A 115,343-nucleotide genomic window follows, 5' to 3' on the forward strand; every position below is an offset into this window, starting at 1 on the left:
CTCTTTCCAGTCCTGAAGGGAATCTAGCAGAGTCTTTTCCGCCCGCTTTGAAAGCAGTCCTAGTGAATTTCCATCCATATAAATCTGAGGAAGTAAATAAAATTCTTCTCTATATTTATGTAAAACATCCTTGCTGTCCATTTGCTTTGCATATTTCAATGAAGCTGAATCCATGATCTAACCTCCTGAATTAGGTATTCTCGCTAACGTTTTTATTAACCTTTTAAAAATGTGTGGAGTGAGGAAATGGCTATCAGCGTGAAAGCCCATTGCCTGATAAAAACGATCCGCTTCTTGTGTGTCAGTGTTTAATAGCGATTTTCCAATTCCGGCTCTTCGATAGTCTTTTTTCCATAAAACCTTCTAAGCCTCGCAACACCTTCTTCCAATGAGTGAGGATCCTGGTTGATACCGCCAATTGCAATTATCTGATCGTTTTGATATACGCCAAACAGGACTTCACCACATTTGTTGAATGTGTTATCCCCTGTTGATAATCTGTTAAAAGTCTGTCGACGAAACCTTCAGACCGGCTTTCTATTAACAGATCAGATAGGCTCTTTTCATCTAAGCATGTGAGAGATTTAAATTCATAATTTCCCATTCGAGCTCCCCTTTGAAATCTAAAGAAACGGATAATTTTAATATAATACAATGAAGCAATGGTGTCATAATATTTTGTAAATAAGAGAAATCTGTCTCGTACATCAGCTTTCATTACCGGAATACTGAGTCCAGTTCCTTTCGAGTAGTAAACCCGAAAAATGCTGCTCGAATTTTTCAGTAATAAAAAGATGCAGCGCTGTAAGAGCAGCGCTGCATCTTTTTTGAAGACTAGTCTTTACTTAGGATTCCAAGGAATCGAAGCAGGTTAATGAATAAGTTAAGGAAATCTAGATAAAGCGATAAAGCCAGGAGCGGTACCATTTCTTCCGATATGCCTCTGTGCTTCATTTGATTAAAATCGTAAAGGATAAAAAGTGAGAACACAAGTGCTCCGATACCAGAGAAGGCAAGCAGTCCGCCGTCATTTAACGGGCTGAATATACTGAAAATCCCGATGAAAATTAAGGCCAGTACTGCAACCATCAGGAAAGTACTGAGGAATCCGAGATCTTTTTTCGTTCTGGATCCGATCAGCCCGAATACAGTGAAGATACCAAGAGTCATTCCAAACGCATATAATACAATTTGGGCGCCAGATTGGGAAATATAGTGGCTCACAATTGGATATGTGGTAATTCCTGAAATCACTGCGAATGCATAAACAAATGTATAACCAACCGCTTTCCTTTTTCTAAGCCAGAAAGCCGAAATCAGCATAATTACCTCAGCAACCATCAGCGGCAGCATTAATGCCCCTGGCACAAATTGTCCCGCATATAAGCCTGCAGTTGCAAGTAATAGAGTCACAATAAAAACTTGAATGACTTTTTGAAAAAGCGATCTTTTTCCAACTGATATAACTTGTTGCATGAAAATCCCCTCTCGCTTGATTAAAATTTTTCTTACCATCTTATACGAAACAAGTTGCATAAAGTTTCAACTTCATCGAACTTTTAGTATCATACCACAAGAAAATGGTCTATTTTTAAATTAATAGTTAAATTTTTTCATTTTGGAGCTGAAATGTATGAAGAAGATATCGAGTGAGTCTGAACTAAGGGAAATAGTGGGATTTCCCGGTAAGCTGGCCGAGAATAAGGAAATTCGTTTCCTGGATTTACATTGCAGGGAGTTTATATCCAAATCTCCATTTCTTGTACTGAGTTCATCTAATAACGAGGGACTTTGTGACGCTTCTCCCCGGGGGGATGCTCCAGGGTTTGTTAGTGTACTGGATGACCATACCCTGCTTATACCCGAAAGGCCCGGGAACCGAAGACTTGATACTCTATTAAATATCTTGTCCAATCCTCATGTGGGTTTGATCTTTTTAATACCCGGTATGGGAGAGACATTGCGAATTAATGGGAAGGCCTTTATCATTAAGGACCAAGAACTGTTAGCCCCTCAGGCCGTTAATGGCAAGACACCTTTAATGGGTATTATGGTAAAAGTAGAGCAATGTTTTATTCATTGTGCAAAAGCGATTCTTAGGTCACAGCTCTGGAAACATGAGAACTGGCTTGATGATGAGCAAATTCCTTCTGGGGCCAAAATTCTTGCCGAGCATGCAAATCTAGTAGATATGGATGAAAGAGAAGTTTCTTCCTCGCTAAAAGAATCCTATGAAAAGAGGCTTTATTAAGCGAGTGCCCTTCGCTGCAATCAGCAGCAATAAAAAATTTTTAATAAACAATATATCGAGTTCAATACTAAATGATATAAAAGCAGATAAAAAGATCTGTGCTATTTGTTTCAAAGTAAAAAAGGACACTAAACATTTGATTGTTTAGTGTCCTTCCTAGTGTCTTACAGGAGTGTTATTTCAGTTGTTAGCTTCCAAAACTATGTCTTCTACGACGACGTCTCGTACATCTTAAACAATCCCGTTCACATTGCTCTGGATTCTCTGCTCTTTCACATACAGCCTCACAGAATCTGATACATGAAGGTCTTAATCTGCTGTTTCCGCCTCTTGAACAACTCATAACTATCACCTCCTACATTAAGCATTCTATGAAAAATTGATAGAATAGAGACGGCACTCTTACTATTTAATAAGCCTTTTTTTGAGAGTGTTTTTAGGAAAAACTTTTTCAAACATAAAAGAGTCTCGTATATTATACGAGACTCTCAGATTGTCGACAAAAGTCATTCGGAATAGGCCTATTCCGAATGACTTTTGTCTTTTTTTGCATTTTTATCTTTGAACAGACCTCTCCGAGGTAATTTATTATGCCATTTTTGGACTTACCCATGTCCAGCTGGCCAGTTTCTTTAAATTCATGGCAGCAAAAGTAAGCATCGCCTGCATGGACAATTTTTTAAGGCCTCTTAAAGTTGTCCATCGCATACCATGCTTTTCTTTTGCATCAGCAAATACACGTTCAATTGTTTCTTTTCGTCGTGCATAGATTATTTTATTCTCTTCTGTGTGACGAAGATGTTCAGCTTCTTCAAGAAACTCTTCCCAAACATGTCGTTGAATCAGCTTCTGATGTTTTTGACTTTGGGTACATTGAGAAAGGAGGGAGCAATCGTTACACTGTAGTGGATTAGAGAAGTATTGACGATAGCCTTCCTCGTTGTGGTGCTATATTTTAAAACTTGTCCTTGCGGACAAAGGTAGCAATCATAATGTTCATCATAAACAAAGTCATGCTTTTTTAAATAACCATCCTTAGTACGCGGACGAGTATAAGGTAAAGCAGGACGAATCTCATTTTCAAGTAAGTATTGAGCGATAGCAGGTGTTTTATATCCAGCGTCAGCAGCAACAGCTGAAGGTTTCCCAGAGTTCTCTATGACTTTTTCGAGTAGTGGTTCAAACATGACACTATCATGAACATTTCCAGGTGTAACAATCGTCCCTAAGACAAAACCATTCTTATCCGCAGCTGCATGCTTATTAAAATAGTACTATACATCCGTTTACTTGGAGAGAACATATTATCTTTTAGTAGGAAAGATCAAATAGACGCTGTATCTCAATACATATAAAAAGAGAGGTAAGAGTTTAAATTTTTAATGTTTTTTTTTGCCTCCAGTCGTACAAGCATATCTTGCTGAATACATATGTAACAGCGGGTTTGTCCGAAAACTGAACTGGGGGTTTTGCAAGTGAGTATATTCTTCAGCTATATTTTTCTTGGGCTGTCATTAGCGGCACCAATAGGGCCTATTAACGCGGCACAAATTGACAAAGGCATTAAAAGCGGGTTCTGGAATGCCTGGCTTGTGGGCCTGGGTGCAACAATCGCCGATATGATTTATATGCTTCTGGTCTATTTCGGGTTAGTACAATTTATAGAGATTCCTTTTATAAAAACATTGCTATGGTCATTTGGATGTTTTGTCCTTATTTATACTGGTATTGAAAGTATTATTGCAGCCGGGAAAATCTCTATTCAAAATTCCAGGAACGCCGAGTCCTCGGTTAAATCCTTTTTCTCCGGATTTTTTATGTCTTTATCGAACCCGATCACAATTCTTTTCTGGATAGGGATATACGGTTCCATACTGGCAAAAACAGCTGCTTCCTATGATCGCGACCAGCTGATTCTATATAGTTCGGCCATTTTTATAGGAGTATTAATCTGGGATATCACGATGGCTGCCATCGCGAGCAGTTTCCGGAGGTATCTTAGGTCGGGAATCCTGACCATAATCAGCGTTCTTTCTGGAATATCATTAATTGGTTTTGGCCTTTATTTTGGATATCAAGCCATAAAGATGATATTTTTCTAAGTTCACCGCATCCTCCAGTTACATATAAAACTCGTCTCCACATGGGGAGACGAGTTCTTTGTCCTAATCTAGATGGCTTTTTATGATTTCTTTGTCCCAGAAAGATTTTAGCAGGAATGCTACTGCTCCGATTACACCAACAAAGGCGAGGCTGATATAAAAGCCAGGCCGTGTAGCCTTTTCAAATAAAGTTCCTGATACCGCGAGTGCAATAAGCAGGATTCCTGTCCACCTCTTTACCGTTTCCATAGTCTTAGGCTTTGAAAGCTTCTGTGAAGATAGCAGAATGAATGACCAATTGTAAAGCAGCATGAGCCCTGCACCTGTTGTTACATACTCATAAATTTTGCCGGGCATTAATAGAGCCAGGAATATAGATATCCCAAGAACAAGGATTGTCAGAAAGAGAGAAGGAATCGGAACCTTTAATTTCCCCTGCATCGAGAAGGCTTTAGGAGCGTCTCCGTCCTCAGATAATGTCATTAGAATGCTAGTTACAGCAAAAAGTGAGGCCACCATTGTCGAAAAGCCTGCCACGATAAGTGCTGCGTTAAATATATCCGGTATCATTGGTAAATGATACTTATCTAACGCGACTACAAATGGGCTCTCTTTCGTATTGAAACGGCTGAGCGGCACCAAGATTACAGCGAGTCCTACGGATATGATATAGATGATCGTGAGAAGCAGCAGCATCAGCTTCCCTGATTTTGGGGCATCCTCTTTATTTTTCAACCGGATGGCCATAATACCCATGATTTCTATACCTCCAAAAGCATAAAAGGCATAAATTAGAGAAGACCAGAGCCCCCTGAAGCCATGAGGGAAAAATTCATTCATCATATTTGGAACCCTTGTTTTTGTTCCGCCCCCGTGTATCACTCCAAATAAAGCCAGCAGTGCAATAATAATAAACATGAGAATGGCAGCCACTTTCGTTACAGCAAACAGCCCCTCCAGTTTATCGAAACCTTTTGTTCCAATCAAAAGAACAATGATGCCTAGTATCCCAAAGCCAGAAGCAAAAACCCACATCGGAATGCTTGGAAACCAAAATCGGGCAAATATTGATAGTGCAGTCAATTGGCTGCCCATGATCAGCAGCTCTGAGCACCAATAAGTCCATCCACAGCTGAATCTGGCCCAGCGGCCAAATGCCTGATTCGCATAGGCGCAAAAAGAACCTTTTTGTGGATCAGAGGCAGCAAGCTTTGATAGTGCATCGAACACTAAATAAGTACCGGTCGCTGCGATGATAAAAGAAATTAATACAGATGGGCCTGTCATTTTAATTGCAATACTGGATCCAAGAAAAAAGCCGGTACCAATGATACAGCCGATTCCTATCATGGAAAGCTGCCACCATTTTAATTTTTTTTCTCCGCCAGAGTCACAGCCTGCCTTTGTCATCTTCGGGCCTCCATTTCTTTTTAACTCTGTATAATTTTTAACGGAGAGGGATGAACTATTCCTGTTAATTAAAGTAAAAAGAGAACAAGCTCTAGGGCTTGTTCTCTTTGTTAATCATATAAAACGGTTTTTGCCATAGTAGTAAGGGCTGTATCATCCATAGGCGGGTTATGCAGCCCTGCCCGGACATCTCTATAAATGCGCTGAAGCGGGCTTGAGCGCTGGAGGCTTTTGGCTCCTACAATCCTCATGGCTTTGTCGACAATGGTTATAGCGCTATTTGTAACGGCGGTCTTCACTGCACCTAGCTCCCTGGATAATTCTGGACGATTATCTTTGTTTTCCCACTTTTCAGCTACTGAATAGAGAAAATGCCTTGCCTGTGCATATTCAAGCTCTATTTCTCCAGCAAGCCGCTGTACATTCGCCAGATCTCTAATTGGTCCGTTCAGGCTGTTAGGAGAATAGGTTTTGGCAAAATCAATGGCATAATTCCTCGCTGCTCCTGCGATACCAATATAACAGGCCGGAATATGCAGGAGCCAGCCTTCTCCAATCGACTTTCGCTTTCCTGGCTTTTCAACAAAATACTTATTCTCTACCTTTACAGAGTCGAGAATGAGGTCCTGACTCGCAGTCCCCTGCATTGAAACCATATCCCAGGTATCCTCAAAGCTTATTCCCTCTTGATTCCGGTCAATCAAAAACCAGCCTATACCTTCCTCTTCTTCCACCCAGGCACTTACCTGGATCAGGTCTAAAACCGGGGCAAGGGTTGTAAATGTCTTTCTGCCGCTGATCACCCAGTGATTCCCGCTTCTTCTGGCAATAGTTCCTGGCCTGCCGCCTCTTGTTGGGCTTCCGGTCTTGGCCTCAGTGGCAGCACTGTTAATAAGCGCTCCATCTCCGATTTTTATTAAAACTTCGTCTAATACATCCTTTTCCCAGTGTCTCTTCTCACTTAGCTGGTGTGTGATTCCGACATGCCACCCAATCCCCAGAGCAGTAGGGCCGCAAGCTTGAGCAATTTTTTCTTGTCCGAGGAGAAAATCATAAAGACTGCCGCCAAGCCCTCCGTATTCCTTGGGCAAAGTGAGTTTTGTATAACCGAATTGCTTAAGATCGCTGATATTTTGAAACGGAAAACTTCTGCTTTCGTCTAATTCCTGTGCTCTTACTGCGAATTTTTTCGTCAGTTCTTCAAGTTGATTTATGTAATTTTTTTGCTCGGCACTTTGATAAAAAGTCATTTCTTCCACCCTTTTAGAAGCCATTTTAAAGTCATTATTTTTATTTTATAGCTTGCATCGGTTTTTTAACATTTTTTTGCTTCTTGGGGGTCACTTAGACTCATGGTGTCCGAAATGTCTCTATTTAATAAGTGAGTTTTTAAGTGGGTTTCTTCCTAAAAAAGAGACTGCCATATCGGCAGCCCCTGATTTAATTAGCTTTGAGTCGATTCTTTCTTTCCTTGTGGCATTGATAATTTGTCATTAGTCAGCATGAACACAAAAACAACTACAAGCGCTGCTGGTATTAAGGCCCAGGTAAAAGCATGGGCAATGGAGCCCGCTAATGCGTCTGTAATCTTATCGAGAACAGGAGCTGGGATTTTGGAACGCAGCTCTTGTGATAAAATGGCACGAGGATCATCTATATTACCGGTTCCCGGTGCCATTTTGCCGAATCCTGAGAATGCTTCTTTCATTTTATCAGTGAAATCATTTCTCTGGATGATTCCAAATATCGTGATTCCGACGGTCATTCCGAGCTGCCGGACAAAAGAAATGGTAGAGTTTGCTGATCCTCTGTTGGACGGATCTACATGATGAATGGCAGCCATGCTGAGTACAGAGAAGGAGGCGCCAGTTCCAAGCCCGACTATAACCATATATACCGTTATCCATGTTCTTGAAGTGCCAGTATCTATAGTAGTCAGCAAATACATTCCTGCAGCAAAAATAACCGCGAACACAGTCATCACATTGCGATAGCCCAATTTAGCTGCAAAGATTGCTCCCACCTGGCTCGAAACAACTACTCCAAGCATCATTGGCAGCAAAATGAGACCTGAGTTAGTAGCTGTCCCGCCATTAACTCCTTGAATGAAGATGGGGATATAAACAGAAGCTACTATAAAGGCAATTCCATAAAACAAACCCACCAGCGTACTTGCGGCAAACAAACGGTTTTTAAACATATCATAGGATACAATAGGATCTGAGGCTTTTCTTTCAGCAGCCAAAAAGATAATAATTAAGAGAGCAAAACCAGAAAATAAACTTAAGATCTGAACCGAATTCCAGTCGTATTTATTGCCGCCGAGCTCTAGTGCGAACATTAAACAAATGACAGCACCGACAAGAGTAACCGCACCCAGCCAGTCAATGCTTTGTTTCTTATGTTCCAGAGATTCTTTATAATTGGCCAGAATTAAAATAAAGGCGGTAATTCCAAGAGGCAGGTTAATATAGAACACCCAATGCCAGCTGATATAATCGGTTATGTAAGCACCCAGGAGTGGACCAAATATGCTTGATAGACCGAAGACTGCTCCAAATAACCCTGTCATCTTTCCCCTTTTTTCTGGAGGGAAAATATCAAAAATGATAGTAAAGGTGATTGGAACCAGCGCTCCGCCGCCAATTCCCTGAATCGCACGGTACACACTCAGCTGCTCGATAGTTTGAGCCGTTCCACACAGAATCGATCCAATGAGAAACACGATCATTCCAAAAAGGAAAAATCTTTTTCTGCCATACATATCAGAAAGCTTCCCGAATATGGGCATCCCGGCCATTTCAGCCACCATATATGCCGAGGTTACCCAGATGAATTTCTCCATATCCCCAAGGTCGGCTACTATCGTTCCCATGGCGGTTGCTACAATGGTGTTATCCATAGATGCCATTAAAATGGACAAGAGCAGCCCTGCCATTACTAAACCAATTTTACTTTCTTTTGCCGTCAAAATAGATAACTCCCTTTTTTATAATTTCCTAAGTGCAAACACTCGGACTATCTCTATAGCAGGATTAATTCTAACAAATGGAAAAGCCCTGTGACAATATATCTTAGGAAATAATCTGTATATGATGCAGTCCAATAAAAAAAGCCAGGCGGCTCAGCAAGTGCTGAGCGTCCGGCATATGTTTTTAGAAAACAGGTACTGAATGATTTAAAGGTGGAAGAATTTCCTTTAAGGCTTCAAGCGCCTGATCTGCATTTTCTGCTTTTATTGTCTGAATATTTTCCTTAGGATAATGCTCTTTTGTGAAATCATAGCGTGGATCATAATAATTAATAAGCAGCAAAGCTATGGCAGACTCAAAATCGCCTGATTCAAGATCCTTTTCAATCTGGGCTGCAATCGGTGTATGAATGCGTTTTTTTATTTTCTGAAATGCCTGGATAGATTCCTCTTGATGATTCCAGGGTTCATAATCCTCTAGAATATGCTTCACCCGTTCTTCGACTGGCATATCAATGAAAATTTGTCTGCCCTGTTCCTTTTTATTAAATACAAAATCAGGAAGGAACACTTTACCAATCCTTCGGCTCTCAGCCTCTAATAGGACAAAAGGAGAGTTTTGCATGGAGCTCACTTCCTCAACTAAAAGAGCATCAAACATTTTTTGATTTTTAGGCTCGAGCCCAATTTGTCCAAATATGGAACCCCTGTGGCCTGCTAATCCTTCTAAGTCAATGAAGGAATAGCCTTCATTCTTCAGCTGGTGCAGAATTTTCGTTTTGCCGGTGCCTGTATATCCGTTCAGCACATAGGCTTCTGGCCTAATCTCAAGGTTTTCCAGGGAATTCAGTACCCATTTTCGATAAGAACGGAAGCCGCCCTGTATCCGGTAAGTACGAAGGCCCATCAAATCCAGAACAGTGGCAGAGGTTTTGCTCCGCATGCCGCCGCGCCAGCAGAATACAGCCTTATCCCCTTCCAGAAGACTGAATTGCTTTATAAACGCTGGAAGTTTTGCTGAAACGATTTCCAATCCTCTTTCTTTAGCCTCACTTACACCGATTTGTTTATATATAGTACCTATTTCTTTTCTTTCGTTGTCATCAAATAAAGGGATGTTTATGCTTCCTGGAATAGTTGATTCTCTATATTCAGAAGGAGAACGAACATCTACCAGTATTAGTTGTCTTTTATCCTTTAACGCAATTATGTCATCTACATGTAGATCCTGGAACAATGATAGGCCCTCCCTTTTCCCATAAAATTTAATAATCCTATTATCTCTTTTTCAATCCTTTCATTATACCACAAATGATGTCTTATTGATAAATTGCGATTAAAATAGTATAAACTTATTTAAATGTATGGTAAAATAATTTGTTGTACAATTTAATTTTACCTATTTAGAGGAGGTTGTTATGTCTCAGTTAAACAGTTCTATTATACAGACTAAAACACCTAATAAAAAATCATATATATTTGCTGCCATATTTTTATTGATCGCCATAGCGGGACTGTTCTATGTAAAATGGTGGCCTTATTTTCATAAAGCAATACTTGCTTCTACTGCCCATTCTATTGGACCTTCAATATTAGGCGAGGGCAATACTATGCCTTCTCCATCGTGGGAAAGTGCCTGGAGCTATGCTGAAACCTATTTCATGGCCGTATGGAAGGCAGCTCTTCTTGGGGTTGTTCTCGGCTCTCTGATTCAGGTTCTTATTCCTTCCAACTGGCTGTTAAAGGTTCTTGGAAAAACGTCTTTTGGGAGCACAGCAGCTGGAGGACTTGCTTCACTGCCCGGCATGATGTGTACTTGCTGCGCTGCACCAATAGCTATAGGCATGCGTAAAAAAAATGTATCTGTTGGTGCAAGTCTAGCCTTTTGGCTTGGCAATCCTACCCTTAACCCGGCAACGCTCATTTTCATGGCATTCGTCCTATCATGGAAATTTACATTGCTTCGGATCGTATTTGGGATAATCCTTACATTTGGAGTAAGTTATTTTGCAAATCGGTTTGTCAAAAATGTTGAATCTGTAGATATGGAAAAATTATTAGAGAGTGCTGAACAAACGGATAAGAATTCATTTATTTCCCGTTGGCTGAAAAGTATGGGGACTATGCTGCTCTACGTAGTGCCTGCCTATTTATTATCCGTACTTTTGCTAGGAGCCGGGCGTGTCTGGCTGTTTCCGAACATGAGTGATGCTGCTGCAAACAGTCTATTGACAATCATTTTGTTTGCCATTGCAGGGATGCTTTTTGTTATTCCTACTGCTGCAGAAATTCCTATCATTCAGACCTTCATGAGTTTTGGATTAGGTGCCGGACCGGCAGCAGCTCTTTTGATTACACTGCCTGCTATCAGCCTGCCGTCACTACTGATGGTTGCAAAATCATATCCATTAAAGGTACTGCTATTTATCACTTCTTCGGTTGTAATACTCGGTATCATTAGCGGCCTGGCAGGTATGTTAATTCTTTAATTAAAAATGAATAACCTCTTTTAACATAAAAAAGCAGTCTGGAGAACTTATCCCAGGCTGCTTTGTTTTTAAAAAGAAAAATACCGCTTTGTGGTTATGGGTGAATATGTTGATAATTTAAAAGGATTTATCACTAAAGAATATATGCTCGGCATCGATCTTACCCTTTTGAATCATTAGGATACCGAATGAGTACATGTCCTGCCGTCTTTTGTCGGTAGGAGATCCTGGATTAAACAGTAAAGTCTTTCCGACCATTTTTTTTACAGGGATATGTGAATGACCGAAAATAATGCAATCCACCTCCACTCCCTCGAAAGCAGCAATGGCTCTCTTTTCCGTTGTCAGGCGCCGGCCATGGCCATGGACTAAACCAATCCTTATGCCGCCCGCTTCGATCACTTGCTTTTCTGGAAATAAATTTCGTATCTCTGCTTGATCTACATTTCCATATACACCCTTCACTTCTCCATATAGAGACAGCTCTTGATACACATCTAGATTCTGCCAGTCCCCTCCATGAATAATGAGGTCTGCTCGTTTTAATTCCTCTGTAAGTTTTTTGGGGAGTGCTTTTCCCTTTCTAGGCATATGCGTATCAGATATTACGATTACTTTCATTACAAATCTCCCCCCTCTTTCTTATAGAATAAAAATTAAATATGACCGAAACCTTTGCGGGAAAACGAATGAACCCGCAGCTTTACAAAAAAAATAAAAAAATCTGTGCAACCGCCCAAGCATGGCTGCATATTTTAGAAAAGTAGCCGGTGGGTAATAATCCGGGAAATGGGGACTGTCCCCCAATAAGGGAGGTAATCGTTTGAGTAATGTAAACCATGGTCAGCCGTTTCAACAGCCATTTGCAGGTGCGCCCAATGAGGTAAATGGTGCTGTGCAACAGCCAGTTGAATATTATCAGCAGCCTTTCAGACAATTTGAAGGGGTTCCACAGCAGTTTGATGGTCAGTACCCGCAGACTTTTGAGGCGTATCCTCAGCAATTTGATTATTCTGGCCAGCCGTTTAATCCGCAGGCTCAGCAGCATTATCAGCAATTTCAGCCATATGTTGATGCGTCTGCACAATTCGAATCTTTTGGGCAATACTATCATGAACCGCAGTTTGATGCTGAAAGACAGCCGCCTCTAAGAGACTTAGAACGACGTGTGAATGCACTGGAACGGCAGGTTGCTCAGTTGAACCAGCGAGTTGATAGAAATGCAAGAAGACTGCAGAGAGTTAATCAGAGGCTGCGTGCTGTCGAACAGCGGTTTAACTTCCCATTTACGCCTTTTGAAGGCGGATATTAACACCCAATTACTTACGTGTTTCGCGTCTGGATCTTTCCAGACGTTTTTTCGTTTTCTGCACGTGACAGCTATATTACCCGGATAAATAACTCCACTCCCGATTATTTGTTTCTTACTTATTACCCTGATTATTATAAGCAGAACCATACACATTAAAAGCAGAAAACCCCTATGTCCAAATTTATTTCTTTCACTCTCAAAACAAAAAGCCGCCTATAAAGGCAGCTTCTTATGATTAATCATTTTGTAAATCTTCCATTGAATTAACATCCTCCATATATTTTGGAACGGTTAATCCTAATTTGGTTCCTTTAAGATTCGGACCCAGATCTTCGAGCCCGGCTTTGTACGTTTCATAATAGTCTTTATGAGTAGTCGGGAGGCCGGCTGAAACCATTGCATCAGCACTTCCGTCTGCTACAGCTGCAAACATGGGCCCTGCTTCAACTTGTTTAAGATCGACCGTATAGCCATGTTCCTGTAGAACGAGGGCAATAACATTATTGCTTGCCACTTCGGATTCCCAGGCAACATAAGTGAGCGTAACCTTTTGTCCGGTTCCCCGCTGTGCACCAGTCACCCATTTTTTCACTTTATCCTGATGGCCTTTAATCCATTTGGCTGCAGCCGCTTCAGGTTTTTCCCCTTCTTCTACATCAATCATGACCTCGCCCATGTCCTGTGGAGTCCAGAAAAACTGATCTAGAATTTTATAGGCGCCGGGATTTTCTTGCTTGAATCCCTTTCTAGTCAGTGTATTGATATATTCCCCGCTGCCATAAACATGCTTTGGATCTTCAAGGAATTTAAGATCATATTTTTGGAACATCCAGTGGGGGATCCAGCCTGTAATAATTATAGGCTCCTCTTTTTTGTATGCCTTTTTCAGCTCTGTCATCATCGCAGCAGATGATCCTTCAGTTAGTGTCCACTCATCTAACTCATACTCGTCCATAGCTTCCTTCGTTAATCGCATTAGTCCTGCGCCAGGATCTATCCCGGTGATTTTATAATCAACCTTTGCCCCGATATTCCCTGGATCAGCCTGCTCAGCAGGCTTCGCATTCCCAATCGAAGCAATGATAAACAGAATGATGAAAAGCAGTGCTACTATCCCGTATATATATTTCTTGGAAACTTTGGATTCGTAAGCAGGCTTACGAAGATTCTGAGAAATACGGTCAAGAATAATGGCGATAATAACAATGGATAAACCTGCTTCAAAGCCTTGTCCTACCTTTACCTGTGTAACGGCACGGTACACTTCTGCCCCAAGTCCCGGAGCTCCTACTAAGGATGCAACAACAACCATTGAGAGAGTCAGCATAATACTCTGGTTGATTCCAGCTAAAATCGTCGGTGCTGCTATCGGCAGCTGCACTTTAAACAATTTTTGTCTAGGTGTTGAGCCAAAGGCATCTGAGGCTTCGATAAGGTCTTTTGGAACTTCCCTTATGCCGAGGTTTGTAAGCCTGATGGTCGGTGGAACTGCAAAGATTACAGAAGCAATAATTCCAGGCACAACCCCGATTCCAAAAAACAGGATGGCGGGAATCAGATAAACAAAGGCCGGCATGGTCTGCATAAAATCCATAATAGGCGTTATAATGCTTCTTGCCGTATCACTGCGGGCAGCCCAGATCCCCAGCGGAAGCCCGATAATAATCGTGATAATTACAGAGGATAGAACAAGGGCCAGGGAATCTATCGTGGCATCCCAATAACCGAGATTATCAATTAACAAAAGACCGATTAGTGTAAATAAAGCTAATCCCCATCTGCTTATATAAAAAGCTAAGGCCGAAAGGATTAGAATCAGAACCCAATTCGGACCGTAATTGAGAACATTAACAATGCTTTCCATCACAAACTCTATACCATTTGATATTCCTTCAAAAAAACCGCCAAATATATCCGTTATTTTTTCAACAAACACATCAACCCAGCGTGCTAAAGGTATTTTGGGGAATCCCATTTAGAAGACCTCCTTAACATTCAGGTCTTCTTTATTTCCTGCAAGTGCACCAATGACTGACCCGCGGATAATAACACCCTTTAACCGGTTATGTTCATCAATAACCGCCAAGGGAATTTGGGAGGTTGCAGCTTTGTCCATCAAATCCGCTAAGATTGTATCTTCCTGTACGGTTAATATATCTTTTTCCATTACGTCTTCAATTGTCTTGTTTTCTTTTACAGCCCTTGAAGCTTGATCTGCAGTTAAGGCACCGAGCAGAGTCTGCCGCCTATCCACAACGAAAATACTGGAATATCCCTGATCCTTCATAATTTGAAGGGCAACCCGGGGACCCCTGTCAGGTGTGATTCGTTCCGCGCGTTTAAGAACATGCGCTGCCGTCAGCACCTTGGATAAATCCACATCTTCAACAAAGCGTTCAACAAATTCATTGGCCGGGTTAACCATGATTTCCTCAGGAGTACCCGTTTGAATAATGGTGCCATCTTTCATTAAAGCTATTCTGTCACCTATTCGAAGAGCCTCATCCAGGTCGTGGGTAATAAAAATAATCGTCTTTTTCATCGTTTCCTGAATTTCCAGCAGCTCATCCTGCATTCCTTTTCTAATGAGCGGGTCTAATGCGGAAAAGGCTTCATCCATAAGTAGAATGTCCGTATCACTTGCAAGTGCCCTTGCCAGTCCTACCCTCTGCTGCATGCCTCCGCTTAGCTGATTGGGATATTGCTCCTCATAGCCGGCAAGGCCTACAAGTTTAAGAGCGTCACTAGCTTTCTGGCGCCGCTCGCTTTCAGGCATATCCTGTATTTCTAAACCAAATTCGGTATTTTCAAGAATCGTCCGATGTGGAAATAATGCGAAGTTTTGAAATACCATGCTGATTTTCTTTCGTCTTACATCACGGAGTTCATTGCTTTTTAATTTTACGATGTCCTGGTTATCAATCAGAATCTGACCTGATGTGGGATCAATCAGGCGGTTAAGCATTCTGATCAATGTTGACTTTCCACTTCCTGACAACCCCATTACAACAAAAATTTCACCAGGGTATATTTCCAGATTTGCGTGATTCACACCAACCGAACTTCCGGTCTTCTCTAATATTTCTTTTTTGGACCGTCCCTCCTTTAACAGGGAAAGTGCTGCTTTTGGCGATTTCCCAAATATTTTTGTTACGTCCTTCACAATAACTTTTGGTTCCAATACGTTCACCTAACCTTTATCCTTAGCTTCGAAATATGTATTATGCCATACTATATAACTTTTCAAATAAATAAAAGAAATGTGTCTTTTTAGTAAACAATTAGGTTATATTCTCCTATAGTCTTTCCATCTTAAGGGAACAAATATGTACGCATTGGAAGAAAAACAGAATACATTCTTTTGATATAAAAGGTTTATAGGTATACTATTAGAATCTGATGCACCGAGTCCTTTTTCACATAAGCTGCCTGCTTGTTTTTTTAATGTGTAAGGAAGGTATAGAGATTATAAAAATGATAAAACTGCGCAGAAAGGAATTGTTATGGATGCTGACTATTATTAATCACGAAGCAGAAGAAATTAAAGATCCGTTCGGAATTTTGAGTGGACGAAGGTTTGAATTTTACCTTCAGGTTGAGGTACCTGAGGATGATGAACTTTATATGGAAAATGGTATTTATATAAGGGTTGTCTTTTCTGTTGATGAAGGAAAATCTTCGATAATAAAATATGATTTATATGAATATGTGACAAACGCTTATCTGGATTATGAACTTGAAGAAGAAGAGGAAGAACTGATCGCTGAATATTGCCTCAGCCAACTGCCAGGCGAGTGAATAAGAAAATCCGGGCAAGCTACTTGCCCGGATTTTCTCATATAACCGTTTTTTGTCCGCTGTTTTCTTCAACAATTTTTGTTACATAATAAAATCCAAACCCGGTAAGAATGGTAACGGTCCAGCTGAATACCTGTCTTAGGAAAATTCCTTTATCGAAAGCTTCTACACCATACTCCGTAATCAGCCAGATCTTAACGATGCCAAGGATAATATCTCGTAATGCAAAGGCCATGGTGATCAGTTTAAACACAAGAAGAGGTTTAGGCTGATAAAACAGCTGTTTCACTTCTTTTCTATCTGCCCCCTGCAATTCAATGATGTCTAGTGCAAAAAGTAAAGCGATCGGCCTGTTTATAAGGATGGAAAGTACAAAGACCCCGCCCAGGACAAATAAGTAATACGTGTTGTTCCATAGCAGCTGGATAGCTGATCCGGCAAGCACATCTATCAAGGTGCCCACAACCAGGTTTATTAAGATAAAACAACCAAAAAAGTTAATCTTTTTTATCTCATAAAAACGGTAAAGACTATACAAGATTCCGGGAACCGACGATAAAATCATTGCAAGATAATCTCCCATATAATCTCTTCCAAAATTCCAGACTAAAAGCGGCACAGCCACATAAAAGATGAGATCTAAAACGATAATATTTTTCTTCACTGAATATCTCCTGCCATTTTATTTGTTGTTATATATTTCTTGCTGGTTCTCACTTTTCCCTTCCCTGTCCATAGGTTTTTTTCCTTTTTTCGATATAAGCAGGGAAAGCTGTAACATGGCCGCAGGAAGGGACGACTTTCTGTGAAAGGCTAAAAATTTCGGTGCCCTCTCTGCTGCGTATTTTTCCCTAAACCTTGTGAGACGTTGAAACGGATAAAAAAAGTGTCCATATAAATAAATGAGTGAAGCAATTTTTTCACCAGTAGTAGAATACTTCGACTTCCCATTATTTGAAAGAGGATCAATTCCCAGATTAAAAAAACGGTACTTATGATCTTTTGCCCACAGCAGAACACAAATGAGAAAATAGTCCATCGTGCCACTGGGGGATTTAGGCTGCACCCTCATTAAGTCGACGGATAGGGTTTGGCCAAAATCATACATCGGCATTAACACAGTAAAAGCAATCATTTTGTCATCGGTATCTTTTAAAACTGCCAGCGGAGCAAGCTGCATATATTCCTCGTCATAATAACCGTATGAAAATCCTTTTTCTCTCCGGCCGTCCAGCCATTTTTCTGAAACTTCTTTGATTTCATTCATTATCTCCCTGCTATAAGGAGGAAAAAGAACTCTAAACCTGAAGCCTTCTTTTTCAAACTTATGATAAACTGCCTTAAAGTTTTTCATTTTATCATTTGTTAGTGAAAAGGAATCAAGATGAACGGAAGCATTTTCACCAAGTTTAAAAAAATCAAATCCAGAGCCGTGCAAAAGTGGAAGCATATCACTGCTTACTTGATAAAACACAAGAGCCAGGCCTGCCCGATCAGCCTTTTCCTGAAATTCATCCATTGCAGCAGAGAAATGATTTCTGTCCCCCACAGGGTCGCCTAATATCACTAATTTATCAGCATAGGGCTGAAAAGCAAACAAGACATTCCCTTCCTTGTTCCAAAATATATACTTATCATTTAAGAACAGAAGATGAGAAAAGGCATTTCCCCCAAACGTGAGTAAGTGTTTTTTAATTCTCTCTGTTTGAGACACAGACGTTTTAAATGGGAAGTGACTTTGTCTGCTTACCCAATTACCAGCGGCAAGCGTGAGAGAAGCGATCAAAAGTCCTAAAATTCCGCTTCTAAAAAGACTCGCTGAATCTTGTATCGTATACCCTTCCAGCTGCTGCGGCACTTGCAGCTGAGAAGCAGGCATATTCACATAGCCTATAAAAAAATAGAGACTCATAAAGAATAGAATAAAACTGATATCCACAACGGCTTTTTCCCAGGCAGGAAAAAAGTTTACCCTGTAAAATTGCCCTCTTGCTAAAAATAAGAGGAATGCAGCAATCAAACTAAAAACTGCTTCTTTATAATCAAATCCTCTTAAAAGTGCAAAGAAAGATCCAAATAAAAGAACCAGTATGGATAAATAATACACCCATTTCACTTTATATTGAATTCCTCTAGCCAGTGCAAGTAAAGCTATGCCCGCAGCAACTGAAAGGAGATGGGACAATTTGATCAGCTTCGGAGAAAATAGCTCAAAATGTGAATGGACCGTTATAATAGCATTGGGAAAGGCAGCGGATAAAAGCAGAATAACGCCTGAAAGAAATACAAATATAGTCAGAAATCGGTGGCTGATATTGGCTAAAGCATAAGCCGGAATGTTTTTCCATCTTTGATTGGCGGTGTGCCATACATGACCGATCATCATAAAACTTGATACAAGCCACGGAAAAAAGTTATAGCTGAGGCGGTATAACAGCAGCAGCAGCAGCCCTTTTTCTTTGCTTATCCCATAAGCATCAAAACCAAGCAGAAAAATTAAATCAAAGGAACCAAGACCGCTCGGAATCATGCTAATAACACCTGCACATGCAGATGTCAGATAAATGGGCGCCAGTGCAATTAAAGATATATTTATATCCAGCATTCTAGCAATAGCAAACATCGTTAATAGGGCAAAAAACCATTCTGCTAATGAAACAAGGACTAACTGAATTTCATATTTTAGCTGAATTTTACTTTCTGCCTCATTCCTCTTTTTTATAGAAAGGGAAATAAGCAATCCGGGAAGAAAAAGACCGATTGCGATGATTCCTATGTTCAGCCAGGAATAAGTTTTAGCAAGCGGCGAATCAAGGATTCCAAACAGAATCAGCCAGCTTAACAACGATAAACCAGTTAAATAAAATATAGAAATCTTAGTAATGGCCTTAATCACTTTCGTCCGGCTATACTCTTTTGTTTTATAGAAATAGACTCTTAAGGCTGCTCCAGTCAAGCCGCCAAATCCGAGAAAATTGGAATAGGAATTAGATATAAATGAATAAGTCAGCAGTCTCTTTTTAGACATCTTCCTGCCAAGAAGCTTCATAAGAATAAGATCGAAGAAGCTCATCGGGAGAACGGCTATCATTCCCAAAGATAAAATGATGGCGAACTTGCTTATTCCTATTTCAAACAGATGAGCTTTTAGCAGACCAAAATCAATTGCTTTAAAAAAACTTCCGCTTTCATATAAAACAAGCGTAAAAACCAACAGAGGTATTAAAATTTTTACAGCTAAAAGCACTTTGGGTTTTTTGAGTAATTTCATAAACTCCCCGCCTGCATTGAGATTTGTGGATCATCCGAAGAAACAAGTTTGCCCCGGCTATTATTTTACCCCTTTTTTCCATACATTTCTACAGCTTGCATGGTGCTGCGGATGCATGCTAGAGGATTTTGTTTCCAAAGCCAGGTTCCTCCATTATAATAAAATAGTATATTCAGAATTTTATCTATTTTCTACTTTGGGAGGTTTTTATGTCACAGTCACCTGTATGGTTTCCAAGCGAAGAGTTCAAAAAGAGCACAAGAATGTACAAATGGATGGAGAAACTTGGTTTTGAGGATTACGATGCTTTCTTTCTTCAGTCTATAGATGATATCGCCTGGTTTTGGGAAGAAGCTGTAAAAGAACTGGAGATCAAATGGTATAAGCCTTATAAAAAAACTCTCGATTTAAGCAGCGGGCTGAAATATCCGAAATGGTTCATGAATGGAAAAATGAATATTGTCCATAACGCTGTTGAAAAGTGGGCCGCTGATTCATCTATGCGCAGCCAGGTGGCCATTATTTGGGAAGGTGATAATGGCGAGATTAAGAAATATACCTTTGAAGAACTCAGTAAAGAAATTGACATCATTGCTGCAGGATTAGCAGCAAAAGGCATCCAGCCAGGTGATGTTGTAACCCTTTATATGCCAATGATCCCTGAGACCGTTATTGCCATGTTTGCCATTGCAAAGATTGGGGCTATCTTCTCCCCTGCCTTTTCAGGATACGGAGCAGAAGCAGTGGCAACCAGGATAAACGCTGCCGGAGCAAAGGTATTAATAACAGCTGATGGATTTTACCGCCGAGGAAAAGTCATATCCATGAAGGAAGAAGCTGACCGTGCCGTCCATTTGTCTCCTTCTATTGAAAAAGTAATTGTTGTAAAAAGAACAGATGCCAATGTTCCCTGGAATAGCGATAAAGATGTAGACTGGTCTGAACTAAAGCAGCCTTCTGCTTCCATAAAAACAAGAGAAACAGATGCAGATGAACCAGTGATGCTGATTTATACTTCAGGAACGACCGGAAAGCCAAAGGGTGCTGTACATAATCATTCCGGATTTCCGATTAAAGCAGCCTTTGATGCCGGTGTTTGTATGGACGTTTGTAAGGGGGATACCCTATTCTGGGTAACAGATATGGGATGGATGATGGGGCCATTCCTCGTTTTTGGAGGACTAGTGAACGGTGCATCCATTGTCATGTTTGAAGGAACTCCCGACTTTCCTAATCCTGATCGTATCTGGGATTTAGTTGACAAACACAATGTCACCCATCTGGGGATATCGCCTACTCTGATCAGAAGCCTGATGAGACACGGAACAGAATGGATAGATAAACACGATCTATCAAGCTTAAAGGCAATAGGTTCCACAGGAGAACCCTGGAATCCAGAACCTTGGATGTGGCTTTTTGATAACGTTTGCAAAAAAAAGGTGCCGATCATCAACTATTCTGGCGGAACAGAAATATCGGGAGGAATATTGGGCAACGTCCTCTTAAAGCCAATATCCCCTATTACCTTTAACTCGCCGATACCAGGCATGGATGTTCATGTTTATGACAGTGAACAAAATTCTGTGTTGAATGAAGTCGGCGAACTGGTTATTCTTCAGCCATGGGTAGGGATGACAAATGGATTCTGGAAAGAAAATGAACGCTATGAGCAAACATACTGGAGCAGATGGGGAGATACATGGGTTCATGGCGATTGGGTCATCCAGGACTCTGATGGCTTTTGGACCATCACCGGACGCTCCGATGATATTCTGAATGTTGCAGGAAAACGGCTTGGACCAGCCGAGCTGGAATCCGCATTAGTAGAACATCCTTTGGTCATGGAAGCCGCAGCCATCGGAATACCTGATGAAGTAAAAGGAGAATCAGCCATCTGTTTTGCTGTCTTAAACACCTCTGCCTATGATTCCGCCGAATTAAAGCAAGAGCTTTTGAAACTAGTCGGAAAGCATCTTGGCAAGGCTCTTCTTCCAAAAGAAATCTATTTTGTCGATGAACTGCCTAAAACCCGCAACGGTAAAGTCATGCGGCGCGTGATCCGGGCCGCCTATTTAAACCAGAATGCTGGAGATATAACGTCACTAGAAAACCCGGCCATTCTCGAAGCCATCAAAAATATGAATATAACAAAATAATGATAGAAGAGCCGGTTTTATTGTTCCGGCTCTTTTATTTTTATTTGTCTGATTCTACGGCGAACCAGCCTGTGTTCTGGCTCCAGGCATCCGCTTATTTAATCATAGAACAAATTAATGGCTCATTCGCTTCTTCTCTATTAATCAGAAATTCCTTCGCCAGCCTGTATTTTAGTTCTTCATACTGCCCGAAATTGCCACTCCTAATTAACTGTGGAGATGAACAAACTGCCGGCTTCTGCTCTGGATTTTTATTAAGTCAAAGATCAGCCTCTTATCAAGTCAAATGGTTCCTTTCTGAGTCATAATGTTTTTGGTGCGCTAATCAGAACACAGTAACTTGTAAAAATATTGTCCAATTCAATGATCCATGTTTCAGGACTCCCTCTATTACCATAGATGAATAGCGGACTAGACAGTAGTCCTCTAAAAACAGTGTTTTTCTTTCAGTTTTCTAAGTAATTTTAATAGTTTAAGTAATTCAAGAGGCAAAAATGGACTATTCTGGTAAATTTTCATAAGTATATAGAGCTTAGACCTTCAAGAGCTGGGTTTTATGCTTTTGTTTTTGAGATTTATGCTTAAGTTTAAGAGTTTTATGATTAAGTTTTGAAGTTTTATGCTTAAGTTTCAGAGATCTATGCTGATTTAACTATAACTACGCTTAGCATTACTATCTCATGCTAATCTTTTGGTTGATAGGCTGATTTCAAATAAACCCTCTGTATCTCCTTGATGTTATGCTGATTTCCGCTTTATTCATCTGTATCTCTGGGTGTTATGCCATTCGCACGAATCGTACTTTTCTTCACATGCTAATCCCTAGACTTCTCTTCGGGTTTAACAGCCACAACAGCTGCATTAATATAGATTTATTAATTATTCCCGGACCTATTAAACCGGCTCACCCGTCATAAATTGCTGGCTCTCTGTTTCGAATGCATTTTCCTCAATTTCAAAGCCAAGATCCCGGATGAGCTGGTAATCTTCTTCTCCTGCTTGTCCGCGTGTTGTTAGGTAATCTCCAACAAAGATAGAGTTCGCGATAAAGAGTCCAAGATTTTGCAATGATTTAAGATTATATTCACGGCCGCCTGAAATGCGGATTTCTTTTGTAGGATTCACAAAGCGGAATAAGGCTAGTATTTTCAGGCATTTTAATGGATTCAATTCATCAAGAGCTTCAAGCTTTGTTCCTTTGATCGGATGCAGAAAATTAACAGGGATGGAGTCTGCATCCAGTTCTTTGAGTGCAAAGGCCATCTCTACAATATCATCCTCAGTCTCACCCATCCCGCAGATTACGCCTGAGCAAGGGGACATTCCTGAATTTTTTACCGCTTCTATCGTTTGTATTCTCTCATCATAATCGTGTGTTGTTGTAATGTTCGAGTGATGTTTCGCACTTGTATTGATATTGTGGTTAAAACGGTCGACGCCTGATTCTTTTAATCGCACAGCCTGCTCTTCATTAACCAGCCCCATGCATGCACATATTTTGATCGAATCAACGTCTCTTTTAATCTCCTCCACGGCCGAAATGACTGTATCCACTTCCTTATTGGTCGGCTTTCTTCCGCTGAGAACTATGCAGTATGTACCAATTTTATTCTTCTTTGCTTCCTTCGCCCCTTCAACGATTGTTTGTTTGCTAATCAGCGGATATTTTTCAATAACTGCCTTGGAATTGATTGACTGGGAGCAGTATCCGCAATTTTCCGGGCATAGCCCGCTTTTTGCATTCACGATCAAATTTAATTTCACTTTTTTTCCGTAAAAGTGCTTCCTGATTCTGTAGGCCCCATTTACCAGGGCTAAAATATCTTCATCAGGTATCTGCAAAATGTGTTTTGCTTCTGTTTTACTTACATAATATCCACTTACTACTTTGTCGGCTAATTCAGTCCAGTTCATTTGTATCCCTCCTAAATATGTAAACCTATTTAATAAAAGGTTTACACAAAAATTATATAATAATAAATTATTCATTTACAAATACATTTTCAGAAAAAACAAAAAACTTCCGGAGGGAAGTTTTAGACTCGTTATCTAGATATTTCTCTACAGAAAGCTGAACATAGGAACCGCGCTTCTCTTTCATAGGGCACTTTATTGTTCATATACAATCTAATATTTAGTCCATTGATAATGTCAAATAAGCTGGATGCTAAAAGTGAAGGATCCTCATCCTTTATTTCGTTATTGTTTACAGCATCTTTAAATACAGACGTTAGAGCTTGCAAAATGCAATGTAACATCTCTTGGAATTTTTGTGTAAGTTCACTTTTGATCGTTTCAGGAGGAAAGAAAATAATTCTTTTCCAAAAAAGACAGGCCGTCCGGTGGTTACATGCATTCCCTGTAACTGCCAGCGTAATTTCACAAACTCTTTCTTTTAATGGAAGCCCCTTTGTTTTCACTATTATTTCTTCCAGAAAATTGGTATAAAATTTTGCAAGGAAATCAAAGACCGATAGAAATATATCTGCCTTGTTTGAATAATAGGATTCTAACATCGACATGGTCAGGCCGATATCCTTAGCTATTTCCCTCATGCTAGTCGACTCAAAGCCTTTTAGTGCAAAGTGTTCAAGGGCCGTTTCCTTGATCAACAGAGCAGTTGATGTATTCATTTACTATCCCCTTCATGCCTAAACTCAAATGGCAGTTTATTAAAAATTCACCCAGCCTTTTTCCAGGAACCTGCAGCTTGCTTGACTAGTCCAGAATAATCTTTTATCGCTTAAACCCGCCCTCAGAGTGGATAATTTGTCCGGTAATCCATTCGGCTTCATCACTGGCTAAAAAAGATATGAGGTTGGCTGCATCCTTTGGTTCGCCAAGCCTGCCCATAGGAAATCGGGATGATAGGTGTTTCTTATCTTCTGCATTCATCCAGCCTGTATCCGTTGGCCCAGGATTTATGGCGTTTACAGTAATGCCTTTATGTGCTACTGCTGCTGCGAGAGTATAAGTCAGGGTTTCTACTGCTCCTTTTGTAATAGCATAAGAGAGCTCATCCGTCATGGGACCTAATGACTGTCCAGATGATAGATTAATAATTCTGCCGCTACTCGTATTCTTAAATCGTTTGATAAATTCCAGAGATAGCAATGTGGTAGCCCGGACATTCATTTGGTAGTGTGAATCAAGAGTTGAGTGTGAAAGAGTTTCGTAGCTGTCGCTGTTTGAGTAGCACGCATTATTTACTAATATATGTGGATTTCCAAGTTGGTTTTGTACTTCATCTAAGAGTTTTATGGGAGACAATGGGTCAGTAAGATCTAGTTCCTGCCTGTAACATTTGATGCCCTGCTTTTCCAATTGCTCTGCTAACCTGGCAGGCTCGTCTTCAAGCCCTTTCCATGGGAAGAAACTATCATATTTCGTCCAATATGTAAAAAAGATATCTGCTCCCTCTTTTGCAAGCTCCAGGCAAATAGCGGCTCCAATACCTTTTAACCGGCTTGCCCCAGTGACAATGGCAACTTTTCCGCTTAAGTTTCTATGATTGATACTGCTGGTCATGTATGACTCCTCTTTTTTTCAATTTTCAAAATTTAACAAGTTCCATTTTATCATAGTGAGATTAGTTTCTGAAAGAAAAGTGGCGATTTCAGACAATAATATTTGAAAAATGGGTTCTTAAAGTCTATCTTTACTTTGAATCAAGTTTTATTCTCGAAGATAGAAGGGTTTTCATGCGGAATATACAATTTGCAACAGAGAATTACATATATCGTTTTTTATACACCCTGGTTATCGCCTTAGCTGGAGGAATTTTGTTTTCCTTGATTTCTCTTCCTATTCCCTGGCTTTTAGGACCAATGGCAGCTGTATTGATTGGCTCAAGATTTCAAAAAATAAAAGTATTTTGGCCCGATTATATTCGAGATACAGGCTTAATCGTGGTGGGATATTTATTGGGTCTGTCTTTTTCCCGTGAAGCCGTTATACAAATCAGCCACAAGCTGCCATCCATGTTCCTGACTACAATCCTGCTTATAGCCTTCTGCGGATTAACGGCTTTTTCCATTTCGAAGCTGACTGGAATTGATTATCCTACCATTTTAATTGGCAGCATTCCCGGCGGACTTTCACAAATGATAGCCTTTGCAGAAGAAATGAAAGGGATCAATATTACAATTGTTGCTTTTTTTCAAGTATCAAGGCTGATTCTGATTATTTCCATTGTGCCTCTGTTGATTTTCAGCCCTTTGTTTAGCGGACATACTAATCCATTATTTCAAAATACAATCCCGCCAAACAGCCTTGCACCCTCTCATGTCATAATATTTGCTGCTGTTTCAATTCTCTGTGCTTTTCTTGGCAAAAAAGCAAAGCTTCCAACCCCATTCCTTTTAGGCCCAATGGCAGGCACTGCTGCCTTGATACTTATAGGATTTAAAGGGATAGCGGTTCCAGGTACTCTGCTTAATCTTTCTCAGTTTATGATTGGTGCATATGTAGGTCTGCTGCTAAAACCGCAAATGCTTGAAAAAAAAGTTCAGATCACTTTCATCAGTATCCTTAGCGGATTGATCTTGATCGCAGGTTCTCTCGGTTTAAGCCTGCTGCTCATATTTTTGCACGATTTTAGTCCAGCCACGAGTTATTTAAGTGTTGCACCCGGAGGAATGGACCAGATGGGCATAATCGCACATGAAGTACGCGCAGACTTATCCGTAGTTACGGGTTACCAGGTTTTTCGTATCTTTTTTATCTACTTCATTATCCCTCCATTATTAAGGTATATATTTAGAGCCTTTCAAAAGAAAAAAGCCAGAACCTGATATGAACTAGGTTTCTGGCTTTTCTTTTTCGAATGGGTTTTACTTTTCTTCTAAAAATTCGATAACTAACCCGCCTGCTCCCTGCACAAACACCGTTTTCCAGCCGTTATCAAGTGTGCAGGGTCCCTCTAAGAGAGGTATTTGGTATAACCTTATCCGCTCAAGCAGACCTACAAAATCATCAGTTTTGAAAACAAATATGGATGGAGCCCTGCCTAGGATGGTCATCCGTACCAATCAGTTCAATACATTGGCTTCCATTCGAAAGGAAGATTAAGGTTTCTTCCATAAACACTAATCGAAGCACCTCTTTAAAATTCAGGAGAGTCTTGTAAAAAGCCACGGATGCCTGTGGGTTTGCAGTCTCTATTCCTATATGATGGACATTCATTTGACAGTTCTCCTAAATAATCAGATTCATATCGCCAAATTCATGCCATAAGTAATTTTTCAAGATGGCATCCTTATAGGATCTAATTAGGCAGCGGGGGTTGACAAAGGCTGACAGCATATCTAAATGGCTTGCTTCAGGCTCGTGGAGACCAGTAATAATGCCGTCGGCAGCTTTAAGCTTATAATCAGAATGGATGTATAGATTTGTCCACCCTTTTAAGTTCTGATTGAAGACAGCTGTTTCCAGAGCCCTGACTACTGTCGTACCAACAGCAATCACTCTTCCTCCTTCTGCCTTCGTCTGCAGAAAAGACTGCATCGTTGATTCTGGTATTTCGTATTCTTCTTGATTTTCAGATGGATTCATCGTCCACTTATCATCTAAAAAATAACTAAGGCCAGTGTGCAGCTGTAAATAAGCTATCCGGATTCCTTTTTTCTGCAATTTAAATAATAACTCCCAGGTGAAAGCTCTTCCTGCGGACGGCATTTCAATCGAGCCGGGATATGAGGCATAAACAGTCTGATAATAATCTAAATTCCAGGGAGTATGAATATATTCATACCTCACCGGTTCTCCGAGCTTATAGATACTATTAAGCAGTTCATGGCCATTTTGAGGAAACACGATGGTCTGCAGCGGTTTATTGATATCTATTGGCATAATGACTGCCTGCAGATAATCGGAAAAATAAAGAATATCCCCTGTTTTTGCTTTTTCAGATACAATCAGCACATCCCATATATTGTCCCCTTTCCGATGGGCAAGCCTGATCTCGACTTTTGGATCAACTGTAAGAAAACTTCTCTTTAAAGATGCTGACAAAACAGCTGGTATGGTTCTGCTGTTATTTAATACTATCAAGTCACCGGGGTTTAAATGCTGGTCTAAATTATAAAATTGATCATGTGTATTCTTACCAGTTTTTCGGTCTAACACCATCATTTTTACATGATCTCGTTTTACACCTCTTCTCTCCGGCGGAACAGAAGCGTTTAATTCCTGCGGCACATGAAAGTTTATATGTTGTTCAGGTATCATATTAATTCCTCCTCCCTAAACTCCTGTGCCTGGAAGCGAATGCCATTTATCAACAGAGCATCTTCTGACGCAAGATATAAAAATACCGGGACAACTTCTTTCGGGTCAGCCAGTTCGTAATCACAATCGGGCACCGCCAGGTCATGCATTTCTGTATTCATTTCCCCTGGATCCACCATGTTGATCCTTACTCCAGTCCGGCTTAATTCTTCCGCCCAGGTCTCAGTCAGCCCTTCAACGGCGAATTTAGAAATGCCATAAGCCCCCCATCCTGCGTATCCCGTATGTCCGGCCTCTGAGGTAACATTAATAATCGAACCATAATTTCTTTGCAGCATTCCCGGCAGAACCCTTTTAGTGACAAGAAAGGGCGAAACTGCATTCACTCGAAGAACTTCTGCATAATCATCTTCCGGGTAATCAAGCAGATTTGGGATTGGGCTTGGACCAAGGGTTGAGGCGTTGTTAATTAATACATCAATTCTCCCAAAGTGGTCCTCGGCAACAGCCGTGAACCGCTCTACGTCTCTTGGCACGGAAACGTCCGCTGATACAGCCAGCACTTTTACTCCATTTTGCTCCGCTTCAGCTTTTACTTTTACCAATTCTTGTTCGTGTCTTGCACAAATAGCAAGATGGGCACCCTGCCTTGCAAATTCAAGAGCTAATGCTTTCCCGAGTCCCTTTGAAGCACCTGTAATCATCACAATTCGATCTTTATGTTTTCCCATTTTTAACTCTCCTTTAGATTGTTTTCTTAGTTTTATATTATTGAAAATAAATAGAAACCTCGTCGGAAGATAGAATGAAATCTTTCTACAACTTTAGACGGAGATTCCATAATCGGTTTCGTAATGGAAACCTTTTTACTTTCTACATCGTATAGAAAAGAAAGATTCTATTGGGAGTGATTAAATGTCTTCTTGGTTACCTAATAAAGACGCAGAAGTATACCGGGATATTTTTTTGCAGCTGAAAAGCGAATTAAGATGGAGGGTATCGGACTCGCGGAGTTTAATGATGATCTCTGCCATGTATGTTGTAAACAGCAAATCTTTAAACGTTAAAAAGCTGATCTCATTAAGTTCAGTTATTAAAGACAGTGTAGGAGCATTCTCAGCCTTAAAATCGTTTGTACGTTACAATCTGGCTGCCATGCTTCTCGTCAGGTATGAAAATCCTGAAGAGAAATTTGCTGAATTACTTAGGATTTATAACCGGATGGTTGAAAAAGGATTTTCCCGAGGAACCTTTACTTATCTTTCGGCCTTTTGCGTTTTATCCAGAACCGATGCAAGCATAATTGAAGAAGATCTTATTGAGAAAGCTCTATCCCTCTATAAAGCTATGAAAAAGGAACATTACTTTTTAACATCTGTCTCTGATTATCCTCTCGCCATCCTTCTTGCTCAAAATGAAGGACCAATAGAAGATCTGATAGGAAGAATGGAATATTTTTATAGGCAGCTTTCTGCTGGTCCATTTGCCAAAAGTGATCAGCTTCAATTCTTGAGCCATATTCTGACTTTGGAACAAAACACGGAAAACAAGGTGCTAGCTGACAGGTGCATGGAGATATATCAAGCATTTAAGGATAATGGAATTAAGCCTAAGAACAGTACGTACCCTGCAATAGGTTTGCTTTCACTGTTGGATAATCCTAATGAAGAAATAATTTCAATTGTAGAGCTTACAAATTCCCTCAATTCAGAAAAAGTGTTCAAATGGTATAAAACAGAAAATTTTATGATGGCTGTTCACCTTATCATGAGTAACAAAATACAAAATGCAGAAATTATAGATACTGGAATATTTACAGCAATAGAGACAATCATCCAGGCGCAGCAGGCAGCCATGACTGCAGCCATGGTTAGTGTTTCAGCGGCTGCTGCTTCTGGCGGCGGAGAGTGAAGAAAGAAAACCGTAGTGCAGAGCCGCGGAAGCTTAGATAACGGAAGCTAAGCATAAATACAAGGAATCCGCATACACCTTGATAGCTAAGTATAAGCCGAGTAAAATCAGCATGAAACCATTACTCTTAAGCATAAAACTCCGAAACTAAAGCATAAAATTCTAAAACTAAAGCATAAAAAACTAAAACTAAAGCATAAAAAACTAAAACTTAATCATAAGCTAAACCTGGAGCTTCTAATCTGGTAGTAAAGGTCGCTTTTATCATTTTTCTTGCAGCTAAAACCTTCTCCCCAGCATTAAATTTTCTAATAACTGGCCAAAATAGTTAGTAAAATGATATTTTTTGCCCTGTACTTTTTTAGTCCGCTAGAAATCGATTGTCATAATAAAAATAGATCCATAAAGATAAGACCAAACCATGATATGATTTGGTCTTATGTTTTAACAATGTTTGAAGGCAAAAGAACTGAGTTAAATAATTTTATCTCATTGGCTAAAAAATCTTTTTCTCTTTCCATGTTCCATACCGATAATATAAAACGGCAAATATACTGCTGATGAAAAAGCTGGCTCCCATCCCAATACCGATTCCTGAGGATCCAAAGAGATTGGAACAAAGGTAAGTTAACGGAAATCTTAAGACCCAGAAGGATATGATATTTAATACAAGAACTGCCATCATGGCTCCGGATGCCCGTACCACTCCGTTTAATATAAAATTAATCCCCAGGAACGGATAAAAAAAACAAATAATCTTTAAATATTGAGTCCCAAATGCGACGGCTTCTTTGTCTTCGATAAACAGTCTTATTCCCCATTCAGCGAATAAAAAGACAAACAGTGCTATAGAAAGCATGATCAGCAGGTTATAGATTACAGCATATAAGGATATTTTATGAACTCTGTCCCATCTGCTTTTCCCAATGTTCTGCCCGGCCATACTATTGACCGCCGTTCCCAGTGCATGTGCGGGAAGCATGAGAATACTATCAAGTCTTTGAGCTGCTCCAAAGCCAGCTACAACTGAATTGCCATAGGAAGTGACCACACTCATAATGGCCATCAAGCCGGCTGAGATCACACTCATCTGAAGTCCAGAAGGAATCCCAAGCTTCAGGATCATAAAGGTTTCTTCTTTGCCAGGGATTTTCGGTAAAGAGAGCGGCATGATTTTCTGCCTTATTATATATATAAGTCCATAAAAAAAAGAAAAACCCTGTGAAAGAATTGTTGCATACGCAGCCCCTTCGATCCCTAAATCGAAAACAGATATAAAAATAGGATCGAGCACTGTATTCAAGATCACAGCCATTAATATGAATCTTAATGGAGCCTTACTATTCCCCATTGCCCTTAGTATGGTTCCAATAAAGTTGTAGCCAAATAAGAAGACGATACCTATTAAGTTAATCTGAAGATATGATACGGCCTGTGGAATCACCTCTGCTGGAGTCCCCATCAGTTTTAAGATGAATTCAGAGAGCAGAAAACCAGCTGCACCAAGGACTAATGATAAAGAAAATAAAATAACCACAAAGCCATTTAGATATCTCTTCAACCCTTCCTCATTATCCCTGCCCTTTGCTTGCGATAATATCGTGAGAGCAGCATTGTTTATTCCGATTATAAAGGATAAGATAGTAAAAATGACCGTGCTTGAAACTGATACGGCCCCGAGAGCGCTTGACCCAATTAAGTTCCCAACCCACAAACTATCAATAAATTGATAAGAGGTCTGCAGTAAGTTTGCTAATAATATAGGAGTAGAAAAAACAATCAGCTTCTTGAATAAATTTCCAGAAGTAAAATCATGCTGTACCACTTATTAGACTCCCTTTCTGTTCATAATGCAGGGTTTGAGTGTCCCCTTCACTTTTATAGGCGAACGTCCGCAAAAACCCATCGGTCTGCTGTTTTTTCGGGTAATTGAAGGCTGAATGAAATTGGACTGCTGAAGATGGGGCCATCATAAACAAACGTATGATATTCACCATTCTCACCGCATGCATCTATACCCTCTGGAAAGCTATTCATAAGCTCTTTTGTCAGTATCTTCCCAAGATAATCAAGCGAGAGCTTTTCAGAATCAATGGCAGCAATGACCGCTTTCCAACCTTCATCGACTAAAGTGTTCACAAATTCTGAAGTATTTCTACCCCATAATGGAACAAGCAGTTGAAAGCCGAACTTTTCTAATAGTTTTTCCTTATAGATCTTAACGTCTTCTAAAAATAAGTCTCCATATGCTATTTTCGTCACACCATATGTTTCTTTAAAATAATTCATAGCGGTTATTAAACCATTTTCAAATTCTTCTGCATTAAACAAATCCATTTTGATTTTATAAAGCGGCAGGCCGATCTGATTGGCTTGTTTTTCTATTAAACGCTCATTAATATGATGGCTGGTTGATTTTCCATCATTTGTACAGGTAGTTACGAGAGAAACCACTTCATATTGTGTTCCCATTTGCAGTTCATGAAGCAGAAAAGCAGAATCTTTACCAGATGAGAAAGCAAGTACTATTTTCTCACGCATCAGTCTTTTTCCCCTTTATTTAATCTACAGCCGCTTTAGATGGCGAAGCCTGGCCTTATGTCTATTTTATATGATAAATGATCCTTGAACAGCAAAAAGCACCGCCAATAAGAATTGGGGTGCTACTCCTCGCTTTGCTGCAGGCTTTTGTTTTTCATAAACAGGCTCCAGAAGTAATAAAAGCCCGGGAAAAGAATGGCGAAACCGACTACATATACAATGAAAACCGCCCGGAATGAATTGGGATCCGTAAATCCTGATTGAATGGTCACATTCGGGTATACAATGTATGGTAAATGAGCCTGGCCATATACATAGCTTGCCAGCAGATATTGAACGATGGCTATAACAACAGCTACCCGTGGAATGCCGCGTGTCCCTTTCTTACCCGGAATGATTAAGGCTATACCGGCTAATAAAAAACATATCGCAGATGCAATTAAGAGCGGGACATTTTTCATCATTTCACTAAAAATCCAGCTTGCTTCCCTTTCCAGGGTAAACATTATAAAAAATGCACTTATTAATGACAGCGGACCAGTAATGATAGCATCCCGTTTATATACATCATATGCCCTCATGTCATCCGAGGTTTTAGAATAGTCAGCAAGCAGGAGAGATGATAGAAACAATGAACTGCTTATCGCGAAAGCCATAAATGCATACACATTCGGACTCGTAAACAATCTGGCCAAAGACAAAGATTCCCTGCCATCCACTTCAATTACATATCCCCCCTGCGAAATGGGAAGTACGGCCATCAATAAGGCCGGGATAATAATACCTGATATTCCGGATACATATACCAAATGCCGTTTATATTTTTCAGCAGTGTGCGAAAATACAAGGAACGCACTTCGAATGGCCAGCAGCAATAAAATTAGGCTGCCTGGTACTAGCAGAATGGTCCCAAGAGAATAGGCAGCGCGTGGAAACATGCTGTAGATGGCAACCACTAATGCGACAATAAATACATTGGATACCTCCCATGTTGGTGATAAATAGCGGTTTGCAATGTTGGTTGCATTTGTCTTTTTGCGGTTGATGTAAATCATGGACCAAAACCCGGCACCAAAATCCATGGATCCCATAACAGCATATATAAAAACAAAGCCCCAGATTAATGTAATGGCTAATATTTCATCAGTTAATGTTAATCCTGTCATTTTTGCCCCCCCTTAATGAACCGTATAATTTTTATCATCTCCATCCGTCTGATTGGAAAGATCGTTCATCAGCGGATGCCTTTTGAAATAATAATAAAGTACTGCAATAACAGCTACACCCAGGAGCAAGTACACCAATACGAAAAGCATATACAAGGTTCCTAAATTAGTCTGGCTTGTCACTGAGTCAGCCGTACTGAGCACATGATAGATGGTCCATGGCTGCCTTCCTGTGCAGGCGAGGATCCATCCGAATTCAATAGCAAGTACGGAAAGGGGGCCAGATAGTGTTACTGCCCATAAGAGCCATTTAGGGACTGCCTCTTTTTTAAGAAATTTGATCCAGAATACACCTAATACGGCGATCAGGAGTGTATACATTCCTATCCCTACCATGCCGTTGAACATCGTATGAACAAAAAGAGGCGGCCAGTGCTCTCTCGGAAATTCATTTAATCCCCGTACCACAGTATCAAAGCTATTTCCAGCCAGAAAACTTAAAGCCCATGGGATTTCAATGCCCCATTTGACTTCCTGTGTGTCCGGATCTACCGTACCTCCGATTAACAGCGGTGCATGTGACTGCGTTTCAAACAGACCTTCCGCTGCTGCCAGCTTTTCCGGCTGATATTCATGAAGATGCTGAGCGGAAGCATGCCCGTTTAGAGAGCTTAGTAAGGCGATGATCCCTCCTGTTACCAGGCTCATGACCAGAGCTTTGGAATGAAATTTGTAAGACCTGCTCCCAGGCGAATTCCTTAGCATCTTATAAGCAGCTGTAGCTCCCATAACAAAAGCGCCAGTCATGAGGGCTGTCAGTGCAACATGCCCTGCGGTCACATAGAAACTTGGATTAAAGAAAGCAGCCCATGGATCAACATCCACAATATGGCCGTTTTCAACCCTGAAACCAGCCGGAGTACTTTCAAATGCATGGACATTTGATATTAATACACCGGAAGCCAGTGCCCCGAATGTTACCAGCGTCAGAGATATGATCCTCGCTTTCGCGGAAATCCGATCATATGCATATACATAAATGGAAAGAAACAACGCTTCAATAAAGAAAGCATAAATTTCAATCTGAAAAGGCAATGCCATAACACGGCCTATGACTTCCATAAATCCAGGCCAAAGCAAGGAAAGAGAGACACCGGCAATAGTTCCGGAGGGGATAGCGATCCCGAGAAGTACCCCCTTTGCCTTCGTCCATCTTTTAGCCATAATGGAAAAATCCTGATCCTTTGTTTTTAAAAACAGCAGCTCTGAAATCAAAATCATAAAAGGGATGCCGATTCCAAGGGTGGCAAAAATAATATGAAAAGCCATTGTTGTGCCGAACATGGCTCTCGCAATAACTAAATCGCTCACAGTCATCACCATTTCCTCTACCAGTTTTTCTTTAATTTCTTCAAAATGGAAATTATTATTCATAAATGAAGGATATAGCATGGTTACATATAGAATGTAAATGAATAGATATTTGACGAAAAAAGGGGGATTCTGCATGGAAGAGGTTTTAGCTGGTGTCATCGTTTTAGCTGGGATCTTTTTAGCCGCTGTGTATAGTAAACGGTGGTTTCCTGTTGATAGAAACCGTTTAAAATCTATTATGATTCCTGATAATCTTGGAGTAAAACCAAATCTGGGGCTTGAACCGCTGGCAGAAAAATTGGAGAAAGCCTGGAACGAAGAATATGCTGATCACGTAAAACTCCGGGTTCTGGAAGAGGGAAAAGTTACTTCAGCAGATTATGATTGGTATGAGCTTGAATTGAAACGGTTTTTTATGATGTCATCCCTGCTGAAGAATGTGCCTATGTATAATGATTCTGTAGATGAAATCTGGCATGAGATGCTGATGTTTACTAAAAACTATGAAACGTTCAGTAATGACTTTGCCGGGGAGTATATACATCATCAGCCTAATGTTTCTAAAGATTCCTCCTCTGAAGAATTCTATGCAAAAAATAACGCGGACAGAGCGTGGTTTGAATGGATTTACACAAACCTTTTTGAATGGTCGCCAAACACTGAAATCATTTATGGTCCTTTTAAATTCCACTTAGATCAGGCTATACTGCTGGATATCGAAACAAGCACAATGTCTGACCTTTTAACAACACGCTTCAAACCTAAAAATAAAGAAGCTGAAGCGGCTGTGGAGCTTTTAATCTCAAAAATGAAAAATGACATTTATGCTATAAAGAATCTTGAACCGTCTAATTACAAAATAAACCTGACAAAGAATTCAAGTACCGATCCACTTATGCTCCAAACGATGTTATTTACTTCCTACTATGGAATTGAAAATCAGGAAATCGAGAAAGAAATGGTACGAAGCAAATGTTCGGGATGGTCTTCCTGCACTGTAACCTACTCCAGTGATAAACATGACAAGAATCACCAGGATCAAAGCTCCTGCAGATCAAACCACTCTTGTTCAGGCTCCAGCTGCTCTTCCAGTTCCTGCGGCAGCTCCTGTGGGAGTTCATAAAATTTAAGGTGCATCAGCATAAGATCTTTGTATGAAATTTTACAGGAGAATAGATTAGCCAGCCTTATTCAAGCAGAAAGTCATTATGACCTATATATATTTAGTTAAAACAAAAAAAGCTGTTGACGAATTCAACAGCTCTTTTCATATGTGATTAAAATTGTGGTTTATTACTCAATTGCAATTCCCTGTTTTTTTAGTATACTTCAACTCAAAACGGAATTCGGTTACGGTTATAGTGATTTTCTTTTACTCATTTTAAACAGGATATACGCCATGTTTCCTGGTTGTGAAATGAAGCTGTTTGGTTGCGTATGCTTCAAATCGGGTGATCAGTTCATTTCTCAGGCGGTCTGGCTGAACGATATCATCTATCACCATTTCTGATGCGAGACGATAAATATCAATGTCCTGTTTATATTCTTCTCGTTTTAATTCGATGAACGCTGCACGTTCTTCCGGTGGCAGGTCTTTAATTTTGTTCGCATACACGGCATTTACCGCAGCTTCAGGACCCATAACGGCAATCGATGCACTTGGCAGCGCAAGGCAGCAGTCCGGTTCAAAGGCAGGTCCGGCCATGGCATAAAGCCCTGCTCCATACGCCTTTCTGACAACAACCGAGATTTTGGGCACAGTGGCTTCACACATCGCCGAAATCATTTTTGCCCCATGGCGGATAATTCCCGCTTGTTCTACCTTTGTTCCGATCATGAAACCGGGAATATCAGCAAGGAACAAAAGCGGTATATGGAAAGCGTCACATAAATTAATAAATTTGGCTGCTTTGTCTGCTGAATCCGGGAAAAGCACTCCTCCTTTGACGCGCGGCTGGTTGGCAAGTATACCGACAGGCTTTCCATTCATCCGGGCAAGGCCTGTAATTAATTCTGGAGCAAACAGCTTTTTAATTTCACAAAATGAACCGCTGTCAATCAGATTATCAATAAGATCGTACATCTGAAAAGGTGCGTTTTGATTTTGCGGCAGCAGCTCAGAAATCGGCTTCACATCTTCACGGGGACCAGCTGGGTCCAGGACAGGAGGCCTTTCACTGAAATTGGCTCCAAAATAAGATAGATATTTCCTGGCGAAAGCGATTGCTTCCTCTTCAGATTTCGCCATTACATCTCCGCATCCCGATTGGGAGCAATGCATTCGGGCGCCGCCCATCTGCTCTTCGGTCACTTTTTCCCCTATAACCATTTCTGCCATTCTCGGCGAGCCAAGATACATAGAGGCATTGCCTTCAACCATTACGACAATATCACAAAAGGCTGGAATATAGGCTCCTCCTGCGGCAGAAGGTCCAAATAGCAGGCAAATCTGAGGCACTCTTCCAGATAATTTGACCTGATTGTAGAAGATCCGGCCTGCTCCCCTTCTTCCAGGGAACATTTCTACTTGATCGGTGATTCTTGCACCCGCTGAATCAACTAGATACAGCATAGGTATATTCAGTTTTTCAGCGGTTTCCTGGATACGGATGATTTTTTCTACCGTCCTTGCCCCCCATGAACCTGCTTTTACAGTGGAATCATTAGCCATTACGCATACGGTCTGGCCATTAATTTTGCCTATGCCTGTTACAACTCCGTCGGCCGGAAGCCCTTCTGCACTGCAGTTTGCGAAGAATGCATCCTCAAAATCCATCCCTTCATCAAAAAGCAGGCTTAGGCGTTCCCGGACAAAAAGTTTTCCTTTTTCCGAATTTTTTTGGTGGTATTTCTCTGATCCGCCCTTCTGGATCTTTTCAACGGTTTCCTTCAGCTTTTCTTGAATTGTCATGACTGACCTCCATCCTCTATCATCATTATTCCCCTGTGTAGCGCGGCTGGCGTTTTTCTTTAAATGCGATCAGGCCTTCTAATCGATCCTTCGTAGGGAGAGTCACGCTATAGCATTGCTCCTCTATCTTCAGTCCGGTAGCAAGGTCAGTCTGCATCCCAAGATCAATGGCCCGCTTTGCCTGCATAACTGCGATAGGAGCATTTTTCGCAATCTCAGCACCCAGGCTGCCTGCCGCCTCCATTAAGTCAGGTAGCGGGACGGCCTTAGAAATTAAACCTGCTTCTACGGCTTCCTCAGCAGTCAGTCTTCTAGCTGTATAAATAAGTTCTTTAGCTTTGCTCATACCAATTAAGCGCGGCAGCCTCTGTGTTCCGCCTGCACCAGGAATGATGCCAAGAGATGTTTCCGTTAATCCCATTTTTGCTGTCTCGGAAGCTATTCGTATATCACAGGCTAGTGCAAGCTCTAAGCCGCCGCCAAAGCAGGCGCCGTTTATGGCAGCGATAACGGGCTGCGGCAGATTTTCCAGCTTCCTGACTGTTTCTCCGATTAAGGAAACTGTCTGCTTCACTTCTACTGGGCTCATTCCCGCTCGCTCTTTTAGATCGGCTCCCGCACAGAAAGCCTTTTCACCTGCACCTGTTAGAATAACGGCTCTTACATCGTTATTTAGCCCGATTTTTGTAAGGGTGTCTCCCAAATCCCTTAGAAGCTCCAATGATAAGGCATTTGCCGCTTCAGGACGGTTTAAAGTAATAAAGGCAGCACCATTTTCAGTTATTTGTAGATTAATAGATGTACGGATCATTATCACCCCATAGAAAGAAAGGTATTTAAGCCTTCGCAGCATTGTATACGGCCATTTGATGGCTGGGAAGCCGCGAATGCATTTTTTGCTGTAAAAAGGAGCCGGCTTTCAGCAGCTTATCCTGCTCGATTCCTGTATCAATTCCCATTTTTTCAAGCATATGCACTAAATCATCAGTAGCAACATTACCTGAAGCCCCGGGTGCATATGGACAGCCGCCAAGGCCGCCAAGTGCAGAATCAAATGTATCAAAGCCCATTTCCAATGCTTTTAGAATATTGGCCAGCGCCATTCCTCTTGTATCATGAAAGTGGAGGGCAAAATTGGCTCCTTTAAAGTTCTTCAGGCAGTTTTCGAGCACTTCTTCAACCTGTCTTGGATTGGCAACTCCAATCGTATCGCCAAGCGAAAGTTCATCAATACCCATTTCAAAAAGCCTATCGCATACAGTCATCACTTGATCCATAGAAACTCTTCCTTCATATGGACAGCCAAATACCGTCGATAGATACCCTCTTACTTTTTTTCCCTCTTGAAGGGCAAGCTTCACAGTTTCATGAAGGACAGGGTATGTATCTTGTATGGATTTATTGATATTTTTTTGATTATGGCTTTCAGAGGTTGACATGAACACCGCAATCTCATCCATATTGGCTTCTAGCGCACCTTCGAGACCCTTTAGGTTAGGAACCAGGGCGGCATAAGTTACACCTGGATTTCTCCTTATTCCTTTGGCCACTTCAAGGGAATCTGCCAGCTGAGGAATCCATTTAGGATTAACAAACGAAGTGACTTCTATATACGATAATCCCGTCTCTGAAAGAGAATCAATCCACCCGATTTTAGTATCAGAGGGAATGATTTTTTTTTCATTTTGAAGCCCATCTCTTGGACCCACTTCCTTGATTTTTACTTTTTCAGGCCACCTCATCACTATTCCTCCAGACCCCATTAATCTATGGTCGCAAGCACATCCCCGTCATTCACAAAGTCGCCTTCATTTACTTTGATTTCTGAGATTATACCTTCCTGTTCAGAAGCTATAGGAATTTCCATTTTCATAGATTCAAGAATGATAATATCCTGGCCTTCCGTTACTTTTTCCCCTGGAGCGACTAATACTTTCCAAACGCTTCCTGCCATGTTTGATTTAATTTCTGCCATTTTGTGATCCTCCTATGATGAAACTGTGTTTGTTTTTAGTATGTTCTTTTGAATAAAATCAGTTGTAGTATCGCCGGACTGAAAGGCTTCATGGGAAACAATATCGACCAGCAGCGGAATATTCGTCTTAATGCCTTCCACTCTATATTGAGCAAGCGCTTCCTTTAACCTGGATACCGCCTCACTTCTGGTACATCCTTTAACGATCAGTTTAGCAATCATTGGATCGTAAAAAGGTGTGACATTCGAAGTGGAGGTTACTCCAAGTTCATGACGGATACCGGCGCCTTGCGGAAGCTTAAGATCTGTGATTTTTCCTGGTGAAGGATACATGGTTTTGGGGTCTTCTGCATATATCCGCACTTCGATTGCATGGCCGTCCAAAATGATGTCCTTCTGCTCAAATCTAAGGCTCTCTCCGGAAGCAATTCTAATCTGCTCTTCCACAAGATCAAGGCCGGTTATTTCCTCTGTAATTGGGTGTTCTACCTGCAAACGGGTATTCATTTCCAGAAAGTAATAATTCTTATCTTCATCCACTAAGAACTCTATAGTTCCCGCATTGGTATAACCGATTGTTTTTGCGGCTGCAGCAGCCGCTTTTCCCATGGCTTCCCTTGTTTCCGCATCCAAAAACGGTGAGGGCGCTTCCTCTAATACCTTTTGGTGGCGCCGCTGGATGGAGCATTCCCGCTCCCAGAGATATACGGTATTCCCATCAGCATCAGACAAAATCTGAATCTCAATATGCCTTGGCTTTTCAATCAATTTTTCCAGAAACATATCTCCGTTTCCGAAGAACATCAAGGCGCGTTTCTGGTTGCCTTCAAAAGCCTTTCTCAGCTCAGCCTCATTGCTGCAGGCCTGCATCCCGATTCCTCCGCCCCCGGCAGAAGCTTTTAACATAACCGGATATCCGAAATTCCCTGCGAGCTCAGCCGCTTCATCCGCATCTTTAAGCGGCCGGGAAATTCCGGGCACCAAAGGGAGACCTGCTGCTTCCATCGCAATTCTCGATTCCACTTTTTTTCCCATCAGTGAGATTACATCTGGAGTCGGGCCGATAAAAACGATTCCCTCCTGCTCGCACTTCTGGGCAAATTCAGCATTCTCACTAATAAATCCATAACCAGGATGAATGCCATCTGCCTTAGTCTGTCTGGCAATTTCAAGAATTCTGTTGCTGTTTAAATAACTCTCCTGGACTCTGGGGCCGCCCAGCAAATAAGCTTCATCTGCATGCTCGACAAAAGGGGCATCTTTATCAGCTTCCGAATAGACAGCTACTGTCTTGATCCCAAGCCTTGTGCAGGTTTTAATGATTCTTTCAGCGATTTCTCCCCTGTTTGCTATTAGTATTTTTTTTAACAAAACCATTCCCCCTATTAGGATCTGACATTAATTAGATTCAGAGAAAGCTCCCTTAGCTTAAATTTTTGAATTTTTCCGGAAGCTGTCATCGGGTACTCTTTCGTAAATTCAATATATCGCGGTATTTTATGCTTTGAAATTTTGCCTTTGCAGTAAGCTTTTATATCCTCTGAAGTAAGCTGCCGGCCCTCACGCGGAATAATCCAGGCCATCACTTCTTCCCCATATTTCTTATCAGGTACACCAATGATCTGCACATCCAGGATTTGAGGATGAGTGTATAAAAACTCTTCTATTTCGCGTGGATAAATGTTCTCGCCGCCTCGGATGATCATATCCTTAAGCCTGCCTGTTATCCTGCAATATCCGTTTTCATCCATGACAGCCAGGTCTCCTGTATGCAGCCATCCTTCATAATCAATGGCCTCCTTTGTTGCATCAGGGTCTTTATAATACCCTTTCATCACATGATACCCTCTCGTACATAGCTCCCCCTGCACCCCTCGAGGAACTTCTTCATTGGTTCCCGGACGGACCATTTTCACTTCCACATTAGGAAGAGCTCTGCCTACAGATGAAACTCTCAGTTCTAGCGGATCATCTGTGCGGGTCTGAGTAATAACCGGCGAAGATTCGGTCTGGCCGTAGGCAATGGTGATTTCTTTTGCACCCATTTTCTCTACAACTGCCTTCATAACTTCCATGGGACAATTAGATCCTGCCATTATTCCAGTGCGTAGTGTAGAAAGATCATAAGAATCAAAGTCATCCAGGCTGAGCTCAGTGATAAACATAGTCGGCACACCATGAAGCCCCGTACACCTTTCATCCTGCACTGTTTGTAAAACCGTTCTTGGGTTAAATTCCTGGATTGGCACCATGGTTGCACCAACTGAAACACAGGCCATTGTTCCAAGCACGCAGCCAAAACAGTGGAAAAAAGGAACAGGAATACATAGTCGGTCATTGTGGGTGAGCTTCATGCAATTAGCAATGTTGAAGCCATTGTTTACAACATTTGAATGGGTGAGCATAACCCCTTTTGGAAAACCAGTTGTACCGGATGTATACTGCATATTGATGACATCGTCCCAATGTAGAGAGTTCATCCGGAAATCAAGTTCTTCCTCGGAGACCTTCTCTTTTCCAGCCAGGACCTCATTCCAGCTGAAGGTACCTGGAAATTTTTTATTGCCCATAACAATTACATTTCTTAAAAGGGGCAGCTTTTTTGACTGCAGCCTGCCCGGTTCGCATTCCCTTAATTCAGGAATAATTTGATACAAGGTATCCATATAAGAATGTCCCTTATATTCTTCCATTAAAATAAGAGTTTTTGAGTCTGACTGCCTTAATAAAAATTCAAGCTCATGCGCCTGATAATTCGTATTTACAGTTACCAGGACACCTCCCATTTTCCCGGTTGAAAACTGGCTGATCAGCCATTCTGGAGTATTGGCTGCCCATATGGCTATATGATCCCCTTTTTCAATATTCAAGCTCATAAGGCCTCTCGCTGCATCCCGGCAGACGCTGTTAAATTCTTCATAGCTGTAACGCAGGTTCCGGTCTGCATAGACCATCGCCTCTGTTTTGGGTTGTCTAGCTGCTACATCCTCTAATAATTGTCCTATTGACACTTGTAAGATTTTAGCCACTGTTATCCCCCTCTCACTCTAAAAGAATTAATCTGCAAGCATACTGTGAGCTAAAAAATCTGGTATATTAGCATCCTAGCTGTCTAGAAATAACTAATCGCTGAATTTCAGAGGTACCTTCGCCAATTTCAAGAAGCTTGGCATCTCTCAAATATCTTTCCACTTCGTATTCCTTCATATAGCCGTATCCGCCGTGAATCTGGATGGCCTGGTTGCAGGTTCTGAAGGCCATTTCTGTGGCGAACAGCTTTGCATAAGCAGATTCCTTGGTAAATGGCTTCTTTTGATCCTTCAGCCACGCTGCTTTATAAACCATATTTCGTGCAAGCTCAATTTCCATAGCCATATCTGCAAGTTTGAATCCGATTGCCTGAAACTGAGAAATAGGCTTGCCGAATTGGACCCGCTCTTTGGAATATTGGAGTGCTTTCTCAAATGCAGCCTGCGCAAGCCCGACTGCTAATGCTGCTATGGAAATCCTTCCGCCGTCCAGGGTATAAAGGAACTGCTTAAAACCTTTATTCGGATCTCCTAAAATATTCTCTTTTGGCACCCGGACATCCTCTAAAACAATTTGAGAAGTATTAGAGGCGCGCACACCCATTTTGTCATAATCGCTGGTAATCGTTAATCCTGGAGTGTCAGTCGGTACCAGGAATGCTGAAATAATATTTTTGCCTCTCTCATCCTTTCCTGATACAGCCGTAACAGTCAGCGTTTTAGCATAGCCAGCATTCGTGATCCAGCATTTTTCGCCATTAATCACATATTCGTCGCCTTCAAGCACTGCCCGGGTTCTTGTACCGCCCGCATCCGAGCCAGCGTTTGGTTCGGTAAGGCCGAACGAAGCAAGTGCTTCCCCTTTTACAAGAGGCACTAAAAATTTTTGTTTTTGTTCTTCGGTTCCGAAGTAATAGATCGGGCTTGATCCAAGAGAAACAGCGGCCGCATAGCTCAGCCCGGTTCCTCCGCATGCTTTCCCAATTTCTTCAACTGCGATGGCATAAGAAATGGTATCTCCGCCAGAACCGCCATATTCTTCAGGGAAAGGAATGCCCAGTAGACCTAATTCTCCTATTTTTTTGAAAACCTCTTCTGGAAATCTTGAGTCACGGTCCAGCTCAAAAGCAATAGGTTTTATTTCTCTTTCTGCAAAGTCCTGTACCATTTCCTTTATCATCTGCTGCTCTTTGGATAATGAAAAGTCCATATAAATCCTCCTCAAATAAGTTTTAGCCTAGAGACCGACTGGTTGGTCTGTCCAAGACAAAGATTGTAAGCGCTTTATATTTGGTCCTGATTAATATCGCTTTTTAAGAAAAATGATTGGTATTCCTTTTTTTGTTTCGCTTGTTCTGTGAGCAGGCTGTTTAAAATGAGGTCCACAAATATATTGCCTATATCTTCAATCGTTTTTTCGCCGCCCGGCTGATACCATTTATATGTCCAGTTAACCATGCCAAGTATAGTCATTCCTGTAATATCTACAGGTACTTCCGAACGGAATTCACCCGATTCTTTACCTTCTTCCAGACATTTGAAAATGAGTTTCTTGTAGGAGTCGCGTTTCTTCTTAATTTCTTCTGTATATTCGGGCTTAAGATATATACTTTCCTGGTAAAAAACAGAGATGTGAGGCTTGTAGAGATGAAATACTTTAACAAAAGACTGAATAATCTTCTGCAGCTTTTCTGTGGGGTTTTTACTTGATGAGTCTGCTTCTTTCGCTTTAGTTAATACATATGAAATAAAATAATCATGGATGACATATAGCAGTTCATCCTTAGATTGAAAATGGTGGTAAAAGCCGCCCTTCGATGTACCGCTTTCGGCCACTATTTGACTGACCGTGACACCATGAAATCCATGCATCTCAAAAAGCTTAAGAGATGTTTCAATGATTCTGTCCTTTAATTCCGTTGTTTTCAGCTCCTCTCATAACAATGGGCCTTAATTAAATATTAGATAATTATGTATTGTCTGTCAATTGATGAGGTAAAAATTCATCAAAAGTGAGGGACAGACCAAGAACCTAGCCCGCCCCTCTGTTTTCATTCTGTAGTGTTTCTGCGGCAAATCGGACATTGTTAACATACCTGATATTCATATACTCAAGCATTCGCCATTCTGCTCTTCTGCAGAAACTGCCGTGGAGTTCCGAAATAGAGCATTTTATTACAGGATGGATATACAGATTCAAAGTGAATATAAATCGGGCAGTCTAGGAGCCAGGGAAAATACTCGAAAAATGCCTGATCACCATAGATGATAGCCTCTAATGCCTGATCCATTTCCCTTTCAAAAATTGAAAAACGGATTTTTGCAGCATTCTCACTATATTCATTTCCTCCGACATATACTTTCCCCGCAAGAACGTATTGCCCCATTTGAGGAATCCACTCCGCAAGCACTTCATCTCTAAGACTTTGATTAACGGCTTTTGCATTATACTCTGAACCAATGCTTAAAAATAAGTCACCGGTACGCTCCGAATGTGTTAATGTATATTTTCTGCCATCTGCCGGCATAAATACTGTCGTCATCGGCATATAAGTTGTAATTAAATTTTTTGAATGAAAGTTTGGCATGGCAAGCTTTTTCTCCTTTCAATGCAGTGGATTACTCTTGCCATATTTTATGATAGAAGCCTATCCACTGTGACAAACTCCTATGCTGAATCCATTCTCCTTTTTCGTATTCCCAAAAAGAGATCATCTCAAGGACAGCGCCTGCACGATATACCCCGCTTATCCGATGTATCCCCTGTACTCTGGCTCTTCCAGCCGTACTTCCAATCCGTTTTATTGAAAAATATGAACCACTTACATACCGTTCTCTTTCTAATAGCTTGTGTGCATGGGCACCAGCCTCTGCATGAAACCCGACAACCTGCACAAATTGCTTAACAAAAGTGCAGCGGAATAGTTTTTGAACATAAACACCCTACACCTCCTGCTATTAAAAAGCTAATTTGTATAGATAGCGACAAATTATAAGGGTGAGAAAATATAAACATTATAAGTGGTATAGAGTGCGGATCTTTTTTATCGTTTCTTCCAAATTATTAGATACCTGCGAAAGAGAATACCCGATAAATAAAGGAGAAGCTACAAACCTCGGGACAACTTTACAAATAATGGCCCCCTCCCGGTGGTAAAAAAACAGGTTATAGCTGTTACAGCTTTTATGTAAATGATTAAGAATATAATGAGCAGTGATCTGAAGGAAATCCGCAAATGTATCGAGTCTTCTTTTGTTTTTTAATATAATGTTGAATTCGACAAAACCCATAATGGGGTGGGTGGATACATTAAACACAATCTCCTCATCCTCTGCTATGGGTAAGCCGGCAAAGTACTGGTTCAATATTTTTTTGTTATAATCGGCATATTTGAGCCCTACAATCTGCATATGCGGATGATGTATGGTGCCGCCAGACAAAGGTCCATGATTTTTATAAAAAATAACCGATTTGTACTCTTTTGTATGTATCATTTCTTCCCATTTTTTTATAGCGAATTCCAGCAGAATTAATAGATGTGTTTTTTTGTAGGTAGATATATCTGCATGGCAGTCATCTGTTTCAATGATTAAGGTTTGAAAGGTATCTTTTAAGGTAGGAAATTTATTTTTAAGGTACAGAATGGGACCTTTTTGGTCCAAAATATCTGTCAAAGATTCCCGATTACAAAAAGGACAATCTGTTTTGCGGTTCACCATGCTATTCGGCTTCTCCAAGCCAATATTATTTTGAAAGAATAACAAATCATTTTCTTTCTCCATTTATTACAGCTCCTTCACTCTAACTATTTTCTATTTTACATGTCTTTTCAGGTTTATGACAAAAAGAAAACCCGGCTATAAGCCGGGTCAGTTAGGAGTTATTGAGTTCCAGAGTCCTTATCAGGATGCTCTGCCCACATTTCAATTGCTTTTCCGTTTTCCACTTCATCAATAATGAATGATCCGTTTGTATACCGGTCATTGAATCGAATAGAAGAAGCTGTTGTACTTTCTAATACACCTTTTTCAGTAAGAAGATAAATAACCGTATCATCCTTGGCAACGACTGCACCAATTACCCGGTGAGGGTTTGATTTAAGCTCCCTGAGCATTACTACGCCTCGTTTGGCACGTGAGGACTTTTCAAATTCCTTAAGCTTCATCCGTTTTACAGCACCACGCTGAGTTGATATGACTATGCTCTGCTTATCGGGATAATCTATAATTTTGCCTGCTGTGACAAAATCCCCTTCTTTCAGATTAATGCCTTTCACACCTGCTGCCCGGGCCCCGACTATATTAATCTCTTCTTCATTAAACCACAAAGAAAGTCCAAAATGTGTAGCGAGAAATACATCTTTAGAGCCGTCGGTTATATGGACATCCACCACTTCATCGCCGGCTTTTAAATTAATAGCGACCAACGGCTTCGAATGGCGCTGAGCTTTATATAAACTTAACTCGCTTTTTTTAGCCATTCCATTTTTCGTAAAGAATAACAGAAATTCTGGTTTATCAAAATCGCGTACTGGGATCGCTTTAATAATTTGTTCTTCCCGATTAATCGGAACAAGGCTCGCAATATGCTGGCCAGTATCCTTCCAGCGTACATCCGGAAGCTGGTGGACTGGGCAATAGAGGTAATTCCCTTTATTCGTGAATACAAGAAGAACATCTGTTGTATTCATCTCAAACATGGATAGAAGGCGGTCGGAGTCCTTCATCCCATAATCCTGGCCGCCAGAGGCAGAATACGATCGGAGGCTTGTACGCTTTACATATCCTTCTTTCGTAACCGTGACCATAACGTCTTCACTTGCGATCAGCACCTCAAGATTGATTTTCAGCTCCTCTATTTCCTGTTCAATCCTGCTTCGGCGCACATCATTAAATTGCTTGCGGACTTCTTTCAGTTCTTTTTTGATAACAGAGAACAGTTTCTTCTCGCTTTCAAGAATGGCTCTCAGTTCTTCAATTTTTCGTTTCAGCTCATCAGCTTCCTGCTGAAGCGCCGTAATATCAGTATTTGTTAGTCTGTATAACTGTAAAGAAACGATAGCCTCTGCCTGTGGTTCAGTAAAACCAAACTGCTGCATCAAATTTTCCTTAGCGTTCTTTTTATCCTTGGAAGCCCGGATGGCAGCAATTACTTCATCCAAAATGGAAAGAGCACGCATCAGACCCTGGACAATGTGCTCCCGGTCTAAGGCTTTGTTTAACTCATAACGCGAGCGGTTGATGATAACTTCTTTCCGGTGGTCAATATAGGCATCCAGCAGCTGGGTCAAGCCCATTAAAGTCGGCCGTTTTTTATAGATGGCAACCATGTTGAGATTATAAGGCACCTGCAGATCACTGTTCTTGTAGAGGTATTTTAGCACACCTTCAGCATCCGCTTCTTTTTTGAGCTCGACAACAATTCTGAGGCCTGTACGATCCGTTTCGTCGCGCACTTCTGAAATACCTTCCACTTTGCGGTCTAGACGGAATTCATCCATTTTTTTCACTAAATTAGCTTTGTTCACTTCATATGGGATTTCAGTTATCACAATCTGCTGTTTACCGCCGCGGATTGTTTCAATTTCTGCTTTTCCTCGGATGATAATTTTACCCTTACCCGTCTCATAAGCTTTTTTGATGCCATCGACTCCCTGAATAATACCGCCCGTTGGGAAATCTGGTCCTTTAATGACAGTCATTAAATCTTCAACTGAGCAGCCGGGATTGTCAATCCGCATCGTTGCCGCATCAATCACTTCACCGAGCTGATGAGGGGGAATTTCTGTTGCATAGCCTGCTGATATTCCGGTAGAACCGTTTACCAGAAGGTTAGGGTAGATGGCAGGAAGAACAACAGGTTCTTTTGCAGTATCGTCAAAGTTAGGAATGAAATCGACGGTCCTTTTGTCAATGTCACGCAACAGCTCTCCAGCAATGGCTGAAATACGGGCTTCTGTATAACGCATGGCAGCCGGCGGATCTCCGTCTAAGCTTCCGTTGTTTCCGTGCATCTCGATTAACACATTTCTTAGCTTCCAGTCCTGGCTCATCCTTACCATAGCATCATAAACGGAGGTGTCTCCGTGCGGATGGTAATTACCTATTACATTGCCAACCGTTTTTGCTGATTTACGGAAACCTTTATCATGTGTATTTCCCTCTTCATGCATGGCAAACAAAATTCTTCTTTGTACTGGTTTTAGCCCATCCCGTGCGTCAGGCAGTGCCCGGTCTTGAATAATATATTTGCTGTATCGTCCAAATCGGTCTCCAAGTACATCTTCAAGCGGGAGGTCGCGGAATTTTTCTACTGATGACATAATTATTGGACCTCCTCTTCAACGTGGATATTTTCATTTTCAAGTATGTTCGTTTCATCTTCTAAGCTAAAGGCAACATTGGATTCAATCCATTTCCGGCGCGGCTCTACTTTATCGCCCATCAGGGTTGTAACCCGTCTTTCTGCCCTAGCGATATCATCGATCCTCACACGGATCAGCGTTCTTGATTCGGGGTTCATTGTCGTTTCCCAAAGCTGATCAGCATTCATTTCACCTAAACCTTTATAGCGCTGGATCATATATCCCTTGCCGACCTTCTTCATAGCCCCCTGGAGCTCCTCATCGCTCCAGGCGTATTCCACTACTTCTTTTTTGCCGGCACCCTTAGATACCTTATACAAAGGCGGAAGTGCGATGTAAACCTTGCCAGCCTCAAACAGCGGCTTCATATAGCGGTAGAAGAACGTTAACAGCAATACCTGGATATGTGCCCCATCCGTATCAGCATCTGTCATAATGATGACTTTGTCATAATTAATGTCTTCTACGCTGAATTCAGGACCGACTCCCCCGCCGATCGCATGGATTATTGTATTAATCTCTTCGTTTTTAAATATGTCCTGAAGCTTTGCTTTTTCTGTGTTGATTACCTTGCCCCTAAGCGGAAGAACAGCCTGAAAACGCCGGTCACGGCCCTGTTTGGCCGACCCGCCTGCAGAATCTCCCTCAACCAGGTATATCTCGTTTCTTTGCGGATTGCGGGACTGAGCCGGAGTTAACTTCCCGGACAGGATGGCTTCATTTTTCTTTCTTTTTTTTCCTCCCCTGGCTTCTTCACGTGCTTTTCTTGCTGCTTCCCGGGCCTGGTAAGCTTTAATTGACTTTTTAATTAATAAGGAGCTGATATCAGGATTCTCGGCTAGAAAGTATGCGAGATGTTCAGAAACCATAGCATCTACGCTGGAACGCGCTTCGCTTGTCCCAAGCTTGCTTTTTGTCTGTCCTTCAAATTGCAGGAGTTCTTCAGGTATTCTTACCGAAACAATAGCTGAAAGTCCTTCGCGTATATCAGAGCCTTCCAGGTTCTTATCTTTCTCCTTTAATAACCCCATTTTACGCGCGTACTCATTGAAAACACGGGTCATAGCCGTTTTGGCACCCACTTCATGAGTACCGCCATCTTTTGTTCTTACATTATTAACAAAGCTGAGGATATTTTCAGAATATCCGTCGTTAAATTGAAAGGCAAAATCCACTTCTATGCTGTTTTGCTCTCCTTCTAAGCTTACTACCTTGTGCAGAGTGTCTTTTTCTTCGTTCAAATACTCAACAAAGGCTTGGATCCCTGTTTCATAATGAAACACTTCACGAAGGCGGTCACGCTCATCTACTAATTCTATTTTCATTCCCTTTAACAGAAAGGCAGACTCTCTCAGCCGTTCACATAAAGTTTCATAATTATAAGTTGTTGCTGAGAAAATGGATGGATCCGGCTTAAAGTAAATGGTTGTACCCGTCTGGTTTGTTTTGCCTACTTTTTCAAGCGTAGTCTCCGGCTTTCCGCCGTTAATAAAACGCTGCTGATAAACAAAGCCATCTCTTTTAATCGTAACGATGAGCCATTCGGAGAGCGCATTAACAACAGAGGCGCCTACCCCGTGGAGCCCTCCGCTTGTTTTATAGCCTCCCTGTCCAAATTTGCCGCCTGCGTGAAGGACAGTAAGAATAACTTCTGGAGTGGGTCTTCCTAATTTATGCATTCCGACAGGCATCCCTCTGCCTTTATCTTCCACTGAAATGCTATTGTCTTTATGAATCTTTACCGTTATATGATTTCCGTAGCCAGCCAGTGCTTCGTCTACAGAATTATCTACAATTTCATAGACTAGATGATGAAGTCCTCTCGTATCCGTGCTGCCAATATACATTCCGGGTCTTTTTCTAACCGCTTCAAGGCCCTCGAGTACCTGGATCGCATCATCATTATATTCAATTTGTTTAGCATTTCTTGACACTGAAAATCCCCTTTCTAAACACACGAAGCCGTTCTAAATCACAAAAACCCTTGTATTCTTTCTATAATGGATTTTTGTTTAGTTGATTCTTTTATTATAAAACAAATCCTGAAAAAGAACAAATGTTCGTATTTTATTTCTATTTTATCCCGCCAGGTCTTCTTTTTTGTCTGCTGGCATCTCACATTCATTTTAGCGGTTATTTCACATTTGGCAAATAAGCGTTTAAAAATTAAATAGATTCAGGCTGCATTAGCCGCTTATTCTTTCCTGATTGTAAAATGGTTTCTCCAATATTTTCAAGTTAAAGTTTTTCTCTTATTTGCGGAATATATGCAGTTGTCCTTCACTTTGCCCTGGTAAGTATATCACTTTTTTTATGCATAACAAAAGGGAGCAGTCAAATCTGCTCCCTTTAACAGCCGCTTATTTTGTAATCGCATGCTCAACCTTAATGCAGCGATCCATGATGACCGTATATCCTTTTTCCTTCAGAAAATCATAGGCTTCCTGATTATAAAGTCCAAGCTGGGCCCAGAAGATATCAGCATCGATCTCCGCAAATTCCTTTGCCACTCCGGGAAGGTATTCAGACCGGCGGAACACATTAACAATATCAACATGTCCTTCAATTTCTTTTAAAGTCTTTACAGGCGCAACCCCTAAAATTTCTTCCGCTGCAGTTGGATTTACGGGGATAATCTCGTATCCAGCTCTCTGCATGGCTTCGGATACCATGTAGGATGTTTTTTCAGGATTTTCCGACAGTCCTACAACCGCTATGCGCTTAGCCTTCTTTAATATTCTGCCTATCTCTTCACGCGACGGATTTTCTATATTCATTTCTTTCATCCCCTCCAGTGAAATTTTTGTTCCCAGCCAGTTGGTACTGCCCATTTATTATACCCCTTTTCCAGATAATGACTCTTTTTCCCTTATTTTTCCCTTGTTTTCGCGGATTGTTCCAGGAGCGATTTCTGCTACTCTAAACTTAGAAAAAAATTAATATTGCATCAACAATTAATGGATTTTTATTAAACTCATGGTAAAATAAAAAAACATTATGCTAGAAAGGGCTAGAAGATATGACAATAGTTGTTTTGGTACTGGCTTACCTGATCGGCTCTATTCCTTCTGGGCTGATTATCGGGAAGCTCTTCTATAAAACGGATATTAGGCAGCACGGAAGCGGTAATCTCGGGGGAACCAATACGTTCCGGATTCTTGGCAAAAAAGCGGGTATGATCGTCACCTTGATGGATATCCTGAAAGGAACGCTTGCTACAGTTCTACCCCTTCTTCTGGGTGTAGAGATTCATCCTCTGCTGGCAGGAGTATTCGCCGTATTGGGACATATGTATCCTATATTCGCAGGGTTTAAAGGCGGAAAAGCGGTTGCCACTTCAGGGGGATTAATCCTCGGCTATGTTCCCTTAATGTTTATAATGGTTTTAGCTATCTTTTTTATTTGCTTATACATAACGAAATACGTATCGCTTTCTTCTATTTTGACCGCTGTTAGTGCCTTAATTTATACGATCATCATCCGAGATATTCCTTTGATTATCGTAGTATCGGTTCTAGCCATATTTATCATCTACAGACATAGAGCAAATCTCGGCAGAATCAAGAATGGAACTGAACCGAAAATTAAATGGCTTTCCAAAAAACGGGTAGATTGAATCTATCTGTTTTTTCTTTAGGCTCCTTTCTTAAAGATTGTTGTTATTTAATAAGTTTTACAAAGTCATCTCATTGTTAAATTAGGTTGATTGGAGCGTAAGGTGCGAGACTCCTGCGGGAGCAGCGGGACAGGTCAGACCCCGCAGGCAAAGCCTAGGAGGCTCACCGCCCGCCCCGCGGAAAGCGAGCATCCTGGAGAGGAAATCAACCTCCTTGTTCGATAGCGACAAAGTTTGCGAAAACAGCCTTTCTTTAAAAAGAAACCAGCTAGAAATCCTATTGATCTTTGAAAAATTTCCATAAGATTTATGTCGTATGATTCATAGTAAGTGAAATATTGGGAAATATAAGAAAAGAGGAATAATAAGAAAATATGCTGTGACTATCAGTTCTTCCTGTTTTATCTTCTTTACGTTATATAAATAAAGAAGTGAACAAACGAAATAAGCCGGATAAATGACAAGGATGATAATCATAGCACCCAGCATTACATGGGCTGGACGATCCGTAAAATACGCAATAACGGGCACAGCGGTCCATTGCATGAAAACAAAGCAAACAAGCGACAGCCAGAAACCTGCAGGCAGCCAGCGCAGCATATATCCAACCCCTAACTGTAATTATAATCAGGCAAGCCCAGTTCTAGATGAAATCTCTCCTCCTTTATTTTATCCACATGATTACACAACATGCTTGTAATCTTCCAATGAAATACATAAAAAATTATATATTCCTGTCTCAAATCCATATATTATTATATAAACTAGTCTAAAAGCAGGTGTTATAGATGAAAAAAAACTATATAACCGGTGCAATTGTATGTGTGTTCCTTATCGTTCTGATTTCTACTTCCATATTATACATAGACAAAAAAAGCAATCGGCCGGAAAACAGCAGCGGCCGCTTTACTAGTCTCAGCACGCGGGGAAGCTCATTAGAAACGAAGAACTATCAAACAAGCGCAACTCTTGGTGCCATTGGTGATGTTCTGATTCATGATGTTGTATATAAGGATGCATATCGTAAAGGAACTTATGATTTTGATAAAATGTTTAAGCCTGTTATGCCTTACTTACAAAAGCCAGATGTGCTGGTAGCCAACCAGGAATCCATGATCGGTGGCGAAAAACTCGGCCTTTCATCGTATCCTTCCTTTAATAGTCCATATGAAGTTGGAGATACGTTAAAAAGAGCCGGAGTGGATATAGTGACCATAGCAAATAATCATTCTATGGATCATGGAGAAAAAGCCTTATTGAGTGCCATCAGCCATTATAATAAGCTGGAACTCCCCTACACTGGTGCCTATAAAAATTGGGAGGATAGTAAGTCCCTGCGCATTATGTCCCGAAATGGAATCTCTTTTGTCTTCCTTGCTTACACATATGGCTTAAACGGAAATGTCCTGCCAAAAGACAAGCCATATATAGTTGATTTATTTGACATCCATTCCGTTGTAAAAGATATAGCATATGCAAAGAAATTTGCCGATGTAGTGGTTGTCAGCACCCATTGGGGGACAGAGTATCAGCGCCTGCCTTCTCAGGAACAAAAAGGATGGGCTGAAAGGATGGCTGAAGCAGGCGCAGATGTAATTATCGGCCACCACCCTCATGTTCTCCAGCCGATTCAATGGGTAAAAGCGAATGGAAAACAAACACTCGTCATCTACTCACTGGGGAATTTTTTGTCAGGACAAATCAGAGATTATAAAGATATTGGCGGTATCTTAACCGTAAAGGTAACTAAAAAAGTAAGAAACAAGTCAAAGCAAGTATCGGTTGACAGCTTTAGTTTTATTCCAACTTATGTTACCAGCCAGAACAGAAAGAATTTTCGAGTTCTCCCGCTATCACAGGCGGAAAAAATGGGTCTCATCAAAAAGCCGGAATCTTACACAGAAACCATGGCGCATATGTCTCAATGGGCAAAATAATGGAAGCAGCCATGTGCTGCTTCCATTATTATATGAAATGAACCGTCCAGCACCTGCATGGAAGACATGAGAGGGCATTTCATCTTTTGAACCCCTATTTTCAACTCCTAAAAGAATTCCTGATTATTGCATAATCACAAACAAGGTGCACAGCTAAAATTTCCGCCTCATCCAGCCTCCTCCTGCATAATCAGCCGTTAACAAGTATACCTCCAAGGTTATGCCCAGGTATCTTTCCTTTGAAATGGAGGAAATATTATCTCCTCCATAATCTTCCGTTTAATAAAATGTGGTTCGTCCCATTCCATTTGTACCGTTAAGAGATTTTGAACGGATCAGCATCAGAAATCCCTGTTTTGAATTTCTTGTTTTTATAAAACAAATGGTATAGGGCAGTATGAATCCACCTGAACATCCCGAAGCGGCGTATTCGATATTTATCTCTGTATACACTATACTAAGAACTTGAGGATTTGCCGGAAGGAGTTATTTTAAAATGGAAATTAAAATCAGTGATGAAGCAGTTAAATGGTACACTGAAGAAATGAATCTGAAACAAGGCGGCTTTGTCCGTTTTATGGCTCGGTATGGCGGGTGCAGTACCGTACAAAGCGGGTTTTCTCTTGGCCTCAGTAATGATGAACCTATTAACCTTGGAGCTTCTGCTGTGAAAAACGGGATTACCTTTTTTGTAGAAGAAAGTGACTTATGGTACTTTGATAATCACGATTTAATCATTAATTTTAATGAAAGATTTAATGAGCCAGAAATATCTTATGGCAATTAACCTTCATTCTTCTATAATATAATTCAGGCGGCATACACCGTCTGAATTTTTTTTGAAAGGGTGAGAGTATGAAAACTGATCCATTAATCGCGGCTGCCTCCTTCGTAAACTCCCAGTTTCCAGATTGTGAAGCAGCACTGCTGGCAGGAAGTGTTGTCCGAGGCGACTCCACTCCTACTTCTGATCTTGATCTCTTTATCTACATACCATCGCTTCAAAATGAGTATAGAGAATCCTTTTATGATGGAGAATGGATGATAGAAGCCTTCATACATACCTGTTCTTCTTATAAAAAGTACTTTGTCAGTGATTGTGAACGCGGCAGACCTTCACTTCCCCGCATGGTGGCAGAAGGAATAATCTTGAAAAACAGTCCTTCCATTCCAAAACTAAAAGAAGAGGCCGGTGCAATTCTGGCTCAAGGTCCAAAACCCTGGGATTCTGTTACCATTGATTCGAAACGATATATGTTAACCGATTTACTGCTTGATTTAATAGGCACACAGAAGCGCGAAGAAGAAATATTTATTGCTGGAAAGCTCTCTGAGATACTTCACGAATTTATATTGCGGACCAATGGCCAATGGGCTGGAAGCTCAAAGTGGATCTGGAAAGCGCTGCAAAACTATAATCCTGAAGTCGCCGGTGCATTTTTTGAAGCTTTTGAAAAGTATTATAGAACAGGAGAAAAGAGTGCCATCATCGCCTTGGCTGATGCTAGTTTAGAACCATTTGGAGGCAGGCTTTTTGAAGGCTTTTCATTAGGAAAGCAAGAGGCTCCATGAAAACAGATAAGTAATAAACAGGAGTGTGAACAAGAGCTCTTCTCTATTCAATCATGTCAACAGAGATTAGCTGATTCATGTAAGCACATGCCATGGGGCTGCCTGCGATCAAAACAGCAAAAAAGGAACTCGCAGTTCTGGTTCCTTTTTTTGCTGTTTTATGCTCGAATTTATTTCATAACATCTATTGTTGTTTTATGCTGTTTTTTTACAAAATGCATGCTTCGGATTTATTTCGCACGATTATTCATGAATTACCCGCTGTAAAACAGGAGCTTGATCAACATGCTCTGAAAGTAGCTCCATTCTTTTTTTTGATCGTTTAATTCTTTATTACCTTCTTCAGTCAGATGGTAGTACTTTCTTCTTGGACCTTCTCGAGACTCCTTCCAGTAACTTTGGATTAATCCTCTTCCTTCTAGTTTTTTTAGCGCCGGATAGAGTGTACCTTCTTTCATTCTAAGATATCCTTCACTCTCCTTCTCTATTTTTTCTGTTAATTCGTACCCATACATGTCTTTGGACTGCAAAAAAGTAAGAATAACCATTTCTGTTATGCCTTTTAATAGTTCAGATTTTCTCATTGTAATCCTCCTATCCACAGCTATATCGTCACGCGATATACAAATTATCCACAACTGTATCGTATAACAACATAGTGTACAAAACAAGAAAAAAGCCATTTCATTATCAGATAATGGCTTTCCTTGCTTACTTTTTATTTAAAAGAGGTTCTTCTATTCCTTCGGCCTTTAATATGTCCCTCTGTCGATCACCAAATAAATCAAAATGTGGATATCCTTCATTTCTAATATGAATCCATTCTCTTTGCAGACCATACTTCTTACCCCAATCTGCCAGCTTGTCCAAATCGCTGCAGCCCGCTTTCGTGACCGTATTACAGCCAGGAAAGCGATCATCAAGCCAATAATGAGTTAGAAAGGCAATTTCCCCTTGATCTATTTTGAGCTTCCAATTTTCTATATCTTTTCGTTTTATACCAAATGCCATTCTAGCCCTCCTCTAAAAGAAAAGAGAGTTTCTTCATGAAACTCTCTGCTGCATTAAGCTTCGTTTTTCTTATTCTTTTCATATGCTTCATGCCAGTCTGGGAATTTCTTTCTTACAGAAATGGGGCGGAAATTTTCAGCTTTGACACATACATGGGAAGAAAACCCTGTTAATGCAAGCTCTCCTGCGGCATTATACACTTCATATCCATACGTAACACGGATACCATCATATTTTTCAATCCAAGTTTTTACAGTGGCTGTTTCAGGATAACGCACAGGTTTTCTATAGGAAGCTTGAATGTCAGTAACTGGAGAAAGGATGCCAGCCTCCTCCATATCTGCATATTTGAAGCCAAGATCCTGGATCAGCTGTGTTCTCCCTAGCTCCATCCATACAATATAATTGGCATGGTAGACAACACCCATCTGATCAGTTTCCCCGTAGCGTACATCTATTTTCTTTTCCGATACTAACATTTTACCTTTCGCCTCTTTCTCTTCTCTCTAACGTTTTTATAAAATCTTCTTTGTGCAGCTTACCTAACTCCGGATTTATGCTATCAGGATCTTCCAATGACATAACCCGATATGCATGAATCTGGATCACTTCATCTATTAAATTTGTCGCAAATCTGGCATTTCCCTGTACCTTATGTGTATGAAGAAAGCTGGTCAAGTACTCTCTGGCATCCGTTGATAATTCATATTGAAAAGACTCGGCATAAGCCGTTATAATTTCCATGAGTTCGGACGAGGAATAATCAGGGAAATGAATAAACTTTTTAAACCGGGACTTTAAACCAGGATTCATGGTTAAAAGCTGGTTCATTTCATCTGGGTACCCGGCTAGCACGACAACCAGATTTTCATTATGCTTAGTCATTTCATCCACTAGAGTATCAATAACCTCTTTTCCGAAGTCACCTTCTGACCCGCTTAACAATGAATAAGCTTCATCAATGAATAGTACGCCGCCAAGAGCTTCTCTAATTTTCTTCTTCGTTTTTATTGCCGTCTGGCCAACATAGCCTGCAACGAAATCAGCCCTGCTTGCCGTGATTAAGTGCCCTCGCTTCAGCATTCCGCAATCTCTTAAGATTTCTGAATACAGTTTTGCTACTGTGGTTTTACCAGTACCCGGATTTCCAGAAAAAACAGCATGAAGCTGCACAGGTACAACAGGCAGATTTCTTTCTCTTCGAATTTGCTGCAGTTTTACAAAGGATTCAATTGCCTTCATCTCGTCTTTGATCGCAGCAAGGCCGATCAACTGATCTAATCCATTCTTAGGGCTGGTGCTGTGGCCGATATAGTTTGCTGCAAAATCGGTTTTACTTAAAGAAGTGAATTGAAGCAGATTATGCCCCTCTATATGTTCAAGACTGGAGCCTTTTTTAAAGATAGCTTCCATAACCAGAGTGCGCACGGTTCTAGCATTACCAAATGTTTCGTCGACTTTCTCTCTTTCAATCCGTTTCTCAAGTTCAGTCTCTGCTTCGGCAGTAATCACATAATCATTATCAGCCGCGGTTTGATGGGCAATCTGTAATAATTCTGACTCTGAATAATCAGGTAGATCAAATTGATTAGAAAATGGAAACCGGCTTCGGAGCCCAGGATTGGTATTTAAAAATTCGCGCATTTCCTCTGGATACCCAGCAAGTATAACTGAAAATTTTCCGGCATATTCACTATTTGTCATCAGGGAAACCAGCGTATCTATAGCTGTCTGTCCAAAGTCACTTCCTGATGAGTCTGACCTTCTAAGTGCATATGCCTCATCAATGAAAAGTACACCACCGAGAGCTTTTTCGACAACCATTCTAACGTTTTCTTCTGTCTGCCCAACATATGCTCCTACCAATTGAGAGCGATCAACTTCAATCACTTCTTCCCTTGGCAGTACACCTAGCTCGTTGAATATCTTGGCAAATAATCTTGCCAGCGTTGTTTTCCCGGTACCAGGGTTCCCCGTTAGAACCATATTGAGGCTCATTTCATCTTTTGAAATGAAACCTAATTCATTTCTTTTCTTCTGATATTGTAAGTAAATATAGAAATCATTAATCCGTTTTTTAACCTCCGTTAGGCCAACTAAATCATTTAGTTCCTTCATGGAGCTTTCTGTTGTCACTTCTGCTGCATCTTCCCTAAAAAAGTTGCGCCATTTGCTTTTAAGCTCATCAAATTTTTCTAAATGATTTTTTACATCATTAAAATGAACAGCGGTATGGAATACACCTGTTATCGATGCTTCATAATCGAGAGCTGCATGCAAGAGTCCTGTTACTTCTGCTTCTATCTCAGTGACAGCAGAAAGAAGGTCTTTATATCTTTTCGATAATTGAGGCTGAGACTCTTTTTCCATAAGGCTTTCCGCTTCACGTAAATCCTCAGCTGCCTCAACAGCTGTATCCAGAATTTTACGGCATGTATCAATGTATTCGTCCGCCATTTTCTTTTTGGAAGTACGATTGTCGGTTTCCCTAATGTGCGGAAAAGAATAGCCGTCAAAAAGATCACTGTACTGTTTCCATTTAGTTTCTGCCAGAAGCCTGTTTGCCAGCGGATTTTTCCGGTTATACTCTATTGCTGCACTCGTCCATGCCTTAAACAGCTTGTCCTCCCCAACTAATGTTTTTCTAGTCAGCGCTAAGAGACTAAACAGCTCACTTTTAAGGAGATTCGACTCTTCAGATGCTGAAGCTGTACTTTCCAGCATCTCCAGCAGACCGAAAATTCTGGAGTAATTTTGAACATACCCTTTTTCATCAGCTTCTTGGGTTAATAATACGATTTGTTTTTCTATATGTTTTTTATCATTTTCTGTAATCATGTTTATGTCACTTCTTCCAACACCAATTTACTTCTCGTGGACATTTTAAAAAGAGCACGAAAACAAGGTAACCCCATTTAGGGAGTTACCCTTTATCTTAGCATATTTTCCGCCATATTTCGCAAAAAATACCTTACTTGTAGCCGTTCTTCCTGGCAGCCGCCTCTTCTTTGGCTTCTATTCTCATAGATTGAATCGATTCTTCCCGTTTTTGGTTTTTTTCTAAAATTCTCTGCTGCTCCACTTCATTTGAAAAAGCCATACTTGCTTCTGCTTCACTTATATTCTCTAAAGTATTCTGTATCTTTTCCTGAAGCTTTTCTACATTATCACTGCGATCATCCGGATAACTTTTATTAAAAGTCATCACAATACCCTCCCTGCATTCAGCTTATTACAGCTCTTCATGAATATTATCCACCATAATTACATTATGTTAATAAATAAAAAGTCCCTGCCAAAGACAGGGACAAAAAGTATATCAGCTCGGTTTATTCTTATTCACCTTTAGTTTGAATCACTTGTGCATGTTTTCCTGACTTGTCCTGCATTTTTCTTCCGTTATTCCCGCTGAAACCACGCGGTTGTGTGCCGAGGTGACTTGGAACAAAATGTTTAGAATCTCTTTTCGGATTACTCATTAAAAAATCCCTCCTCTATTCTTTTAGTGTCTCAGAGGAGGGAAGATTTCATAATAGATAAAAACTGGTTATTCGGCCTTTTCCAAATGCCGTCTTTCCAGGCGCTGTTCAATACGCTCCATTGCTTTATCATCTTTCAGCAATTCCCGCTTATTTTCCTTAACCAGCTCATCAAATGATAATTTTCTTCTTCTCTTCATAATTTTCACCTTTTCTATTCTTTTCTTACCATTTTGTCCAAATAAACTTAAAATTATGACAAGAATTAAAATTTGTTTTAATATTTCGCTTACCGCCACCAGAAGAACCTTAATCCCCTTGGAGGAAAATCCACAACATGGAACGAAGTATAGAGTTTTAAACGAAAACGAGTTAAGTGGAATGGCTGTGCGAGGGAATAAGCCTCGGAGCGATTTAATTATGTTCTGCGCGAAAAATTTAGGTTTCAGCGCGAAATTTCAAAACTCGCGAAAATCTGGATCTCTCGCGTGAAGTTAATTTCCATTACAAAATCTGGAATACTCCGCTTTCAGCCCAGAGAAATTCCTTACATAAACTCTGCACATGACTCACTTTATTTGTCTAACACTAAACGCAAAAGAAACCAGGCACCTTCGCGCCTGGTTTCTTTTACTTTAAAGCATTCATTTGTTCCGTCATATCTTTTTTAGTCATCGCACCCAAGATTTTTTTCTTGATCACGCCATTGCTGTCAATGAAGTATGTAGTTGGAATGGAAATGACTTTATAGGTTGTGTTTACTTCGTTTTCGGAATCCAGCAATATGGGGAAGGTCATTCCCATTTTGGCGGCAAATCCTTTTACATCTGCTGCGGGATCCATATTTACAGCTAAAATGACTTGATCATCAGCCATTTGTTTTGAGTATTCTTCCATCTCGGGAATTTCTTTTTTACATGGCGGACACCAGGTTGCCCAGAAATTGAGCATCACTTTTTTACCACGGTAGTCAGAGAGCTTCACACTTTTGCCTTCGAGAGTTTTTAATTCAAAATCGGGAGCAGAGTTTCCCTCTTCGATTCCGGGAGATGCCTTTTCTTGTTTGTTGTCCATCGCCTGAACGATTGCTACAGAAAGGAGCAGCAGCAATACGATAGCTGAAAGAACCTTTTTAATCATTTTGTTCCCCCCTTATGCTCGTTATTACCATTATAGACAATTCTCTTTAATATCTATAATATTTTTTTATTTTTAAAAAAAATGAACACAAAAGCTCAATCAAAAAAGGCCTCACATGAGGAGGCCTTTCATTTGGCAGATCTTAAGCTTCAGTCTTTGCAGTCTCTTGAAGTTTTTGGCGAAGTACCATTTGCAGAATACCGCCATGACGGTAGTACTCGATTTCTACTTCACTGTCAAAACGAACTAGGACTTCAAATTCTTTTGTATTTCCAGCTTCGTCCGTTGCAGTAACTTTCAGCAGATCACGAGGCCTTACAGTTTGGTCTAATTGGACATTTATCGTTTCTTTACCAGTCAATCCGTGTGTCTCAGCGTTTTCTCCTGCTTTGAATTGAAGAGGCAGAACACCCATTAACACAAGGTTTGAACGGTGAATACGTTCAAAGCTTTCTGCAAGAACCGTTTTGATTCCAAGAAGGTTCGTACCTTTTGCTGCCCAGTCACGTGAAGAACCCATTCCGTAATCTTTGCCGGCCAGAACAATAAGTCCTGTTCCGTCCTGCTGATATTTCATACATGCATCATAGATGCTCATTACATCACCGGTAGGCCAGTAAGTAGTATATCCGCCTTCTGTTCCAGGAGCAACCTGGTTTTTAATGCGGATATTGGCAAAAGTACCGCGCATCATGACTTCGTGGTTACCACGGCGTGATCCGTAAGAGTTAAAGTCACGTGGTTTTACTCCGTTTGCACGAAGGTAAAGGCCAGCAGGAGTATCCTTGCCAATCGCTCCAGCAGGTGAAATATGGTCAGTTGTTACAGAATCGCCGAATTTAGCAACTACCTTCAATCCATTTAAAGGCTTAACATCTTCCGGATCCGGAGAAAGGCCTTCAAAGAAAGGAGGATTTTGAATGTACGTAGACTGCTCATCAAATGAATAGAGAGAGTCATTATTAGTTTGGATTTCATTCCAGCGTTCGTTGTCCTGGAACACATTTTGGTATTCTTTACGGAAAAGTTCAGGAGTAACCGTTTGGCTGACAACTTCACTGATTTCTTCTTTTGTCGGCCAGATGTCCTTCAAGAATACATCGTTGCCAACCTGGTCTTTCCCGATTACATCATTTTGAAGATCGACGTTTACATTACCTGCCAGTGCATAAGCAACAACCAGCGGCGGTGATGCCAGGTAGTTACCTTTAACCAGAGGATGAATCCGTCCTTCAAAGTTACGGTTTCCTGAAAGAACAGAAGTTACAAGAAGATCTGAATCTGCAACCGCCTTTTCAACATCCATCTCGAGCGGTCCGGAGTTGCCGATACAAGTTGTACATCCGTAACCAACAATATTAAAGCCCAATTTATCAAGGTATGGCTGAAGTCCGGAATCACGAAGATAGCCTGTTACTACTTTAGATCCTGGAGCTAAAGATGTCTTGACATATGCAGGAACTTCAAGGCCTTTTTCAATCGCTTTCTTAGCAAGAAGACCAGCAGCTACCAGTACATATGGATTAGATGTGTTGGTACAGCTCGTAATGGAAGCAATAGCCACTGCACCAGTTTTCATAGTAACTTCTTCTTTATTCAATTTGAAAGCAACCTCTCTATCAAGATCAGCTGCTTCTAGTCCAAAGCCCTGGTTTCCGGCCGGAGCCGCAACAGCTTTTCGGAAAGAAGACTGCATTTCTGAAAGAGGGATCAAATCCTGCGGACGCTTAGGACCAGAAAGGTTGGCTTCAATTAGAGCAAGGTCAATTTCTACGACGTCTGTATATACAGGCTCGATGTCTGGAGTCAGCCATAAGCCATTAGCTTTGCAGTATTCTTCTACAACTTTAATGTGGTCAGCATCACGGCCAGTCAGGTGAAGGTAAGCAATGGCTTCTTCATCAACCGGGAAGAATCCACAAGTTGCTCCATATTCGGGAGCCATGTTTGCAACAGTTGCACGGTCTGCAAGCGGTAATGAAGAAACTCCAGGTCCGAAGAACTCGACAAATTTACCGACTACTCCTTTTTTACGAAGTTCCTGAGTAACTTTTAATGCTAGGTCCGTTGCAGTCGCTCCATTAGGAAGTTCATTAACAAAACGAACACCCACTACTTCTGGCACGGGGAAGTAAGAAGGCTGTCCAAGCATGCCTGCTTCTGCTTCAATACCGCCTACACCCCATCCTAATACTCCAAGACCATTGATCATGGTAGTATGGGAATCGGTACCAACTAATGTATCCGGATACAATTCTATTTCGCCATTTTCACCTTCTGCAGCATGAACAACATCTGCTAAAAACTCAAGGTTAACTTGGTGAACGATACCTGTTGCCGGCGGAACTGCGCGGTAGTTGTCAAATGCTTTTTGTGCCCAGTTAAGGAACTGATAGCGTTCAGCATTACGTTCAAATTCAAGGTCCATATTAAATTTTAATGAATCCATGGAACCAGCTCTATCTACCTGCACAGAGTGGTCGATAACAAGATCCACAGTTTTTTCTGGATTGATTTTATTAGGGTCGCCGCCAAGGTCTGCCATTGCTTTTCTCATAGAAGCAAGGTCAACTACAACTGGCACACCAGTGAAATCTTGAAGAATTACACGTGTCGGCTTGAATGGAACATCCACTTCCTGGACCCCGTCTGTTCCCCATTTTGCTAAGTTTTCAACATGCTCTTTTTTAATAACGAATCCATCTTCTTGTCTTAGTACAGATTCCAAAAGTACTTTAATGGAGTACGGTAAATTAGAAACCTTTGCAACTCCAGCTTCTTCCAATGCATTTAGACGATAGTAATTATAGCGCTTTCCATTTACCTCAAATGAACTGCGTGATTGAAAAATATCTTTCTTTGCCATTAATCAAACACCCCTTTTTGATTCGAAACATTCAATAGTTTAATAGTTAATTGTACATAGGACGGTCCATTGTATAACCAGTCTCTTTAATAATAAGTGATTTCTAGAATAATGTCGAAAAATTCGAACCATGTTTCTAGCAACTTTACATTATTATATTATTCCTCTTTTGCCAATAAGTAAATTAGAAGTATGTTATTGATTAACATAAGGAAAACTTATTGTTCAGCGGTTAACCCAAGGTTCAGCCCATGTTACAACAGATATCTAACTTATAGTCAGAATCTAAACATTATTTTAACATATTTATTTTGAAAACGATTAAATAACTGAATATTTATTTTCGGTAAAAAATCCTTTTAAATAAGAAAGCTGATTACAAGATTTCTGTAATCAGCTTCTTTTTTACTCCATTTCTTCTATTTCTTTCATTATCTGGTGCAATTCTTCCTGATATTGTTTCAGTTGAATCCGCTGGTGTTCCGATGCTACTTCTAAAGCATTTTCAATCTGCTGAAATGCTTCATTTACTTCCTGCTTTAAAGCCTTGACCTGAGTTCCAAAATCAGCGCTGCGATAATCTACTCCGCTGGCTTCATCCCTCGCTTGCTCTACCCCTTGCTGGGCTGCCTGGAATGCCTGCTGTTTATCTTTATGATAAGGATACTTATCCATCGTTATTCCTCCTGTATCAAAGATTCCTTTCTTAGATTGTACGGAAGGAAATAATTTATACTTCGAGAGCCCGCATTCATATCGTATAAACTCAGTGTTATTTATGCAATCTAAGAGTAAGGGGGCTGAAAAGATTATGACTAAAAAAAATGCACGAAGAAATGCACCTGATAATATTAATTCAACCCAGCCGGAACCGATGAGCGGGTCACATAAAGTTAAAAACCGCAACCATTCAAGACAAAAGCATCATGCCCACCATGATATGTAGTATATACTGGACCTTTTTAAGGTCCTTTTTAATTTGCGAGTCCTATATTTATGGTAGTGGAAATTTTTCCGTATGCCAGAACTATGCAATCATCGATTTCCCTTCTAACCACAAAAAAGACGATACTGCTAATCCTGACCTATTATTCGCAACCGGTTATGCAGCCTGCTTCGATAGTGCGCCAATTTTAGTTGCACGACAAGCAAGAAAGCGAATTCAATCCTCTGTTAGTGCTGATTCTACAAATGGGGATTTGGGTTTCCGCGGTACTTGATATTGCTAAGAAGCAGAGAATTTAGTGGATCATAAAGAGATATAGATGAGCATACTTTTTCCTGAATATTCCTTTATTAATAAGCTTTAATGAAGAAACATGCACTTGGTTACATTAATAGTCTGGAGGTGAAGAATAATGGCAGAGAAAAACCAGATACAATCTAATTCATGTGTAAATCAATCTCTTGAGAACCAAGAGGCTGTACCAGGCATGGATGCTTCTGCTACTTGTGACAACCAGGCAGAAGCTGCCCGTCACCAGGCTGGATCTTCAGGCAAAACCGGAGCTGAATTTGCAAGTGTCGATAATTCTACGACGAGAAAATTAGAACCTTAACGAGTTTGTTTACGTTCAGCGGACTTTAAAAATTTATTTAAAGAACACCTCCCGCTAAGGAGGTGTTCTGCCATTTTCGGAAGCTTTTTTCGTTTTGGCACTTGTAACCGGTACAGATAAGCAGAAAACTGACTACGAGAAGCATATATTCAATTAGTCTTGTTTATTCATATACTCTTTTATTTTTCTTTCTTCCCACTCTGAGCCGAAATTTCCAAATACTACAGTCGATAAACCATGTACAATTAATCCAATTCCCCAGCCGCAAAGCGGGTATACAAACCACCAGTTCCCTGCATCGGAACTTAAATTAATAAAAAGAAGCATAATATTTACGAGAACATAAACGGCTGCATGCAGGTAAAAAGCTTTGAGGTTCTGAACTCTTTTTTTCGCTTTTAGATACTGCTCATTCTTTTCCAATAAAATACCCCCGCAATCCGAAACAATATTTATTTTTACTCTGATTCATATATAATACTACCGCATTTTAACAATATGTGAATTTGCATAAACATTTATTCAATAAAAAAGAGCCGCTGCCATGAGCGCCTCCAACAAGCTGCATTATTATTTTAAAGAGTTATAATGATCGGACCATTCTTAGTCAGGATGATGGTGTGTTCACACTGTGCTACGAAACTGTTTTCAGTTACATAAGTCCACTCGTCGTTCTCATATTGAAAAACTTCTTCTTCTCGGGTTGAGATAAATGGTTCAAAGGCAATTACCATGCCTTCCTTCAATAGCTCATCATCCCATGTTTCATTGTAATTATAGATATGATTAGGAGATTCATGTATCGTACGTCCGATTCCATGTCCTGTAAGATTTTTAATGACAGTAAGGCCGTTTTTTCTGGCAGTTGCAAATACAGCTTTGCCAAGGCCGCTTTTCTTAGAACCTGGTTTCGCTTTTTTGAGGCCAGCTTCAAAGGCTTCAATAGCCGTGTCACAAATTTTTGTTAAAATCGGGTCGCCGTTTCCCACTACAAACGATATGCCTGTATCGGCAAAATAACCGTTTTTAGAGCCAGAGACATCTATATTTACAATATCCCCCTCCTGGATCACGCGCTTACCAGGAATGCCATGTGCCACTTCCTCGTTTACACTTATACAAGTATAGCCGGGAAAATTGTATTCACCTTTTGGAGCTGAAATAGCACCATGTTTTTCAAATAGGCTTCCAGCGAAATCATCAAGTTCCTTAGTCGTAATGCCCGGTACAGTTTTTTGTACCAATTCCTTTCGAATCAAGGAAACGATGCTCCCGATTTCCTTTAATCCGATAAAATCTTCTTCTGTTTTTGCTATCATATTAATTCCCATCCAATATAAATTATATTTTATTAACAAGCGATTGTATTAGAATATCCTTTTTTTGTGGTAAAATCCATTATTCTGTCCTCCAGAGATTCTTACCCATTTTCCTGGAAGATTTCCTTAATGAACGTTTCAAGATAATTGACGCTTGTCATTTTTTGATTGCATATGGAACTGTCAAAACAGATATAGTTGCCAATAGCTTTATAGTAATCCGGATTGTTAATCTTTTTAGCTTTTGTTACAGACGATATAAAAGCTACCTGCCCATGAGTATTGCAGAAAGAACAAACATTATTTCGGCTTAGCAAATTGTATCTGCATTCAATCCCAACTAATTTCTTATTCATCTCATAAATTAAAAATTTTTTATTTGTACCTATATCCGTCCAGCTTAGATAAGTGATGCTTTCCAAATCAATGGAATCTAAATTCGGCATTTTCAACTTTTTATTTTTAGGGAACATTTTTTTTATTTGCTGGTCCGTTATATTTGGAAATAAAAGTAAAAAAGATGATGCATTTTCCAAATAATGATCGAATTCGGCTTCCGTTTTTAGCCGGGACAAATCAAGCACATCCAGCTGATTGTCTGCAGCGTTTGGAAAAAGGTCGATAATCTTTGAATAAGCACTATCTTTCACTGCATTAATCACATTTTTATCGGAACCTTTTTTGTAAGAATCTTTAATAACGTCCACTTGTTTTCTAATAAAATTAAATTCATGATTTCTAATGAATTTTTCAGCCATTATATGCCTCCGAAACATAATTTGGTTTTCCTTTCATTATATAGAATAGTCGAAGAGAACTCATGTACAAAACAATATAGAAACAAATTCTCCACATATAAAGCACTACTCATTTAACAATAAAATAAGTAGTGCTTCTAACAGTTTATTTACATTTCAGCTGCAAAAAAAAGGCGGATTACGGGAATCTGCACACTGGCCGGATTGCCTCCTCTTTATTTATTTTCCTTTGGTTTTCTTTATTCTGCAGGAAAAGACGTACACATTTTCATTTTCCTTCAGGATGGTTTTTAATGAATTAGGTTCATTTAATACTGGTGTTAGTATGTCAGTTTTGAGTGAATTATGGATATATGTTCCGATAACGACGAATTTGTCATGCTGAAGCTTTTTTTCCCCTGCTAGGGAATCGGATGCAAACGCTGCCCCTTCTTCGACATCCAGCTTTTCTACGGTACTTCCCTTTGCACCTTCAAGTGTTGCAAACCAAAGACGTTCTTTTTGATCGCCTGGTAAATAGTCTAATCCTATAGAAATACGGGATTCTCCTTTATTCAAAGAGCTGGACATATGAATAAACGTTTGCTTTAACTGATTCTCAGCATAATGGTCAACTTTAACTTCCACCGTTTCATTTTTAGTTAATAGCAGTTTATAAACAAATAATTCACCTGGATCAATGGGAGTCAAAGAGCTGAATTCTTTTTCTTTCTGAGTTAATGTATAGGGCTGTATGGATGAATAGCTGGATTCTTGATTTTTGGTATTCTGGACTGGGTGATTTGTACACCCGCTGCTGATAGAGAGAGTTATGAGCAGCAAACTGAATAATTTCATTTTCATTAATTACTCCACTTAAAATTATTTGTACCATTTAATACCTGTTTTACTTGCTCATTTATGTAGTCGACTCTACGTTATTAGCTGTATACCTATATACCTTTTTACCCTCTTCAAAAGAAAGCTTTTCATTAATAAAATAGGCGCAGGTTCCATCGTCTAATCCAAAACCAATAGTTGCGTTTGTTTTCATGACTGCTGTTTTTAGATTTTCTTCTTCATTCCATTTAGAAAAATGAACACTAACTACACAATCATTTAATAACCCAAGTCCGTCAAGAAAAAGATGGACGTTCTTTTTGTTGTCAATTGGAGGGATCACACAGATAGAGGGGCTAATGAGTGCTCCTGCTGAAAATCCTGCTACCGGAACTCCATTTTGATACATGGCTTGAATACATTTGCCAACCTCAGTGCCAACTATATATTTCTGATATCGCTCAGTATCCCCGCCGCCAATAATAATTCCTGTGCATTCTGAAAGGTTACTGACTATTTCCTCTGGAGAGATATGAAGAGGTATATATATGTAATGATGAATTCCATTTTCCTTTAATACCGCAGTGTACCTGTTCATATAATCCTGCCAGCCGTCTCTTTCTATAAATAAAATGGCAGTTTTTCCGATCTTAGAGACAAGCCCGGCAAATCTTCTTCCCATTTTTTCAAGAAAGGGAGGACTTCCCCCATGCAAAAATAAATGCCTGTCATTCAATTTAATCACCTCCAAATTATGATTCTAATTATATTCTATATGGACATAAAAAACCTTTGTTCCTGGAAAAAATTGTATAAGAAAGGTTAATTACCGACTAAAACGAAGACATTCCCGTCCGGAGCTTTCATTACAGCAACATGCCCTCCTAGGGAATTTGGAAAAGGAGAACGAATCATTCTACTTCAGCATTTCCTTTCAAGCTTTCGTAAGTTTTAAGCACATCATCGACTAAGATTTCTATTTCTGTAAATGGAAGATCGCTGTTGTTTTTTAATACTAATTCTGAATCACCTTCAGGAAATCTCATACCAACAAGTCTCCAATGTACTTTAGTATCCTGAAATGTATTCCTCCATTTTGTCTGTATAAATGGCCGCGCATTCAATTTTTTTCCACATTCGGTTGCCTCCAAATATTTTTCATCCATATAGAATAAAAACCAATTCCTCTATATCGTGCTCTTTTTGAACAGCTGCAGAACAAGGGCGGCCCTGTCCAGTTCTTCTTCATACTAACTCATGGGCTACTTTCTTCATTTTATCAAACATATTTTTCTACCATTATTATGTTTATATATTTACCTTCTCTGGGAAATATTAAGGAAACATAGGGAGGTTAAAAGATGGCGTATCATCCACCGAGGAAAATAGCTGAAATTGCAATTGATGCTGGTGTCAAAAAGGTTGCCCTTAATTTGAGAAGTATGCTTGTTCTAGGATTTCTGGGAGGCGCGTTCATTTCCATAGGTTTTTTGCTTGATATTAGGGTGTCGGCGGATTTGCCGGCGGATTGGGGGACATTTGGTGCCTTTATAGGTGCAGCCGTTTTCCCGCTTGGTCTTATTTTGATTATTCTTGCTGGCGGAGAGCTTTTAACGGGCAATATGATGGCTGTCCCTTTAGCCTACTATATGAAGCGAATTACTTTAGGCTCTTTATTAAGAAATTGGGGAATCATCACACTTGCTAACTTTGCAGGAGCTGTTTTTGTAGCATACTTTTTTGGACATATTGTTGGGTTGACAGAGGAAGGGGCTTATCTGGCTAAAACAGTCTCAATTGCTGATCATAAAATTCATGAAGGATTCTTGGAAAGTTTGGTCTCGGCAATAGGGTGCAACTGGCTCGTGGGATTGTCTGTCTGGCTTGCGTATGGTGCCGAGGATATGAGCGGAAAAATCCTGGGAATCTGGTTTCCCATCATGGGATTTGTAGCCATCGGTTTTCAGCATATTGTGGCAAATATGTTTGTAATTCCTGCAGCTATTTTTGCAGGTCATTCCAACTGGGCCGAATTTATTCATAATTTCATTCCTGTTTTTATAGGAAATGCTATTGGCGGCAGCCTTTTCGTTGCAATGGCCTATTATCTATCCTTTAAAGATGACTTAACCCAGACTGAAAAGGGCTGATAATCCCCCGGGTATTTTTTGCTTATGAATTTTAAGCAATGCCCGGTTTTTTGTTTTTTCTAAAATTGTATCCCTAAACCATTTAGCGATTTTTTAATTCTTCCATTAATTCTTTCCTATGGATATAAAAATAGATTAAATAGGGCAGGCATAAGATAAATAACATTTGAGCGGCGGTTAATATTTCTTCTAATATACCCAGAATTTGTTCCTTCATATTTCCTCCTCGGCAATACGCCCTTTAAACAGGAATTCTTCTATCCATAAATACCTTTTGCGTTCAATATAACATAAAGGCAAGTTCGAGAAAAATAATTATTTTCAACTTTTCTGTTATTCTAGATATTAATTGTTTTTTCAGCAAAAAAAGCAGTTCTTCCAATCGAAGAACCGCTTCATGAAAGGCTGTCATAAACAGCTCTGGTCTTTCTGGTTTCTCAGGTCATCCGCCTTGCGTGTCTGCACCGCTCAGTCCTGCTGGATCGATCACTTCATTATTTCCAGTATCTTTAGCACCTTTGCGCTCTTGGTCAGTTTCGAACTCTACATTGGGATCCATATCTCGTGCTTTCTTTAACAGCTCATCATTGCTGCCGCTCATACGTTCACCTCCAAATTTTGGCTTTACAGTCAAATGCCTAAAGTAATCACTATTGTAATTATTTAGCTAAACCGCCGGCTAATCGCTGAAGCATCTCTTTCTTATCGTTCTCAGAAGCATTTTGCCAAATGATTTCAAATAACACTCCTAGTCCTGGAAGCATTAATTCTTCCCCGCTTTGGACAGCGTCAACTATTGTATCTTCTAATTCTTCCCGGGAATTTCCCGTTACATTCTGAATGACTGCATTTCGAATATTGATAGCCATGATGATCCCTCCATTATTTTTAGCTCTCATCATAGTTTTTCGCGAACTTGGATAAATATGTATCATTATTGAAAAACAAAAAGCACTCCTCTGTTCAGGAGCGCGCTGTTAAATCTTTTTTTAAATAATAATGAGTGTATTCTCCTCCTGCATTTTCAATGCTTCCAAAAACATCGTAACCCTGCTTTTGATAAAAGCCCAAAGCCTGAAAACTCAGAGTATCAAGTTTAATGAAATCACAGTTTTTATCTATTGCAATTCTTTCCGCTTCTGAGAGCAACTTTTGTCCATACCCAGCCTGACGGATTTTAGAATCGATAAATAAATAATGAACCTCCATCCAGTTCCAGCGGATTTCACTTAGTATGCCGCCCCATACTTTGCCTGTCTCATCCTTCAGATATAAATTAACCTCCTCATGCCGTCCCTTTAACTCATCACGAAAATGCTGAGCATTAAACTCATACATTTTTTTATTAATAATATCTTTATCTGATGTATTTTGCTCTGCGGAAATAACTAATTCCATTGCTTTTCCTCATTTCTAGCTTGATAAAAAATTTTTCTACTGCTTCGGCCATACTACAAGCGCTTTATTAAATTTTGGGATTCTACGGATGGATGAGCGGCTTTATAAAGCTTCTTAGCACATGCCTCCCTCGCTTTTTGAAAGCAAAACTTAAAGAATATTTTTCCTGCACCTTTATTTCTAAAGCCATTTGAGAAATGTATATAAGAAAGGTCAAGGTATTCTTTCCTGGTACCAAAGAGCTCTCCTTCAACACTAGCAAATCCAAATAAATGGCTATGCAAAGACTCCTATAATGATACCTCCGGACCTTAAACAATCTTGAAGGGTCTTGATGACAAGCTTCTTTACTTCATTGTTCCAATCAATGATAAACGAATCAGCTTTTAATTTGTATTGTTCATTCTCTTTGAACCAAACTTGATTGGTTTCTTGAAATCGATCGAAGTTGTCTAAGATCGTATATCTAATGTCACTTAGATGCATTTTTCATGGCATTACTCTCCTAAAATGACCGTTGAAATATATATTCAATCGTTTTCTCACTAAGAGAAAAAGTAAAGCTGCCGGAATAATCGGCAGCACATCCTACTTTCGGTCATAAACACAAAAATAATAATCATATGGATTTTTTTCATCTTTAGGACCTTTTTCTCTAGAAACCAATTGCCATTCTTCTTCGTTTATTTTTGGAAAATGAGTATCTCCTTCGAATTCATCTTCAATTAACGTTATATACATACGGTCTGCGATGGAAAATGTAAGATTAAAAATCTCTGCGCCGCCAATTATAAAAAACTCGTCTTTACTGCTTTCCTCTAAGTTAGTTATTTCTTCGATTGTATGTATAATTGTACAACCTTCAGCTTTATAGTGACGATTTCTAGTTAAAATAATGTTTTCTCTTCCTGACAAAGGCCGTCCAATCGATTCATGAGTTTTTCTTCCCATTATAATAGGATGTCCCATTGTCACTTGCTTAAAAAATTTTAAATCTGCAGGCAGATGCCAAGGAAGATCATTATTTCTTCCGATGACACGATTCTGATCCATAGCTACTAGAAATGAAATCAATTTAGTCCCTCTCCTTTTGCAGTAAGGTTTTAGATAGTATACCTGTCTACAATTATAACTGAAGAAACCTAAAGCCATGTAATTAATAATCCCTTTACAAGACAATCCTAGCCATTTGCCATAGAGGATACAGGCAGTGATTAGACCACTAAAGATTATTAATGAGAATGGAGAACAAAACGGCTTTACATTGTGCCTGTACAAAGTAATTAAAATCTTTAAGTTGGCACATTATATAAGACTCATTTTTCCAATTCAGATGTAACAAGTTCATATGTAATGCTTGTGCAAAAACTTAAAAAGGATGAATGAGTGTATAAGACATTCACCATCGGGTGTACCGTGCCTTCGCTGCCGTTACAACGTTGAATTTGAATCATTTTCCAGACAAGATATTCGTTATAAACGGTGTAAGTCATTTTTTCTCTACATAAAATTTTGTTATCAGCCTGAGAAAAGAATTGGTACGTGCCAATGAAAAATAGCTGCCATTGTATCGTGGCAGCATAATAGAATATTATAGAGATTCTCCCTTTCCTCTAAGCTTATTAAAATAGAGAAAGATAGGCAGCGGGATGATGATGAATCCAAGGCTTTTGATCAATTGATTTTTCGCTTCATTTTTCACTCGGTCTTTATGGTCATTAACAGCCGTTTCGTACTGGCGTCTAAGCTCTTCCTCACTTAATCCAGATTCCTTTTTGTCCGCTTCATTATTCTTTAAATCAACAAATTCATTATAGCTTTGGTAGAAGGCTGGTGGGCTGACCAGATCCGCAGCAGCCATGAAAATGGATATGCCGCCGCCAATCGTCATCATTAAAGTGGCAAAGAGTACCAAATAGATATATAAATGGCGAAACACGCTCTCATCTCCTTTCCCTTTATTTTTAAGCACTGCCCCAATAATGAAAGCAATAATCACTATGGGCAGCAAAACATATAGAAGGACTAACACAATGGCCAGATTCTCTCCCTCCTTTCCAATTTTTTTAGTATCCTTTCATATATATGACGAATCCTTTCGGAGTTTGTTACTAAATATCCTGCTTATTTTTTCAGTGTTTTAAGTACTTCGGCTACTTTAAATATTTCTTCCTGTCTTAATGTTCTCACATCAAAAAAGACTCTTTCATGAATAATACGAGCAGCCACAGCGGGTTCGCTTAGTCGCAGTCTTTCGTGAAATGCAGATGGTGAGAGTACTGGGTGTGCAACGCTCACACCAAACGTATCCAGCTCTACTCCTGGCATAGTACCGCCGCCAATCGTACTTGTTTCTTCTGCAACAAAAGCAGTATAACCCTTAGAAAGTTCATGAATCGTTTTGCATAAGTCTTCTGCTTTTTCGTAAAGCTCTTCGGGGGAAGCAAGAATATCGGCCAGCGTAGGATTCATATATCGCACACTGCCTCCTTTTAGGTAATCCAGTAATGTAGCTTCAAGGGCAGCAAGTGTCATTTTATCAACACGAAGAACCCGCGCAAGCTGATGCTTCTTCAATCTTTCTATGAATTGTTTTTTTCCAGCAATAATACCTGCCTGCGGACCGCCGAGCAGTTTATCCCCGCTAAAAGAAACAAGGTCAGTACCAGCTGACAAAACATCTTTCACCAAAGGCTCCTCGCCCACTCCAAAACTTCCAAGATCAAATAAAACACCGCTCCCAAGGTCTTCATAAAACAAGATATGTTCGTGCTTTGCGGCAAGCTCGGCCATGTCAATGGCTTCTACGGTTTTAGTAAAGCCAATTGTTTTAAAATTGGACGTATGTACCTTCATTACAATTGCGGTATTTTCGTTGATTGCATTTTCATAATCAGACAAATGAGTTTTATTAGTGGTTCCTACCTCAATCAGCTTCGCACCACTTTCTTCCATAATGGAGGATATTCGAAAAGACCCGCCGATTTCTACAAGCTGTCCTCTCGATACAATCACATCTTTATCTTTGGCAAGTGCCCGCAGGATAAGAAAAACAGCTGCCGCATTGTTATTTACAACCATGGCTGCTTCCGCACCCGTAATTTCACAGATCCACTCTTCGATATGTTCATGGCGCGAACCGCGTTCCCCTTTTTCAAGACGATATTCGAGATTCGAATAATTTCGGGCTATATTAACGACATGGTTAATAGCCGATTCACTTAGCCTGGCTCGGCCTAAATTAGTATGTAAAATAGTGCCTGTGGCATTTATGACTCTTTTTAATTTATAACCGTAATTTTTTTTCATTTTTGCTTCCAGCGCCGCCAGTATTTCATGTACAAATTCTTCGGTCCCCGGCCTGGCACCTGGCCATTCTTCTTTGATCAATTGGGAACGAACCTGGTTCATTTCATTCTTTAAGAGCTGAGTCAGGCGAGCTTGATCCCAGCCGGTCCGTTTTATGAGCTCTAGGAATAAAATATGTTTTTGAAATTCATGTACAGCAGGTATTAAACGAACTAACTCCTTCACATTGTCCCTCCAGCGTTCAGCATTTTCATCATTATAACACTTTTCCTATTAGGCTCGAATATCCTATAAAAAAGTACACAGAAGGTGAATTGTATGGATTTTGATGAATGGATGAAAGCTTATTCTTTGGATCCCTTTACAACATATTTGGATTATACTGTTTTCAGGGTTGATGTATTTAATACGGTAGAAGCATATATTGTGGAAGCTCTTTTGGATCATTGTCATTCTAAGGATTACATGGTATTAGTCAAAGAAAATGAATTGGTTATTCGTCTGTTAGTGGAAAAGGAACATTTAGAGCGGAAAATATACTTTCCTTCGTCTATCCACTCGAAAACTATTCAGTCTACTTTAAAAGATGATATTTTAGAAGTAAAGGTTTTTAAGTAAGAAAGGAGAAGAGGATTAAGATGCTGCACCATGTAGAAAACAATGTATCAGACCTGCCATCTGCGGCAGATTTTTGGGGATGGATCCTGCCGCAGCTGTTATGTAATCTATCAAAGATGGGATTGGGAATCATCTGGAAACATAAAGACACGTACTTAGTATTTGTTCAGTCCGAAGAAAGACATCTGGATCCTCCTTTTCACCGAGCAAAAACAGTCTGAAATATATAGCTTTTCATGGGCACTTACGAGAACCCGTGAATGAACTGACGAGTACCATTAAAGAAAAAGGAGTTAGAATTTTATATGAGGACAAGTATCCCTTTGCTGCAGGACCTGGTCATTATGCTGTATTTTCCGAGATCCAGACCGCTTAAAAGTGGAAGTAGCCGCACCTCCTCTTTCATAATCCATCAAATAATTTCCAAAATTTGATATTTTTATATATGATGAACAACCAGGAGGAAAATATGGATTTTTTTAAGAGATATTATTTGGTATTTGCCTGCATTATCACTTTGGGTATTTCTTTAACAGGGTGCCAAGAAAAATCCGGCGTTGAAAGTGCTGATGTAAAGAACGTGGAAAAGGCAGAAAATAAAAAGCAGAATCCCCAAAAAGAGAAAAAAATACCTGCAGCAGGAAGCACTGTTTCTGAAATGGTTAACCAGCCGCAAGGACTGCTTATGGAAAAACATATGAAAAAGGACCTGGATGGACAAACTGGCTGGGATGGAATGAATTATATAAAGTATTATAATGAAACTTTCCAGCCTTTAAGCGAAAAAGAACTTAAAACATACTTCCTATCCCATAAAAATCTGGATTCTCAGGAGATATATTATTATCTTGTACATATGCTGGGATCTGGGGAATATAAGCAGTACTATGAAAAACTGCTAAACTATCAGCATGGCTATGTGATGCCAGAGCTTCCCGAAGGTCCGGATGAAGTGGCAAATACAAAGAAAAAAACCAACATAATTGTACTTATGGATGCAAGCGGAAGCATGAAAGAATCCGTAACGGGAGGAACTAAAATGAAATTGGCCAAAAAAGCTATTGGCACCTTCATGTCACAGCTTCCGCCGGATTCCAACAGCTCTCTCCTTGTTTACGGACACAAAGGCTCTGGCTCAGAGGCTGATAAAGAAATGTCATGTAAAGCTGTCGAATCGGTTTATCCATTGTAGACTTACAATAAACCCGTTTTTCAAACAGCCCTTTCATCTTTTGATGCCAAAGGATGGACACCGCTTGCTGGTGCAATCGAGCAAGCTAAAAAAATACTCCAGCCTTATAACAGCCAAGAGTACGATAATAAAATATTCATTGTCAGTGACGGCGTGGAAACCTGCGGAGGAGATCCGGTCAAAGCTGCTAAAACCCTGCAGGACGCTAATATCAAGGCTAAAGTCAAAATCGTGGGCTTTGATGTAGATCATGAAGGACAGCAGCAGCTAAAAAAGGTGGCTGAAGCTGGCGAAGGCACATATACAACTGTCAGCAATCAGTCGGAGCTTCAATCGGAAATCGTCGAAAAGTGGAAGCCATCCATCGGCCAGCTTGTTTGGACCCAGGGCGTCACCCTTGTTGATACCTATAATGCCATGAAAAATATGAATGATATTTATAATCCGTTATACCAGCTTTCCACCAACGAAAAAATCAGGATCCTGGATGCGGTTCGATTTCTAATGAGTGAAAAGCTTATAACCGAAGAAACAAGAGCTCAGGTCTCTGAACTGGCCAATCAAATGGATCAAATCCGTCAGGAAGAATTTAAAAAGATTAAGGATGAAAAGGAAACAGAAAGAGAAGCTGCACGAAAAGAAATAGAAGAAAAAGTAGTTGCATGGAAAGCTAAATGGCAATAAAAAGAACAGAGCGAATATGCTCTGTTCTTTTTATATTCACATATCTTCCATTTGTTTGATGATATCATCGGATTTTGGAAACCGGCCTGTTTCCTTTTTGGAGTACAAAAGATTTCCATTTACAGTGACTTCAAATACTCCTCCGGAAGCAGGAACAAGCTCCAGCTTGGTAACATCGCCTCTAAAGCGGCTGAAAAGGTCTTCTGCGAAACTCGCAGCTTTTGGTGAATAATTTCACATCATGCAAAATTCAACTTTGACTTCAAACTTGCTCATATAGACACCCCTTTATTAGGTACTTTTATTAATTATAATAGATTTTCCCCTATATAACATGTTTTAACCTGCTTAGCATAAGCTCAGGGTACAATTGGAGCAAATCTAAGCAGCCAACAGTTCGGATAAAAACATTGTCTCCTTCATACCTTTTGATGAACTAGTTTGAACTTCAATTTGTTAGTCTCTGTATTAATACCTGCTACAAAATATGGCCTGCGGAAGTATTTGCTTCTTAATGAATAATTGCATTGTATAAAAAATAATTGCACTGTTTAAAAAATCAATTGCATCATATACGAAATTATTTGCGCCATTTACTTGGGCTGTTATTATTAGGGCAACCGCTGGATTCTGATCCTTTTTAACTTATGCAGCATTATATTGCAATGCCCCTTCAAACGCTATTCTTTGGTATATTTATTTCTTCCGTAGTACAATTTACTAGTAACTTTGTGAAAGGAGATGCTTGCTCAATGTCAGAACACGAAAAAATCAGGCTCACAGCACTTTCAACAAAAGCTGGCTGAGGCTGCAAAATCGGTCCTGAGGACCTGGCGCAAGTTTTGCGCCTATTACCAAAGCAAGACCCTATTCCGGAAGTATTAGTTGGCAATGAAACCTCCGATGATGCAGGAGTATATAAACTTACAGAGGACCTTGCACTCATACAGACAGTCGATTATTTTACGCCGATTGTGGACGACCCTTATATGTTTGGCCAAATTGCGGCTGCCAATGCATTGAGCGATGTATATGCCATGGGCGGGGTGCCAAAGACTGCACTTAATATCCTGGGCTACCCAATTAAGAAACTGGGCAGCCACACTCTTTCAGAAATACTCCGCGGTGCAGCCGATAAAGTCAAGGAATCAGGAGCCGCCACAATTGGAGGGCATTCGATCGACGATCAGGAGCCTAAATTCGGCCTTTCGGTGACAGGTATAGTCCACCCCGATAAGGTGTGGAAAAACGTAGGTGCTAAACCGGGAGATGTTCTCGTCATAACAAAGCCGATCGGTGTCGGAATTTTAACTACTGGTATTAAACGAGATGCTGTGACCGCAGATCAGGCTGAAGCCGTAACAGCTGTAATGGCAGCTCTTAACCATACTGCGGCTGAGAAGCTGAAAGCCTATCGCCCGAATGCTGTTACTGATGTAACCGGCTTTGGACTTATGGGCCATGCAAGTGAAATTGCAAGAGGAAGCGATGTAAACCTTGAGATATATTATAGCAAGGTCCCTGTTCTCGAAGGCGCAAAAGAACTTGCTGCGGCTGGTGTTTTACCAGGCGGATCAAAATCTAATCATAAATGGCTTGTGAACGAAGTGGCATATTCTGATAATCTTACTGAGGTGGACCAGTTCATCCTGTGTGATGCCATAACTTCAGGCGGACTGCTGGTAAGTATGAATGAAGAAGAAGCCAATCTGTATGTGAATGACCTTCATGAAGCGGGAGTTACTGAAGCTGCTATAATAGGGAAGGTTCACGAAAAATCGAACAAGCTCATAGTTGTTAGTCAGTAAAGAAAGCTTGGGATCTATTCCCAGGCTTTTTTGTCATACTAATATTAACAATTCTTTATTTTTAACACTTAATCTATTAGATGAAATAATCTTTATAATAAATAATGATTGCGATTAACGACACGACCGTATAGGCAACAGCTGTATAAAAAGCAACAGAAGGATGAAAAGAAGTTTCTTCTTCCTCAACCTTCATACCTGTTTGCGCCTGAACCTGAAGGCGTACCTGATTAGAAGAAAAACCGCCAGTCGAAGTAAAAAAGTGAATGATTATAGTTGAGAGCAAACCACAAAAAAAGGAAGAATCAATAAATTTCATTCCTGTGAAGGTGCATAAATAATTTATCAACCCAATAAACAACAATGTACAAATAACAACCCATACTTTCTTCAAATAAACTCCTCCTCTCCATATATACTAGTTCATACGATATAAAAATAAAAAAGTTCCATAAAATACCACTATATTCAATTAATTTTATATATTTAGTGACCATATCTATATATTTTCTCTACCCGTATACTTCCAATTAATAAAATCGATTTTTCCCCAGTCCCCTCTTTTTTTTAGGGCTCCTACATACAATAAAAAACGCCATAAAAAAAATGGCGTTTATCAAACAATTCATGTTCATCCTATAATCATTAAGCCTTATTACTTTTCATTGCGCTGATTTCCCATAGCCTTACTTACACTTCCTGTAGTCTTATCAATTGCATTCGCTGTTTCATCAACAGTATTCATAGCAATGTTTTCTGTCGCGTTAATTGCATTTTGTGCAGCATCAAATGCTACCCCAGCTCCATCTTTAACTTTATCAGCTACATTTTGGGCAGCGTTATTTTGGTTTTCATTCCTATTTTGATTAGACATATTCTCACCTCCTAAAACATTCTTTTTATATTCTGCAAAAGTGAGAATTTTATCCATATTTTCATTTAGTAACGTATTTTTTTTGAAATTATTAGTTCCCTTTGCGTTGGTGCACTCCTTTATAAGTTGTTGTACGTGCTTCTTAAGTTTCTCGCAAACATTCGCATCTTGTGCATATACATTCTAAAAGGGAGGGGGATTTCTTGGCTAATTTGTGGCTGGCAACACTGGGAATACTCTTTGTATTGGGGATGGCAGGCGGTGCGTTTTTCTTTTTATTAAAAGCTTCACTTGATACAAAAGACGCTGTAAAGATTGACTCTCCAAAGAATACTAAAAACAGGAATAAATCAAATTAGGGATTGCCGTCTCTGGCAATCCCTTTTTATATATAATAGTTAATACATTTCTCCAAACTCCTCAAACCACCGGGCGCACTCAAAAGTGTTCTTCCACTCTGGATCGTTGTCTTCAATTCCCCAGCAAGCATATAGAACACTCATGGCTGCTGCCGCTTTAAGGAGCCTTTCACGATCAATTCTGCTGTTATTTGTAAGCAGGTTAATTCTGTAAGAAAGCAGCTCCTTTGGATTCTTTTGATCAAATAGATGGTTAATTAAGTAGGAGGAGAGACCAAAATAAGGATCACCCGATACTCCTTTTGGATCTATTGCAAGCCAGCCTCTATCATGGGAAAACAAAATGTTTTCATGATGTAAGTCTCCATGCAGAAGTTCATCTCCCTCAGAAGTTTTGTGGATTTCTTTAAATAATTCGGAAGCATGGGTTATGTATTCGCTTGTAATTGGCCCTTCACCATTTGGATAAGCCTCCAGATATCGATTTAATCCTGAAGCCCAATCCATAATGGACGGGAAGCTTATTCCAGGTGGCACTGGACGGCGTATTGCCATCCAAACATCCAAAAAGTAATGAACGGCAAGTGTTTCGTCTTTTTCTTCAGAAAGCATAATTCCAGGCCGGAGCTGTTCTAACAATAAAGCCCCCTTTTCGCCATCTGCTTTCAAAAGCCTTGCGAATCCTTCACCATTATAAACTTGAAGAGTATGGATTTCATTTTGAAAGTCAAAACCTGGCACACCTAATTTCAGGATTACCGGCTTCCCCTCTTGATCCCTCGCTTTTAATACATAATTATAAGACAAATTCGATACAGGACCCTCAATCGTAAGACTCCATTTTCCAACAAATTCTTGGACTCTTGTTTCAAGCTTACTTAACCAGGCTTCACCTTCAGCTCCAAAGGCGCCCATTATTTTTTTCTTGAACAAATCAGGGATTAACAAACAGATTACACTCCTCTACCAAATATGATTTTCATGCTCCGCTGTTATATTAGCAGCAGCTTCTGGAGTTCTGGACAGATTTTCACCTTTTGAATCCTGAAGTTGAAACATAAAGATATCATTATTAAAACCATCTTTATTCCTTTCCAGATTATTTATTTCTTTTTCCATATCCTGGCCGAGCCATATACGAAGTAATAATTTAATAAATGTTTTTTCATGTTTCACTTCCATTTGAACTTTTATTTTGTGACATTATCACCATTTTGCCAGCTGAGAAAGCAAGATCCCCTTCTTATTCACTAGCACACGGTTATTATTGCTGAAACTACTATTAGTTTTTATATGATGATACTGAAAAGAAAAAATAAAAGACCTGTCAAAATCTCCACCTAGAGTAAAATGAATTTTCTTTTCTTCCTGTATAGAAATCAGGGAGAGCTGCGTTGGAAACTGCATATGTAATTTACATATTCTTTCTAATTTTACCATTATATAAAAATGTTAAATATTGTTTCCCTAATCTAGTATGCTTGAAATTTTAATGTTGTTAACTGTAAAGTACAAATACCTTTTTAGAAAGACCAGCAAGTTTACGAAACTTATTAATCTTTATATTTTTATATGTTTCTTTTATTTTCTTCTGAAAGTGTAAAGGAACATGTTCTTTTTACTCTAACTCGAAAAGCTAAAACAGCCGCCTTTTTTCTAGGCAGCTGTTTTAGTCATTGTTCATGTTGGTCTTTTTTCGCCTGCAGCTGTGCCGCCAATTTTTGGTTTCGCACCAAGTTTGTTTCCGTCGGTATCCCAGTCAAATCCTGGATCAGTGCCGGCTGTTGTCATTAAGGGCTGTTCAACACCTTCTGTACCTGGATCATGGTTTCCTTTTTTTCTATTTGTATCACCCATACAATTACTCCTTTCCAAACAAAATCCTTTCTATTATCCACTGCTCCTCTTTTTCTTATGCAAGTCTGAAACCGTGTTTGAGATGAACCAAACTCCATTTTAAGAATTAGGTATCAAGTCATCAGTTCCTGAGGTTTTCATAATTGATGGACGGGTAAAAGTACACTGCAAACAATATATAGGAGGAGGGATGAGAGATGTCAAAGAACAGCAATAATGGAAATCATCCGGAACGTGATCAATACTTTAAAGACAGGGCTGGAACCGACGATGCAAGGTTTCATGTAGTGCCGCATGACGAAGAAGGATGGGCTGTTAAAACAGAGGGTGAGGACAAGCCCGATTATAAAACAAAGTCTAAATCAGAAGCTGTGAAGGAAGCCAAACGAATGGCTGAAGAAGCCTGTACTATGGTTATTATTCATGATGAGGACGGTAAGATTGAAGAACAGTATAACTTTCAATCCTAATAACAGAGTATATATAGAAGCTTTTTAAGCAGGACACTTTAAGTATCCTTTTTTATTTATCTGACTTTTCCTTGACCGGACTGGTTTATAACCCATTTGTTGCCGGGTAACTATAACTACAAATCATCACGAGGAGGTTCACCATGTCAGCATCTGATTTGATCTGGGCGGTTCCAGCACTTTTAGGAGTCGGTTTTGCTTTTTCACTTTATTCATTATCTAAAAGACCTGTGTTTCAAACAAAAGGAGAACACAAGCAGCTATAGAGCCTAGAGAGGGTTATTCCCTCTCTTTTTCATGGTCTCATTGTTTCGAAGGGAGTTATATATTTTTTCTCTGCCAGCCGTATTCTTGGCATGATATAAGTGCCTCCGATTCCTTTTGCTTTTGCCAGTAAAATATAATCTGTCCCCATCACTTCAAGGAGTTCAGATTTCTTGAACCTAGAAATATTTGCAATCACAAACCCTGATAAGGCTTTTGTAGGTAAAATCGTATAACTAAATCTTCCCACCAAGCGACAAGCTGGAGCCCCAATTTTACTCCAAGAGTGTACTGCAGAAAACTTTCAACCATAGAAACTCCAAAGCAGTCCCTATGGTCAATTACACAATTCGATCATTCTAGATATTTACCGTTACTTTTATATCATTTGATTCATTTCATTCTAATTCTTTTTCCTTTACTCCAATTCTTCTCCAATCCCCACTTTTTATTATTGTGATCGAACAGGCGAAATAAGTTGAAGATGTGATGGGTCATGCAGCGGTTCAATGATAACTGGACGCATGGTGCCACCGAATTTTACTGATACATTTTCTCCGTTTATTACTTTTAAGGCATCCAGTAAATAACTGCCATCGACTGAAATACCAAAGTTTGTATCCCCTTCTATTTTTACATCCAATGTTTCTTGAATGGCCCCTATTTGGGATGAATTAGAAGAAATTAGAATTTTAGAATCAGGCTGTATTTCCAAGTTTACATTGTTATTTCTCCATTCTCGTGCAAACAAACAAGTCCTATCAATACATTGGAGGAGCTTTCTTTTATCCAAAGTTACTTTTGTTTTTGGTTGTATTTGCATGATCCCTGCAATATTTGGAAAAACCCCTTCAATTAACCGTGAATAAAGAGAAATCGAATTAATAATGAAAACGATGTAGTGTTCAGTAAAATGAATAGCTGTTTCACCGGATTCATGAGTGATTAATTTTGCTGCTTCAGCCATGTTCGAACCAGGAACTACCAATGAACCTTCTACATCCGAGTGTATATCAATTTTTTTAACAGCTAACCGATAAGAGTCTGTAGCAGAGAATATGAGAGAAGCTTCACTTACAGCTATATGAACTCCGGAAAGCACCGGTTTCAATTGATTTTTAGATACAGCAAAAACGGTTTGTTTTATTAAATCGATCAACTGAAGCGCCGGAACGTGGAACGATTTTGCTTGTTCGACATTTGGTAGACTTGGATAGTCTGCAGGATTCCAGCCATTCAATCTGGATATTATTTCACCGGACTGTATGGTAACAGTGTGGCTTTCATTAACCTTAATTAATAGGTCACCGGGCATTTTTTTGATTAGTTCATATAAATATTTAGAGGGGATTACAACACTGCCTGGTTGATAGATATCAAAAACCTTTGCCCCTTTTATACGGGCCGGGATTTTTTTCTCTATAGCTATTTCTGAATTACTTCCTATGAGCGTGATGGCTTCCTTAGCTGCGATTAGTTTAATTCCTGCCAGAATCGGAATATTCGTATTTGGGGATACCGCTTTACTTACATCTGAAATTGCTTTGATAAACCACTCGTTATTGATTGAAAATTCCATGAAGTTAATCCACCTTAAGTTACTTTCTAATATAATTCGACACTATTTGTGCAAATCCTTTTATAGTGCTACCTTATATAGGATTCCGCTTTTTAAAAACAAAAAGGATAAATGACAGAAGCGTTTTTTATTTATTTGTAATTTGAGTTTAACCATTCCACTGCTTCTAATAAATCAGCGGCGGCATAATCGAGTGCCACTTCACCCCAAAGTGCAAAAAATTCTTTGTTCTCATATTTCTTAAGCGCTTCTGCTCCTGCGCCCGTCTTTACTAAAATATTGATACAGTCTGCTTGTTCCGCAGCAACCATATCTGTCCATCTGTCTCCAATTACCACGCATTGTTTTAGGTTTAAACCATTTTCATCTACTGCTTGCAGAAGCATTCCAATCGATGGTTTTCTGCAGGTACATCCGTAAGTGTGTTGATGGGGACAAAGATATATTTGAACAAATCCAAAGCCTGTCAGTTCTTTTTGAAATTCCTCTAGGGAAGCCTTTCCCATTGAAATACCGGGTTGATTAGTGAAGGAAAAAAGCAGCTTTCCGGCTTTTTTTAATTGCAGCAGAGCGGTATCTGCAGACGGAAATAACCTAAATTCCCCTGGATAGACCACATTACCGCTTCCTCCAATAGTCCCGTCCCTGTCAATAAATACAGCTTGTATGATTCCTGGCATATATCACACCCTATGGCCATTTTTATTTACACTTATTTTTCATTAATAGCCTGGGTTCTTCAGCTTGATATCTAAATACTTTTCAAAATTTAAACTTCCAGAATAATAGCGAAGGAACCTTAGGAACTCCGCTTTAAATGTTTCTTCATATAATTCTCTCATGGCACATTCTCTTGGTGTTTCGTTCCCTTCTCTTCGGCCGGCCGGCAGCTCCCATTGCTTTCTCCAAATGTTGTAGCACAACAAAAATTTTCCTTTTGAATTTATTACGGCAAATGAGCCAGCCAATGGCCGATATTTAGATATCTCAGCTTCTTGTATATGTAAGAAATCCAGAAACTGCAAACCATCATTTTTTAGAGTATTCAAATAATTAACCTCACGTTTATTTTTTCGATTAAAGAACATTCAAGGAAAGAAGGATATAGGAAAATAGTTCAAGAATCTTTTAGATTCATACTAATTTTCCGAAAGAATAACCCTGCTGCAGCCAGATAGATCAAAAATATAATAACGACAGATAAGACATTAATTAAGTAAGGGATTGTCCCAATGTATGTTTCCGCTATCTTCTCTTTATACCAGGACAGAATCAACAGTAACAGAATAAGCCCAGTACTTAGTAATGAAATAAACCCAGTAAATGGACTCCAAGTCAGCCTGGTAATAAAACTACCAATCACTGTACAAATAATGGCTGAAGTGATAAGGAAAAATACGAAATACATATGAATCATCGGTAAATCCATTTTTGTCTCCCTTCAGTGCTTGCCGTATTCCATACAACATATTAAAGAATTTTTGCAGGTCTATTCCTAAGGAATGTATTTACCTTGAGCCGCTTGCCATTATCTTTGTTTAGCCATCTAGTTAGGAATACCAATATCCTGAAACGGATAATGACGGAATTTAACTTCACCCACTATAGATTTCTTAGTAACAAACCCATATATCCGGCTGTCTCCACTATGTAATCGGTTATCTCCAAGGACGAATATAGAACCTTTAGGTACTATTACATTTAAATTTTCCGTTAAATTCTGATTGTATAGAGCCTCTTCTTTGTTTTCTTTTAAATAAGGTTCTCCATATTCTTTTTCGTTAATATATAAAACATCATTCCTTATTTCCACGCGATCCCCCTGGTAATCCTATTACTCTCTTAATATGATTCTCATCAGAAACTGGTGAACTAAAGACGACCAAATCAAAATGATCAATCTTACTAATCTTAGCCACTATAATCTTATTTTTATCATCAAAAGTAGGAACCATAGACTCCCCCTGAACAGATACAGGAACAAAAATAAATTGCCTGCAAAACCATACAATAAATAAGGCAAAAAGAATAGACTTACCCCAGGAATAAACTTCCCTTTTTATATTGTCAGCCATTCAATCACCTCCCCATATTTATAAATTGTACCATATTTTGTATTTTTATTAATATATTAAAAATATGAAATTTTAAAAAAATAATCTCTTGAAAAACCTTCCTCTTTTAAGGTATGTCTATATTAAAGTTTATTTGGATTTTGGCACTATGTTGATTTAAACAGATACGCGAAACTCATGTGGAAAAGCGGGCCAGGCAAACCCCACAGGCTAAACATGAGAAGAGGCGGACCACCCGCGGAAAGCGAGTGTTTTTCCATGTAAACTGGCAAATTTAACAGAGCTTAAGAAATAATAGAAGGCTCTCAATTAGGATTAATAATAAAAGCCAGCTGTCAGCTGATGGCTCCAGTAGTTCTTGTTTGATTCTTATCAAACTCAATTATTTTTGCAGCGTCCTAGAAGTTCACATTTTTTTACATCTATATTTATTATTTCATTATTAATTCATTCTTTTAAGGCAAGTTTAACGGAAACATGAAGTTTTTCTCTAAATTCACCCTTATCATCTAACTTAAGAAGTTGTTCATTTAAATCTGCTTCAAAAGATTGAACTTGATCTCCCAGAAATCTCTTAGATCCATATGAGGTAGAGTACAAGTTTCCGATAATCTCCTCCACGGTCCAAAGTTTTTCATATGTAGGCATAAAGTGAGTTTCTAATGTAAATCTGGAATTCTTTATCATTTGTTCATGAGTGATTCTGGGGTGAGAATAAGTGGTATCACCGGCTCTTCTTTTATTCCCATACCAGTGTTTGACAACTTCATCGACTTTCCTTTGCCATATTAAAGGCTCTTGATTTGGTTTACAATAATCAATAATAGCAGCACCTCCGCCAGATATAATTCTTTCGTATAGAATCTTCAGCATTGTCTCTCTATCCATCCAGTGAAATGCCTGTGCAATGGTAACTAATTTAAAAGTAGTTTGATCCTGATTAGAAAATTCTTCTAAATCCCCGATAAACCAATCCATATTTTCGACTCTTTGTTGTCTGCATAATCTTTTGGCCTCATCAATCATTTCAGACTCTGTATCAACTCCCCTTATTTGCTCAAACCAATCGGTAAATCTTAACGCAAGTCTTCCATTTCCGCACCCTAAGTCGAGCAAAGCTCCATTTCCATCCAGTGAGAACCTTTGGATTAAAAACCTTATTAGTGAAGGCGGATAGAGAGGTCTATATTGTGAATAATACCAGGCAGTGCCTTTAAATAAATCCGGACCATAAACTTTCAATGAACATGTTCTCCTTTGTCGTAATTATCTCTCATACTGTCTGCTTGAAAAAACGATTTTCATTAATTGAAATGGTAGCATCCAGCTCCAGATGACCTGTATACCACATAACCTTTGAATAGTTCCGGACAGAGTGGTACCATAAGTCCTTAATATAAAAAAGTTAACAAAAATATGTGAAGGTACTGATGACGGCTCACGGTGCAACTGGATATTTTCGTGTTCGGCTCACCTTACCCTACCCAAACACCTATAGAAAGAGTATTCTCCCTCTATTTCAATTAACCTTCCCGTAATAGAATGCTATTTTCCTGGCGTTGAAGCAAAACAATGATGTAGTCTTAGCGAAAGAATGGCGATTTGCAACATGTAAACAGCAGCTAAAAGTGGTAATAAAAAAGGCCATAAAAAAAGCTGGAAAAAATCCCGTTTTGATTAAAGATGATCTGTCTTCTTGGAATAGCTATGTTTTCCCATTTCTTTATTATGCTGTGCCTGTATATTCTTCTCACGATTCTTGGCATTATTATTTTCCGGCAGCTTATCATCATCTTTTGTTGTAGGATTCGATTTGACCATGTCAGCCCTCCTTCCATTAATTCATGATATTAAGTTTTGCCTCCGGGAACTTTTTTATGTATGAACTGTTTTGTCTAGTAAAAGACCTTGTTTTACCTGCGGAAAATGTTAATTTTTAATCCATTCCTTAAAAATTTACTGCAGTTTTAGATCGCAGGAAAATCCCCTGTTAGTGCGGTTTTTTTATCTTAATTGCGGGAAAAAGTAAAAATATTATGGAATGCAAAAATATCATATTCTGCAAAAACGTTAAATCCCTGCTGGTTCTCAAAGCTTTTAATGCTATGGATAAGTTTGTTGTAAAAATTCTACAGATTGAATAATTAACTTTTTTAAGACTTCTTTATCTACATCCGCTAATTTATTGATATACACACAAGCTTTTCCGGCCGTATGTTTCCCAAAGTCCTGCAGCAAATGTTCCCGTTCATTGTCCCCTACTGCAAAATATAAACTAATTTTTGCTTTTCGAGGTGAAAAACCGACCAGGGGTGCATCCCCTTCGTGACCGGATTCATACTTATAATGATAAGAGCCAAATCCAATAATGCTTGGGCCCCACATCTTTGCATGATAACCTGTCGTTTCAGAAAATATGACTAATAATTGATAAGCGTCTTCCCTCTTTTTGGGATTGTCGACTGTTTCAATAAATTCAATTACATTGTTATCTGTTTCTTTAGTTTTAAGCTTGTACATGATTTTTCCACCTTCTCTAAGCAATATGGATACCTAATCACTATATATTCAATAACAAACCACTTAAATATGACAAGCATCTAATTTAAAGGAGGAATATGAAATGATACCCCCTGAATAATCAGCTCGTCTGTTCTCCCACGTTTTCGTGTCTAATACTTGCATATTAAATGACTCAGAATCTTAATTTGCTAACTATCAAATAATTGAAGAAGAGCCGTTTCGTTAATTTAGCTTCATTTCACCGATAACATCCATTCCCATAATATTTCAATATCTTTTCAGTTATCTGTCTTGGTCTTACATCTAAAGAGGAAAGACTGTTTATTTCTACCCATATAGGCTTATAAGTGCCTCTTCCCCTTCCTGAATCGAAAAATTCCTGTCCCTGCCCTGTTCCAAAATCTCCTCCTGTACTATGAGCCAGGAAGAAATACTGGGTGCCATTATATTCAGCAGTACCAAATAGCTCTTTGATTAGGACTGACACTCCCAGCTCTTCAAAAGCTTCCCGCTTAGCGGCAGCGGAAGGGGATTCTCCTGCTTCTATTCCCCCTCCCGGAAAGACATAGTACACGCATCGATCTCTTTCTCTTTTAATTAAGGCTATCCTGTGGTTCTCAATGATTATTACAGATCCTCTGTTTCTCACTAATGCCTCCTAAAAAAAGGGATAGGTCATAAAAAATAAGATACATTCACTTGCTGATATTTATGTAATAATTATACAGTTCCTCTAATATACCTGCTATAAAAAAAACGGCAATCTAAGGATGAATCTCGAATTATGTTTTTTCGTGCTTTTAAAGTTGTGTATGACTGTTGTATGAGGATGGTTTGTTTTCCGGCCCAAGTTATGATCTGGCCAGGAGAAACCGAATGATTAGGCTGAGTATTAGAGAACCTGTGTCATATTTCTAATAACAAAAAAGTGAATTTTATAGATGGTCTGCTTTCCCATGAAAACAACAATAATTTTTTTATTTAGAATAAGAACATTTGTTCCTGTTTGCGGGTATACTATCACTGAGGGGGAATTTAAATGTCACTCAGGGACCGTGGAAAAATAAAATGGCAGGGTGCGTTTTTTATGCCTGAACACACTGCTATGCTTAAGGAGGTAACGCAAGATTATTACAAGCTGGAAAAACCCATTCTGGATGAATATCAAATTCAGGAATTTGAAAGCAAGATCTGTTTAGCAATGGAATTCACCTACTTACTGAAGATAACCTTATGGGAAGACGGATTTAACAAAGAATATACTGGATTGGCACACCGGTTAGACTCTATAGCAAAAATCATTTATCTAGAGCTTCAGCCGGAAACGTTCTTAACAAAAATTAATTTCTCCGACATTGTATATGTGGAAGTTTTAGAAAGATGAGTGTAAGCAGCTTTTAGAATAGATATTATCCCCAAATTACTTTAAATCTTTGCCAAGAGCCATGAAAACAGTCCATTAAACTAACAGTACATATGGTAAGAAACGCGTACGCGCTCTTTATCTTTTTATTATACCTTTTCAGTTCACAAGACTGTTCCTTTGTACAATGATTGCTTTTTATTTAACAGGAATAACCCTCGAATAGAAACTGAACGGTTGAAAAAGATTGCAAAAAGTATGGTTATAGGTACAGAAAAGGTATTAGTAATAAAAATCACTTCTGAAAATTAAGATGTTATTGGAAAAGATCGTAATGGTGAAAAATAGTACGAACACACTTAACATTAATTAAAACACGAAAACTCGCTCAGCTTAGCGGTTTTTTTCTCTGGCATTAATATCAACCACTACCTTTAACAGAGCATAAAATATTAATGGAGAAGCATCTGCCGAAAACGGTGGAATTTACAGAATATATTCGAACAAGTGATGTTAAAAAAACACAGGGGTATAGTCCCTGTGTTTTTGCATTGAAATTTAGTATTTTTTGAAGTAGCTCACAATCCCGTTTGTAATGCCAAGAGCTGCTTTATCTCTGAATGAGGTGGTCTTTAACAGAGATGCGTCATATGAATTGGACAGGAATCCTACTTCTACAAGGACGCTCGGAACTGTGTTCTTTCGAAGAACGATAAATGATTCACTTTTCACTCCGTTATTTTTCAAACGAGTTGCCGAGTAAGTGGAACTCTGGATGAATGTTGCAAGTTCCTTGCTTTTGGCTGGGTATGGATTGATTCGGTTGTCATCTTCATCCCTGGAACCATTGTAATAGGTATCAAGTCCGTTAGCTGAAGAAGATGTGTACGAGTTGTTGTGGATGCTCACAAAAATGTCCGCTCCAACCTTTTGGGAGTAAGCGGCACGTGTCTCAGGAGAAACATATACATCCGTGCTTCGGGTCTGGTAAACTTTCGCTCCATTTGCTTCAAGTTTGGTTTTCGCTCTTTTTGCTATATCGAGAGTGATGTATTTTTCGTATAAACCATACCCGACAGCTCCTGGGTCGCTTCCTCCGTGTCCAGGGTCTAATACGATGACATCACTTATTGTTAAAGGTTTCACTGTCGTAGTGGAAGCTGTGACCGCCGTTAAATAATCTTTGGATACATAAGCATCTCTACCGTTGTATGTGACGATTTTCCAATTACCTGTTTGTCCGTGTGTGCTGATGATGGTTCCCTGTGCATAAGAACCCAAAATTTTGCCAGAAGTCGAAGGAGTTTCTCTGATATTCAGCGAAGTGGCAGTCACTTTGTATTTGGTTATATAGAGCCTGAGATATTGGTCCGAGGCATAGACAGTCTGTCCATTGTAGTAAATTTTGTCCCAATCCCCAGTGGTGCTTATTGCCTGCAACACAGTCCCGCTCGGAACATTTGCAATAATTCTGCTGGATGTTGACGGTTGTTCCCGTAAATTTAGGGAGGTAGCGTTATACACTTGTACGTTCGTTGCAGCACTGGCATGTATGGCGGCAAGGTGCAATAACATTAAAACGGCAACAGCCGACAAAAGAAGTTTCTTCATGTTTCCCTCTCTTTGGTATGTATTTTTCTATAATAGGTACAGAAGATATTATAGGGTTAAAAAAAAGAAAAAACAGGGTATAAAAGTCACGTTTTTGCTTAAATAGGTCCATAGGTCGTGCAGAAAAGCAATCCAATTATACGATAAGGATTCATAATACGTCTTTAAATTTAGAATAATAAATACAAAGGCTGGAAAAGAAAATGGCATCCGAACAGGATGCCATTTTGTATTATTTTAATTGTTATTTATTTGGATAAAGAATCAGAGATGTATTCGGCTAGTTCATGTATCTTAACTAAACAGAGCTATAGAAGTTTAGAAAATGACGATGCTTTTAGCCAGGGGAATAATTACTACCTTTATTTACATATGTTCATAAATTTTCTCCATCATCAGATTCTTTATCCGAACATGATTAATTTTGGCTTTACTGCTCTAGTGAATGAAAGAGTCGGTACATTTGAAGGAATAGTAGAAGTAGATGAAACCTGTTTCTTAGAAAGCAAAGGTCGAAAGGTTATTTCGAGCCGTAAATCAAGAAAACGTGGTGGCTCAGTTACTAAAAAGAGGTATCTCCAATGAACAAGTCTGAGTACTGGTCGCATGAGACCGAAACAAAACACCCCTTTCGAAGCGTGTCGGTTGTAGAATTCTAACGGAGCAAAGGAATGTCTCCTCCATTGTATCCTGCATGGGGCGCCATTCCCCGTTTTATTTATAGTATCGATTAAAAAAACATAAACCTTTAGGTAATAAAAATTACCGCTTGTTGATTTTTGTAAAAGCAAGACCTGCATTAATTTATGAACTATCTATTTCCGTTATGTTAATTGTGTTCACCACTTAATAATATGGCAATAATAATATAGTGTGATCGAGAGGAGAATATAATGAACATTTCCAGCTTAACATTAACAGCTGCTCCCGTTCTTCATGTGTTTCCTCCTGTATATGAAGGCTTAGGTCTGCCTGAGTTATCTTCATATATGGAGCAGCGTTTTTCTTTTACATACACAATAGGAAAAATCGAAAGAACGGGGTATGGCAGCATCCGGAAGATTATTAGTGATGATACAATCCATATAGTGATTTCTGAGAAATTGACAGGAGTAGGCCCAAAAAAGCTTCAAAAACTAAAAGAAATATTACTGGGTGAGGCACAAAACCTTTTCTTGGCGGCTGACATTTCTGAATCCAATTTACAGAAGGTATATCATACGCACTTCCGAAAGACCACCAATTAAGAGCCTCAAGTAAATATTCCTTCCGTTAATAATGTCCGTTTCTCCTTGCATATTTGTATAGTATAAAAATAGCTATTGAGGCAGCGCTGTTGGAGGATTACTTGTACCTGAACAAGGCAGTCAAAAGATCCGGCTTTCCGAAAATGTTTTCATCATTTATGTCCTTCATTCTTCGAATTTCTATAACCTCAAAATCCTTGAAAATGGCTCTTAACTTAGCCTCCGTAAACCCCAGCCCGCCTCTAAGACTGCCCAATCTATAAACATCCCAATCTGTTATTTCTGCACCGCCTAGTTCCCCGCCTCGTATGAAACAAGTTATTGCAAAGAACCCACCCGGTTTTAAAGCCTTTTTCAGCAGATTCAGATAGCTCATCCTTCTATGCGGAGGAATATGATGAAAACAGCCAGAATCATATACAAGATCATATGAACCTTCATCAATATCAAGCAGAAAAATATTTTTGTTTATAAAGTTTACCTCTGCATTCGTTTCTTTTGCCCTTGCCATTCCCCATTTGATTGCCTCTTTAGATGAATCAACAGCATCCACTATACACAGCCTTTTTCTGCTAAATACATGGCATTTCTGCCAGCGCCACAGCCAAGGTCAAGGGCTTTTCCCGGAACAATGATTCTTTCCTGCAGATATTGCACTAAATTCTCATCTGGATGGTTAACAAAAATCGGTACCTCTCTTTCGCGGTCAGAATAAAAGGTATTCCAATCAAATCGGGATTTCTCTTTTAACAGTTCGTCCAGCATAACTAATACATCCTGATCAGTAAATATCATTTCTTTCAAAATAGCACCCCTTCTTTCCAAAGATCACTATTTAATTTTACTAAAAATACCCATTTAATACGTTACAATGATGTTAAAAATGAATAAAATAAACGAGGATTTAATCGCCTTCACGAGGCTGATTCTAACTCTGTATGCTCTTTAAAAGCCTCTATTTCAGCCTATTACACAGAGGTAATATCTTACTATGTAAATAACGTGTTAGGTCTTAAAAAGAGTTATATACAAATGTGAGTGTATATGAAATTTTACATAGCGGTTATTTTATTACAATTATTACATAAATATTACAAATCACAAATTCCTTCCTGACAGTAAAAAAAGCTGCAAATGCAGCTTTCAGATTGTCGACAAAAGGCATTCGGAATAGGCCTATTCCGAATGCCTTTTGTCTTTTTTCGCATTTTTATCTTTGAACAGACCTCTCCGAGGTAACTTATTATGCCATTTTTGGACTTACCCATGTCCAGCTGGCCAGTTTCTTTAAATTCATGGCAGCAAAAGTAAGCATCGCCTGCATGGACAATTTTTTAAGGCCTCTTAAAGTTGTCCATCGCATATCATGCTTTTCTTTTGCATCAGCAAATACACGTTCAATTGTTTCTTTTCGTCGTGCATAGATTATTTTATTCTCTTCTGTGTGACGAAGATGTTCAGCTTCTTCAAGAAACTCTTCCCAAACATGTCGTTGAATCAGCTTCTTATGTTTTTGACTTTGGGTACATTGAGAAAGGAGGGAGCAATCGTTACACTGTACTGGATTAGAGAAGTATTGACGATAGCCTTCCTTCGTTGTGGTGCTATATTTTAAAACTTGTCCTTGCGAACAAAGGTAGCAATCATAATGTTCATCATAAACAAAGTCATGCTTTTTTAAATAACCATCCTTAGTACGCGGACGAGTATAAGGTAAAGCAGGACGAATCTCATTTTCAAGTAAGTATTGAGCGATAGCAGGTGTTTTATATCCAGCGTCAGCAGCAACAGCTGAAGGTTTCCCAGAGTTCTCTATGACTTTTTCGAGTAGTGGTTCAAACATGACACTATCATGAACATTTCCAGGTGTAACAATCGTCCCTAAGACAAAACCATTCTTATCCGCAGCTGCATGGAAAGAATAGGCAAACTGCTTTGTGCGTTCATCCTTAACGTAAATAACCACTCTCTGGGTCCGTGGTACTTTCTTTGACTTCCTTATGTTCTTCCTTCTCAAATTTATCTGGAGGGAACGGTTTTTTACCATGTTCTTTACGGTCACTGTTGATTTCCTGTTGGAGACGAGTCTGGTAAGCTTTCGTTTCTTTACGCACAACCTTTTTCTCGAATTTACGCTTATTTGCGCTTGCTTTAGCATGCGTAGAATCAATAAATACATGTTCATTACTAACCAACTTCTTATCGGAAGCTTGTTTTAGAATTCGGTAGAAAATCTGTTCAAATATATCCGTATCCTTAAACCGGCGTTCATAATTTTTACCGAAGGTGGAAAAATGAGGTACCTTATCATAGAAACCGAAGCCAAGAAACCATCGATAGGCTATGTTCGTTTCGATTTCTTCTATTGTTTTACGCATTGAACGAATACCAAACATATATTGGATGAATGTCATCTTGATTAATACAACAGGATCGATACTTGGACGACCACGTTCAGTCGAGTACATCTCTTCAACTAGTGGATAGATAAATGAAAAATTAATAGCAGCTTCCACTTTTCGAACTAAGTGGTTTGCAGGTACCAGCTGTTCTAAAGTAATCATTTCTAATTGTTCACGATTCATCTGTGTATTTTTGGTAAGCATTTCTTCATCACCTTTATGGAGTAATACCTTAATTATACTAAAAAAAGACTGTAGTAAATCCGAAAATTCTTTGGATTTGTCTACAGTCTGAAAGCTGCAAATGCAGCTTTATTTAAATACAAGTAATTTTTTAATATGTATCAGCTTGTTCAACAGGTTTAAAGAACCATTTCATCATGGGTGGGGTGATTATGGTTGTAACAAGAACAACGACGACAATTACAGCGAACATGTCCTGGCTGAGCAGCTTTGCTTCTAACCCGATGGCGGCCATAATAAGTGCAACTTCTCCACGTGATACCATGGCGGCTCCTATCCCCCACGAACTGCTCCAGCCGAATCCAGCAATTTTCGCACCAGCCGCTGCCCCGATTAACTTGGTTAGAATAGCTAAGATGCTTAATAGAACGATTAAACCGAAACTGCTGGATATTCCAGAAAACTCTGCAGTAATCCCGATCGATGTAAAGAATACAGGAACAAAAATGGAATAACTGATTGTTTCAACCTTCTCAAACACTTCATGCTTATATGATGTGACACTAATGGCCACTCCGGCAATGTAAGCACCTATTATGGCTGCCACTCCCGTATATTCAGCTAAAAAGGCATAAACAAAACATATGATCAAAGCAGATGAAATAACCGTTTCTGTAACCTTTAAAGATGAAAACTTTTTCAAGAACCAGGGAACGGCTTTCCAGCCAATCAAAATAGCTCCCCCGAAAAATAATACTTTCTTTACTATCACTGTTGTTAAATTAATATCCCCGCCGGCAAAACTCATTAAGAATGCCAGAGCGATAATGACAACCACATCATCGATGACGGCTGCTCCTAAAATGGTGCTCCCTTCACGGGTTTTTAATTGATTCATTTCCTTAAGTGCCTGAACAGAGATACTGACGCTCGTCGCTGAAAGCAATAATCCTAAAAATAAGGATTCCAGTGTTGATAAATCTAAAAGGATGCCTGCTAAATACCCCAGAACAAGCGGTACTAAAATCCCGCCAAACCCAACGAGTGTTGATGCTTTGCCGCTTCGTTTAAAGTCATCCACATCTGTTTCCAGACCAGCTATAAACATTAGCAGAATGACTCCGATTTGACTAAACTGTTCCAGAGTCTCAGTTTCGTTTACCAGCCCCAGAACGGAGGGCCCAAGCACGATTCCGATCAATAGTTTGCCAAGTACTGATGGCTGCCCCAGTCTTACACTTAAACTGCCGGCTATTTTGGAAGCAGCTAAAATAATGGCCAATTGTAAAATTAATAACATATAAGTTCCACCTTCCTAATTATATATTTTGTTTTAATTGAAAAAGAATACAAAAAGAGCCCGTTACCAAAGGACATAATAGTCCCTTGGTGACAGGCTCCTCCAAGTACGCTTCATAATTAATTTATTATATTATAGCATATTTTCAGATACTTAATCACTTTTTTCGTATGTACTGCCTTAAATCTGATGCCGCAAAGATCATTAATCGATGATCTCCTGCTTCCCCGTTTTGACCGCTTTAACTTGATAGACAGCACCTTCGGAAGAGATGATATAGTCTGGCTTTGGCTTGCCAAGATTGGCTTTATGACCCGCAATGTGGGCATCGCTTTTTTCCCATTGCTTCCAATGCTGTTCAGATTCCCAGCGAATCAAAATAATTACCTCTTCATTACCCCGCCTCACTTTTTTAACCATTACAGTTAAATCTATGAAGCCCTCCTGTTCTTCTACGAGTCCTTCTTTACTGAACCGATTCACTACTTGTTCCGAATTACCCTCTGTAACTTTTATATTTCTTACCTGAACAAACATTAAAACAGCCCCAATCATCTATTTTATAGAATGATTATAAATGATAACCATTATCAATAGCCAGCGAAATACTTCAAAAAAGAATGTATCAGGCCCATGACAGGAAATCAGTAAGTAACTCCCTTCTTACAGTCCGATCAAGACTCAGGTTATATGTGATCGTGTCATGGGCGATTTATCCTAATTACTTTAAGGCTTCATCCTCCCCTATGACGGCTATTTGTGTTAATTCCCAGGGGTTGTTCCCTTTCTTTTTATAGGTCGCTAAGTAGTTTTCATTCTCTTTAATTAAGTTCCATACCATGGGCTCCGTTATATTAATTTTGAATTCGTTTTTAGCTCCCAGGCTGTTTGGATTAATCACCTTTATCCACGCTTGGCTATCATTTTTTGTATGCTCTTTTTTAATAATCTTAATTTCTGATGTTGTAGATTGCCGCAATTCAGCCGGCCATCTGACGTAAAGGAAGATAATCGCTAATAAAATACATAACAGGTATAGTTTTCTCTTCGACATCATTGATCCCTCCTGTATTACTTTATTTACAGGAAGGATGCTATATACATTACCTAAAGGACTTAAGCTGCCAGATCTCTTATTAATTTTCAATTTTCCAGAAAACCATTTCAGGCTGGGGATACTTGCTGCCTATCGTCCTATGAATGTCCGATATTATTAATAGCTGTTCTTCTGTTAAGCGTTTATTTATAATGGCAGAAAATCAATATCACTTGCGGCGTTTTCATATGCTCCTAAAGACAGAGATCCATGCAAATATAATCCCTCAGAATGCCAGGCAAATGTTCATTCCACAAGCACATGTATTCATATAAAATTTTAGCCACAATAATAGGAGTATGTATCAAAAAATTTCTTCCCTGCGCTTTCATCTTGTCCATACGTATCCGGGTGCTTCGTCATTCTCTTCTGTTTTGTATGTAAAATGCCGGATGTACGCGTACTCCACCTTTAATAGAATAATTTACTTGGATCAATTAGACTTTTATGTTGATAAACAAAAACTTTGTGTGGCTAACTTACTAATTTATGTGGCCAGCTCTGCTTCTTATGTGGCTGTCATTATTTTTATGTGGCTTCATACAAGAAAGCGGCCAGATTCCCTTTAACCTTTATAAGCATCTATTTGTATTTCTCTGTTACTGCCCGCAACCCCTTTAATTACAGTCAATCAAAATAAAAAAGCCGCCTAAGCGACTAACGACTTTCTACGAAAGTGACTTGTAAAAAACCATTTTTAGTGATTATTTTCATCTATTTCTTCACATAAAGAAGTACCATCAATCTGCCACCGGCCAGTCAGATCTTCCCTGATCAATATTAAATTTAACATTCTTTTTTGCTTTCCATGCTTCTTAGAAGAATAGGCTGCTTTAACTGGTATCTCAGTTGCAACAATTCCATCTTCAGCTTTTGTTTGTCCTTGGTGTGAAAGAAGGCTGATAAAGGAAATACCTTTTATTTGTTCCTTAGCGCATGCAACAGCGCCATATTGCGGCATTACAATTTTCAAAAGGTTTTGATCACGCATATTGACAGCCAGTGTGAATAAATGGATCAGCTCATAAGGATCCAGCGTATTTAAATAGGTGACATCCTTGCCTCCAGCTTTCATGATCATCAATTTATGGATTGGATCCTCATTATTCAAACGGTGAGTGGTACTCCCGTAAAAATGGACACAAAAGTGACCCGGAAATTTATTTTGGAGTGCGCCTGCCCCATGAGGCATACCATGCATAGAGGCAGCTATCATATGATCATCCACCAACACTATAATTGCTCTTCTTTTCCAGCTCCACTTTCCGCCATAGATTTTTTTCATTATGGAAGTGTCATGCGCGGTCAGCGGCTGAACATCTGCATGCTGACTGCCGGCTCGTCTTTGAACCTTAAATTGCAAACCTGTTTGAACATCAATAAGGGTGAATATTGACTTTCTTGGTATAATGGTGCGAGCTTCATTCCACGGAAGCACCTTCAGTTTAAAACTAATTGGCACATTCGGGTCTTGCCATTCTGAAGAAGCATGTGCTAAATACTGGCCAGTAAATATGAAGATACATATAACAATGAATTGGCTGAAGATTTTCCGGTACATGTTGTTTCTCCCTTTATTTTTACTTATTTTTGATAAATCCCCAGAAATACATGTTATAAAATATTTGGAAATAGATTAACTGATCTTTTCAAAAGGATGCTTATTAGGGTTACAATTGTAATTGCCTTCAAGTCAGCCAGCTAGTACAATTCTAGTAAGAATGATCTCTTTGTGTCCATTTACAATGAATTTTCGGGGGAAGCTATGGATAAAAAGATACAGCTATTGGGAGATTTAATTTTAACAAAGAAGCAGGAGATTGCTGAAAATGTTCATAAAGCCAGAGTGGCCGGGATTCCATTAGCAGTTCTGGATAGTCAGGAATACAAACGAATTGTGCAAAATATCATGGATTTTCGAATCCAATTTTTAACTATAGTCGGGGAAACACTCCAAAAGAAGTCAGACACAAAAGAGTTACTTGAAAAAGTAGTATCATGGGGCTGGGAAAAGCGAGAATATTGCTTCCATGTAGGTGCATCTTTTGATAAAACGATCAAAGATATAAGTTATTACCGGAAATATATCTGGGAGGCTCTCCTCCAGGAAACAAGCGCCAATAATTTGTCAGTGTCTTTCAAGTTATATCATTGATCGACCCAATTATTGACAGTTCTGTTTACCATTTAAGCCTCTCTTACGTTCGAATTTATCAGAAAGCCATGGAGGATGCGAAAAGTGCTTCCATGGAATTATCTGTACCAGTTATTCCTCTTACAAAGGGTGTTGGTGTTTTACCGCTTATCCGAAAAATAGATATCGATAGAGCTCAGCTGTTAATGGAACAGTCATTAAAACACGCTGTTCAATTAAAATTAACGTATCTCATTTTTGATCTTTCCGGGGTTCCATTGGTGGATACGATGGCAGCCCAGCAAATTTTTCATGTAATACAGTCTTTACAGCTTATCGGAGTAAAAACAATATTGACCGGAATTAGGCCTGAAATTGCCCGGACTATGGTAAGCCTGGGGACGAATAAAGAAGAAATCTTGGTAAAAGCCAGTTTAGAGCAGGCTTTAAAACACACTCAATCCATCAAACAACTGATTTGAAACAATAAATAATACTTACGCAGGCTAAAAAACCATCGTTTTACATACGATGGTTTTTCGATTTTTCAACGCCCCCTCCACATCTGTCAACATGAAGGTCGTGTTATTTCTTATCAAAACTTTTTGCTTCCCTTTATGTATGAAGGACAAGGGACTAAATCAAAATAAAAAATAAGTGATTTCCTAAATAAAGATATTTAGATTAAACCTAAAAAGGATGAATAACGTGAGAAAAGCAAAAAGCAGTAAAACTCATATCTTCCTATTCTTAATTGTTACCGCATTTTTTATTTGGTCGCTTATTAAACCGGCTGGAGGATATGGATTATGGGCTGCAGAGGTTGCTCCTGCTGCTGTGGGATTAATTATAGTCATCGTTACATACAATAGGTTCCGTCTTACAACGCTCTCTTATATAATAATTGCAGGTTTGGCAATCATGACGTTTATCGGAGGACATTACACGTATACCAGAGTACCCCTTTTCAATTGGTTAAAAGATGCCTTCGACTTAAACCGAAATCATTATGACCGCTTTGGCCATCTGTTGAAGGGTTTGTTAGCAATCGTAATAAGAGAAATTGTATTGAGGCAGACTCAGTTGTCCAGAGGCTCCTGGTTAGTAGCTATTGTAACAAGTATTTCGCTTGCAATCTCCTCTTTATATGAAATTATTGAATGGCTTTCATTAATAATAACAAAGGGGGGAAAAGAATCTAAAAATTTTCTTGGTACTCAGGGCAGTATGTGGGATGCACAATGGGATATGTCCTTAACCCTCATTGGCACCATTCTTGCTTTATCATTCCTTTCGCATCTTCATAACAGGCTGTTAAACAAAAATCGAATGTCATAAAGAATAATATTATATACCAATCTCCTTTATCCTGAAATCTAAAGAAAAATTTGTGTCCCAACAATATTTACAGCTAAAAAAAGCTTGGGTGTTAATGACTCCAAGCTTTTTAGACATACATAACTCCACTTTTTTAATAAGCCATTTCCTTATTTCGTTCATGAAGACCTCTATGAAACGGCAGAAGAATAATAACCACATAAATAACGATTTTACACTCAGCTAAGAATCAAACCATATATTTCTCCTAAGTTGTTCTTCTTACTTTTACGAAATATACAGAGGTGCTGATTATTTTAGCCGGATGCAGTATTTCTATGTGGTATGGTCATCACAAGTAAAACGAAAACCTCTGTCGGCTCTTTTTTACGAATAAGGACATAGCTGCAGTGTATGAATCTCCTAAGCAGGGGAATCAACTGTTCCCGATGGCGTTATTGATATCATAATCATGTAAATTTATTTCCAGATCCATTCCAAGCGCCATTTTTGCTAATTGATTCCCAATATACGGCCCCATCGTTAAACCAGACGCTCCCAGCCCATTTGCTATTATAACTCCATCCCAGTTCGGAAGATAGCCAACTACTGGAAGAAAACCTGGTGTAAACGGGCGAAAACCAACTCTTGCTTCCAGAAAAGTGCTATCGGATAAACCAGGAGCGAATGTTAAACCATTAGTAAGAAGTTCCTGTATACCACCTGCTGTTATTCGTACATCATAGCCATCTATATCCTCTTCACGAGTCGCACCTATTACGATTTTTTGGTTATCAAGAGAAAGTAGATATTCATCCGGATTCAGCATAACTATAGGCCATGTATCCGATTTATTTTCGTCAGGAATCTGCAAATGAACAGTTTGTCCTTTTTGAAAGCTTACTTTAAAATGGATACCTAACGGCTTGAGTAATTGATTTGCCCATGCACCTGCACAAATAATAACTTTGTCAGCTGAAAAGCTTTGATCTCCTACAGTTACTCCCGTTACTTGGTTTGTATTAAATTGAAGCGAACCATCACCTTTTATTAGGGTGGCACCGTTTCTTTGAGCAGATCGCAATAACGCATCGCGCAGCGCACGGCCATCCACACGGGCGGCTCCGCTTATATGGACAGAATGATACTCTTCCTCCAGCAAAGGAAAAAGTTCAGCTGTTTCTTTTTCTGCAAGCTGCGTAATATCACCGAACTCTGGCGCCTCCGCTTTTCGCAGTTGTACACGCTCTTCCATTTGTCTAATTTTTTCTATATCTTTATGAACACTTAGAATACCTACACGGCTATAACCCGTGTCTGTCTCGCCTTCGCTCTTAAGTTCTTTTATCAAACCTGGGTAAAAGGAAGCTCCCGCTTTGGTCAGATGGTACCAGGCCGGATTCCGACCCTGCGATAACCATGGGCAAATAAAGCCTGCAGCTGCATCCGTAGCCTGTCCTTTATCTTTGCGGTCTATAATCAGCACCTCAGCACCCGATTTTGCCAATTGATATGCTGTGGATGCTCCAAGGATACCAGCCCCAACTACTATGACCTTCTTCATAACCGTTCCCTTTCCTGTCTCTTACTGAAACAGTTTTTATTGTTAGTATATATAATTCTTAAGATAAATATAAAGAAAACGGTACGGCTCAGTTCATTAGGATACACCTTCTTTAGCTGAGTAAACCTGAATGGAAGCGGAAATATGGAGAAAACATTTCTTAAGATAATTATTTTCGAGAGATGAGTAAATAGCTGGGTTCCCCACTAATGCAGCAGATATAAAAATTAACTGAGCCGAATATCCTTCACCATTATTTGGTTTACTATAATACATGAATTAAGTGGAATTCTAAAGAAGATATTAGGTGTAATTTGCTGAATGATCATATTATTAATTCTGTGTTTTAGATAAAAACGTCCCATTTTAGGTGAGGACTATATGTAAAACGGTTAAGAAATGGTATGAACAGGATACTGGACAAATGCTGCTCAACTAACAGATTAACTAAAAACAGAAAAAATAAATGATCCTCTAAAGGAATTCCTAATATGGAAAATGTGAAAAAGGAGCGGGAAATAGTGAAAGTAGTTGTAACAGGAGCAGCAGGCAAAATCGGCAGATGGACCGTAAGAACACTCTTAGATGCAGGCCATGAGGTAGTAGCTTCAGATAAAAAATTGAGGGAGGAAGTGGCATCGAGAGACTTTGTTCAAGCTGAATTACGCGATTATGGACAGGTCTGCCAGCTTTTACAGGGGTGTGATGCGGTGGTACACCTTGGTAATATTCCTACTGATGTGCGGAATACATCTCAGGCCATTTTTGAAAATAATATGCTCGTTAATTTTAATATCCTGGAAGCTTGTAAAGACTTTAAAATTCCTAAGCTTGTCTGGGCTTCAAGCGAGACCGTTTTGGGGTATCCCTTTGAAGCAGCGCAGCTTAGTTACCTTCCTGTAGATGAAGAGCATCCAACAATCATAAAGTCCTCATATGCTATGGCAAAGAGGTTGACTGAAAACCTCTCACAAATGTTTCACAAACTTACTAAAACACAAATAGTTGCACTTCGCTTTGCAAATATGTACGAACCGGATGAATATGAAAAAATTCCAATCATGCATTGGAATGAGCAGCAAAAAGATATCCAAAAGAAAAATGCGTGGGCCTATTGCGATGTCAGGGATGCCTCAACTGCCTGTCTACTCGCAATAGAAAAGGATAATTTAGGATTTGAAATATTTCATATAACTGCCCCAGATACAATTATGCCGGACCTTAGCCAGGATTTAGTGAAGAAATATTTCCCAGATGTTACCTTAAAGAAAGATGTAAAGGGACACGAAACTCTTATGTCCATAGATAAGGCTAAGGATGTCCTTGGTTATGAACCACGTTATACATGGCGAAATGTCCTAAATAATGACGGCACAACGAAAGCGCTGCCCGAGGATCAGCTTGCTTTATCAAAAACAAACATATAACAATACACCAATCAGCCCCAATCAAGGGGCTGATTTAGATTAGGGATCTTATTCTATATGGATCAGGACCTGAATTTTACGATATCATCGATGAAAGAAACATAATGAAAAGAGTTTTTTGATTCTTTTTTTCGGCTCGGGGCTCTAACCCACTACGGTATTTTACTTATGAATAATTCTTGCCCAGTCAGGATGTTCCAGGTTTAACAGCCTAACTGTTTCCACAGCCGTTCTACAACCACCCTGCAAATGATGTAGACATTTCTCCTTCTCGAGAGTCGTTTCACTTCTTGGAAATTTACTACATATATTAATTTTTCATTGAATCCAACGAGGCTTAGAAGTGACCAGTGCTTCATAACAATCTATGTACAAATCATATGTACATAGTAATTCATACTAATATTAACTATTAAAAAGTAACAAAGAGACTTCTAATTGATATGCGCACCTTCAGTGTATAGGAGCTTAATCTTATTCCTGATCGACAAATGCCCTTATGTTTGAAAAACGTCATGGGGTGGAAATACCTAAATATTGAAAATAATACGTTTTAAAATAAGACTTAAGAAAAGAGGTTATATTATGATACCAATACAATCAACCATAGAAGGCAAACAATTAGCTCTGGGCACCTTAAAGAAAGCCCTGGAGCCATTGGGTTTTCATGTAGGAGACAATTGGGAGTATGATCATGCACATCTGGATTATAAAATCGATGATGAACATGGAGATCAGCAATATATACGTATTCCCTTTCATTCTTTAGGTGATTCTCTCGAAAAAGATCGAGCATTGGTTCAAATTGGAACACCTTTTCTTCTGGACCATCAATTTGAAACAGAAGTTGACGATGAAGGCAATATCGGTGCAGTAGCTGCCTCCGTGGACCAGTTTAAGTCACCGGCTGACAGAGATGCTCCTTTTCCTGACCGCTACAAAGAATTTGGGATGAAAGTGATTGAACAAGTTGAAGCGGCCTTGTCTCAACACATAGTTTAAAGAACACTGCCATCCATAAGGGTGGCGGTGTTCTTTTTTGGTCCTTACAGCAAAATTTATATAAGTTTTCCTGATCTTCCATATTGCTCAATTTCCGGTCACCTATTAATTTACAAAGAGACCCTGCTATATCTTCCCTATATGTTGTATCAATTAATTGATTATTTAAAACCAGGATAGTTATTCCATTAGCTCCCCATAACTCTTTTTGTCTAATTCTTCATAGAGATGTGACATAATGAAATACCTCGTTTAAATGCTGCTTAATAGGGACTATTTACTTATTTTTTAAACGTCGATCATAGGAAACAGCATAGGCATGATGACGAAAGTGTAAAATCGGATCCTCGGAACACTCAATGCCACGAGGCACAACTGTTGGGTCAAAAAATAAATCTTCAGGGCATTTATCCATTTTACGGTGAATAGCTAAGTGTCCGATCGTTATCTGCTGCCTGTCTCCCGGCCATACAACAGTTGGATCATCTGTCGGATCATTTTCTTTGCCCAATTGAATATTTAGATTAAATCCTATAGGACCATTACTAAGCCTCTGATCCAGCTCTTCATCCAGATAATTGTGGAGAAGCTTAGCTGCTTCCTTTTTAGTATACATGCTTAATCCGGCATCTGGCTCCCATAGATATTTAACCGCCTGACGCTTTCCGTTTTCGTTTATAAAATAAAACGCATGAATAGAGAAATACTGAGCCATTGCATAGCTTGCAGGCAAGCGGATTTCTTTTATCATTTTAAAAAAGGCCTTGCTCTCAGGAAACTTGGCCGCAATTTTTTGTAAAGCCTTTATATCAGGCAAGCCTTTTTTAGCTGTTGACATTAACTTTGTGACTTCTATAAAAGTTTCCGGTGTTCGGGCAAAAAACAGGGGAATGGTAGTACAGACTAAATTAGTTATCTGATTATTTGGCAAAGCAAACTGTACAGCCATGCCCTTGGGAGGCGTTAACCCATCACTATGATTCGGATTACTAGAGCTGTTAGAAAAACGCACAATCACTGAAACTTCCTCTGATTGTAAATGCGGTGCGTCAGTGAAAAGTGCTGCCCGGCCATTCGGCTTAAAAATGCCCTCATAGCAATTTCCTCGTGCATGCGCTCGTCTCAGGCCTGGAAACTTCCCCGCTGCCTCTTCAATATGGTCAATGGATTCATCCGCACGATGAAATTCTGGTAATTTTTCTGAATCCAAAGGATTTTCCCCCTTTTATATTTTACAATTCTTTTGTATCGATAAATCTACTCTTCCCTGGCTCGGATTTACACAAACCTGTACAGCTCCTCCATTATGTGAGCGAAGACCGCTGCTGATGAATCGTTAGAGACAAATACGAAGAAGGCTAAAGATGCCAAAGGTGCCAGCCACGACTCCCTCTTATTCTTATATAGAATGAGATAATACCTTTTTTTAATTCTTGGCTCTGTTAAAGCCCAATATTGATATTGGCACTATCTTGATTGGAGTGGAAGGCGTGAGATCCTCGAAAATGCATTCGCATTTCCTTCGTGCGGTGACAATTCGAGGAAGCAATTCAATGTCCTGCGGGAAAAGCGGGGATTGTCCAGCTCCGGACTGACACCTTTGGTCATAAGCCAATCGCCGTCAAAAGGCAAAAAGCGCCTTTCGCCGCCGCTCGTCTTATGCCTCTCAGGTGTCTGACTTTCAATGTAATGTGATCTTTTAAAAGAGTATGTTCATCACAGTTCTTTTAAAAGAAGCATCTGAAAGTCACCTTCCTCCGCTTTTCTATAAAGGGAGACCCCACAGGCGTTTCACGCCGAGGAGGCTCCCGGACCGCCCGCGGAAAGCGAATGCCTGCAGCGTAAATCAACAGGCATGTCTAACAGAGCTTAATTCTTAAGGAAACTAGTTTTTATTTAAGCTTTAAAAAGTATTGTTTATCATTTTCCCTTTTTAATCCTTCAGTAATTTTTTAATGATCTGGCTGGTATGAATGGTCAATTCTTTTTTGCACCGCAGATTCAATTAGTAAATAAAAAATAAATGATAGTAAAATAATAAAAAATCGTTAGACCATTACTCCCTTGTGGTTGTATACTCCAAAAGAATTCACCTTCTTAATTTCTATTCGATGGCCATTTCCTTTAACTGTTTGCTTCATTTGTTTTATTTCTGAATTTCTATATAAGAATATATTTTAAACAGCGAGCTAGAGTGTCGGTTAGAACAACATCTGCAAATGATTCAATCACTCACTTACAAAGATCTTATAGGCAATTCAATTCTGGTAATGTACGATTATAACAAACTTACAATATTAACAAAGATGCAAAAGGATGAGTGAACCTATGAAAAGCTTAAAGCATTTCTTTAAGTGGTATTTTAAACGCGGAGCTCATAATGTCAGCGGGCTAATTAGTTTTATATTGATGTTTGGGACGCTCCAGCTGGTTGATTACTCGGTCATTAAAGCTAACCCGCTGCGTCTTATTCTTTTATTCCTCCTGCTGCTGGCTTTATATCAAGTGTCGGATACTTTTTTAGCAAAGAAACTTAAAGAAAAAAATAAAGATATAGGTTTTAGATATTTTCTTCTTACCATCTTTATAATGACTGGATTGAGTACCATCTTGAATTAGCAGATAAAAACCGCCCTACCGGTCTGCAGCCAGTAGGGCGGTTTTTATTATATTTTATGATGGTAAATGCATGATCAGAAATATTAAATCAAAAAAATTATTTTTGTAAGCCATTGACAGCATCTCTATACTTTTGATGCCAAAGCTCCCATTCAACTTTTTGGAAATCCAAATAGCTGCCATTCAATACGGCGTTTAATCGCTCCAAACAAACATGCCATCCTGCCAAATCCTTTGAGGTATGATCCACAAGGATGGGGATAAATTCCTTTAGTACTAATAAACATCCCTCGGGAGCAGGAAATAACTCAAATCGTACCAGGGTGTCACCCCATTCAAATTCAAGAAGAGAATTGGATTGGCAGTTTGTAATTTTTAAAATAAACGATGATCCAGTCCCGTCATTCATATTGAATAGAATAACTCCTCCTTTTCGAAGGTCCTTCATTTCCAGATTTGGCATCCACTTTTCTAAAGACTCATTTGTTGTTATCGCTGCCCAAACATGATCAGCCGTCTGTGAAAAATGACGTTCAAATCGTGCAACATACTCGTCCTCAAATTTTTCTATAACTGCAAGCAATTGTTATTCCTCCATCTTCAACTATAGTTATAAATCAGCCTTGTTTTCTAATGAAATATGCTAATCTTTCCAGTTTACTAGATCATTAAAATTACTCGATTCTCCCCCCCGATTACCATAATAAAGTATTCTTTTCTCGAGAAGATTTTCCTTCTAAAAGGTAAGAGAGATCCTAATTTATTTGAAATTTCGTTTTAGCAGATTAAAAAACAGTTCTTCTTACTAAGAATGAAACCTACTCATAAATGAGATAGACAAATAGAAAATAAATTTATATACTATGTCCTAGTAAGTAAAAAAATATGTATATGTTCCTTAGGAATATAGTTACACAAAGGGGTTAGGCAGTGAGTTCGGTGGATATTGTTGCTACTTATATATTGAATCATGCGGAAACTATTAGTAAAGAAATTGTTACTTATAATGTAAATAAAATAGAAATTACCCTGCCCAATGAACTAATTGAAAGGTCAATCGCTATTAACAGTGAGTTTTTAAAATTTTTAGGGAAGACTCTAATTTCCCCTGATGAAATAGTGGCGGATGAGTTTATTCCGTGGTATAGAAAGTATTTAGAACAAGAAAATACTCCTATGACCAACATCTCCAGCCTGATAAAGCCTTATGCAGAAACCCGGCAGCAGTTGATCAATATGATAACGAAAATTTCTATTGAACATGGACTCTCTACTGAAGATGTTGTTAACATTATTAGCCGGATCAGTTATTTATTAGATTTAAGCATTACGGAGACCATTGTTTCTCGTGAACAAGCAGCGGAAGAAATAAATAACAATAATCAAAAAGTGATAACTGAATTATCATCACCAGTTGTACCCATTCAGAACGGAATGGCCATTCTGCCTTTAATAGGTGAAATGGATCTCGATCGAAGCGAACATATCATGAATAGTGTCATACCCAAAATCAGTCAGATGAAAATTAAATGTCTGATTATCGACTTCTCAGGTATGGCTTCAGTTGATACAGAGATGGCCAGCCGAATCTTTAATATTTATGATATTCTGAGATTACTTGGGATAAATGCCATGTTTACAGGCATCCGGCCAGATTTAGCCACAAAGATCATTGGAGCCGGTATAGACTTCTCTTCACTAAATACCTTTGCAACAGTCCAGCAGGCGATACTAAACAATGAATGCTGAAGAACTTATAACAAAAAGGTCAGCCATACACGGCTGACCTTTTTACTATATACGAGTGCCGTTTGAAAAAATTTTTTTTACTTTACCTAGATCTCATAATAAAAACCTAACGCAATTTTAATGACATCTCTAACATCTTCGGACTGATGTTCTGTCATCTCTAATATATCTTTTTTAGTAATTTCCATCTTCGCATCTTTTAGCACAACTCCGTTTTCGAGCTCTATATCTAAGGTAACAATATGGTCGTCTATGTTCGTCCAAATATTATTTACCGTAAAGCTTTTTATGGCTGCACCTTTTTTTAATTTATTATTTTCCATTCTAGACATACTCATTATATACACTCCTTTTAACCATACACTCTATGATACTTGGAGCTTCTATAATGTAAATAAGCAGATAGGCCTAAAAAAAAGAACCTTTTATAAACTCCCTTTTTTTTTGTAAAAAGTAGTACTCAAAAGTACTTATGCATTTCTCCATACTGCTGTGTATTTTTTGAGGCACTTCATATTTTCTTCTGTTTTAATTTCGCATCTATTACTTCACCATATAAATTTCGGAATCCCTGAATAATATCAAATCGAATTAAGGTATATTTTTTTTGCTATTGATTTCATTATTCGGAAATACGATTAAGGGCTTTGATATATTGATCGGGAGCGACTTCAGTATATTGATAACTGACTGAGCTCTCACTCAATTCTATTGTGAAATCTTTTCCCATTTTATTGTTCTCATCCTTAAAAAATTGTGCGTGAAATTTATGTCCCTTAGGTTCAGTAACCATAAACTCACCTACTTTTTTTAGTTGTTTATCGATATTGGTTATTTCGTACATAACTGGAGGTGATCCAGATATCTGGATAAATGAACCTTCACCTAACCACCAGCCTTTTATATCATTCATCGTAACATCCGAAGGTGTGTTATCCTTATTGTAACTAGCTTTAGCCACAGGATATTGTTTTTGTTCCTGTTCTTCTTTTATTGTCTGCTCTCCGGGAAGACAAGCAGTTAAACTTAAAATGATTAGTAAGCCTAATAAGATATTTTAAAACATCACTCTCTCTTCTTTATTTGCTAATCTAATAATTCATCAAGGCTTTACATACCCTCATAGATTTGGAGGGCTGACAGCCAGATATTTATACGCCTTTGTTTTTGGCCGCTTTTTATGTAAACTTTATCCATTGCATTATATTAAATTATTAAAAATAATTCTCCATTACCCGCGCTTATCCTTCGAGGAAACGAAAAGTATTATTTAATGACATTTGGGTTCAATTCATCTTTCCATTATTTTTTAAAAAGGGTTATGATAGAAACATAGACATAAGGTACCATTCAGTAAATGAGTATACATCTAGGAGGACCCATGGAAGGTAAAACACATATAGTCGGAGGGATTGCTGCTGGCGCTCTTTATTTGAAAACAGTCGGCACTGTCCAGCCAGAAGTTCTATTTTTCACCAGTTGTATAGCTGGTGCACTGCTGCCGGATATCTGTTCTCCCACTTCAACCATCGGCAGAATGATCCCCTTGCTGGATCGCCTGGTTAGTAAGACTTTCGGCCATCGAACCATAACGCATAGTTTATTTATGTTAATTTTGACCTTTATGGTCTTTAGGTTAACGCATTTGCCGGAAGCTATAGAACTGGGAATATGGATAGGTATGGCGAGCCATTTAGTTCTTGATGCAATCACAGTGAAAGGGATACAGTTTCTTTGGCCATTAAAAATTCGTGTTGGAATCCCTGTAGGAATTAAAACGGGCGGTACGTTAGAAAAAGGGATTCTCTCCTTGCTAACGGTATACATAGCCTATGTAGGATATCAAATTTATTTAAATTGAAATTAATAGAATAGCAGTATAGATTATGAAATGAATTTACTCTCAGGATGGGCCTATGAACGCAGTACTTTATCCGTTATAGAAAGAATTCTTTTATGAAAAGGCATCGATATTATTTTACAGATTTAGATATAACACCCACTCGCCCGTTGGGTGTAGATCAAATAAAAATCGAAATTCATACAAGAGATAAGAGCTGCTGGCAGCTCTTATCTCTTGTAGATCGCCTTTTCCTTTTAGATACGACTTCTTGCACCGAAAATCACTTGTAAAAGTTTGTGGTAATCTTTGCCTTGGAATAAGGCTGGCGGATTATACTTTTATTTTTCAATCTCTAACCCTTCTCCAGAATCTACAGGTCTGTTTATTTCGTTGTCAGAAGATGGTAAAGCCTCTCTCTTGGGATCGGTAAAAAAGGTTCCCAGTTCTTGCTTCAAGCGTTCTTCTGACTTTTCCTCGTACATACGATCACCACCTTTTAATAATCTTAAATGGTTCAGTCATAAAGGGATATAATGCAAATATATAGTCCCTTATTTCCTATACCAATACCCTTTAGCTGTAAAACAACTTTTTACAATTTAAAACTTGTTAAAATATGGAAGGGGTATCAGTAAAACGCAATCACTATCATTATTTGTCCATTAATCATCCCTCCCACCTTTCCATTTAAAATATCCTTTAAAAGTTACTGGCAGATTCCAGATTTCTCATTATAGAAGAATGAATAAAAAAAAGGCACTCTGGAAAACTAAGCCAAATCGCTTACAAATATCAAAGGATGACACACTGCATGTTAACTTTTTCATTCCTGCTCGTCATTTTCCTACTAACTATTTTATTAGCTGTGTTTGACATGATGATACTAGATTTTTCGATATGGGAAGCTTTGATAAACTTGTATTTTCCTGAAGTAGCCACCGGCAGAAGCTTTGTGTATACAGGTGTATTTTTCGGCTTTGTCATATGCATAGTCGGGGATTTTCGTTTATATAAGAAGAAAAAATTAAAGAAGAATCACGCTGAAAGGGACGGATCTCCTTGATGCCAAAAGAAAATCTTTCTCTAATTCAGCTGCTTACGCTTACTATCAATTTCCTAATAGGCAGCTCTATAGTAGTTGGTGTGGGCCTGCAAGCTAAAAATGATGCATGGATCGCATTAGCAGCAGGAACAATGGCTGGTTTCGCTATAGTATGGTTTTATCATAAAATTTCAGACCTTGTGCCTGAAAAGAACATATACCAAATTTTCGAATATGTTTACGGGAAAAAAATAACGATTTTACTCTCTTTGTTGTATGTTACCTATTTTGTATATTTAGCCAGCCGCGTGGTAAGAGATTTTATAGAATTAATTTCAGCTTCTATCATGCCGCATACACCCATAGAATTTATTTCTTTAACCTTGATGTTATTGATGGGTTATATCATTTATTTAGGTATTGAGGTACTAGCAAGGATTACTGAAATATTTACTCCTTATATTTTAGGATTTTTTGTACTTTTAGGCATTTTCCTCATTGCCAGCGGGACAATTGATATCCAGAATATTAAACCTGTATTAAGTGGAGGGGTTTTTCCAGTTGCAAAAGTGGTCTTTCCAAGCATAATCACCTTCCCCTTTGGTGAGTTGATTGCATTTTTGATCATTTTCCCTGCCATAACTAAAAGAAATCATTCATTGAAATTTTCTCTCATTGGCGTGGGCATTGCGGGAGGTCTGCTGACCTTATCTTCTTTGTTAACCATTACCACTCTTGGTACAGATATCACTCAGAGGTCGGCTTTCCCATTGCTTTCTGTTGCTAGATTAGTATCTGTCGGCGAATTCATCGAAAGAATGGATTCTGTTGTGGTTTTTATTATGATGCTTGGCATTTTAATTAAAGGGGCTGTTTTTCTTTTTAGCGCCACAAAGGGATTAGAGCATATTTTTAATCTTCCATATAGATATTTTGCAGTTCCCCTTG

General features: G+C 39.3%; 119 protein-coding genes and 7 pseudogenes (2 of these 126 running past the window's edge). 37 read left to right on the plus strand and 89 right to left on the minus strand.

Going from position 1 to position 115,343, the window contains the following annotated elements:
- The 3 genes from kynU to JOC77_RS03565 form a co-directional block, all read right to left on the minus strand.
- Nucleotides 1-174 carry the beginning of a kynureninase gene (gene kynU, locus JOC77_RS03555; protein ID WP_204538679.1) on the minus strand. It extends 1,098 nt beyond the left edge of the window, so the window shows 174 of its 1,272 coding nt (coding positions 1-174); its start codon is at nt 172-174; its stop codon lies off the left edge, out of view.
- A gap of 250 nt (nt 175-424) precedes the next feature.
- Nucleotides 425-604 carry a hypothetical protein gene (locus JOC77_RS03560; protein WP_204538682.1) on the minus strand — a complete coding sequence of 60 codons (180 nt, stop codon included), beginning with the start codon at nt 602-604 and terminating at the stop codon, nt 425-427.
- Nucleotides 605-834: 230 nt separating this feature from the next.
- A complete protein-coding gene (locus tag JOC77_RS03565; RefSeq protein ID WP_204538685.1) occupies nt 835-1,476 on the minus strand; it encodes a Bax inhibitor-1/YccA family protein in 642 nt (213 codons plus the stop codon).
- Nucleotides 1,477-1,633: 157 nt separating this feature from the next.
- Here JOC77_RS03565 and JOC77_RS03570 point away from each other — a divergent pair, with 157 nt between their 5' ends.
- Entirely contained in the window at nt 1,634-2,251 is a 618-nt protein-coding gene (locus tag JOC77_RS03570; RefSeq protein ID WP_204538688.1) for a pyridoxamine 5'-phosphate oxidase family protein, read from the plus strand.
- A gap of 588 nt (nt 2,252-2,839) precedes the next feature.
- On the opposite strand, the pseudogene JOC77_RS03575 reads toward JOC77_RS03570, so the two are convergent.
- Nucleotides 2,840-3,513: pseudogene (locus JOC77_RS03575) on the minus strand (transposase); the annotation flags it as partial.
- A 213-nt stretch (nt 3,514-3,726) separates the two neighbouring features.
- On the opposite strand from JOC77_RS03575, the gene JOC77_RS03580 reads away from it, so the two are divergent.
- Entirely contained in the window at nt 3,727-4,353 is a 627-nt protein-coding gene (locus JOC77_RS03580; RefSeq protein ID WP_204538691.1) for a LysE family transporter, read from the plus strand.
- A gap of 63 nt (nt 4,354-4,416) precedes the next feature.
- On the opposite strand, the gene JOC77_RS03585 is transcribed toward JOC77_RS03580, so the two are convergent.
- The 4 genes from JOC77_RS03585 to mnmH all read right to left on the minus strand — a co-directional run bounded on the left by JOC77_RS03585 (nt 4,417) and on the right by mnmH (nt 9,971).
- Nucleotides 4,417-5,763, minus strand: coding sequence for an amino acid permease (locus tag JOC77_RS03585; protein WP_204538694.1), 1,347 nt, complete (start codon nt 5,761-5,763; stop codon nt 4,417-4,419).
- Between the two features lie 110 nt (nt 5,764-5,873).
- Complete coding sequence (locus JOC77_RS03590) at nt 5,874-7,013, minus strand: acyl-CoA dehydrogenase family protein (RefSeq protein ID WP_204538697.1); 1,140 nt, start codon at nt 7,011-7,013, stop codon at nt 5,874-5,876.
- 194 nt (nt 7,014-7,207) lie between these two features.
- A complete protein-coding gene (locus JOC77_RS03595) occupies nt 7,208-8,734 on the minus strand; it encodes an MDR family MFS transporter (RefSeq protein WP_204538700.1) in 1,527 nt (508 codons plus the stop codon).
- Between the two features lie 184 nt (nt 8,735-8,918).
- A complete protein-coding gene (gene mnmH, locus JOC77_RS03600) occupies nt 8,919-9,971 on the minus strand; it encodes a tRNA 2-selenouridine(34) synthase MnmH (RefSeq protein WP_204538703.1) in 1,053 nt (350 codons plus the stop codon).
- Between the two features lie 181 nt (nt 9,972-10,152).
- Here mnmH and JOC77_RS03605 point away from each other — a divergent pair, with 181 nt between their 5' ends.
- Nucleotides 10,153-11,223, plus strand: coding sequence for a permease (locus JOC77_RS03605; protein ID WP_204538706.1), 1,071 nt, complete (start codon nt 10,153-10,155; stop codon nt 11,221-11,223).
- A 117-nt stretch (nt 11,224-11,340) separates the two neighbouring features.
- Here JOC77_RS03605 and JOC77_RS03610 read toward each other — a convergent pair whose 3' ends face one another.
- The gene (locus JOC77_RS03610) at nt 11,341-11,844 is read right to left on the minus strand and encodes a metallophosphoesterase family protein (protein WP_204538709.1); all 504 of its coding nucleotides are present in this window, start codon (nt 11,842-11,844) and stop codon (nt 11,341-11,343) included.
- Nucleotides 11,845-12,046: 202 nt separating this feature from the next.
- Between JOC77_RS03610 and JOC77_RS21515 the strand changes: the two genes are divergently transcribed.
- On the plus strand, nt 12,047-12,535 hold the full coding sequence (locus JOC77_RS21515) for a hypothetical protein (protein ID WP_275585042.1): 489 nt from the start codon (nt 12,047-12,049) through the stop codon (nt 12,533-12,535).
- 235 nt (nt 12,536-12,770) lie between these two features.
- On the opposite strand, the gene JOC77_RS21520 is transcribed toward JOC77_RS21515, so the two are convergent.
- Both JOC77_RS21520 and JOC77_RS03625 read right to left on the minus strand, forming a co-directional pair.
- Nucleotides 12,771-14,510, minus strand: a complete 1,740-nt coding sequence (locus JOC77_RS21520) for a glycine betaine ABC transporter substrate-binding protein (protein WP_204538712.1) — start codon at nt 14,508-14,510, stop codon at nt 12,771-12,773.
- The gene (locus tag JOC77_RS03625; protein WP_239558598.1) at nt 14,511-15,716 is read right to left on the minus strand and encodes a quaternary amine ABC transporter ATP-binding protein; all 1,206 of its coding nucleotides are present in this window, start codon (nt 15,714-15,716) and stop codon (nt 14,511-14,513) included.
- 293 nt (nt 15,717-16,009) lie between these two features.
- Between JOC77_RS03625 and JOC77_RS03630 the strand changes: the two genes are divergently transcribed.
- Nucleotides 16,010-16,333 (plus strand): DUF6509 family protein, encoded by a 324-nt coding sequence (locus JOC77_RS03630; RefSeq protein WP_338047169.1) that lies wholly within the window; start codon nt 16,010-16,012, stop codon nt 16,331-16,333.
- Nucleotides 16,334-16,370: 37 nt separating this feature from the next.
- On the opposite strand, the gene JOC77_RS03635 is transcribed toward JOC77_RS03630, so the two are convergent.
- Together JOC77_RS03635 and mprF are read right to left on the minus strand one after the other, a co-directional pair.
- Complete coding sequence (locus tag JOC77_RS03635; protein WP_204538718.1) at nt 16,371-16,997, minus strand: VC0807 family protein; 627 nt, start codon at nt 16,995-16,997, stop codon at nt 16,371-16,373.
- A gap of 18 nt (nt 16,998-17,015) precedes the next feature.
- Nucleotides 17,016-19,604 (minus strand): bifunctional lysylphosphatidylglycerol flippase/synthetase MprF, encoded by a 2,589-nt coding sequence (gene mprF, locus JOC77_RS03640; protein ID WP_204538721.1) that lies wholly within the window; start codon nt 19,602-19,604, stop codon nt 17,016-17,018.
- Nucleotides 19,605-19,813: 209 nt separating this feature from the next.
- Between mprF and JOC77_RS03645 the strand changes: the two genes are divergently transcribed.
- The gene (locus tag JOC77_RS03645; protein ID WP_204538723.1) at nt 19,814-21,760 is read left to right on the plus strand and encodes an AMP-binding protein; all 1,947 of its coding nucleotides are present in this window, start codon (nt 19,814-19,816) and stop codon (nt 21,758-21,760) included.
- An 894-nt stretch (nt 21,761-22,654) separates the two neighbouring features.
- Here JOC77_RS03645 and bioB read toward each other — a convergent pair.
- From bioB to JOC77_RS03660, 3 genes are all read right to left on the minus strand, one after another.
- Nucleotides 22,655-23,674 carry a biotin synthase BioB gene (bioB, locus tag JOC77_RS03650; protein WP_204538726.1) on the minus strand — a complete coding sequence of 340 codons (1,020 nt, stop codon included), beginning with the start codon at nt 23,672-23,674 and terminating at the stop codon, nt 22,655-22,657.
- Nucleotides 23,675-23,805: 131 nt separating this feature from the next.
- Complete coding sequence (locus tag JOC77_RS03655) at nt 23,806-24,393, minus strand: TetR/AcrR family transcriptional regulator (RefSeq protein ID WP_204538729.1); 588 nt, start codon at nt 24,391-24,393, stop codon at nt 23,806-23,808.
- A gap of 103 nt (nt 24,394-24,496) precedes the next feature.
- Nucleotides 24,497-25,288 carry an SDR family oxidoreductase gene (locus JOC77_RS03660; RefSeq protein WP_204538732.1) on the minus strand — a complete coding sequence of 264 codons (792 nt, stop codon included), beginning with the start codon at nt 25,286-25,288 and terminating at the stop codon, nt 24,497-24,499.
- Nucleotides 25,289-25,461: 173 nt separating this feature from the next.
- Here JOC77_RS03660 and JOC77_RS03665 point away from each other — a divergent pair, with 173 nt between their 5' ends.
- Nucleotides 25,462-26,553 carry an AbrB family transcriptional regulator gene (locus JOC77_RS03665; protein ID WP_204538735.1) on the plus strand — a complete coding sequence of 364 codons (1,092 nt, stop codon included), beginning with the start codon at nt 25,462-25,464 and terminating at the stop codon, nt 26,551-26,553.
- A gap of 181 nt (nt 26,554-26,734) precedes the next feature.
- Here JOC77_RS03665 and JOC77_RS03670 read toward each other — a convergent pair whose 3' ends face one another.
- Genes JOC77_RS03670 through JOC77_RS03680 form a run of 3 tightly spaced genes read right to left on the minus strand, consistent with a single transcriptional unit; the run spans nt 26,735 to nt 28,719 of the window.
- Nucleotides 26,735-26,944 (minus strand): VOC family protein, encoded by a 210-nt coding sequence (locus JOC77_RS03670; protein ID WP_204538738.1) that lies wholly within the window; start codon nt 26,942-26,944, stop codon nt 26,735-26,737.
- A 12-nt stretch (nt 26,945-26,956) separates the two neighbouring features.
- Nucleotides 26,957-27,988 carry an S-adenosylmethionine:tRNA ribosyltransferase-isomerase gene (locus JOC77_RS03675; RefSeq protein WP_204538741.1) on the minus strand — a complete coding sequence of 344 codons (1,032 nt, stop codon included), beginning with the start codon at nt 27,986-27,988 and terminating at the stop codon, nt 26,957-26,959.
- Complete coding sequence (locus tag JOC77_RS03680) at nt 27,985-28,719, minus strand: SDR family NAD(P)-dependent oxidoreductase (protein ID WP_204538744.1); 735 nt, start codon at nt 28,717-28,719, stop codon at nt 27,985-27,987. The genes JOC77_RS03675 and JOC77_RS03680 overlap by 4 nt, the downstream gene beginning before the upstream one ends.
- A gap of 184 nt (nt 28,720-28,903) precedes the next feature.
- Between JOC77_RS03680 and JOC77_RS03685 the strand changes: the two genes are divergently transcribed.
- A complete protein-coding gene (locus JOC77_RS03685) occupies nt 28,904-29,899 on the plus strand; it encodes a DUF4003 family protein (protein ID WP_204538747.1) in 996 nt (331 codons plus the stop codon).
- A gap of 496 nt (nt 29,900-30,395) precedes the next feature.
- Here JOC77_RS03685 and JOC77_RS03690 read toward each other — a convergent pair whose 3' ends face one another.
- The 4 genes from JOC77_RS03690 to JOC77_RS03705 all read right to left on the minus strand — a co-directional run bounded on the left by JOC77_RS03690 (nt 30,396) and on the right by JOC77_RS03705 (nt 34,977).
- Nucleotides 30,396-31,724 (minus strand): MATE family efflux transporter, encoded by a 1,329-nt coding sequence (locus JOC77_RS03690; protein ID WP_204538750.1) that lies wholly within the window; start codon nt 31,722-31,724, stop codon nt 30,396-30,398.
- Nucleotides 31,725-31,777: 53 nt separating this feature from the next.
- Complete coding sequence (locus tag JOC77_RS03695) at nt 31,778-32,440, minus strand: Dph6-related ATP pyrophosphatase (RefSeq protein ID WP_204538753.1); 663 nt, start codon at nt 32,438-32,440, stop codon at nt 31,778-31,780.
- A gap of 122 nt (nt 32,441-32,562) precedes the next feature.
- Entirely contained in the window at nt 32,563-33,606 is a 1,044-nt protein-coding gene (locus JOC77_RS03700; protein WP_204538756.1) for a cytochrome d ubiquinol oxidase subunit II, read from the minus strand.
- Between the two features lie 12 nt (nt 33,607-33,618).
- Entirely contained in the window at nt 33,619-34,977 is a 1,359-nt protein-coding gene (locus JOC77_RS03705; RefSeq protein WP_204539188.1) for a cytochrome ubiquinol oxidase subunit I, read from the minus strand.
- Nucleotides 34,978-35,113: 136 nt separating this feature from the next.
- On the opposite strand from JOC77_RS03705, the gene JOC77_RS03710 reads away from it, so the two are divergent.
- On the plus strand, nt 35,114-36,103 hold the full coding sequence (locus JOC77_RS03710) for a glycine-rich domain-containing protein (protein ID WP_204538759.1): 990 nt from the start codon (nt 35,114-35,116) through the stop codon (nt 36,101-36,103).
- A 258-nt stretch (nt 36,104-36,361) separates the two neighbouring features.
- Here the strand turns inward: JOC77_RS03710 and JOC77_RS03715 are convergent, their stop codons facing one another.
- The 13 genes from JOC77_RS03715 to JOC77_RS03775 all read right to left on the minus strand — a co-directional run bounded on the left by JOC77_RS03715 (nt 36,362) and on the right by JOC77_RS03775 (nt 52,037).
- Entirely contained in the window at nt 36,362-37,891 is a 1,530-nt protein-coding gene (locus JOC77_RS03715) for an acyl-CoA carboxylase subunit beta (protein ID WP_204538762.1), read from the minus strand.
- A 25-nt stretch (nt 37,892-37,916) separates the two neighbouring features.
- The gene (locus JOC77_RS03720) at nt 37,917-38,699 is read right to left on the minus strand and encodes an enoyl-CoA hydratase (protein WP_204539191.1); all 783 of its coding nucleotides are present in this window, start codon (nt 38,697-38,699) and stop codon (nt 37,917-37,919) included.
- A gap of 28 nt (nt 38,700-38,727) precedes the next feature.
- Nucleotides 38,728-39,633: a hydroxymethylglutaryl-CoA lyase gene (locus JOC77_RS03725; protein WP_204538765.1), complete on the minus strand. Its 906-nt coding sequence runs from the start codon at nt 39,631-39,633 to the stop codon at nt 38,728-38,730.
- A 20-nt stretch (nt 39,634-39,653) separates the two neighbouring features.
- Nucleotides 39,654-39,866 carry an acetyl-CoA carboxylase biotin carboxyl carrier protein subunit gene (locus JOC77_RS03730; RefSeq protein WP_204538768.1) on the minus strand — a complete coding sequence of 71 codons (213 nt, stop codon included), beginning with the start codon at nt 39,864-39,866 and terminating at the stop codon, nt 39,654-39,656.
- A gap of 12 nt (nt 39,867-39,878) precedes the next feature.
- Complete coding sequence (locus JOC77_RS03735; protein WP_204538771.1) at nt 39,879-41,237, minus strand: acetyl-CoA carboxylase biotin carboxylase subunit; 1,359 nt, start codon at nt 41,235-41,237, stop codon at nt 39,879-39,881.
- Nucleotides 41,238-41,251: 14 nt separating this feature from the next.
- A complete protein-coding gene (locus tag JOC77_RS03740; RefSeq protein WP_204539194.1) occupies nt 41,252-42,886 on the minus strand; it encodes an AMP-binding protein in 1,635 nt (544 codons plus the stop codon).
- Between the two features lie 76 nt (nt 42,887-42,962).
- Nucleotides 42,963-44,105, minus strand: a complete 1,143-nt coding sequence (locus JOC77_RS03745; protein ID WP_204538774.1) for an acyl-CoA dehydrogenase — start codon at nt 44,103-44,105, stop codon at nt 42,963-42,965.
- Between the two features lie 74 nt (nt 44,106-44,179).
- The gene (locus JOC77_RS03750; RefSeq protein WP_204539196.1) at nt 44,180-44,824 is read right to left on the minus strand and encodes a TetR/AcrR family transcriptional regulator; all 645 of its coding nucleotides are present in this window, start codon (nt 44,822-44,824) and stop codon (nt 44,180-44,182) included.
- 182 nt (nt 44,825-45,006) lie between these two features.
- Nucleotides 45,007-45,483, minus strand: a complete 477-nt coding sequence (locus tag JOC77_RS03755; protein WP_204538779.1) for a staygreen family protein — start codon at nt 45,481-45,483, stop codon at nt 45,007-45,009.
- Nucleotides 45,484-45,910: 427 nt separating this feature from the next.
- Complete coding sequence (locus JOC77_RS03760) at nt 45,911-46,678, minus strand: DUF4931 domain-containing protein (protein WP_204538782.1); 768 nt, start codon at nt 46,676-46,678, stop codon at nt 45,911-45,913.
- A gap of 98 nt (nt 46,679-46,776) precedes the next feature.
- Nucleotides 46,777-49,218: a DNA topoisomerase IV subunit A gene (gene parC / locus JOC77_RS03765; RefSeq protein WP_204538785.1), complete on the minus strand. Its 2,442-nt coding sequence runs from the start codon at nt 49,216-49,218 to the stop codon at nt 46,777-46,779.
- Between the two features lie 2 nt (nt 49,219-49,220).
- Complete coding sequence (gene parE / locus JOC77_RS03770) at nt 49,221-51,194, minus strand: DNA topoisomerase IV subunit B (protein WP_204538788.1); 1,974 nt, start codon at nt 51,192-51,194, stop codon at nt 49,221-49,223.
- Nucleotides 51,195-51,620: 426 nt separating this feature from the next.
- Nucleotides 51,621-52,037 carry a CoA-binding protein gene (locus JOC77_RS03775; protein WP_204539199.1) on the minus strand — a complete coding sequence of 139 codons (417 nt, stop codon included), beginning with the start codon at nt 52,035-52,037 and terminating at the stop codon, nt 51,621-51,623.
- A gap of 242 nt (nt 52,038-52,279) precedes the next feature.
- On the opposite strand from JOC77_RS03775, the gene plsY reads away from it, so the two are divergent.
- The gene (plsY, locus tag JOC77_RS03780; protein WP_204538791.1) at nt 52,280-52,876 is read left to right on the plus strand and encodes a glycerol-3-phosphate 1-O-acyltransferase PlsY; all 597 of its coding nucleotides are present in this window, start codon (nt 52,280-52,282) and stop codon (nt 52,874-52,876) included.
- Between the two features lie 321 nt (nt 52,877-53,197).
- On the opposite strand, the gene JOC77_RS03785 is transcribed toward plsY, so the two are convergent.
- Nucleotides 53,198-53,476, minus strand: a complete 279-nt coding sequence (locus JOC77_RS03785) for a hypothetical protein (protein WP_204538794.1) — start codon at nt 53,474-53,476, stop codon at nt 53,198-53,200.
- Nucleotides 53,477-53,664: 188 nt separating this feature from the next.
- Between JOC77_RS03785 and JOC77_RS03790 the strand changes: the two genes are divergently transcribed.
- From JOC77_RS03790 to JOC77_RS03800, 3 genes are all read left to right on the plus strand, one after another.
- The gene (locus JOC77_RS03790; RefSeq protein WP_204538797.1) at nt 53,665-54,813 is read left to right on the plus strand and encodes a CapA family protein; all 1,149 of its coding nucleotides are present in this window, start codon (nt 53,665-53,667) and stop codon (nt 54,811-54,813) included.
- Nucleotides 54,814-55,309: 496 nt separating this feature from the next.
- A complete protein-coding gene (locus JOC77_RS03795) occupies nt 55,310-55,600 on the plus strand; it encodes a HesB/YadR/YfhF family protein (protein ID WP_204538800.1) in 291 nt (96 codons plus the stop codon).
- A gap of 68 nt (nt 55,601-55,668) precedes the next feature.
- Complete coding sequence (locus tag JOC77_RS03800; RefSeq protein WP_204538803.1) at nt 55,669-56,385, plus strand: nucleotidyltransferase domain-containing protein; 717 nt, start codon at nt 55,669-55,671, stop codon at nt 56,383-56,385.
- A gap of 254 nt (nt 56,386-56,639) precedes the next feature.
- Here JOC77_RS03800 and JOC77_RS03805 read toward each other — a convergent pair whose 3' ends face one another.
- From JOC77_RS03805 to JOC77_RS03850, 10 genes are all read right to left on the minus strand, one after another.
- Nucleotides 56,640-56,969 (minus strand): PadR family transcriptional regulator, encoded by a 330-nt coding sequence (locus JOC77_RS03805; RefSeq protein ID WP_239558573.1) that lies wholly within the window; start codon nt 56,967-56,969, stop codon nt 56,640-56,642.
- Between the two features lie 127 nt (nt 56,970-57,096).
- Nucleotides 57,097-57,396, minus strand: a complete 300-nt coding sequence (locus tag JOC77_RS03810) for a hypothetical protein (RefSeq protein WP_204538807.1) — start codon at nt 57,394-57,396, stop codon at nt 57,097-57,099.
- Nucleotides 57,397-57,449: 53 nt separating this feature from the next.
- A complete protein-coding gene (locus JOC77_RS03815) occupies nt 57,450-57,875 on the minus strand; it encodes an acyl-CoA thioesterase (protein WP_204538810.1) in 426 nt (141 codons plus the stop codon).
- A 1-nt stretch (nt 57,876) separates the two neighbouring features.
- Nucleotides 57,877-60,234 carry an AAA family ATPase gene (locus JOC77_RS03820; protein ID WP_204538813.1) on the minus strand — a complete coding sequence of 786 codons (2,358 nt, stop codon included), beginning with the start codon at nt 60,232-60,234 and terminating at the stop codon, nt 57,877-57,879.
- Between the two features lie 133 nt (nt 60,235-60,367).
- Nucleotides 60,368-60,601, minus strand: coding sequence for a small acid-soluble spore protein Tlp (tlp, locus tag JOC77_RS03825; protein ID WP_204538816.1), 234 nt, complete (start codon nt 60,599-60,601; stop codon nt 60,368-60,370).
- Between the two features lie 130 nt (nt 60,602-60,731).
- Nucleotides 60,732-60,875 (minus strand): acid-soluble spore protein N, encoded by a 144-nt coding sequence (locus JOC77_RS03830; protein ID WP_204538819.1) that lies wholly within the window; start codon nt 60,873-60,875, stop codon nt 60,732-60,734.
- Between the two features lie 68 nt (nt 60,876-60,943).
- On the minus strand, nt 60,944-61,075 hold the full coding sequence (locus JOC77_RS03835; protein ID WP_204538822.1) for an FbpB family small basic protein: 132 nt from the start codon (nt 61,073-61,075) through the stop codon (nt 60,944-60,946).
- Nucleotides 61,076-61,505: 430 nt separating this feature from the next.
- Entirely contained in the window at nt 61,506-62,015 is a 510-nt protein-coding gene (locus tag JOC77_RS03840) for a peroxiredoxin family protein (RefSeq protein WP_204538825.1), read from the minus strand.
- Between the two features lie 142 nt (nt 62,016-62,157).
- The gene (acnA, locus tag JOC77_RS03845) at nt 62,158-64,881 is read right to left on the minus strand and encodes an aconitate hydratase AcnA (RefSeq protein ID WP_204538828.1); all 2,724 of its coding nucleotides are present in this window, start codon (nt 64,879-64,881) and stop codon (nt 62,158-62,160) included.
- A gap of 405 nt (nt 64,882-65,286) precedes the next feature.
- A complete protein-coding gene (locus JOC77_RS03850) occupies nt 65,287-65,556 on the minus strand; it encodes a hypothetical protein (RefSeq protein ID WP_204538831.1) in 270 nt (89 codons plus the stop codon).
- A gap of 136 nt (nt 65,557-65,692) precedes the next feature.
- Between JOC77_RS03850 and JOC77_RS03855 the strand changes: the two genes are divergently transcribed.
- Nucleotides 65,693-65,827 carry a small acid-soluble spore protein P gene (locus JOC77_RS03855; protein WP_204538833.1) on the plus strand — a complete coding sequence of 45 codons (135 nt, stop codon included), beginning with the start codon at nt 65,693-65,695 and terminating at the stop codon, nt 65,825-65,827.
- A gap of 412 nt (nt 65,828-66,239) precedes the next feature.
- Nucleotides 66,240-66,440, plus strand: coding sequence for a hypothetical protein (locus JOC77_RS03860; RefSeq protein ID WP_204538836.1), 201 nt, complete (start codon nt 66,240-66,242; stop codon nt 66,438-66,440).
- A 153-nt stretch (nt 66,441-66,593) separates the two neighbouring features.
- Here the strand turns inward: JOC77_RS03860 and JOC77_RS03865 are convergent, their stop codons facing one another.
- The 6 genes from JOC77_RS03865 to JOC77_RS03890 all read right to left on the minus strand — a co-directional run bounded on the left by JOC77_RS03865 (nt 66,594) and on the right by JOC77_RS03890 (nt 70,502).
- Complete coding sequence (locus JOC77_RS03865) at nt 66,594-66,863, minus strand: 2TM domain-containing protein (RefSeq protein WP_204538838.1); 270 nt, start codon at nt 66,861-66,863, stop codon at nt 66,594-66,596.
- A 152-nt stretch (nt 66,864-67,015) separates the two neighbouring features.
- Nucleotides 67,016-67,759, minus strand: coding sequence for a type I methionyl aminopeptidase (gene map / locus JOC77_RS03870; RefSeq protein ID WP_204538841.1), 744 nt, complete (start codon nt 67,757-67,759; stop codon nt 67,016-67,018).
- Nucleotides 67,760-67,860: 101 nt separating this feature from the next.
- Nucleotides 67,861-68,517 carry a FusB/FusC family EF-G-binding protein gene (locus JOC77_RS03875; RefSeq protein ID WP_204538845.1) on the minus strand — a complete coding sequence of 219 codons (657 nt, stop codon included), beginning with the start codon at nt 68,515-68,517 and terminating at the stop codon, nt 67,861-67,863.
- Between the two features lie 219 nt (nt 68,518-68,736).
- On the minus strand, nt 68,737-69,360 hold the full coding sequence (locus JOC77_RS03880) for a hypothetical protein (protein WP_204538848.1): 624 nt from the start codon (nt 69,358-69,360) through the stop codon (nt 68,737-68,739).
- A 55-nt stretch (nt 69,361-69,415) separates the two neighbouring features.
- Entirely contained in the window at nt 69,416-70,072 is a 657-nt protein-coding gene (locus tag JOC77_RS03885) for a Type 1 glutamine amidotransferase-like domain-containing protein (RefSeq protein ID WP_204538851.1), read from the minus strand.
- Between the two features lie 175 nt (nt 70,073-70,247).
- A complete protein-coding gene (locus JOC77_RS03890; RefSeq protein ID WP_377337078.1) occupies nt 70,248-70,502 on the minus strand; it encodes a hypothetical protein in 255 nt (84 codons plus the stop codon).
- Nucleotides 70,503-70,697: 195 nt separating this feature from the next.
- Between JOC77_RS03890 and JOC77_RS03895 the strand changes: the two genes are divergently transcribed.
- On the plus strand, nt 70,698-71,486 hold the full coding sequence (locus JOC77_RS03895) for a formate/nitrite transporter family protein (RefSeq protein WP_204538854.1): 789 nt from the start codon (nt 70,698-70,700) through the stop codon (nt 71,484-71,486).
- 82 nt (nt 71,487-71,568) lie between these two features.
- Here the strand turns inward: JOC77_RS03895 and JOC77_RS21525 are convergent, their stop codons facing one another.
- The 7 genes from JOC77_RS21525 to selA form a co-directional block, all read right to left on the minus strand.
- The gene (locus JOC77_RS21525; protein WP_275585043.1) at nt 71,569-71,703 is read right to left on the minus strand and encodes a hypothetical protein; all 135 of its coding nucleotides are present in this window, start codon (nt 71,701-71,703) and stop codon (nt 71,569-71,571) included.
- Nucleotides 71,704-71,928: 225 nt separating this feature from the next.
- Nucleotides 71,929-72,087: a hypothetical protein gene (locus JOC77_RS03900; protein WP_204538856.1), complete on the minus strand. Its 159-nt coding sequence runs from the start codon at nt 72,085-72,087 to the stop codon at nt 71,929-71,931.
- Nucleotides 72,088-72,145: 58 nt separating this feature from the next.
- On the minus strand, nt 72,146-72,355 hold the full coding sequence (gene sspI / locus JOC77_RS03905) for a small acid-soluble spore protein SspI (protein WP_204538859.1): 210 nt from the start codon (nt 72,353-72,355) through the stop codon (nt 72,146-72,148).
- Between the two features lie 94 nt (nt 72,356-72,449).
- Entirely contained in the window at nt 72,450-72,884 is a 435-nt protein-coding gene (locus tag JOC77_RS03910) for a GNAT family N-acetyltransferase (RefSeq protein ID WP_204538862.1), read from the minus strand.
- 588 nt (nt 72,885-73,472) lie between these two features.
- On the minus strand, nt 73,473-73,958 hold the full coding sequence (locus JOC77_RS03915; protein WP_204538865.1) for a dihydrofolate reductase: 486 nt from the start codon (nt 73,956-73,958) through the stop codon (nt 73,473-73,475).
- A 517-nt stretch (nt 73,959-74,475) separates the two neighbouring features.
- A complete protein-coding gene (locus tag JOC77_RS03920) occupies nt 74,476-74,823 on the minus strand; it encodes a hypothetical protein (RefSeq protein WP_239558574.1) in 348 nt (115 codons plus the stop codon).
- Nucleotides 74,824-75,008: 185 nt separating this feature from the next.
- Entirely contained in the window at nt 75,009-76,418 is a 1,410-nt protein-coding gene (selA, locus tag JOC77_RS03925; RefSeq protein ID WP_204538868.1) for an L-seryl-tRNA(Sec) selenium transferase, read from the minus strand.
- A 93-nt stretch (nt 76,419-76,511) separates the two neighbouring features.
- Here selA and JOC77_RS03930 point away from each other — a divergent pair, with 93 nt between their 5' ends.
- The 4 genes and pseudogenes from JOC77_RS03930 to JOC77_RS03945 all read left to right on the plus strand — a co-directional run.
- Entirely contained in the window at nt 76,512-76,811 is a 300-nt protein-coding gene (locus tag JOC77_RS03930) for an Hsp20/alpha crystallin family protein (RefSeq protein WP_204538870.1), read from the plus strand.
- 20 nt (nt 76,812-76,831) lie between these two features.
- Nucleotides 76,832-77,032: a VOC family protein gene (locus JOC77_RS21705; protein ID WP_338047172.1), complete on the plus strand. Its 201-nt coding sequence runs from the start codon at nt 76,832-76,834 to the stop codon at nt 77,030-77,032.
- A gap of 248 nt (nt 77,033-77,280) precedes the next feature.
- The gene (locus JOC77_RS03940; protein WP_204538873.1) at nt 77,281-78,003 is read left to right on the plus strand and encodes a vWA domain-containing protein; all 723 of its coding nucleotides are present in this window, start codon (nt 77,281-77,283) and stop codon (nt 78,001-78,003) included.
- A gap of 30 nt (nt 78,004-78,033) precedes the next feature.
- Nucleotides 78,034-78,687 (plus strand): annotated as a pseudogene (locus JOC77_RS03945) (vWA domain-containing protein); the annotation flags it as partial.
- Nucleotides 78,688-78,723: 36 nt separating this feature from the next.
- Here the strand turns inward: JOC77_RS03945 and JOC77_RS21530 are convergent.
- A pseudogene (locus JOC77_RS21530) lies at nt 78,724-78,909 on the minus strand (Rdx family protein); the annotation flags it as partial.
- A gap of 530 nt (nt 78,910-79,439) precedes the next feature.
- Here JOC77_RS21530 and selD point away from each other — a divergent pair.
- The gene (gene selD, locus JOC77_RS03955; RefSeq protein WP_204538876.1) at nt 79,440-80,495 is read left to right on the plus strand and encodes a selenide, water dikinase SelD; all 1,056 of its coding nucleotides are present in this window, start codon (nt 79,440-79,442) and stop codon (nt 80,493-80,495) included.
- 76 nt (nt 80,496-80,571) lie between these two features.
- On the opposite strand, the gene JOC77_RS03960 is transcribed toward selD, so the two are convergent.
- Nucleotides 80,572-80,889, minus strand: coding sequence for a hypothetical protein (locus tag JOC77_RS03960; protein WP_204538879.1), 318 nt, complete (start codon nt 80,887-80,889; stop codon nt 80,572-80,574).
- A 261-nt stretch (nt 80,890-81,150) separates the two neighbouring features.
- A complete protein-coding gene (locus tag JOC77_RS03965; RefSeq protein ID WP_204538882.1) occupies nt 81,151-81,369 on the minus strand; it encodes a hypothetical protein in 219 nt (72 codons plus the stop codon).
- Nucleotides 81,370-81,572: 203 nt separating this feature from the next.
- Between JOC77_RS03965 and JOC77_RS03970 the strand changes: the two genes are divergently transcribed.
- The gene (locus tag JOC77_RS03970) at nt 81,573-81,728 is read left to right on the plus strand and encodes a flagellar basal body-associated FliL family protein (protein WP_204538885.1); all 156 of its coding nucleotides are present in this window, start codon (nt 81,573-81,575) and stop codon (nt 81,726-81,728) included.
- Nucleotides 81,729-81,767: 39 nt separating this feature from the next.
- On the opposite strand, the gene JOC77_RS03975 is transcribed toward JOC77_RS03970, so the two are convergent.
- The 3 genes from JOC77_RS03975 to JOC77_RS03985 form a co-directional block, all read right to left on the minus strand.
- The gene (locus JOC77_RS03975) at nt 81,768-82,676 is read right to left on the minus strand and encodes an aminoglycoside phosphotransferase family protein (RefSeq protein WP_204538887.1); all 909 of its coding nucleotides are present in this window, start codon (nt 82,674-82,676) and stop codon (nt 81,768-81,770) included.
- Nucleotides 82,677-82,691: 15 nt separating this feature from the next.
- Nucleotides 82,692-82,910: a hypothetical protein gene (locus tag JOC77_RS03980; protein WP_204538890.1), complete on the minus strand. Its 219-nt coding sequence runs from the start codon at nt 82,908-82,910 to the stop codon at nt 82,692-82,694.
- Between the two features lie 498 nt (nt 82,911-83,408).
- Nucleotides 83,409-83,585, minus strand: a complete 177-nt coding sequence (locus JOC77_RS03985) for a hypothetical protein (protein WP_204538893.1) — start codon at nt 83,583-83,585, stop codon at nt 83,409-83,411.
- A gap of 197 nt (nt 83,586-83,782) precedes the next feature.
- On the opposite strand from JOC77_RS03985, the gene JOC77_RS03990 reads away from it, so the two are divergent.
- Together JOC77_RS03990 and JOC77_RS21535 are read left to right on the plus strand one after the other, a co-directional pair.
- Entirely contained in the window at nt 83,783-84,055 is a 273-nt protein-coding gene (locus JOC77_RS03990) for a DUF2188 domain-containing protein (RefSeq protein WP_204538896.1), read from the plus strand.
- A gap of 143 nt (nt 84,056-84,198) precedes the next feature.
- Nucleotides 84,199-84,321 (plus strand): hypothetical protein, encoded by a 123-nt coding sequence (locus JOC77_RS21535; RefSeq protein WP_275585044.1) that lies wholly within the window; start codon nt 84,199-84,201, stop codon nt 84,319-84,321.
- A 29-nt stretch (nt 84,322-84,350) separates the two neighbouring features.
- On the opposite strand, the gene JOC77_RS21805 is transcribed toward JOC77_RS21535, so the two are convergent.
- From JOC77_RS21805 to JOC77_RS04040, 10 genes and pseudogenes are all read right to left on the minus strand, one after another.
- Complete coding sequence (locus JOC77_RS21805) at nt 84,351-84,569, minus strand: hypothetical protein (RefSeq protein ID WP_204538899.1); 219 nt, start codon at nt 84,567-84,569, stop codon at nt 84,351-84,353.
- Nucleotides 84,570-84,770: 201 nt separating this feature from the next.
- Nucleotides 84,771-85,898: a DNA polymerase III subunit beta gene (gene dnaN, locus JOC77_RS04000; protein ID WP_204538902.1), complete on the minus strand. Its 1,128-nt coding sequence runs from the start codon at nt 85,896-85,898 to the stop codon at nt 84,771-84,773.
- Nucleotides 85,899-86,029: 131 nt separating this feature from the next.
- Entirely contained in the window at nt 86,030-86,578 is a 549-nt protein-coding gene (locus JOC77_RS04005) for an HAD-IIIA family hydrolase (protein ID WP_204538905.1), read from the minus strand.
- Between the two features lie 42 nt (nt 86,579-86,620).
- Entirely contained in the window at nt 86,621-86,947 is a 327-nt protein-coding gene (locus tag JOC77_RS04010; RefSeq protein WP_239558575.1) for an NUDIX domain-containing protein, read from the minus strand.
- Nucleotides 86,948-87,015: 68 nt separating this feature from the next.
- Nucleotides 87,016-87,327: a hypothetical protein gene (locus JOC77_RS04015; RefSeq protein ID WP_204538911.1), complete on the minus strand. Its 312-nt coding sequence runs from the start codon at nt 87,325-87,327 to the stop codon at nt 87,016-87,018.
- 117 nt (nt 87,328-87,444) lie between these two features.
- Nucleotides 87,445-87,973 (minus strand): annotated as a pseudogene (gene lepB, locus JOC77_RS04020) (signal peptidase I).
- Nucleotides 87,974-88,420: 447 nt separating this feature from the next.
- Nucleotides 88,421-89,215: a class I SAM-dependent methyltransferase gene (locus JOC77_RS04025; RefSeq protein ID WP_204538914.1), complete on the minus strand. Its 795-nt coding sequence runs from the start codon at nt 89,213-89,215 to the stop codon at nt 88,421-88,423.
- A gap of 435 nt (nt 89,216-89,650) precedes the next feature.
- Nucleotides 89,651-89,794 (minus strand): DUF3941 domain-containing protein, encoded by a 144-nt coding sequence (locus JOC77_RS04030; RefSeq protein ID WP_204538918.1) that lies wholly within the window; start codon nt 89,792-89,794, stop codon nt 89,651-89,653.
- A 282-nt stretch (nt 89,795-90,076) separates the two neighbouring features.
- Nucleotides 90,077-90,493 (minus strand): DUF1801 domain-containing protein, encoded by a 417-nt coding sequence (locus JOC77_RS04035; protein WP_204538921.1) that lies wholly within the window; start codon nt 90,491-90,493, stop codon nt 90,077-90,079.
- Nucleotides 90,494-90,734: 241 nt separating this feature from the next.
- On the minus strand, nt 90,735-91,145 hold the full coding sequence (locus tag JOC77_RS04040) for an NUDIX domain-containing protein (protein WP_204538924.1): 411 nt from the start codon (nt 91,143-91,145) through the stop codon (nt 90,735-90,737).
- 390 nt (nt 91,146-91,535) lie between these two features.
- On the opposite strand from JOC77_RS04040, the gene JOC77_RS04045 reads away from it, so the two are divergent.
- Nucleotides 91,536-91,880 (plus strand): YolD-like family protein, encoded by a 345-nt coding sequence (locus JOC77_RS04045; protein ID WP_204538927.1) that lies wholly within the window; start codon nt 91,536-91,538, stop codon nt 91,878-91,880.
- Nucleotides 91,881-92,417: 537 nt separating this feature from the next.
- Here JOC77_RS04045 and JOC77_RS04050 read toward each other — a convergent pair.
- Entirely contained in the window at nt 92,418-93,470 is a 1,053-nt protein-coding gene (locus tag JOC77_RS04050) for an N-acetylmuramoyl-L-alanine amidase family protein (protein ID WP_204538930.1), read from the minus strand.
- A 462-nt stretch (nt 93,471-93,932) separates the two neighbouring features.
- Here JOC77_RS04050 and JOC77_RS04055 point away from each other — a divergent pair.
- Together JOC77_RS04055 and JOC77_RS04060 are read left to right on the plus strand one after the other, a co-directional pair.
- Nucleotides 93,933-94,062, plus strand: a pseudogene (locus tag JOC77_RS04055) (IS1595-like element ISSpps1 family transposase); the annotation flags it as partial.
- Nucleotides 94,063-94,363: 301 nt separating this feature from the next.
- Complete coding sequence (locus JOC77_RS04060) at nt 94,364-94,717, plus strand: hypothetical protein (protein ID WP_204538933.1); 354 nt, start codon at nt 94,364-94,366, stop codon at nt 94,715-94,717.
- Nucleotides 94,718-94,814: 97 nt separating this feature from the next.
- Here the strand turns inward: JOC77_RS04060 and JOC77_RS04065 are convergent.
- From JOC77_RS04065 to JOC77_RS04085, 5 genes and pseudogenes are all read right to left on the minus strand, one after another.
- A pseudogene (locus JOC77_RS04065) lies at nt 94,815-95,521 on the minus strand (class I SAM-dependent methyltransferase).
- Between the two features lie 439 nt (nt 95,522-95,960).
- Nucleotides 95,961-97,323, minus strand: a pseudogene (locus tag JOC77_RS04070) (IS1182 family transposase).
- A 130-nt stretch (nt 97,324-97,453) separates the two neighbouring features.
- Nucleotides 97,454-98,602 (minus strand): cation:proton antiporter, encoded by a 1,149-nt coding sequence (locus JOC77_RS04075; RefSeq protein WP_204538936.1) that lies wholly within the window; start codon nt 98,600-98,602, stop codon nt 97,454-97,456.
- 204 nt (nt 98,603-98,806) lie between these two features.
- Nucleotides 98,807-99,139: an antibiotic biosynthesis monooxygenase gene (locus tag JOC77_RS04080; RefSeq protein ID WP_204538938.1), complete on the minus strand. Its 333-nt coding sequence runs from the start codon at nt 99,137-99,139 to the stop codon at nt 98,807-98,809.
- A gap of 184 nt (nt 99,140-99,323) precedes the next feature.
- Nucleotides 99,324-99,656, minus strand: a complete 333-nt coding sequence (locus tag JOC77_RS04085; RefSeq protein WP_204538942.1) for a hypothetical protein — start codon at nt 99,654-99,656, stop codon at nt 99,324-99,326.
- Nucleotides 99,657-99,997: 341 nt separating this feature from the next.
- Between JOC77_RS04085 and JOC77_RS04090 the strand changes: the two genes are divergently transcribed.
- The gene (locus JOC77_RS04090) at nt 99,998-100,267 is read left to right on the plus strand and encodes a hypothetical protein (RefSeq protein ID WP_204538947.1); all 270 of its coding nucleotides are present in this window, start codon (nt 99,998-100,000) and stop codon (nt 100,265-100,267) included.
- Nucleotides 100,268-100,395: 128 nt separating this feature from the next.
- Here the strand turns inward: JOC77_RS04090 and JOC77_RS04095 are convergent, their stop codons facing one another.
- Nucleotides 100,396-101,259 carry a hypothetical protein gene (locus JOC77_RS04095; RefSeq protein WP_204538951.1) on the minus strand — a complete coding sequence of 288 codons (864 nt, stop codon included), beginning with the start codon at nt 101,257-101,259 and terminating at the stop codon, nt 100,396-100,398.
- Nucleotides 101,260-101,463: 204 nt separating this feature from the next.
- Here JOC77_RS04095 and JOC77_RS04100 point away from each other — a divergent pair, with 204 nt between their 5' ends.
- The 3 genes from JOC77_RS04100 to JOC77_RS04110 all read left to right on the plus strand — a co-directional run bounded on the left by JOC77_RS04100 (nt 101,464) and on the right by JOC77_RS04110 (nt 103,170).
- Complete coding sequence (locus JOC77_RS04100; RefSeq protein ID WP_204538954.1) at nt 101,464-101,853, plus strand: hypothetical protein; 390 nt, start codon at nt 101,464-101,466, stop codon at nt 101,851-101,853.
- Nucleotides 101,854-101,945: 92 nt separating this feature from the next.
- Entirely contained in the window at nt 101,946-102,314 is a 369-nt protein-coding gene (locus tag JOC77_RS04105) for an STAS domain-containing protein (RefSeq protein ID WP_204538957.1), read from the plus strand.
- A gap of 217 nt (nt 102,315-102,531) precedes the next feature.
- Nucleotides 102,532-103,170 carry a DUF2238 domain-containing protein gene (locus tag JOC77_RS04110; RefSeq protein ID WP_204538961.1) on the plus strand — a complete coding sequence of 213 codons (639 nt, stop codon included), beginning with the start codon at nt 102,532-102,534 and terminating at the stop codon, nt 103,168-103,170.
- Between the two features lie 415 nt (nt 103,171-103,585).
- Here JOC77_RS04110 and JOC77_RS04115 read toward each other — a convergent pair whose 3' ends face one another.
- A complete protein-coding gene (locus JOC77_RS04115) occupies nt 103,586-104,713 on the minus strand; it encodes an NAD(P)/FAD-dependent oxidoreductase (protein ID WP_204538964.1) in 1,128 nt (375 codons plus the stop codon).
- 491 nt (nt 104,714-105,204) lie between these two features.
- Between JOC77_RS04115 and JOC77_RS04120 the strand changes: the two genes are divergently transcribed.
- Nucleotides 105,205-106,140 carry an NAD-dependent epimerase/dehydratase family protein gene (locus JOC77_RS04120; RefSeq protein ID WP_239558576.1) on the plus strand — a complete coding sequence of 312 codons (936 nt, stop codon included), beginning with the start codon at nt 105,205-105,207 and terminating at the stop codon, nt 106,138-106,140.
- A 585-nt stretch (nt 106,141-106,725) separates the two neighbouring features.
- Nucleotides 106,726-107,142 (plus strand): YugN family protein, encoded by a 417-nt coding sequence (locus JOC77_RS04125; RefSeq protein ID WP_204538966.1) that lies wholly within the window; start codon nt 106,726-106,728, stop codon nt 107,140-107,142.
- A 277-nt stretch (nt 107,143-107,419) separates the two neighbouring features.
- Here the strand turns inward: JOC77_RS04125 and JOC77_RS04130 are convergent, their stop codons facing one another.
- On the minus strand, nt 107,420-108,352 hold the full coding sequence (locus JOC77_RS04130) for a catalase family peroxidase (RefSeq protein WP_204538969.1): 933 nt from the start codon (nt 108,350-108,352) through the stop codon (nt 107,420-107,422).
- A 1,118-nt stretch (nt 108,353-109,470) separates the two neighbouring features.
- Here JOC77_RS04130 and JOC77_RS04135 point away from each other — a divergent pair.
- Nucleotides 109,471-109,761: a hypothetical protein gene (locus JOC77_RS04135; protein ID WP_204538972.1), complete on the plus strand. Its 291-nt coding sequence runs from the start codon at nt 109,471-109,473 to the stop codon at nt 109,759-109,761.
- A 97-nt stretch (nt 109,762-109,858) separates the two neighbouring features.
- Here the strand turns inward: JOC77_RS04135 and JOC77_RS04140 are convergent, their stop codons facing one another.
- On the minus strand, nt 109,859-110,344 hold the full coding sequence (locus tag JOC77_RS04140) for an SRPBCC family protein (protein ID WP_204538975.1): 486 nt from the start codon (nt 110,342-110,344) through the stop codon (nt 109,859-109,861).
- A 347-nt stretch (nt 110,345-110,691) separates the two neighbouring features.
- On the opposite strand from JOC77_RS04140, the gene JOC77_RS21710 reads away from it, so the two are divergent.
- Nucleotides 110,692-111,510, plus strand: coding sequence for an STAS domain-containing protein (locus tag JOC77_RS21710; RefSeq protein ID WP_204538978.1), 819 nt, complete (start codon nt 110,692-110,694; stop codon nt 111,508-111,510).
- 86 nt (nt 111,511-111,596) lie between these two features.
- Here JOC77_RS21710 and JOC77_RS04150 read toward each other — a convergent pair whose 3' ends face one another.
- Together JOC77_RS04150 and JOC77_RS04155 are read right to left on the minus strand one after the other, a co-directional pair.
- Nucleotides 111,597-111,848 carry a hypothetical protein gene (locus tag JOC77_RS04150; protein ID WP_204538981.1) on the minus strand — a complete coding sequence of 84 codons (252 nt, stop codon included), beginning with the start codon at nt 111,846-111,848 and terminating at the stop codon, nt 111,597-111,599.
- Between the two features lie 284 nt (nt 111,849-112,132).
- Nucleotides 112,133-112,423 carry a hypothetical protein gene (locus JOC77_RS04155; RefSeq protein WP_204538984.1) on the minus strand — a complete coding sequence of 97 codons (291 nt, stop codon included), beginning with the start codon at nt 112,421-112,423 and terminating at the stop codon, nt 112,133-112,135.
- Between the two features lie 468 nt (nt 112,424-112,891).
- On the opposite strand from JOC77_RS04155, the gene JOC77_RS04160 reads away from it, so the two are divergent.
- On the plus strand, nt 112,892-113,371 hold the full coding sequence (locus tag JOC77_RS04160; RefSeq protein ID WP_204538987.1) for a metal-dependent hydrolase: 480 nt from the start codon (nt 112,892-112,894) through the stop codon (nt 113,369-113,371).
- A gap of 320 nt (nt 113,372-113,691) precedes the next feature.
- Here the strand turns inward: JOC77_RS04160 and JOC77_RS04165 are convergent, their stop codons facing one another.
- The gene (locus tag JOC77_RS04165) at nt 113,692-113,835 is read right to left on the minus strand and encodes a hypothetical protein (protein ID WP_204538990.1); all 144 of its coding nucleotides are present in this window, start codon (nt 113,833-113,835) and stop codon (nt 113,692-113,694) included.
- Nucleotides 113,836-114,415: 580 nt separating this feature from the next.
- On the opposite strand from JOC77_RS04165, the gene JOC77_RS04170 reads away from it, so the two are divergent.
- Nucleotides 114,416-115,343 carry the 5' portion of a GerAB/ArcD/ProY family transporter gene (locus tag JOC77_RS04170; protein WP_204539212.1) on the plus strand. 179 nt of this gene lie beyond the right edge of the window, so 928 of the gene's 1,107 nt are visible here — the first part of the coding sequence; the start codon lies at nt 114,416-114,418; its stop codon lies beyond the right edge, outside the window.

Source organism: Peribacillus deserti (assembly GCF_016909175.1).
GTDB classification, from domain to species: domain Bacteria; phylum Bacillota; class Bacilli; order Bacillales; family DSM-1321; genus Paraperibacillus; species Paraperibacillus deserti.

Bases quoted from the DNA above. Each gene is read 5' to 3' on its own strand.
- JOC77_RS03590 (WP_204538697.1), bottom strand. From the start codon at position 7,013: ATGACTTTTTATCAAAGTGCCGAGCAAAAAAATTACATAAATCAACTT.
- JOC77_RS04050 (WP_204538930.1), bottom strand. From the start codon at position 93,470: ATGAAGAAACTTCTTTTGTCGGCTGTTGCCGTTTTAATGTTATTGCAC.
- JOC77_RS03565 (WP_204538685.1), bottom strand. From the start codon at position 1,476: ATGCAACAAGTTATATCAGTTGGAAAAAGATCGCTTTTTCAAAAAGTC.
- JOC77_RS04155 (WP_204538984.1), bottom strand. From the start codon at position 112,423: ATGAATGATATAAAAGGCTGGTGGTTAGGTGAAGGTTCATTTATCCAG.
- JOC77_RS03910 (WP_204538862.1), bottom strand. From the start codon at position 72,884: ATGGAATTAGTTATTTCCGCAGAGCAAAATACATCAGATAAAGATATT.
- JOC77_RS03890 (WP_377337078.1), bottom strand. From the start codon at position 70,502: ATGGATGAAAAATATTTGGAGGCAACCGAATGTGGAAAAAAATTGAAT.
- JOC77_RS03895 (WP_204538854.1), top strand. From the start codon at position 70,698: ATGGCGTATCATCCACCGAGGAAAATAGCTGAAATTGCAATTGATGCT.
- JOC77_RS03730 (WP_204538768.1), bottom strand. From the start codon at position 39,866: ATGGCAGAAATTAAATCAAACATGGCAGGAAGCGTTTGGAAAGTATTA.
- JOC77_RS03680 (WP_204538744.1), bottom strand. From the start codon at position 28,719: ATGGGAAAACATAAAGATCGAATTGTGATGATTACAGGTGCTTCAAAG.
- JOC77_RS21525 (WP_275585043.1), bottom strand. From the start codon at position 71,703: ATGAAGGAACAAATTCTGGGTATATTAGAAGAAATATTAACCGCCGCT.
- JOC77_RS03985 (WP_204538893.1), bottom strand. From the start codon at position 83,585: ATGGGTGATACAAATAGAAAAAAAGGAAACCATGATCCAGGTACAGAA.
- JOC77_RS04150 (WP_204538981.1), bottom strand. From the start codon at position 111,848: ATGAGTATGTCTAGAATGGAAAATAATAAATTAAAAAAAGGTGCAGCC.
- JOC77_RS03645 (WP_204538723.1), top strand. From the start codon at position 19,814: ATGTCACAGTCACCTGTATGGTTTCCAAGCGAAGAGTTCAAAAAGAGC.
- JOC77_RS03790 (WP_204538797.1), top strand. From the start codon at position 53,665: ATGAAAAAAAACTATATAACCGGTGCAATTGTATGTGTGTTCCTTATC.
- map (WP_204538841.1), bottom strand. From the start codon at position 67,759: ATGATAGCAAAAACAGAAGAAGATTTTATCGGATTAAAGGAAATCGGG.
- JOC77_RS21535 (WP_275585044.1), top strand. From the start codon at position 84,199: ATGTCAGCATCTGATTTGATCTGGGCGGTTCCAGCACTTTTAGGAGTC.
- JOC77_RS04100 (WP_204538954.1), top strand. From the start codon at position 101,464: ATGGATAAAAAGATACAGCTATTGGGAGATTTAATTTTAACAAAGAAG.
- JOC77_RS03700 (WP_204538756.1), bottom strand. From the start codon at position 33,606: ATGACAGGATTAACATTAACTGATGAAATATTAGCCATTACATTAATC.
- JOC77_RS04135 (WP_204538972.1), top strand. From the start codon at position 109,471: ATGAAAAGCTTAAAGCATTTCTTTAAGTGGTATTTTAAACGCGGAGCT.
- JOC77_RS03835 (WP_204538822.1), bottom strand. From the start codon at position 61,075: ATGAAGAGAAGAAGAAAATTATCATTTGATGAGCTGGTTAAGGAAAAT.
- JOC77_RS04090 (WP_204538947.1), top strand. From the start codon at position 99,998: ATGTATCAAAAAATTTCTTCCCTGCGCTTTCATCTTGTCCATACGTAT.
- JOC77_RS04005 (WP_204538905.1), bottom strand. From the start codon at position 86,578: ATGCCAGGAATCATACAAGCTGTATTTATTGACAGGGACGGGACTATT.
- JOC77_RS04125 (WP_204538966.1), top strand. From the start codon at position 106,726: ATGATACCAATACAATCAACCATAGAAGGCAAACAATTAGCTCTGGGC.
- JOC77_RS04110 (WP_204538961.1), top strand. From the start codon at position 102,532: ATGAATAACGTGAGAAAAGCAAAAAGCAGTAAAACTCATATCTTCCTA.
- JOC77_RS04165 (WP_204538990.1), bottom strand. From the start codon at position 113,835: ATGTACGAGGAAAAGTCAGAAGAACGCTTGAAGCAAGAACTGGGAACC.
- JOC77_RS04095 (WP_204538951.1), bottom strand. From the start codon at position 101,259: ATGTACCGGAAAATCTTCAGCCAATTCATTGTTATATGTATCTTCATA.
- JOC77_RS03715 (WP_204538762.1), bottom strand. From the start codon at position 37,891: ATGACAATTCAAGAAAAGCTGAAGGAAACCGTTGAAAAGATCCAGAAG.
- JOC77_RS03655 (WP_204538729.1), bottom strand. From the start codon at position 24,393: ATGAATACATCAACTGCTCTGTTGATCAAGGAAACGGCCCTTGAACAC.
- JOC77_RS04030 (WP_204538918.1), bottom strand. From the start codon at position 89,794: ATGGTCAAATCGAATCCTACAACAAAAGATGATGATAAGCTGCCGGAA.
- JOC77_RS04075 (WP_204538936.1), bottom strand. From the start codon at position 98,602: ATGTTATTAATTTTACAATTGGCCATTATTTTAGCTGCTTCCAAAATA.
- JOC77_RS21705 (WP_338047172.1), top strand. From the start codon at position 76,832: ATGCTGCACCATGTAGAAAACAATGTATCAGACCTGCCATCTGCGGCA.
- JOC77_RS03725 (WP_204538765.1), bottom strand. From the start codon at position 39,633: ATGAGGTGGCCTGAAAAAGTAAAAATCAAGGAAGTGGGTCCAAGAGAT.
- JOC77_RS04045 (WP_204538927.1), top strand. From the start codon at position 91,536: ATGTCACTCAGGGACCGTGGAAAAATAAAATGGCAGGGTGCGTTTTTT.
- tlp (WP_204538816.1), bottom strand. From the start codon at position 60,601: ATGACTTTTAATAAAAGTTATCCGGATGATCGCAGTGATAATGTAGAA.
- JOC77_RS03585 (WP_204538694.1), bottom strand. From the start codon at position 5,763: ATGACAAAGGCAGGCTGTGACTCTGGCGGAGAAAAAAAATTAAAATGG.
- JOC77_RS03685 (WP_204538747.1), top strand. From the start codon at position 28,904: ATGTCTTCTTGGTTACCTAATAAAGACGCAGAAGTATACCGGGATATT.
- JOC77_RS03840 (WP_204538825.1), bottom strand. From the start codon at position 62,015: ATGATTAAAAAGGTTCTTTCAGCTATCGTATTGCTGCTGCTCCTTTCT.
- JOC77_RS03855 (WP_204538833.1), top strand. From the start codon at position 65,693: ATGACTAAAAAAAATGCACGAAGAAATGCACCTGATAATATTAATTCA.
- JOC77_RS03990 (WP_204538896.1), top strand. From the start codon at position 83,783: ATGTCAAAGAACAGCAATAATGGAAATCATCCGGAACGTGATCAATAC.
- JOC77_RS04015 (WP_204538911.1), bottom strand. From the start codon at position 87,327: ATGGATTTACCGATGATTCATATGTATTTCGTATTTTTCCTTATCACT.
- JOC77_RS03675 (WP_204538741.1), bottom strand. From the start codon at position 27,988: ATGATACCTGAACAACATATAAACTTTCATGTGCCGCAGGAATTAAAC.
- JOC77_RS03880 (WP_204538848.1), bottom strand. From the start codon at position 69,360: ATGAAAATGAAATTATTCAGTTTGCTGCTCATAACTCTCTCTATCAGC.
- JOC77_RS03785 (WP_204538794.1), bottom strand. From the start codon at position 53,476: ATGCTGCGCTGGCTGCCTGCAGGTTTCTGGCTGTCGCTTGTTTGCTTT.
- JOC77_RS03710 (WP_204538759.1), top strand. From the start codon at position 35,114: ATGGAAGAGGTTTTAGCTGGTGTCATCGTTTTAGCTGGGATCTTTTTA.
- parC (WP_204538785.1), bottom strand. From the start codon at position 49,218: ATGTCATCAGTAGAAAAATTCCGCGACCTCCCGCTTGAAGATGTACTT.
- JOC77_RS03980 (WP_204538890.1), bottom strand. From the start codon at position 82,910: ATGGAAGTGAAACATGAAAAAACATTTATTAAATTATTACTTCGTATA.
- JOC77_RS03900 (WP_204538856.1), bottom strand. From the start codon at position 72,087: ATGAGCGGCAGCAATGATGAGCTGTTAAAGAAAGCACGAGATATGGAT.
- dnaN (WP_204538902.1), bottom strand. From the start codon at position 85,898: ATGGAATTTTCAATCAATAACGAGTGGTTTATCAAAGCAATTTCAGAT.
- JOC77_RS04160 (WP_204538987.1), top strand. From the start codon at position 112,892: ATGGAAGGTAAAACACATATAGTCGGAGGGATTGCTGCTGGCGCTCTT.
- JOC77_RS03755 (WP_204538779.1), bottom strand. From the start codon at position 45,483: ATGCCAAACTTTCATTCAAAAAATTTAATTACAACTTATATGCCGATG.
- JOC77_RS03670 (WP_204538738.1), bottom strand. From the start codon at position 26,944: ATGAATGTCCATCATATAGGAATAGAGACTGCAAACCCACAGGCATCC.
- JOC77_RS04035 (WP_204538921.1), bottom strand. From the start codon at position 90,493: ATGTACAAGCTTAAAACTAAAGAAACAGATAACAATGTAATTGAATTT.
- acnA (WP_204538828.1), bottom strand. From the start codon at position 64,881: ATGGCAAAGAAAGATATTTTTCAATCACGCAGTTCATTTGAGGTAAAT.
- JOC77_RS03605 (WP_204538706.1), top strand. From the start codon at position 10,153: ATGTCTCAGTTAAACAGTTCTATTATACAGACTAAAACACCTAATAAA.
- JOC77_RS03630 (WP_338047169.1), top strand. From the start codon at position 16,010: ATGATAAAACTGCGCAGAAAGGAATTGTTATGGATGCTGACTATTATT.
- plsY (WP_204538791.1), top strand. From the start codon at position 52,280: ATGACAATAGTTGTTTTGGTACTGGCTTACCTGATCGGCTCTATTCCT.
- JOC77_RS04115 (WP_204538964.1), bottom strand. From the start codon at position 104,713: ATGAAGAAGGTCATAGTAGTTGGGGCTGGTATCCTTGGAGCATCCACA.
- JOC77_RS03875 (WP_204538845.1), bottom strand. From the start codon at position 68,517: ATGGCTGAAAAATTCATTAGAAATCATGAATTTAATTTTATTAGAAAA.
- JOC77_RS03830 (WP_204538819.1), bottom strand. From the start codon at position 60,875: ATGAGTAATCCGAAAAGAGATTCTAAACATTTTGTTCCAAGTCACCTC.
- JOC77_RS03850 (WP_204538831.1), bottom strand. From the start codon at position 65,556: ATGGATAAGTATCCTTATCATAAAGATAAACAGCAGGCATTCCAGGCA.
- JOC77_RS03570 (WP_204538688.1), top strand. From the start codon at position 1,634: ATGAAGAAGATATCGAGTGAGTCTGAACTAAGGGAAATAGTGGGATTT.
- JOC77_RS03660 (WP_204538732.1), bottom strand. From the start codon at position 25,288: ATGACCAGCAGTATCAATCATAGAAACTTAAGCGGAAAAGTTGCCATT.
- JOC77_RS03930 (WP_204538870.1), top strand. From the start codon at position 76,512: ATGGATTTTGATGAATGGATGAAAGCTTATTCTTTGGATCCCTTTACA.
- JOC77_RS03940 (WP_204538873.1), top strand. From the start codon at position 77,281: ATGGATTTTTTTAAGAGATATTATTTGGTATTTGCCTGCATTATCACT.
- JOC77_RS03810 (WP_204538807.1), bottom strand. From the start codon at position 57,396: ATGGCATTTGGTATAAAACGAAAAGATATAGAAAATTGGAAGCTCAAA.
- JOC77_RS04060 (WP_204538933.1), top strand. From the start codon at position 94,364: ATGAACATTTCCAGCTTAACATTAACAGCTGCTCCCGTTCTTCATGTG.
- sspI (WP_204538859.1), bottom strand. From the start codon at position 72,355: ATGGCTATCAATATTCGAAATGCAGTCATTCAGAATGTAACGGGAAAT.
- JOC77_RS03665 (WP_204538735.1), top strand. From the start codon at position 25,462: ATGCGGAATATACAATTTGCAACAGAGAATTACATATATCGTTTTTTA.
- JOC77_RS21520 (WP_204538712.1), bottom strand. From the start codon at position 14,510: ATGGGATTCCCCAAAATACCTTTAGCACGCTGGGTTGATGTGTTTGTT.
- JOC77_RS03775 (WP_204539199.1), bottom strand. From the start codon at position 52,037: ATGAATATAGAAAATCCGTCGCGTGAAGAGATAGGCAGAATATTAAAG.
- JOC77_RS03745 (WP_204538774.1), bottom strand. From the start codon at position 44,105: ATGGACTTTTCATTATCCAAAGAGCAGCAGATGATAAAGGAAATGGTA.
- JOC77_RS04120 (WP_239558576.1), top strand. From the start codon at position 105,205: ATGGAAAATGTGAAAAAGGAGCGGGAAATAGTGAAAGTAGTTGTAACA.
- JOC77_RS03815 (WP_204538810.1), bottom strand. From the start codon at position 57,875: ATGTTAGTATCGGAAAAGAAAATAGATGTACGCTACGGGGAAACTGAT.
- mprF (WP_204538721.1), bottom strand. From the start codon at position 19,604: ATGAAATTACTCAAAAAACCCAAAGTGCTTTTAGCTGTAAAAATTTTA.
- JOC77_RS04080 (WP_204538938.1), bottom strand. From the start codon at position 99,139: ATGTTTGTTCAGGTAAGAAATATAAAAGTTACAGAGGGTAATTCGGAA.
- JOC77_RS03695 (WP_204538753.1), bottom strand. From the start codon at position 32,440: ATGCGTGAGAAAATAGTACTTGCTTTCTCATCTGGTAAAGATTCTGCT.
- JOC77_RS03795 (WP_204538800.1), top strand. From the start codon at position 55,310: ATGGAAATTAAAATCAGTGATGAAGCAGTTAAATGGTACACTGAAGAA.
- JOC77_RS03760 (WP_204538782.1), bottom strand. From the start codon at position 46,678: ATGGAGAAAGAAAATGATTTGTTATTCTTTCAAAATAATATTGGCTTG.
- JOC77_RS03800 (WP_204538803.1), top strand. From the start codon at position 55,669: ATGAAAACTGATCCATTAATCGCGGCTGCCTCCTTCGTAAACTCCCAG.
- bioB (WP_204538726.1), bottom strand. From the start codon at position 23,674: ATGAACTGGACTGAATTAGCCGACAAAGTAGTAAGTGGATATTATGTA.
- JOC77_RS03560 (WP_204538682.1), bottom strand. From the start codon at position 604: ATGGGAAATTATGAATTTAAATCTCTCACATGCTTAGATGAAAAGAGC.
- JOC77_RS04105 (WP_204538957.1), top strand. From the start codon at position 101,946: ATGGAATTATCTGTACCAGTTATTCCTCTTACAAAGGGTGTTGGTGTT.
- JOC77_RS03965 (WP_204538882.1), bottom strand. From the start codon at position 81,369: ATGTCTAATCAAAATAGGAATGAAAACCAAAATAACGCTGCCCAAAAT.
- JOC77_RS03860 (WP_204538836.1), top strand. From the start codon at position 66,240: ATGGCAGAGAAAAACCAGATACAATCTAATTCATGTGTAAATCAATCT.
- JOC77_RS03610 (WP_204538709.1), bottom strand. From the start codon at position 11,844: ATGAAAGTAATCGTAATATCTGATACGCATATGCCTAGAAAGGGAAAA.
- JOC77_RS03820 (WP_204538813.1), bottom strand. From the start codon at position 60,234: ATGATTACAGAAAATGATAAAAAACATATAGAAAAACAAATCGTATTA.
- JOC77_RS04085 (WP_204538942.1), bottom strand. From the start codon at position 99,656: ATGTCGAAGAGAAAACTATACCTGTTATGTATTTTATTAGCGATTATC.
- JOC77_RS03805 (WP_239558573.1), bottom strand. From the start codon at position 56,969: ATGAGAAAATCTGAACTATTAAAAGGCATAACAGAAATGGTTATTCTT.